General features: G+C 69.3%; 110 protein-coding genes, 1 tRNA gene and 6 pseudogenes. 48 read left to right on the forward strand and 69 right to left on the reverse strand.

Going from position 1 to position 108,893, the window contains the following annotated elements; genetic code table 11:
* The first annotated feature begins 132 nt into the window (after positions 1 to 132).
* On the forward strand, positions 133 to 564 hold the full coding sequence (locus ASG60_RS05215) for a CBS domain-containing protein (RefSeq protein ID WP_056168992.1): 432 nt from the start codon (positions 133 to 135) through the stop codon (positions 562 to 564).
* A gap of 41 nt (positions 565 to 605) precedes the next feature.
* Here the strand turns inward: ASG60_RS05215 and ASG60_RS05220 are convergent, their stop codons facing one another.
* From ASG60_RS05220 to folE, 3 genes are read right to left on the reverse strand one after another with little or no spacing between them, the layout of a single operon-like run.
* Positions 606 to 1,595 carry a patatin-like phospholipase family protein gene (locus ASG60_RS05220; protein ID WP_056262441.1) on the reverse strand — a complete coding sequence of 330 codons (990 nt, stop codon included), beginning with the start codon at positions 1,593 to 1,595 and terminating at the stop codon, positions 606 to 608.
* 56 nt (positions 1,596 to 1,651) lie between these two features.
* Positions 1,652 to 2,071, reverse strand: a complete 420-nt coding sequence (gene hisI, locus ASG60_RS05225; protein ID WP_056168987.1) for a phosphoribosyl-AMP cyclohydrolase — start codon at positions 2,069 to 2,071, stop codon at positions 1,652 to 1,654.
* 8 nt (positions 2,072 to 2,079) lie between these two features.
* On the reverse strand, positions 2,080 to 2,934 hold the full coding sequence (gene folE, locus ASG60_RS05230) for a GTP cyclohydrolase I FolE (protein WP_056168986.1): 855 nt from the start codon (positions 2,932 to 2,934) through the stop codon (positions 2,080 to 2,082).
* A 238-nt stretch (positions 2,935 to 3,172) separates the two neighbouring features.
* Here folE and ASG60_RS05235 point away from each other — a divergent pair, with 238 nt between their 5' ends.
* Entirely contained in the window at positions 3,173 to 3,649 is a 477-nt protein-coding gene (locus ASG60_RS05235) for an iron-sulfur cluster assembly scaffold protein (protein WP_056384425.1), read from the forward strand.
* 2 nt (positions 3,650 to 3,651) lie between these two features.
* On the forward strand, positions 3,652 to 4,023 hold the full coding sequence (gene yidD / locus ASG60_RS05240; protein ID WP_056384426.1) for a membrane protein insertion efficiency factor YidD: 372 nt from the start codon (positions 3,652 to 3,654) through the stop codon (positions 4,021 to 4,023).
* On the opposite strand, the gene ASG60_RS05245 is transcribed toward yidD, so the two are convergent.
* The gene (locus ASG60_RS05245; protein ID WP_056303947.1) at positions 3,980 to 5,341 is read right to left on the reverse strand and encodes a 2-hydroxycarboxylate transporter family protein; all 1,362 of its coding nucleotides are present in this window, start codon (positions 5,339 to 5,341) and stop codon (positions 3,980 to 3,982) included. The two genes, yidD and ASG60_RS05245, sit on opposite strands and share 44 nt — an antisense overlap.
* 345 nt (positions 5,342 to 5,686) lie before the next feature.
* Between ASG60_RS05245 and thrS the strand changes: the two genes are divergently transcribed.
* The 4 genes from thrS (at position 5,687) to ASG60_RS23120 (ending at position 8,615) form a co-directional block, all read left to right on the forward strand.
* Positions 5,687 to 7,699, forward strand: coding sequence for a threonine--tRNA ligase (thrS, locus tag ASG60_RS05250; protein WP_056384427.1), 2,013 nt, complete (start codon positions 5,687 to 5,689; stop codon positions 7,697 to 7,699).
* Positions 7,700 to 7,833: 134 nt separating this feature from the next.
* Positions 7,834 to 8,013, forward strand: a complete 180-nt coding sequence (locus ASG60_RS05255; RefSeq protein WP_156368878.1) for a hypothetical protein — start codon at positions 7,834 to 7,836, stop codon at positions 8,011 to 8,013.
* Positions 8,010 to 8,186 (forward strand): hypothetical protein, encoded by a 177-nt coding sequence (locus ASG60_RS23115; RefSeq protein ID WP_200947651.1) that lies wholly within the window; start codon positions 8,010 to 8,012, stop codon positions 8,184 to 8,186. Before ASG60_RS05255 ends, ASG60_RS23115 begins: the two co-directional genes overlap by 4 nt.
* 39 nt (positions 8,187 to 8,225) lie before the next feature.
* Entirely contained in the window at positions 8,226 to 8,615 is a 390-nt protein-coding gene (locus tag ASG60_RS23120) for a hypothetical protein (protein WP_200947652.1), read from the forward strand.
* Positions 8,616 to 8,627: 12 nt separating this feature from the next.
* On the opposite strand, the gene cysC is transcribed toward ASG60_RS23120, so the two are convergent.
* The 3 genes from cysC to ASG60_RS05275 are packed head-to-tail and all read right to left on the reverse strand — an operon-like array spanning position 8,628 to position 10,538.
* Entirely contained in the window at positions 8,628 to 9,161 is a 534-nt protein-coding gene (gene cysC, locus ASG60_RS05265) for an adenylyl-sulfate kinase (RefSeq protein ID WP_244472920.1), read from the reverse strand.
* Positions 9,162 to 9,189: 28 nt separating this feature from the next.
* Positions 9,190 to 9,579, reverse strand: coding sequence for a hypothetical protein (locus tag ASG60_RS05270; protein WP_056168956.1), 390 nt, complete (start codon positions 9,577 to 9,579; stop codon positions 9,190 to 9,192).
* Between the two features lie 38 nt (positions 9,580 to 9,617).
* Complete coding sequence (locus ASG60_RS05275) at positions 9,618 to 10,538, reverse strand: hypothetical protein (RefSeq protein WP_056303954.1); 921 nt, start codon at positions 10,536 to 10,538, stop codon at positions 9,618 to 9,620.
* A 176-nt stretch (positions 10,539 to 10,714) separates the two neighbouring features.
* Between ASG60_RS05275 and ASG60_RS05280 the strand changes: the two genes are divergently transcribed.
* Together ASG60_RS05280 and ASG60_RS05285 are read left to right on the forward strand one after the other, a co-directional pair.
* Positions 10,715 to 11,278, forward strand: coding sequence for a nitroreductase (locus tag ASG60_RS05280; protein ID WP_056262464.1), 564 nt, complete (start codon positions 10,715 to 10,717; stop codon positions 11,276 to 11,278).
* A 5-nt stretch (positions 11,279 to 11,283) separates the two neighbouring features.
* A complete protein-coding gene (locus tag ASG60_RS05285; RefSeq protein WP_056262467.1) occupies positions 11,284 to 11,898 on the forward strand; it encodes a flavin reductase family protein in 615 nt (204 codons plus the stop codon).
* Positions 11,899 to 11,922: 24 nt separating this feature from the next.
* Here ASG60_RS05285 and ASG60_RS05290 read toward each other — a convergent pair whose 3' ends face one another.
* The 14 genes from ASG60_RS05290 to ASG60_RS05355 form a co-directional block, all read right to left on the reverse strand.
* Positions 11,923 to 12,564: a response regulator transcription factor gene (locus tag ASG60_RS05290; protein ID WP_056168945.1), complete on the reverse strand. Its 642-nt coding sequence runs from the start codon at positions 12,562 to 12,564 to the stop codon at positions 11,923 to 11,925.
* Positions 12,561 to 13,169, reverse strand: coding sequence for a hypothetical protein (locus ASG60_RS05295; protein WP_244476578.1), 609 nt, complete (start codon positions 13,167 to 13,169; stop codon positions 12,561 to 12,563). The genes ASG60_RS05290 and ASG60_RS05295 overlap by 4 nt, the downstream gene beginning before the upstream one ends.
* On the reverse strand, positions 13,166 to 14,116 hold the full coding sequence (locus tag ASG60_RS05300) for a YncE family protein (protein ID WP_056384465.1): 951 nt from the start codon (positions 14,114 to 14,116) through the stop codon (positions 13,166 to 13,168). The genes ASG60_RS05295 and ASG60_RS05300 overlap by 4 nt, the downstream gene beginning before the upstream one ends.
* A complete protein-coding gene (locus ASG60_RS05305) occupies positions 14,116 to 14,664 on the reverse strand; it encodes an SRPBCC family protein (RefSeq protein WP_056384429.1) in 549 nt (182 codons plus the stop codon). The genes ASG60_RS05300 and ASG60_RS05305 overlap by 1 nt, the downstream gene beginning before the upstream one ends.
* A 5-nt stretch (positions 14,665 to 14,669) precedes the next feature.
* Positions 14,670 to 15,668 (reverse strand): vWA domain-containing protein, encoded by a 999-nt coding sequence (locus ASG60_RS05310; RefSeq protein WP_056384430.1) that lies wholly within the window; start codon positions 15,666 to 15,668, stop codon positions 14,670 to 14,672.
* Positions 15,665 to 16,285 (reverse strand): hypothetical protein, encoded by a 621-nt coding sequence (locus ASG60_RS05315; RefSeq protein WP_056168934.1) that lies wholly within the window; start codon positions 16,283 to 16,285, stop codon positions 15,665 to 15,667. The genes ASG60_RS05310 and ASG60_RS05315 overlap by 4 nt, the downstream gene beginning before the upstream one ends.
* A 265-nt stretch (positions 16,286 to 16,550) precedes the next feature.
* Positions 16,551 to 17,615 (reverse strand): vWA domain-containing protein, encoded by a 1,065-nt coding sequence (locus ASG60_RS05320; protein ID WP_244476579.1) that lies wholly within the window; start codon positions 17,613 to 17,615, stop codon positions 16,551 to 16,553.
* The gene (locus tag ASG60_RS05325) at positions 17,615 to 18,538 is read right to left on the reverse strand and encodes a hypothetical protein (RefSeq protein ID WP_056384432.1); all 924 of its coding nucleotides are present in this window, start codon (positions 18,536 to 18,538) and stop codon (positions 17,615 to 17,617) included. Before ASG60_RS05325 ends, ASG60_RS05320 begins: the two co-directional genes overlap by 1 nt.
* Entirely contained in the window at positions 18,538 to 19,431 is an 894-nt protein-coding gene (locus ASG60_RS05330) for a DUF58 domain-containing protein (RefSeq protein ID WP_056358684.1), read from the reverse strand. The genes ASG60_RS05325 and ASG60_RS05330 overlap by 1 nt, the downstream gene beginning before the upstream one ends.
* Positions 19,428 to 20,459: a MoxR family ATPase gene (locus tag ASG60_RS05335; RefSeq protein WP_056303964.1), complete on the reverse strand. Its 1,032-nt coding sequence runs from the start codon at positions 20,457 to 20,459 to the stop codon at positions 19,428 to 19,430. Before ASG60_RS05335 ends, ASG60_RS05330 begins: the two co-directional genes overlap by 4 nt.
* Before the next feature lie 205 nt (positions 20,460 to 20,664).
* On the reverse strand, positions 20,665 to 20,970 hold the full coding sequence (locus tag ASG60_RS05340) for a methanol dehydrogenase [cytochrome c] subunit (protein WP_056303966.1): 306 nt from the start codon (positions 20,968 to 20,970) through the stop codon (positions 20,665 to 20,667).
* An 89-nt stretch (positions 20,971 to 21,059) separates the two neighbouring features.
* The gene (gene moxG, locus ASG60_RS05345) at positions 21,060 to 21,653 is read right to left on the reverse strand and encodes a cytochrome c(L), periplasmic (protein WP_056262480.1); all 594 of its coding nucleotides are present in this window, start codon (positions 21,651 to 21,653) and stop codon (positions 21,060 to 21,062) included.
* 83 nt (positions 21,654 to 21,736) lie between these two features.
* A complete protein-coding gene (gene moxJ, locus ASG60_RS05350; protein ID WP_056384466.1) occupies positions 21,737 to 22,621 on the reverse strand; it encodes a methanol oxidation system protein MoxJ in 885 nt (294 codons plus the stop codon).
* Positions 22,622 to 22,783: 162 nt separating this feature from the next.
* Positions 22,784 to 24,667 carry a methanol/ethanol family PQQ-dependent dehydrogenase gene (locus ASG60_RS05355; protein WP_056168914.1) on the reverse strand — a complete coding sequence of 628 codons (1,884 nt, stop codon included), beginning with the start codon at positions 24,665 to 24,667 and terminating at the stop codon, positions 22,784 to 22,786.
* A 353-nt stretch (positions 24,668 to 25,020) separates the two neighbouring features.
* Between ASG60_RS05355 and ASG60_RS05360 the strand changes: the two genes are divergently transcribed.
* The gene (locus tag ASG60_RS05360) at positions 25,021 to 25,944 is read left to right on the forward strand and encodes a trypsin-like peptidase domain-containing protein (protein WP_244476580.1); all 924 of its coding nucleotides are present in this window, start codon (positions 25,021 to 25,023) and stop codon (positions 25,942 to 25,944) included.
* A 13-nt stretch (positions 25,945 to 25,957) separates the two neighbouring features.
* Here ASG60_RS05360 and ASG60_RS05365 read toward each other — a convergent pair whose 3' ends face one another.
* The 3 genes from ASG60_RS05365 to ASG60_RS05375 form a co-directional block, all read right to left on the reverse strand.
* Positions 25,958 to 26,884 (reverse strand): DMT family transporter, encoded by a 927-nt coding sequence (locus ASG60_RS05365; RefSeq protein ID WP_244472924.1) that lies wholly within the window; start codon positions 26,882 to 26,884, stop codon positions 25,958 to 25,960.
* 86 nt (positions 26,885 to 26,970) lie between these two features.
* Positions 26,971 to 28,125 (reverse strand): bifunctional DNA-binding transcriptional regulator/O6-methylguanine-DNA methyltransferase Ada, encoded by a 1,155-nt coding sequence (gene ada / locus ASG60_RS05370; protein WP_056384433.1) that lies wholly within the window; start codon positions 28,123 to 28,125, stop codon positions 26,971 to 26,973.
* A complete protein-coding gene (locus tag ASG60_RS05375) occupies positions 28,122 to 28,865 on the reverse strand; it encodes an AlkA N-terminal domain-containing protein (RefSeq protein ID WP_056384434.1) in 744 nt (247 codons plus the stop codon). The genes ada and ASG60_RS05375 overlap by 4 nt, the downstream gene beginning before the upstream one ends.
* 442 nt (positions 28,866 to 29,307) lie before the next feature.
* Between ASG60_RS05375 and ASG60_RS05380 the strand changes: the two genes are divergently transcribed.
* Positions 29,308 to 30,150 (forward strand): SGNH/GDSL hydrolase family protein, encoded by an 843-nt coding sequence (locus tag ASG60_RS05380; RefSeq protein ID WP_244474211.1) that lies wholly within the window; start codon positions 29,308 to 29,310, stop codon positions 30,148 to 30,150.
* A gap of 28 nt (positions 30,151 to 30,178) precedes the next feature.
* Here the strand turns inward: ASG60_RS05380 and ASG60_RS05385 are convergent, their stop codons facing one another.
* From ASG60_RS05385 to ASG60_RS05425, 10 genes are all read right to left on the reverse strand, one after another.
* On the reverse strand, positions 30,179 to 30,982 hold the full coding sequence (locus ASG60_RS05385; protein WP_056384435.1) for an MBL fold metallo-hydrolase: 804 nt from the start codon (positions 30,980 to 30,982) through the stop codon (positions 30,179 to 30,181).
* A 73-nt stretch (positions 30,983 to 31,055) separates the two neighbouring features.
* The gene (locus ASG60_RS05390) at positions 31,056 to 31,835 is read right to left on the reverse strand and encodes a TatD family hydrolase (protein ID WP_056262484.1); all 780 of its coding nucleotides are present in this window, start codon (positions 31,833 to 31,835) and stop codon (positions 31,056 to 31,058) included.
* A gap of 6 nt (positions 31,836 to 31,841) precedes the next feature.
* Positions 31,842 to 32,021, reverse strand: a complete 180-nt coding sequence (locus tag ASG60_RS22500) for a hypothetical protein (RefSeq protein WP_156368879.1) — start codon at positions 32,019 to 32,021, stop codon at positions 31,842 to 31,844.
* Positions 32,022 to 32,160: 139 nt separating this feature from the next.
* Complete coding sequence (gene metG, locus ASG60_RS05395) at positions 32,161 to 33,729, reverse strand: methionine--tRNA ligase (protein WP_056384436.1); 1,569 nt, start codon at positions 33,727 to 33,729, stop codon at positions 32,161 to 32,163.
* Positions 33,730 to 33,797: 68 nt separating this feature from the next.
* Positions 33,798 to 34,865, reverse strand: a complete 1,068-nt coding sequence (locus tag ASG60_RS05400; RefSeq protein ID WP_056384468.1) for a DNA polymerase III subunit delta' — start codon at positions 34,863 to 34,865, stop codon at positions 33,798 to 33,800.
* The gene (gene tmk, locus ASG60_RS05405) at positions 34,855 to 35,574 is read right to left on the reverse strand and encodes a dTMP kinase (RefSeq protein ID WP_244474212.1); all 720 of its coding nucleotides are present in this window, start codon (positions 35,572 to 35,574) and stop codon (positions 34,855 to 34,857) included. Before tmk ends, ASG60_RS05400 begins: the two co-directional genes overlap by 11 nt.
* A gap of 30 nt (positions 35,575 to 35,604) precedes the next feature.
* Complete coding sequence (locus ASG60_RS05410) at positions 35,605 to 36,792, reverse strand: D-alanyl-D-alanine carboxypeptidase family protein (RefSeq protein WP_244476581.1); 1,188 nt, start codon at positions 36,790 to 36,792, stop codon at positions 35,605 to 35,607.
* A gap of 181 nt (positions 36,793 to 36,973) precedes the next feature.
* Complete coding sequence (locus ASG60_RS05415) at positions 36,974 to 38,413, reverse strand: septal ring lytic transglycosylase RlpA family protein (protein ID WP_056358693.1); 1,440 nt, start codon at positions 38,411 to 38,413, stop codon at positions 36,974 to 36,976.
* 456 nt (positions 38,414 to 38,869) lie between these two features.
* Complete coding sequence (locus ASG60_RS05420; protein WP_056168895.1) at positions 38,870 to 39,184, reverse strand: ribbon-helix-helix domain-containing protein; 315 nt, start codon at positions 39,182 to 39,184, stop codon at positions 38,870 to 38,872.
* Positions 39,168 to 39,806 carry a ParA family protein gene (locus ASG60_RS05425; protein WP_056168893.1) on the reverse strand — a complete coding sequence of 213 codons (639 nt, stop codon included), beginning with the start codon at positions 39,804 to 39,806 and terminating at the stop codon, positions 39,168 to 39,170. The genes ASG60_RS05420 and ASG60_RS05425 overlap by 17 nt, the downstream gene beginning before the upstream one ends.
* A 366-nt stretch (positions 39,807 to 40,172) precedes the next feature.
* Between ASG60_RS05425 and ASG60_RS05430 the strand changes: the two genes are divergently transcribed.
* Both ASG60_RS05430 and ASG60_RS05435 read left to right on the forward strand, forming a co-directional pair.
* Positions 40,173 to 40,796, forward strand: coding sequence for a hypothetical protein (locus ASG60_RS05430; protein WP_056384438.1), 624 nt, complete (start codon positions 40,173 to 40,175; stop codon positions 40,794 to 40,796).
* Positions 40,797 to 41,045: 249 nt separating this feature from the next.
* Positions 41,046 to 42,320 (forward strand): FAD-dependent oxidoreductase, encoded by a 1,275-nt coding sequence (locus ASG60_RS05435; protein WP_056358748.1) that lies wholly within the window; start codon positions 41,046 to 41,048, stop codon positions 42,318 to 42,320.
* 33 nt (positions 42,321 to 42,353) lie between these two features.
* Here ASG60_RS05435 and ASG60_RS05440 read toward each other — a convergent pair whose 3' ends face one another.
* Positions 42,354 to 43,673 (reverse strand): hypothetical protein, encoded by a 1,320-nt coding sequence (locus ASG60_RS05440; RefSeq protein WP_056384439.1) that lies wholly within the window; start codon positions 43,671 to 43,673, stop codon positions 42,354 to 42,356.
* A gap of 244 nt (positions 43,674 to 43,917) precedes the next feature.
* Complete coding sequence (gene cobF, locus ASG60_RS05445; protein WP_056262687.1) at positions 43,918 to 44,679, reverse strand: precorrin-6A synthase (deacetylating); 762 nt, start codon at positions 44,677 to 44,679, stop codon at positions 43,918 to 43,920.
* 338 nt (positions 44,680 to 45,017) lie between these two features.
* On the opposite strand from cobF, the gene ASG60_RS05450 reads away from it, so the two are divergent.
* From ASG60_RS05450 to ASG60_RS05485, 8 genes are all read left to right on the forward strand, one after another.
* Positions 45,018 to 45,506 (forward strand): DUF305 domain-containing protein, encoded by a 489-nt coding sequence (locus tag ASG60_RS05450; RefSeq protein WP_056384469.1) that lies wholly within the window; start codon positions 45,018 to 45,020, stop codon positions 45,504 to 45,506.
* A 137-nt stretch (positions 45,507 to 45,643) separates the two neighbouring features.
* Complete coding sequence (locus ASG60_RS05455; protein ID WP_056168881.1) at positions 45,644 to 46,162, forward strand: (2Fe-2S)-binding protein; 519 nt, start codon at positions 45,644 to 45,646, stop codon at positions 46,160 to 46,162.
* A complete protein-coding gene (locus ASG60_RS05460) occupies positions 46,159 to 47,196 on the forward strand; it encodes a xanthine dehydrogenase family protein subunit M (protein ID WP_056358700.1) in 1,038 nt (345 codons plus the stop codon). The genes ASG60_RS05455 and ASG60_RS05460 overlap by 4 nt, the downstream gene beginning before the upstream one ends.
* Complete coding sequence (locus tag ASG60_RS05465) at positions 47,193 to 49,424, forward strand: xanthine dehydrogenase family protein molybdopterin-binding subunit (protein WP_056384440.1); 2,232 nt, start codon at positions 47,193 to 47,195, stop codon at positions 49,422 to 49,424. The genes ASG60_RS05460 and ASG60_RS05465 overlap by 4 nt, the downstream gene beginning before the upstream one ends.
* Positions 49,425 to 49,548: 124 nt before the next feature.
* Complete coding sequence (locus ASG60_RS05470; RefSeq protein WP_056168873.1) at positions 49,549 to 50,523, forward strand: S1C family serine protease; 975 nt, start codon at positions 49,549 to 49,551, stop codon at positions 50,521 to 50,523.
* 31 nt (positions 50,524 to 50,554) lie between these two features.
* Positions 50,555 to 51,985, forward strand: coding sequence for a methylenetetrahydrofolate--tRNA-(uracil(54)-C(5))-methyltransferase (FADH(2)-oxidizing) TrmFO (gene trmFO, locus ASG60_RS05475; RefSeq protein WP_056384441.1), 1,431 nt, complete (start codon positions 50,555 to 50,557; stop codon positions 51,983 to 51,985).
* Positions 51,986 to 52,089: 104 nt separating this feature from the next.
* Entirely contained in the window at positions 52,090 to 52,374 is a 285-nt protein-coding gene (locus tag ASG60_RS21805) for a BrnT family toxin (protein WP_082531621.1), read from the forward strand.
* Entirely contained in the window at positions 52,341 to 52,727 is a 387-nt protein-coding gene (locus tag ASG60_RS05485; RefSeq protein WP_056384470.1) for a helix-turn-helix domain-containing protein, read from the forward strand. The genes ASG60_RS21805 and ASG60_RS05485 overlap by 34 nt, the downstream gene beginning before the upstream one ends.
* A 47-nt stretch (positions 52,728 to 52,774) precedes the next feature.
* On the opposite strand, the gene ASG60_RS05490 is transcribed toward ASG60_RS05485, so the two are convergent.
* The 3 genes from ASG60_RS05490 to ASG60_RS05500 all read right to left on the reverse strand — a co-directional run bounded on the left by ASG60_RS05490 (position 52,775) and on the right by ASG60_RS05500 (position 56,055).
* Positions 52,775 to 53,302 carry a GNAT family N-acetyltransferase gene (locus tag ASG60_RS05490; protein WP_056168862.1) on the reverse strand — a complete coding sequence of 176 codons (528 nt, stop codon included), beginning with the start codon at positions 53,300 to 53,302 and terminating at the stop codon, positions 52,775 to 52,777.
* Positions 53,303 to 53,333: 31 nt separating this feature from the next.
* A complete protein-coding gene (locus ASG60_RS05495; protein ID WP_056384443.1) occupies positions 53,334 to 54,194 on the reverse strand; it encodes a DMT family transporter in 861 nt (286 codons plus the stop codon).
* Positions 54,195 to 54,369: 175 nt separating this feature from the next.
* Positions 54,370 to 56,055 carry an L-lactate permease gene (locus ASG60_RS05500; RefSeq protein ID WP_056169028.1) on the reverse strand — a complete coding sequence of 562 codons (1,686 nt, stop codon included), beginning with the start codon at positions 56,053 to 56,055 and terminating at the stop codon, positions 54,370 to 54,372.
* A gap of 278 nt (positions 56,056 to 56,333) precedes the next feature.
* Between ASG60_RS05500 and ASG60_RS05505 the strand changes: the two genes are divergently transcribed.
* The gene (locus ASG60_RS05505) at positions 56,334 to 57,257 is read left to right on the forward strand and encodes a manganese catalase family protein (RefSeq protein ID WP_056168855.1); all 924 of its coding nucleotides are present in this window, start codon (positions 56,334 to 56,336) and stop codon (positions 57,255 to 57,257) included.
* Here the strand turns inward: ASG60_RS05505 and ASG60_RS05510 are convergent.
* The 7 genes from ASG60_RS05510 to yajC all read right to left on the reverse strand — a co-directional run bounded on the left by ASG60_RS05510 (position 57,244) and on the right by yajC (position 63,679).
* Complete coding sequence (locus ASG60_RS05510; protein WP_156398798.1) at positions 57,244 to 58,140, reverse strand: glyoxalase superfamily protein; 897 nt, start codon at positions 58,138 to 58,140, stop codon at positions 57,244 to 57,246. The two genes, ASG60_RS05505 and ASG60_RS05510, sit on opposite strands and share 14 nt — an antisense overlap.
* Positions 58,141 to 58,531: 391 nt before the next feature.
* Positions 58,532 to 59,302, reverse strand: coding sequence for an ion channel (locus ASG60_RS05515; RefSeq protein ID WP_056171446.1), 771 nt, complete (start codon positions 59,300 to 59,302; stop codon positions 58,532 to 58,534).
* An 86-nt stretch (positions 59,303 to 59,388) separates the two neighbouring features.
* Positions 59,389 to 60,270: a phytoene/squalene synthase family protein gene (locus ASG60_RS05520; protein ID WP_056358715.1), complete on the reverse strand. Its 882-nt coding sequence runs from the start codon at positions 60,268 to 60,270 to the stop codon at positions 59,389 to 59,391.
* A complete protein-coding gene (locus ASG60_RS05525) occupies positions 60,267 to 60,653 on the reverse strand; it encodes an MTH938/NDUFAF3 family protein (protein WP_056171450.1) in 387 nt (128 codons plus the stop codon). Before ASG60_RS05525 ends, ASG60_RS05520 begins: the two co-directional genes overlap by 4 nt.
* 3 nt (positions 60,654 to 60,656) lie before the next feature.
* A complete protein-coding gene (gene secF, locus ASG60_RS05530) occupies positions 60,657 to 61,604 on the reverse strand; it encodes a protein translocase subunit SecF (protein ID WP_056171451.1) in 948 nt (315 codons plus the stop codon).
* A 60-nt stretch (positions 61,605 to 61,664) separates the two neighbouring features.
* Complete coding sequence (secD, locus tag ASG60_RS05535) at positions 61,665 to 63,272, reverse strand: protein translocase subunit SecD (RefSeq protein WP_056171453.1); 1,608 nt, start codon at positions 63,270 to 63,272, stop codon at positions 61,665 to 61,667.
* Positions 63,273 to 63,343: 71 nt separating this feature from the next.
* Positions 63,344 to 63,679 carry a preprotein translocase subunit YajC gene (yajC, locus tag ASG60_RS05540; protein WP_056171456.1) on the reverse strand — a complete coding sequence of 112 codons (336 nt, stop codon included), beginning with the start codon at positions 63,677 to 63,679 and terminating at the stop codon, positions 63,344 to 63,346.
* Between the two features lie 221 nt (positions 63,680 to 63,900).
* Between yajC and ASG60_RS05545 the strand changes: the two genes are divergently transcribed.
* The gene (locus ASG60_RS05545; protein WP_056384445.1) at positions 63,901 to 64,794 is read left to right on the forward strand and encodes an ATP-binding protein; all 894 of its coding nucleotides are present in this window, start codon (positions 63,901 to 63,903) and stop codon (positions 64,792 to 64,794) included.
* Between the two features lie 146 nt (positions 64,795 to 64,940).
* On the opposite strand, the gene ASG60_RS22505 is transcribed toward ASG60_RS05545, so the two are convergent.
* Entirely contained in the window at positions 64,941 to 66,644 is a 1,704-nt protein-coding gene (locus ASG60_RS22505; RefSeq protein WP_210168486.1) for a hypothetical protein, read from the reverse strand.
* Between the two features lie 722 nt (positions 66,645 to 67,366).
* Positions 67,367 to 67,774, reverse strand: a complete 408-nt coding sequence (locus ASG60_RS05550) for a DUF3597 domain-containing protein (RefSeq protein WP_056384446.1) — start codon at positions 67,772 to 67,774, stop codon at positions 67,367 to 67,369.
* Between the two features lie 356 nt (positions 67,775 to 68,130).
* Here ASG60_RS05550 and ASG60_RS05555 point away from each other — a divergent pair, with 356 nt between their 5' ends.
* The 5 genes from ASG60_RS05555 to ASG60_RS05575 all read left to right on the forward strand — a co-directional run bounded on the left by ASG60_RS05555 (position 68,131) and on the right by ASG60_RS05575 (position 71,487).
* Positions 68,131 to 69,105 (forward strand): ABC transporter substrate-binding protein, encoded by a 975-nt coding sequence (locus tag ASG60_RS05555; protein WP_244472929.1) that lies wholly within the window; start codon positions 68,131 to 68,133, stop codon positions 69,103 to 69,105.
* A gap of 22 nt (positions 69,106 to 69,127) precedes the next feature.
* On the forward strand, positions 69,128 to 69,880 hold the full coding sequence (locus ASG60_RS05560) for an ABC transporter permease (protein ID WP_056358726.1): 753 nt from the start codon (positions 69,128 to 69,130) through the stop codon (positions 69,878 to 69,880).
* Positions 69,868 to 70,659, forward strand: coding sequence for an ABC transporter ATP-binding protein (locus ASG60_RS05565; protein WP_200947653.1), 792 nt, complete (start codon positions 69,868 to 69,870; stop codon positions 70,657 to 70,659). The genes ASG60_RS05560 and ASG60_RS05565 overlap by 13 nt, the downstream gene beginning before the upstream one ends.
* 160 nt (positions 70,660 to 70,819) lie before the next feature.
* On the forward strand, positions 70,820 to 71,032 hold the full coding sequence (locus ASG60_RS05570) for a DUF2842 domain-containing protein (RefSeq protein ID WP_056171466.1): 213 nt from the start codon (positions 70,820 to 70,822) through the stop codon (positions 71,030 to 71,032).
* Between the two features lie 83 nt (positions 71,033 to 71,115).
* Positions 71,116 to 71,487, forward strand: a complete 372-nt coding sequence (locus tag ASG60_RS05575; protein WP_056171468.1) for a hypothetical protein — start codon at positions 71,116 to 71,118, stop codon at positions 71,485 to 71,487.
* Between the two features lie 27 nt (positions 71,488 to 71,514).
* Here the strand turns inward: ASG60_RS05575 and ASG60_RS05580 are convergent, their stop codons facing one another.
* Entirely contained in the window at positions 71,515 to 72,564 is a 1,050-nt protein-coding gene (locus ASG60_RS05580; RefSeq protein ID WP_056171470.1) for a polysaccharide deacetylase family protein, read from the reverse strand.
* Positions 72,565 to 72,744: 180 nt separating this feature from the next.
* Between ASG60_RS05580 and ASG60_RS05585 the strand changes: the two genes are divergently transcribed.
* Positions 72,745 to 73,917 carry a GNAT family N-acetyltransferase gene (locus ASG60_RS05585; RefSeq protein ID WP_056171476.1) on the forward strand — a complete coding sequence of 391 codons (1,173 nt, stop codon included), beginning with the start codon at positions 72,745 to 72,747 and terminating at the stop codon, positions 73,915 to 73,917.
* A 61-nt stretch (positions 73,918 to 73,978) separates the two neighbouring features.
* Here the strand turns inward: ASG60_RS05585 and ASG60_RS05590 are convergent, their stop codons facing one another.
* Positions 73,979 to 76,261, reverse strand: coding sequence for a GumC family protein (locus tag ASG60_RS05590; protein WP_056303999.1), 2,283 nt, complete (start codon positions 76,259 to 76,261; stop codon positions 73,979 to 73,981).
* Between the two features lie 198 nt (positions 76,262 to 76,459).
* Between ASG60_RS05590 and ASG60_RS05595 the strand changes: the two genes are divergently transcribed.
* From ASG60_RS05595 to ASG60_RS23710, 7 genes and pseudogenes are all read left to right on the forward strand, one after another.
* A complete protein-coding gene (locus tag ASG60_RS05595) occupies positions 76,460 to 77,032 on the forward strand; it encodes a polysaccharide biosynthesis/export family protein (RefSeq protein ID WP_056171477.1) in 573 nt (190 codons plus the stop codon).
* Between the two features lie 178 nt (positions 77,033 to 77,210).
* Positions 77,211 to 78,419: a glycosyltransferase family 4 protein gene (locus ASG60_RS05600; RefSeq protein WP_244476583.1), complete on the forward strand. Its 1,209-nt coding sequence runs from the start codon at positions 77,211 to 77,213 to the stop codon at positions 78,417 to 78,419.
* Positions 78,420 to 78,527: 108 nt separating this feature from the next.
* Positions 78,528 to 79,343 (forward strand): annotated as a pseudogene (locus ASG60_RS21810) (undecaprenyl-phosphate glucose phosphotransferase); the annotation flags it as partial.
* Position 79,344: 1 nt separating this feature from the next.
* Positions 79,345 to 79,749: pseudogene (locus ASG60_RS23335) on the forward strand (undecaprenyl-phosphate glucose phosphotransferase); the annotation flags it as partial.
* A 99-nt stretch (positions 79,750 to 79,848) separates the two neighbouring features.
* Positions 79,849 to 80,308 (forward strand): annotated as a pseudogene (locus tag ASG60_RS23340) (sugar transferase); the annotation flags it as partial.
* A gap of 182 nt (positions 80,309 to 80,490) precedes the next feature.
* Positions 80,491 to 80,811, forward strand: coding sequence for a hypothetical protein (locus ASG60_RS05615; protein WP_056171144.1), 321 nt, complete (start codon positions 80,491 to 80,493; stop codon positions 80,809 to 80,811).
* Entirely contained in the window at positions 80,808 to 82,328 is a 1,521-nt protein-coding gene (locus ASG60_RS23710) for a methyl-accepting chemotaxis protein (RefSeq protein ID WP_056171147.1), read from the forward strand. Before ASG60_RS05615 ends, ASG60_RS23710 begins: the two co-directional genes overlap by 4 nt.
* A 39-nt stretch (positions 82,329 to 82,367) precedes the next feature.
* Here ASG60_RS23710 and rocF read toward each other — a convergent pair whose 3' ends face one another.
* The gene (gene rocF / locus ASG60_RS05625; RefSeq protein WP_056171150.1) at positions 82,368 to 83,297 is read right to left on the reverse strand and encodes an arginase; all 930 of its coding nucleotides are present in this window, start codon (positions 83,295 to 83,297) and stop codon (positions 82,368 to 82,370) included.
* 361 nt (positions 83,298 to 83,658) lie between these two features.
* Here rocF and ASG60_RS05630 point away from each other — a divergent pair, with 361 nt between their 5' ends.
* A complete protein-coding gene (locus tag ASG60_RS05630; protein WP_082478997.1) occupies positions 83,659 to 84,303 on the forward strand; it encodes a response regulator transcription factor in 645 nt (214 codons plus the stop codon).
* An 83-nt stretch (positions 84,304 to 84,386) separates the two neighbouring features.
* On the opposite strand, the gene ASG60_RS05635 is transcribed toward ASG60_RS05630, so the two are convergent.
* The 4 genes from ASG60_RS05635 to ASG60_RS05650 form a co-directional block, all read right to left on the reverse strand.
* Entirely contained in the window at positions 84,387 to 84,596 is a 210-nt protein-coding gene (locus ASG60_RS05635; protein ID WP_156368951.1) for a hypothetical protein, read from the reverse strand.
* Between the two features lie 46 nt (positions 84,597 to 84,642).
* Positions 84,643 to 85,362 carry an acyl-homoserine-lactone synthase gene (locus ASG60_RS05640; protein ID WP_056265385.1) on the reverse strand — a complete coding sequence of 240 codons (720 nt, stop codon included), beginning with the start codon at positions 85,360 to 85,362 and terminating at the stop codon, positions 84,643 to 84,645.
* Positions 85,363 to 85,450: 88 nt separating this feature from the next.
* Positions 85,451 to 86,185, reverse strand: a complete 735-nt coding sequence (locus ASG60_RS05645; RefSeq protein WP_056384449.1) for a LuxR family transcriptional regulator — start codon at positions 86,183 to 86,185, stop codon at positions 85,451 to 85,453.
* Between the two features lie 127 nt (positions 86,186 to 86,312).
* Complete coding sequence (locus tag ASG60_RS05650) at positions 86,313 to 86,732, reverse strand: hypothetical protein (RefSeq protein ID WP_056384450.1); 420 nt, start codon at positions 86,730 to 86,732, stop codon at positions 86,313 to 86,315.
* Positions 86,733 to 87,123: 391 nt separating this feature from the next.
* Here ASG60_RS05650 and ASG60_RS22510 point away from each other — a divergent pair, with 391 nt between their 5' ends.
* The 7 genes from ASG60_RS22510 (at position 87,124) to ASG60_RS05680 (ending at position 93,212) form a co-directional block, all read left to right on the forward strand.
* A complete protein-coding gene (locus ASG60_RS22510; RefSeq protein ID WP_156398800.1) occupies positions 87,124 to 87,423 on the forward strand; it encodes a hypothetical protein in 300 nt (99 codons plus the stop codon).
* Between the two features lie 14 nt (positions 87,424 to 87,437).
* Positions 87,438 to 88,553 carry a dimethylsulfone monooxygenase SfnG gene (gene sfnG, locus ASG60_RS05655; RefSeq protein ID WP_056384451.1) on the forward strand — a complete coding sequence of 372 codons (1,116 nt, stop codon included), beginning with the start codon at positions 87,438 to 87,440 and terminating at the stop codon, positions 88,551 to 88,553.
* A 40-nt stretch (positions 88,554 to 88,593) separates the two neighbouring features.
* On the forward strand, positions 88,594 to 89,853 hold the full coding sequence (locus ASG60_RS05660; protein ID WP_056384452.1) for an SfnB family sulfur acquisition oxidoreductase: 1,260 nt from the start codon (positions 88,594 to 88,596) through the stop codon (positions 89,851 to 89,853).
* Between the two features lie 129 nt (positions 89,854 to 89,982).
* Positions 89,983 to 91,170 (forward strand): acyl-CoA dehydrogenase family protein, encoded by a 1,188-nt coding sequence (locus ASG60_RS05665; RefSeq protein ID WP_056384453.1) that lies wholly within the window; start codon positions 89,983 to 89,985, stop codon positions 91,168 to 91,170.
* On the forward strand, positions 91,167 to 91,763 hold the full coding sequence (locus ASG60_RS05670) for an SAM-dependent methyltransferase (protein ID WP_056384454.1): 597 nt from the start codon (positions 91,167 to 91,169) through the stop codon (positions 91,761 to 91,763). Before ASG60_RS05665 ends, ASG60_RS05670 begins: the two co-directional genes overlap by 4 nt.
* A complete protein-coding gene (locus ASG60_RS05675) occupies positions 91,760 to 92,479 on the forward strand; it encodes a cytochrome b/b6 domain-containing protein (protein ID WP_056384455.1) in 720 nt (239 codons plus the stop codon). Before ASG60_RS05670 ends, ASG60_RS05675 begins: the two co-directional genes overlap by 4 nt.
* Positions 92,472 to 93,212 carry a molybdopterin-dependent oxidoreductase gene (locus ASG60_RS05680; RefSeq protein ID WP_056171180.1) on the forward strand — a complete coding sequence of 247 codons (741 nt, stop codon included), beginning with the start codon at positions 92,472 to 92,474 and terminating at the stop codon, positions 93,210 to 93,212. The genes ASG60_RS05675 and ASG60_RS05680 overlap by 8 nt, the downstream gene beginning before the upstream one ends.
* Here ASG60_RS05680 and chrA read toward each other — a convergent pair whose 3' ends face one another.
* From chrA to ASG60_RS05715, 7 genes are read right to left on the reverse strand one after another with little or no spacing between them, the layout of a single operon-like run.
* The gene (gene chrA, locus ASG60_RS05685; protein WP_056384456.1) at positions 93,213 to 94,406 is read right to left on the reverse strand and encodes a chromate efflux transporter; all 1,194 of its coding nucleotides are present in this window, start codon (positions 94,404 to 94,406) and stop codon (positions 93,213 to 93,215) included.
* A 34-nt stretch (positions 94,407 to 94,440) separates the two neighbouring features.
* Entirely contained in the window at positions 94,441 to 95,070 is a 630-nt protein-coding gene (ureG, locus tag ASG60_RS05690; RefSeq protein WP_056265404.1) for an urease accessory protein UreG, read from the reverse strand.
* An 11-nt stretch (positions 95,071 to 95,081) separates the two neighbouring features.
* Positions 95,082 to 95,756, reverse strand: a complete 675-nt coding sequence (locus ASG60_RS05695) for an urease accessory protein UreF (RefSeq protein WP_056171189.1) — start codon at positions 95,754 to 95,756, stop codon at positions 95,082 to 95,084.
* Positions 95,749 to 96,243 (reverse strand): urease accessory protein UreE, encoded by a 495-nt coding sequence (locus ASG60_RS05700; protein WP_056384457.1) that lies wholly within the window; start codon positions 96,241 to 96,243, stop codon positions 95,749 to 95,751. Before ASG60_RS05700 ends, ASG60_RS05695 begins: the two co-directional genes overlap by 8 nt.
* A gap of 49 nt (positions 96,244 to 96,292) precedes the next feature.
* Positions 96,293 to 96,790, reverse strand: a complete 498-nt coding sequence (locus tag ASG60_RS05705) for a DUF29 domain-containing protein (RefSeq protein ID WP_056384458.1) — start codon at positions 96,788 to 96,790, stop codon at positions 96,293 to 96,295.
* A gap of 32 nt (positions 96,791 to 96,822) precedes the next feature.
* Positions 96,823 to 98,550: an urease subunit alpha gene (gene ureC, locus ASG60_RS05710; RefSeq protein WP_056171196.1), complete on the reverse strand. Its 1,728-nt coding sequence runs from the start codon at positions 98,548 to 98,550 to the stop codon at positions 96,823 to 96,825.
* A 2-nt stretch (positions 98,551 to 98,552) separates the two neighbouring features.
* Entirely contained in the window at positions 98,553 to 99,173 is a 621-nt protein-coding gene (locus ASG60_RS05715) for an urease subunit gamma (RefSeq protein ID WP_056304787.1), read from the reverse strand.
* A gap of 230 nt (positions 99,174 to 99,403) precedes the next feature.
* On the opposite strand from ASG60_RS05715, the pseudogene puuE reads away from it, so the two are divergent.
* Positions 99,404 to 100,282, forward strand: a pseudogene (gene puuE, locus ASG60_RS05720) (allantoinase PuuE); the annotation flags it as partial.
* A gap of 29 nt (positions 100,283 to 100,311) precedes the next feature.
* Here the strand turns inward: puuE and ASG60_RS05725 are convergent.
* The 3 genes from ASG60_RS05725 to ASG60_RS05735 form a co-directional block, all read right to left on the reverse strand.
* Complete coding sequence (locus ASG60_RS05725) at positions 100,312 to 100,752, reverse strand: hypothetical protein (protein WP_200918793.1); 441 nt, start codon at positions 100,750 to 100,752, stop codon at positions 100,312 to 100,314.
* A 120-nt stretch (positions 100,753 to 100,872) separates the two neighbouring features.
* A complete protein-coding gene (locus tag ASG60_RS05730; RefSeq protein WP_156398801.1) occupies positions 100,873 to 101,448 on the reverse strand; it encodes a hypothetical protein in 576 nt (191 codons plus the stop codon).
* 77 nt (positions 101,449 to 101,525) lie between these two features.
* Complete coding sequence (locus tag ASG60_RS05735) at positions 101,526 to 102,959, reverse strand: protein adenylyltransferase SelO (RefSeq protein WP_082531624.1); 1,434 nt, start codon at positions 102,957 to 102,959, stop codon at positions 101,526 to 101,528.
* Positions 102,960 to 103,123: 164 nt separating this feature from the next.
* On the opposite strand from ASG60_RS05735, the gene ASG60_RS05740 reads away from it, so the two are divergent.
* From ASG60_RS05740 to ASG60_RS05750, 3 genes are all read left to right on the forward strand, one after another.
* On the forward strand, positions 103,124 to 103,441 hold the full coding sequence (locus ASG60_RS05740) for a hypothetical protein (RefSeq protein WP_056171202.1): 318 nt from the start codon (positions 103,124 to 103,126) through the stop codon (positions 103,439 to 103,441).
* Positions 103,442 to 103,591: 150 nt separating this feature from the next.
* A tRNA-Gln gene (locus ASG60_RS05745) sits at positions 103,592 to 103,665 on the forward strand.
* Between the two features lie 117 nt (positions 103,666 to 103,782).
* Positions 103,783 to 105,552, forward strand: coding sequence for a site-specific integrase (locus ASG60_RS05750; RefSeq protein WP_056384460.1), 1,770 nt, complete (start codon positions 103,783 to 103,785; stop codon positions 105,550 to 105,552).
* Between the two features lie 1,004 nt (positions 105,553 to 106,556).
* Here ASG60_RS05750 and ASG60_RS22515 read toward each other — a convergent pair.
* From ASG60_RS22515 to ASG60_RS23350, 4 genes and pseudogenes are all read right to left on the reverse strand, one after another.
* Positions 106,557 to 106,988, reverse strand: a complete 432-nt coding sequence (locus ASG60_RS22515) for a hypothetical protein (RefSeq protein WP_156398802.1) — start codon at positions 106,986 to 106,988, stop codon at positions 106,557 to 106,559.
* The gene (locus tag ASG60_RS22520) at positions 106,975 to 107,937 is read right to left on the reverse strand and encodes a hypothetical protein (protein ID WP_156398803.1); all 963 of its coding nucleotides are present in this window, start codon (positions 107,935 to 107,937) and stop codon (positions 106,975 to 106,977) included. Before ASG60_RS22520 ends, ASG60_RS22515 begins: the two co-directional genes overlap by 14 nt.
* 664 nt (positions 107,938 to 108,601) lie before the next feature.
* Positions 108,602 to 108,793, reverse strand: a pseudogene (locus tag ASG60_RS23010) (transcriptional regulator); the annotation flags it as partial.
* Between the two features lie 8 nt (positions 108,794 to 108,801).
* A pseudogene (locus ASG60_RS23350) lies at positions 108,802 to 108,893 on the reverse strand (IS5/IS1182 family transposase); the annotation flags it as partial.

The raw sequence follows: 108,893 nt of genomic DNA on the forward strand, positions 1-108,893 counted from the left end.
CGCGGGCCACACAATCGCCACAGAGCCTCCCCGCGTCCGAGACCGGGACGCCGGAGCCGATCGATCAAGAACCGCGAGCCAGGGGCAAACCCGGCCGCAAGGCCGTGTGCCCCCACCAGGAAGGAAAGACCCATGACCGTCGCCCGCATTCTCGCCGAGAAAGGCCGCTCCGTCGTCACCGTGGAGCCGCAGCGCACCCTCGACGAGGCGATCCATCTGCTCGCCGAGAAGCGCATCGGCGCCGTCGTCGTCAGCGATGCCGCGGGCACGGTGCTGGGCATCCTGTCCGAGCGCGACATCATGCGGGCGCTCGCCCGCCAGGGGGCCGGGGCGCTCGATGCCCTGGTCTCGGAGCACATGACCGCCACCGTCGTCACCTGCGCCCGCGACACCAGCGTCGAGGACGTGATGCACCTCATGACCGACGGCCGCTTCCGCCACGTTCCCGTTCTGGAGGAGGGGCGCCTCGCCGGCCTCATCTCCATCGGCGACGTGGTCAAGCGCCGGATCGCGGCCGTGGAGGCGGAGCATCAGGCCATGCGCGACTACATCACCATGGCGTGACCCCTCCGCCCCCCCCTCGCCCCGATCGAGGGACGGGGCGATCAGACCCTGGCGGCCGCCGACGCGAGGGTCGCGCGGATGGCCGGCAGGGCGGCACGGGCGGCCTGGCGGCCGAGTTCGATCCCCTCCGCCGCGCGGTGGAACTCGAACAATCCCATCTCGGCGAGGCGCGGCGAGATGGTGACGTCGGGCGGATCGCCGGCCAGGCGCGCCCGCGAGATCTTGTCCTGGGTGATGTTGAAGGCATCGAGCATCACCCGGGCCATGCCGGGGCTCGGCGTCTCCGGCGGTGCGCGCCGGCCGCGTCGGAACAGGGCCCAGGACCGGCGGCGGCGCGGGGCCGGAGCCGGCCGCGCCTCGTCCGCGCGCTCGTCCGGGTCGAGGACCACCGGTCCGCCGGCCTCGCGCGGGTCGCCGTTGAGATTGATGCAGATCACCACATCCGCCCCGAGGGCGCGGGCGAGGCCGACGGGGACCGGGTTGACCAGGGTCCCGTCCATGAGGAGACGGCCGCCGAGCCGCACGGGCGGAAACACCCCCGGCAGGGCGTAGGAGGCGCGAAGCGCCTCCACGAGGTTGCCGCGCGTCAGCCAGACCTCCTCGCCGCTGCCGAGATCGGTGGCCACGCTGGCGAACCGGACGGCGAGATGCTCGACGCGGCGGTCGGCGAGGTCGCGCTCCAGGCGCTGGCGCAGGCGAGCCCCCGCGATGAGGCCGGAGCCGAGGCGCAGATCGAGGAGGCCGACGACGCGGCGCTTGGTCAGGGACAGGGCGAAGGTCTTGAGCAGGCCGAGCTGGCCCGCCGCATAGCAACCACCGACGACGGCGCCGATGGAGCAGCCCGTCACCACGCCCGGATGGATTCCGGACTCCTCCAGCACCTCGATGGCGCCGATATGCGACCAGCCCCGGGCGGAGCCGCCACCGAGCGCCAGGCCGATGCGGGGGCTGCGCGGGGCAGGGGCCGCGACGGGCTCGACCGCATCGGCGCCGAAGCGCCCGCGCTCGCCGCCCGACCCGTCCCAGGTCATGGCGCACAGGTCATGGCGAGAGACAGGTCATGGCGGGAGGATCGTCGCCGCGGGAATCATGGTGCCGCGCCGGCGTGCAGGCGCACGGGACCGTCCGGGGATCCGAGTTCGACCGCGCGATAGAAGCAGTCGCGCCGCCCCGTGTGGCAGCAGCCGCCGTCGCCGCCGACGGCGACGCGGATGAGGACCGCGTCCTGGTCGCAATCGACCCGCATCTCGACGACGCGCTGGATCTGACCGGAGGTGGCGCCCTTGTGCCAGAGCTCCCCGCGCGAGCGCGACCAGTACCAGGCCTCCCCCGTCTCCAGGGTGCGGGCGAGGGATTCGGCGTTCATGTGGGCGAGCATGAGCACCTGCCCGTCGGTGGCGTCGACGGCGATGCAGGCGATGAGGCCGTTGGCGTCGAAGCGGGGGGTGAAGACCGTCCCCTCCTCGACCGCGGCCTTCGTACCGGGTGCGGCGAAGGCGATCGTCATCGCGACGCTCAGGGCTTGTTGCGCACGAGGGTCAGGAAGCGGACCTGCTCGTTGGCGTCGTTCCGGAACGCGCCGCGGAACTGGGTGGTGATGGTCGAGACGCCGGCCTTCTGCACCCCGCGCATGGCCATGCACAGGTGCTCGGCCTCGAGCATCACGGCGATGCCACGGGGCTTGAGGATGCTCTCGATCACGTCGGCGATCTGCGCCGTCATGGTCTCCTGGGTCTGCAGCCGGCGCGCGAAGGTATCGACCACGCGGGCGAGCTTCGACAGGCCGACCACGCCCTTGGTCGGATAATAGGCGATGTGGGCGAGCCCCATGAACGGCACCATGTGGTGCTCGCAATGGGAGTAGAACGGGATGTCGCGCACGAGGACGATGTCGGAATACCCTTCGACCTCCTCGAACACCCGCTCGAGGAGCTTGTCGGCATCCTGCTCGTAGCCGCCGAAGAGCTGGCCGTAGGCCTTGGCGACGCGGGCGGGGGTGTCGCGCAGGCCCTCGCGGTTCGGATCGTCGCCGGCCCAGCGCAGGAGGGTCCGCACGGCGGCCTCGGCCTCCTCGCGACTCGGGCGCCCGGTGGCGATAGCCTCGGGCACGCGCTTGGCGGAGGCCGGCAAGGGAGCGATCTCGGGAGCGATCTCCGCAGCAGGCACCGGGGCGTTGTCGTTGCGCATGCCGTTGAGGGACGCCGCCGGAGCGGACCCGTTCGGACGCGCCGTATCCGGGGTTTTGGGAGCCATCCGCGAATCCTCCGTCTCGGTCAGGCGGTAGGACAGGGATTTGAGCGCAGCATCCATGGCATCTTCCGCCCGAGCGATCCGGGTCGTCATCGTGTTGCTGTCGGGCTTGGCGTACATCGTCGAACCACTGGCCGTCTGGGGCATCGGCCGGCGGGGACGCCCTGGCCGCAGGCGCGACCCTGGCCGTGGGCGCAGCCCGGATCGACGATCCGCCTCCTCGCGAAACGGTGCGTTGGCGCCTATATCGTCGTTATCGCGTCGCCGCGCAATGCGGGGCGCGCGGATCAGACAACCGGGACCGGACGCCGGCCTCGAACGAGGCTGCTGCAGGGATCCTGCCGAGAGGACGCCGCCTATGCTCGACGACATCTACAACCGTCGCATCCTCGAACTCGCCGCCGACATTCCCCGCCTCGGGCGCCTGCCCACGCCCGACGCCAGCGCCACCGCCCACTCGAAGCTCTGCGGCTCCACCGTCACGGTGGACCTGTGCGTCGCCGACGGGGTCGTCACGGATTTCGCCCACGAGGTGAAGGCCTGCGCCCTGGGCCAGGCGTCGTCCTCCCTGATGGCCCGCCACGTGGTCGGGGCCACGGCCGACGAGTTGCGGCGCGCGCGCGAGGCCATGCGGGCGATGCTGAAGGAGAACGGCCCCGGCCCCCAGGGCCCGTGGGCGGACTTCGCCGTGCTGGAGCCCGTGCGCGACTTCAAGGCCCGCCACGCCTCGACGCTGCTCACCTTCGACGCCGTAGTGAACGCCCTGGATCAGATCGCCACCGGCACGCCCGTCGGCAATCCGCAGGCCGCCGCAGGCCCACAGGCGGCCGCCTGAGCATGGTCCGGCGCGCCGCCCATGGGGCGATCCGCGCCTACCAGCTCACCCTGTCGGGCCTGATCGGCCGCCAGTGCCGGCACTGGCCGTCGTGCTCCGCCTACACGGACGAAGCGATCGGGCGACACGGGCTCTGGGCCGGCGGCTGGATCGGCCTGTCGCGAATCTGCCGCTGCGGCCCCTTCGGAACCCATGGCATCGACCTCGTGCCGGAGGCGCTGCCGCCCCGTGCCCAGTGGTTCGTGCCGTGGCGCTTCGGCCGCTGGCGCGGCGTGAACGCCCCGGCCTCGCCATTCGCGTGCGAGGCGGTCGAAGCGCGTCCCGCCCCGCTCACCCCCCGCTCACCCACCGCATCACCACCAGCGTCCCCGTGACCGTGAGCGCCCCGCCGATGCGGGTGGCGATCTGGGCGAACGGCATCAGGCTCATGCGGTTGGCCGCCGTCAGGATGGCGACGTCGCCGGTGCCGCCCTGGCCGCTGTGGCAGGCGTTCACGATGGCGGTCTCGATGGGGTACAGGCCGAGCCGGCGCCCCACCACGAAGCCCGTCGCCATGAGAGTCACCACGGTGGACACGATGGTGATGAGGTTCGGGATCGTGAAGGCCGCGACGAGCTTGTCCCAGGGGGTCAGCGACACGCCGACGGCAAAGAGCAGCGGGTAGGTCATGCTGACCTGCACGAACTTGTAGGCGACGAAGCCGCCGGCCTGGAGCCGCGGCGACACGGCGCTGGCGAGCTTCGCCATCACCGCGAGGAACAGCATCGCCACGGGGGCGGGCAGGCCGGTGAGGTGGTGCATCATCACGCCGAGCAGGTAGAGCGTCACCGCCGTCAGCGCCGCCGCGCCCACGGTGGCGGCGTCGACGGGGATGTCCTCCGCCTTCACGGCGGCGACGTCGTTCTCCCGGTCGGGCTGCAGCCGGCCCTCGCCGGTGAGGTGGGGCAGGCGCTTGCCGACGGCATTGAGGGTGCCGGCCAGGACGATGGCCGTGAGGCTGCCGAGCATCACCGGCGGCAGCACCTGGGCAAACACGTCGCCCTGGCCCTGACCGAGGATCGCCGCGTAGCCGATGGAGAGCGGGATCGCGCCCTCGCCGACGCCGCCGGCCATGATCGGCACCACGAGGAAGAAGAAGGTGTTGTAGGCGCCCAGCCCCAGCAGGGTGCCCACCAGGGTACCGACGATCCCGGCCGCCACGGAGCCCGCAGCCAGGGGCACGAAGATCTTGAGGAAGCCCTTGATCAGGACGTCGCGGTCCATGCCTAAGATGCTGCCGACGATGATGGTGGCGATGTAGAGGTAGAGGAAGTTGGTGAACTTGGTGAAATCCACGATCGCCTTGAAGATCTGCGGCGGGATCCACCCGTAGAACACCAGGGCCGAGGGGATGAAGGTCGCGAAGATCGCCCCCGCGCCGATGCTGCGCAGCACCGGCAGCCGCTTGCCGATCTCGGCGCAGGTGAAGCCCCCGAGCACCAGCACGGCGATCATCGTCGGCGCGTCCGATTTGATCTCGCCCTCCTGGGTCAGGATCGCCAGCAGGACGACGAGGATCGCGTAGACCGGGAGCGGGATGATGCCGATCTTGATGTCGACGATCCGCCACCAGCCCTGCGGCCAGAATTTCTTCGCGGGCGCCCCGACCGCGCCGTGGGTCTCCGCCGGGGAGACGGAGAGGGGATTCGACATGGGTGTTCTCCCGTGAGCCCGTCGCCCCATGGGGCCGGCTCGCCTGTTCGAACCTCGTGGCGGCGCGTGTCCTGGCGCATGTGCTGGCCGACGCCCCGCCCGGGTCCGTATGCGGACGATGGGCTGTCCGGAGCGGCGGGTTGTCAACGTCAGCTTGTATCAACCGCGCCGGATCGTAGCTGAACGCCATCCGCCGCGCGTCGGACGGGTCCCGGACGCGCGGCGGATTCCTTCCCTCCGCGAAACGGTCTAAACGGCCGGGCACGGCGCGTGTCGCGCCCGATCCCACCCCACCCGGCTTACCTGCTGCGTTCGCAGGAGTGAGCCACCGCAAGAGTGATCCCGATGCCCATCCTGACCTTCCCCGACGGCAACACCCGCAGCTTCGAGGATGCCGTCACCGGCCGCGCCGTCGTCGAGGGCATCGCCAAGTCGCTCGCCAAGCGCACCGTCGCCATGGCGCTGGACGGCCGGGTCCGCGACCTCTCCGACCTCATCGAGCACGATGCCCGCATCGAGTTCCTCGACCGGGCCGATCCGCGCAGCCTCGAGCTGATCCGGCACGATTGCGCCCACGTGCTCGCCGAAGCCGTGCAGGCCCTGTGGCCGGAGACGCAGGTCACCATCGGGCCCGTCATCGAGAACGGGTTCTACTACGACTTTTCCCGCGACCAGCCGTTCACCCCCGACGATTTTCCGACGATCGAAGCGAAAATGCGCGAAATCATCGCGCGTGACGCCGCCTTCACCAAGGAAGTCTGGAAGCGCGACGATATCCGAAAAATCTTCTCGGAGAAGGGCGAGGCCTACAAGGTCGAACTCGTCGACGCGATTCCCCCCGGCGAAGACCTCAACATCTACCGGCAGGGCGACTGGTTCGACCTGTGCCGCGGCCCGCACATGACTTCGACGGGCAAGGTCGGCACCGCCTTCAAGCTCATGAAGGTGGCGGGCGCCTATTGGCGCGGTGACTCCAACAACCCGATGCTGACCCGCATCTACGGCACCGCCTGGGCCACGAGGGAGGACCTCGACGCCTACCTGCACCGCCTGGAGGAGGCCGAGCGCCGCGACCACCGCCGCCTGGGGCGCGAGATGGACCTGTTCCACTTCCAGGAGGAGGGGCCGGGCGTGGTGTTCTGGCACGCCAAGGGCTGGACGGTGTTCCAGGAGCTCATCGCCTACATGCGCCGGCGCCTGAAGGGCGATTACCAGGAGGTCAACGCCCCCCAGATCCTCGACAAGGCCCTGTGGGAGACCTCCGGCCACTGGGAGTGGTACCGGGACAACATGTTCGTCACGAAGACCGAGGACGAGCGCGTCTTCGCCATCAAGCCGATGAACTGTCCCGGCCACGTGCTCATCTTCAAGCACGGCCTGAAATCCTACCGCGACCTGCCCCTGCGCATGGCGGAGTTCGGCGCGGTCTCGCGCTACGAGCCGTCCGGCGCGCTGCACGGGCTCATGCGGGTGCGGGCCTTCACGCAGGACGACGCGCACGTGTTCTGCACCGAGGACCAGCTCGCCGCCGAGTGCCTCAAGATCAACGACCTCATCCTGTCGACCTACGCCGATTTCGGCTTCGGCGACATCGTGGTGAAGCTCTCGACGCGGCCCGAGAAGCGGGTCGGGTCGGACGCCCTGTGGGACCACGCCGAGGAAGTGATGACCCGCGTGCTCGCCCAGATCGAGGAGCAGTCGGGCGGCCGGATCAAGACGGCGATCAACCCGGGCGAGGGCGCCTTCTACGGGCCGAAATTCGAGTACGTGCTGCGCGACGCCATCGGCCGCGACTGGCAGTGCGGCACCACCCAGGTGGACTTCAACCTGCCCGAGCGCTTCGGCGCGTTCTACGTCGATGCCGACAGCGGGAAGAAGCCGCCGGTCATGGTCCACCGCGCCATCTGCGGTTCCCTGGAGCGGTTCACGGGCATCCTCATCGAGCATTTCGCCGGGCATTTCCCGCTGTGGCTCGCGCCCGTGCAGATCGTTGTGGCGACCATCACGGGGGACGCCGACCCCTACGCACGGGAAGTGGTGGCGGCCGCCGACCGCCTCGGCCTCCGGGTGGAAGCCGATCTGAGAAACGAAAAGATCAACTACAAGGTCCGCGAGCATTCGCTGGCGAAGGTGCCGGTGATGCTCGTGGTGGGCCGCAAGGAGGGCGAGGAGCGCACGGTCTCGGTCCGGCGGCTGGGCAGCCAGCACACCCGCACGGGCGGCCTCGACGAGACCCTCGCGGCCCTGGTGGCGGAAGCGACCTCCCCCGACCGCATCCGCGCCGACAGCATCGCGGCGAGCGTGCCGAGCGCGGAGGTCACCCTCGACGGCCAGAACGAGGAAGCGCCGACGCCTTGAGGGACTGCGCCCCTTTCGATCCAACGATCGGAAGGGGCTTTCGGGAGCCGGTTGCACGTCCGCCGCGTTTCTTCCTATGATTGGGGACCAACGGCGCGCTGCCATGCGCGATCGACGTCGGAGGTGCCGGGATCATGACGGATGAAAAGCGTCGTGCGGCCATCAAGGTTCTGATCGCCAAGCGTACCGCCGCGAATACGGCAAGTCCCGCTGCCGCGCGGGCGGCCCTCATCGAGGAGGGCATCTATACGAAGGACGGCGAGCTTCGCGCGACTTTCGGTGGTCCGGACGAGAAGGCGACACGCGCCGCTTGAGCCGTCTCGCGACTTCCTTCGTCCTGGGTTACCACGGATGCGACGAAGCCATCGGGCGCGAGGCAATCCGTGGCGATACCGCACTCATTCAGAGCGACAAGGACTACGACTGGCTCGGGCCCGGGGCGTATTTCTGGGAATCCGATCCGAAACGCGCCTGGGAATGGGCGTAAGCGAAGTTCGCGACCTCAACGAAGGCAAAGCCCTTCGTCGTGGGTGCGGTCATCGATTTGAGACATTGCCTCGATCTGACCAATCGCGAGGATCTCGGGATCGTTCGGTTGGCTTACGATTCCTTCGCGGCAACGCAGACGATGGCGGGCCTGCCGCTACCGGAAAACCGAAACGTCAAGGGCGACCCGAATTCCGATCGTCTGTTGCGGTTCCTGGACCGGGCCGTGATCAAACATCTTCACAGCATGATTGACAGTGCGGGGGAGGGGGTCCCCGAACTGGAACCCTACGATACCGTGAGGGGGATGTTCACGGAGGGCGGTGAGCTCTACCCGGGTGCGGGATACATGCGGCGAAGCCACTCGCAGATCGCCGTCCGCAACCCGCGGTGTATCCTGGGCCTGTTTCTGCCGCTTCCCATCCGATAGGCTCTCAGCCCTTCAGAGCTTGCCCAACGCCACGGCCACGCGCGCGGCGCCGTCCTGCGGCGTGCCCGCATCCGTGTGCAGGTGGAGGTCCGGCTCGGCCGGCGCCTCGTACGCGGAGTCGATGCCGGTGAAGTTCGGGATCAGGCCGGCACGGGCGCGGCGATAGAGGCCCTTGGGGTCGCGCTTCTCGCACACGGCCAGCGGCGCATCGACGTAGACTTCGAGGAACGGGATCTCCCCCGCGATGGCGCGGGCCTGGGCGCGCTCCTTGCGGAACGGCGAGATCAGCGAGACGATGGTGACGATGCCGGAGCGCGCCAGGATGCGCGCCACCTCGGCCGCCCGGCGGATGTTCTCGATGCGGGCGGCGTCGCCGAAGCCGAGGTCGCGGCTGAGGCCCTGGCGCAGTTCGTCGCCGTCGAGGATCGTGGCCTGGTGTCCCTGCGCGGCGAGCAGGTCCTGCAGCGCTTCGGCCGTGGCCGATTTGCCCGCGCCGGACAGGCCCGTGAGCCAGACGATGGCGGGCTTCGTGAGGGCGGGTGTCATGGGCGACTCCTTCATGCCGGGCGGCCTATCAGGCCGCGCAGTTGGCGGCAAACAGCGCCAGCGCCCTCTGCATCGCCGCGTAATGCGCCGGGCTCGCCGGGTTGCGCAGCTCCGCCCCGTCCGGGACGAGGGCGGCGAAGCCCGCCTCCAGATCGGCGACGAAGCCGCGCGGCCCGACGTGTTGGCCCATCCGGTTCGTGGTGTCCACCTGGCCGCAGACGGCCCCGGCCCGGCCCATGCGGAGCCGGTCGAAGCGCGCGGTCTCGGGCGCCTTCAGGCCCCGGCCGAGGAGCGCGACGGCGGCCTGCGCGGTCTCCGGCGGAAGCGCGGAGGCCTCCGGGAGGGGCTGGGCGTGCGCGGCCGGGGCGACGAGCGTGACGAGGGTCAGGCCGACGGAAATCCAGCGGTGAAGGATCATGGGGCGGTCTCGCAGCGACGGAGCGATCAGGGCGAGGGTCACGTCGCCTTGGCGACCACCTCGATGTCCCGGTCCAGCCCGCTCTCGACCTTGAACTCGCGGGTGTAGACCTGCCCGTCGTGGCGGGCGATGAGCACGTAGTCGCCCTCCGCCAGGACCACCTGGGGGAACGCGCCGATGGCCTCCCGGATGGTGTCGCCGCCCGGCGTCAGGACGCTGAAGGCGGTACCCGCGAAGGCCTCGGCCCCGGCGGCGGCCACGAGCTTGAGGGTGACGGTGGCGGCGTGGTGGCTGAGGGTCGCGTCGGTGACCTTGCCGTTCTCGACCTTGAGGTCGGCCCGCTGGATGGCGTTCGATTCCCCGTAGGTCGAGACCACGTGGTAGGTGCCCTCGGGCAGGCGCAGCAGCTCGCCGGCCTTGACGCCGCTGCGCACCAGGCGCCCCTCGGAATTGGTGCCGATGGGCACGAACACCGAGAACGCCACCTCGGCGGGCGGGATCTTCACGTCGCCGATGGCCCCCGAGAGCTTGAGGGCTCCGGCATTGACCCTGAGCCCGTCGGAGACCGGCACCCCCGCCATGGTGAGACGCTTCGAGGCGCTGGCGAAACCGTACGTGACCGTGGCCACGTAGGCGCCGGGCGCCAGGGTGAAGGTCGGCTCGGCCGCCTCCGAGCGCGCGACGATGCCCGGCCGCACGCCGTCGGCGCGGTCCTCGTAGATGCGCCAGGCCAGCCCCGAGCGCATGGGCTTGTCGCTGCCGGCGAACACCGCCTTGAGGCTCAGGGCGGCGTCGGCCTGGGCCACGGGCGGCGGCAGCTCCGGCCCGGTGACGGAGGGGGTCGGCAGGTTCGGCCCGATCCGGTTGTGGAAGCCGCTCTCCTGGGCGCCGCCGGGCGTCGCCAGCAGGGCCGACAGTGCGACCGACAGTGCGGCGCCGAGCATCGGGCCCCTCGTCATGCGACCTCTCCCTTCGCGCATCCTTCGCGCGTCCGATCCGCATGCTCTGGAACCAGAGCGTGGCGACGGCATGACCGGCGTTCTCGGCCCGAGATCCATGCTAGATCACGCGCAGCACCGCAAGACTCCAACGGACTCCGCCTCATCCCTCCCAAAAGGTCTCGCAAAAGGTCTCGATGAACGCCACCCTCGATCTCCTGCGCACCCGCCGCTCCGTGCCCCCGATGCGCCTCGACGGCCCCGGCCCGGCGCCGGCCGAACTCGACGCGCTCCTCACGCTGGCCGCCCGGGTGCCTGACCACGGCAAGCTCGCGCCCTGGCGCTTCCTCGTCATCGCGGGCGAGGCGCGGGTGCGAATCGGCACCGTCATCGCCGACACCTACGCGGCCGACCATCCGGAGGCGGATTCCGGCCGGCTCGATCTGGAGCGGGCCCGCCTCGCCCACGCCCCCGTGGTGGTGGTGGTGGTGTCCCGCGCCGGGCCGCACGTGAAGATCCCCGAATGGGAGCAGGTGCTGTCGGCGGGCGCCGTGTGCATGAACCTCGTGGTCGCCGCCAACGCGGCGGGCTACGCCACGTCCTGGCTGACGGAATGGTACGCCTACGACCGGCGCGTCCTCGACGCCCTCGGGCTCGCCCCGAGCGAGAAGCTCGCGGGCTTCATCCACATCGGCCATCCCCAGGAGGTTCCGGGCGACCGGCCCCGGCCGGTGCTGTCCGACATCGTCACCCGGATCTGAGCCCCATGCATTACGATTCCGAGACCAAGGGCCTGCCGCACAATCCCCTGAAGGCCCTCGTCGCGCCCCGTCCCATCGGCTGGATCAGCGCGATGAACCGGGCCGGTGAAGTGAACCTGGCGCCCTATTCGTACTTCAACGCCGTGGCCTCGGGCCCCGACATGGTGATGTTCTCGTCCTCGGGCCGCAAGGACGCCATGACCTTCGCGGAGGAGGGCGGCGAGTTCGTGTGCAACTTCGCCACCTACGCCCTGCGGGAGGCCGTGAACGCCACCTCGGCCCCGCTGCCGCGCGGGCAGAGCGAGTTCGATTTCGCGGGTCTCACGCCAGTCCCATCGCGAAATGTGCGGCCGCCACGGGTGGGGGAATCGCCCGCCGCCATCGAGTGCAAGTGGGTGCAGACGGTGCCGCTGACGCCGCTCGGCGGCGGGGACGCGAACCACTTCCTGGTGATCGGGCAGGTGGTGTCGATCTACATCGACGACGCCTTCATCGTGGACGGCGTCGTCGACACCGGAGCGATGCGGCCGATCCTGCGCGCGGGCGCCTTCGACTACTTCACCGCCGAGCCGGAGACGCGCTTCTCCCTCGAGCGGCCGGCGGGCGGCGGGGGCCGGTAACTCGGCCCCGTCAGAGGAGGCGCCTCACCGCGTCAGGCCGCCCTCGCCCTGCGAGACGGCCACGTGGATGAGTTCGGCGAGCGTCCGCACGCCGAGCTTGTGCCGCAGGCTGGCGCAGGCGCCGATCACCGTGCGGTAGCTCACGGCGAGGCCGTCCGCGATGGTCTGGTAGGACTGGCCCCGGCCGAGCAGGGACAGGATCTGGAGTTCGCGGGCCGTGAGGTCGGCGAGCGGCGCCCGCTGCCCGGCGAGGCCCAGCACCGCGACGCGGGTGGCGAGGTCGTGGTCGAGGTAGCTCCGCCCGGCCCGCACGGTCTCGAACGCCGCGTGGAACTGCGCCGCCGGCACGTCCTTCAACACGTAGCCCGTGGCCCCGCTCTCCAGGGCACGCGACACGATCACGGGATCGTCGTGCATGCTGAAGGCGAGGATGCGGGTGTCGCGCTCCAGGGCGCGGATCTGGCGGATCAGCGACAGGCCCGCCAGCGCCCCCGTGCGGAAGGTGAGGTCGGCCACCACCATGCCGGGCCGCAGGCGGTGGAACAGGCGGTAGCCGCCGACGATGTCGGTGGCCTCGTGGACGGTCTCGACCCCGGCATCCTCCATGATGCGGCGGAAGCCCCGCAGGATCACCGGATGGTCGTCCACGATGAGGACGCTCGTCATCGCGCCGCCCCGGGAGCGGGGGTCGGGCCTGATCTGTCGTTCCCGTCGTGATCCCCGCCCCCCCTGTCGTCCCCGCTTCCTTGCGCGGCGTAGCGCTCCGTGAGGCGGGCCAGGGCGGTGGCCCGGTCGGCGCCCTGCCGGCGGGTGTTGTAGTATTGCTGGCACATCTCGCCGTAGAGCTGCTTGCGCGTGGTCACCGCCGCCACGGCCTCCAGGCCGTCGAGGAGGTCGGCATAGGGCTCGGGCGTGCCCGCCTCGACCAGCATCTGCCCGAGCTGCACCGTGCGGTTGGCCACCATGCGGGGATCCTCGATGAACGCGTCCTTGGCGCGGGCGAGGCTGTGGCGCAGGTGATCGGCCCCTGATCCGACCTCGGGCACCGGGCGGCCGAGTTCGCGGCTGGCGAGCCAGCGGGCCGGCTCCATGGCATCCGTCGGCGAGAGCCAGGGCGGGATGTCCGCATCCGATCTCGTCGCCACCACCGTCTGCTCCTCCGGCGCGCGCGACGCCTCAGCGGGCTCCTCCGGCTTGTCGCAGGCCGAGAGCCCGAGCACGAGGCAAAGAGCGAGCCGCCGGAAGGGCGCAGGCCGCCGCCGCTCCGTCATGGGATCTCCTTCGACATCAGAACGGCGAGGCCGCGCGGTCCCTCGCCAACGGGCAGCCGCGCCGTCTCCGCGAGGGTGTGAAGGTCGATCACCGAGACGGAATCCGAGAACCAGTTCGCCACGAAGGCCCTGTCCCCCGAGACCGCCACGCCCTCGGGATAGCGGCCCACGGGAATCGTCGCGACGGGCGTCAGGGCCGCGTCGAGGACCACGAGGGTGCCGGCCTGCTGGTTGGTGACCAGGATGCGCGCGCCGTCACCGCTCACCGCGACGCCGTACGGCATGCCGCCGAGGGCCGCGCGCCCGACGATCGTCAGGGTGGCGGTGTCGATGGCGTGGAGGTCGCCGCTGCGCACGCATGCGACGTAGAGCCGGTCCTGCGCCGGGTTCAGCGCCAGGGCGAACGGTCCCTCGCCGACGGGCACGGTGGCGATCCGGGTCATGGTCGCGGTGTCGACCACGCTGACCTGACGGCTCTCGCGGTCGGCGACGTAGAGGCGGCCGCGCGTGTCGAGGACGAGACCCGCCGGATCGCGCCCGACGCCGACGCTGCCCTCCACCGCACCCGTGGCGGTGGAGAGTCGCACCACGCGGGCCCCCGACCAGTCGCCGACGAACAGGCTCCGGCCATCCGGGGCCACGGCGACGCCGAAGGGCTGGCCCGCGAAGGGCAGGCGGGCCAGCACCGCGCCGCTCGGCCCGTCGACCACCGACACCGTATGGGTGTCCGAATGGGCGAGGTAGAGCCGCCCGTCCGGCCCCGCCGCCACCTGCGCCGGCCCCTTGCCCACGGGGATCGCCGCCCCCGACGGCGCCACCGGCGTCAGGGTGCCGCCCTCCTGGCTCACCGCGTAGACGGTTTGGGCCAAGCCCTTCTCCGCCAAGGCCGGGCCGGAGACCGCGCCGGCGAGGAGGGCCGCGAGGGCGAGCGTGGAGACCCGCCCGATCACTTAACCTTGCCACCCTCGACCTTGGCCTTCAAACCCTTCAGACCATTGCCGAAATAGGCGTTCATCGCCGTCTTGCCTGCCGCGTCGCTCAGCTCCTCGGGCGGCTCGTTGCCGGTGTCGCCCCGGTAGAACCGGCCGAGCCACTCGACCTTGGAGCCGTCGCCGTCGGGCGTCACCGTCAGGGTGGCCGAGTAGGACGAGACCGGCAGGGCCTTCAGGTCGGCATCCGACAGGCGGTACGAGTAGGTGAAGGTCTTGTCGTTCATCTCGTCGAGGCCCTCGTCGAGGGTGCCGCCGTTCTTGAGGGTGACCTTGCGCCTTCCCCCGGCGGCGTTGCCGTCGACGGCCTCGCTCCTGGCGACGTCGGGGTGCCAGGTGTCGATGGCCGCGAAGGTGCCGACCACCTTCCACACCGCCTCGGGCTTGGCCGCGATGGTGACGGACTGGTCGACCTTCTGCGGCGTCGGGCCGTGGGCCAAAACGGGGGTGACCGGGGCGGCGAGGGCGAACAGGGCGAGGAACACGGTCGGGGCGACGAGGCGCATACGGATCAGGCCTTTTTCAGGGTGAGGGCGCGTGCGCGACCCGAGGGGAGGGCGCGCACCATGGGAAACAGGAAGGCGGCGAGGACGAGCGCCAGGGCGGCCCCGCCGAGGACGGGGCGCAGGTCGAGGCGGCCGGGCAGGGGGCGCGGGGTCGCGGCGGCACGGAGCGGAGCCGCCAGTCCGCCGGGGCCTTCGAGATGGACGTAGGCGAGGCCGGTCTCGCCCGCGAGGGTCTTCAGGTAGGGCTCGCGCACGGAGGAGAGGTGCTCGTTGCCCGTGGCGGCGACGCCGCCGAAGGGGGCGTTGCGCGGGTTGTAACCCTCGCGGCTCTCGGCATCGGCCGGGGGCGGGCCGAAGCGGTTCTCCTGCTGGACGTCGCCCGACCCGTAGAAGCCGATCTCGCGGCCGCGGTCGTTGTAGCGCGGGATCGGCGACAGGGCGTAGGCGCCGGCCCCCACGATGAGCCCGCGCACGGCGCCGGGCTTGCCCTCGAAGCGCGGCCCGCCCGTGCTGGGCAGGGGCGGCGCCTCCTGCCCGTCCGTGACGAAGAGGAGGTCGGTATCGAGGCTGGCCGCCATCTCCACGGCGCGGAACAGGCCGGCGGAGATGCGGCTGTCGCCCTCCCAGGCCATGCGCCAGTCGAGGGCCGCCAGGGCTCCGTCGAGGGGGGCGAAATCGGCGCAGACCTCGATGGGCGTGAACAGGAGGAACGGCCGGCGCTCGGTGAACAGGCCCAGCGCCACCTGCGAGCCGCAGGGCAGGGCGGTGACGAGGTCGCGCAGGCCCCCCCGCGCCGTGTCGAGGCGGCTCGCTGGCTTGCCGTCGGCGCTCGCGTAGTCGCGCACGTTCATGCTGCCGGTGATGTCGACCACGGCCAGCACCGAGACCCCGGTCCGGGTCAGCGGCACGGCCGGCAGCACGAGGGCGAGGACGACGAGGAAAGCCGCCCCGGCCAGGGCCTGGAACCGGCCGTCGCGCAGGTTGCGGGCGAGATGCACCCTCATGGTGCCCCCCTGGGGAGGCCCGGGACCTCGGTCCAGATCTGCTTCGGCTCGGCCTTCAGCTCGTCGCCGGTCTTGCGGTCGAATTCGGGAAAGTCGCGCAGGAGGCGCGAGGCGACGTCGAGGTTGAACTTGGCGTCCCAGAGGTCGGGCGCGTTCTGCAGGGCGCGCCGGTAATCCTGGCGCGCCAGGGTGATGAGGGGCCCGGCCGGGTCGAGGTCGCCGCGCTCCAGATGGGAGAAGGCCTGCCGCAGGCGGGTGTTGGCCAACGCGTAGCGGGCGCGCGCCACCCGGTCGGTGTCGCCGGCCCGCGCGAGCGCCTCGACGAGGGGCTCGATCCCCTCGGGCAGGCCGCGCCGGGCGAGGTGCTGGACCCGGGCGAGCAGCAGGGGGGCGGAGGCGTCCGTCCCCACGGGCACGTCGCGCCCGGCCTGCAGGGCACCGATCGCGGCGTTGTCGCGCGCCACCCGCCACGCCGCGACGCCGAACCCGAGGGCCGCGAGGCCGAGCAGCACCGGCAGGGCGAGGAGCAGGCGCGGCCGGGCACGCCGGAGGGTGTTGACGATGCGGGCGCGGAGGAGGGGGCCTGCGCGTTCGGTGGGGAAGGCGAGCGCCGTCATCGGGTGGCCTCCACGGCGATAGGGCGCGTCCCCCTCTCCCCGCCAGGCGGGGAGAGGACCGCAGGCACCCCGTCGTGCCTGCGGTGAGCGAAGGCGAAGCCGAAGCGACGGTGAGGGGGTCTCGCCGGACGAGCCTCGGGCGGAGCGGCCTCCTCACCTTCGGCTGCCGCCTCGTTTCGGCCCCGGCAAGGGGTCCGAAACCCTCTCCCCGCAAGCGGGGCGAGGGGGATGCTCACGAGCGTCGTGAAACGATGCAGAGCCGGGTTCATGCGGCGATCCTTTCGGATGGAGCCTCGGCCACCTGCGGAATACCCCTGCGCCCGCGCCGCACATCCGCCTCCGCGAGCTTGCCCGCCACGAGGACGAGGAGCCCGAGCAGCGCCACCCCGAAGGCCACCCACGACAGGTCGCGGCGCGGGCGCTGCTCGGTGTAGGGGATGGGGTCGCGCTCCAGGGCCTCGATCTGTTGGATGGCGGCGGCCACCGCCTCTGGGCCCTCCGCCTCGAAGGCGCGGTAGGGCGTGCCGAGGCTCTTGAAGAACAGGTCGAGGTGGCGCTCGGGCGCCGCCTGGGGCGTGTCCTCCCCGGCGGGCTTGTCGGCGATGGAGGGCGAGCCCTTGGTGCGCAGGAACAGCCAGTAGAGGTTGGGCCGGATCTTCGCGAACTCGGCCCGCAGGGTGCCCTGGACGCGCGGATCGATCACCGCCGCACCGTCGGAGACGATGAGCAGCGCCCGCGAGACGGTCCCGCCCTGGGCCCCGAACTGGGACAGGCTCATGGCGAGGCCACGGGCCACGTTGGTGTAGTCGAGGCCCGGCCGGTCGATGGCCCGGATGGCGGCGCGCACGGCCTCGTGCCGGTCGGTCATCGGCACCACCAGCATGGGGGCGGTGGAGAAGGCGGTCACGGCGAACTGGTCGTGGGCGCGGCTGCCGACGAAGTCGCCGAGCAGCCGGCGGGAGGCGGCGGCCTTCGATTCCTCGGCGCCGGACGGCTGACGCCCCGCGAAGGTCTCGTTCATGCTGCCCGAGCGGTCGACCAGGATCGACACCTGGGCGCCGATTCCGGTGCGGGTCACCGTCTCGCCCCGGTGATACGGGCCGGCGATGCCGACGACGAGGCCGGCGAGCGCCAGGAATCCGGCGAACCGCAGGGCCCAGCCGATGGCGCGCGAGAGCGGGTCGGCCGGGCCGGCGTCGAGGGCCGCCACCGGCACCACGCGCTGGGCCGACGCCCGGAACGGCAACAGGGCCAGCGGCAGCAGCCACAGGACCTGGGGGGTGTCGACGGCGAACCGGGACAGGGCTTCCATTGGGGTGGCGCCGCCCATCACGCCGCCCGCTCGGCGGCGGCGAGGCGCCGGGCCAGGGCTTCGAGCTGGGGCCAGGGCAGGGCGGCGCGGGCGGCGGCGGGGCCGGGACCGAAGAAGGCGAGGCGCGAGGCGGCGAGCAGGTCGCGCAAACCCGCCGCGTCCGGGCGGCAGGCGGGGTGGCGGGCGAGGAAGCCCGGCAGGTCGTCGGCCAGCACCCGGCGGCCGTCGGTGGCATCGAGGCCGCGATGGAGCGCGCGCAGGGCGTCCCCGTAGGCGGCGTCCGCGTCGGGGCGGCGCGCGAGGCGGCGCAGACTGGCCAGGGCGGCGCCGAACGGGCGCCCGCGCCGGGCCCGGAACGGCCCCCAGGCCCGGTCGCGGGCGAGCGCCCCGAAGGCCAGGAGGGCGAGGGCCGCGACGCCTCCGGCCCGCCACCACAGGGGCTGTACATCGACGGCGGCGACGCGCCCGTCGGGCCGCATATAGTCGGCCGGGTTCTCGCGGGCGGGCGGCACCACCTCCCGTAGGGGTGAGATGGTGAACTGCCAGGCCGGAACCTGCGCCGTCGTGGTGGTGGCGCCATGCGCGCTGGCGCTCTCGAAGGTCACGGCAAAGCCCGGGATCTCCAGGGCGCGGGCGTCGAGGGCGGCATAGAAGTTCTGGTAGGTCAGGAAGATCCGCACCCGCCGGGCATCGCCCGCGACGGAGTCCTCGACGCGCAGGTCGCGCAGGTCGAGCCAGTAGGCCAGGGAGCCGGCTTGCGGCAGGGACGCCCTCTGGAGGGTGAAGCCCGCATCCACGACGATGTCGGCCTGCGCCCGCACGAGGTCGCCGAGGACGTAGCCGAAGGCGCGCGGCGCGCGAACCTCGACGGTGCGCACCTGAGCCTCGGCCGCGCCCGACACGGCGAGGAGGACCACCAGAACAGGGTTAAGACCGCGCATCACGTCCCGATGAGGTGGCGGGTGAGGGCGTCGGCCTCGAAGCGCCCTTCGAGGCGGAACGGCGGGCGGCCGTAGGTCATGGCGATGCGGCGCAGGGTGTCGGCGCGGGCCCGCTCGTGGGCGAGCCAGCGCCGGCGGAGCGCCGGGCGCATGAACACCGTGCGGCGCCCGGCGCCCTCGAGGTCGTTGAGTTCCATCAGGCCCCAGGCGGGCAGATCCTCGTCCTCGGAGGCGTCGGCCAGCACCACGGGCACGATGTCGTGGCGGGCGAGGGAGGCGAAGACCTCGGCGACGAGGGCCTCGGGCCAGCGGAAATCCGAGACCACGAACACGATCTTGGGGCGTCCGACGAGGCGGCGGGCGGCTTCGCGCATGCCGTCGGCCCGCGCGCCGGTGCAGTGTGCGTCGAGCAGGCGGGCCCGGACGGAGGCGCCGATCCCGCGCCGGCGGGTGGCGGGCATCGACACGTCCTCCCGCAAGGTCCCGTCACAGCCCATGAGGCCGAAGCCGTCGCCGATGCGGGTGGCCGACGCCGCGAGCCCCCCGCACAGGGCGGCGGCGAGCGCCATCCGGTCGGCCGCGCCGCGGTAGCGCATGGAGGCGGAGAGATCGACGAGGGCCCAGACTTCGATGGCCGTTCGGCTCTCGAAGCGGCGCACATGGGTGCCCTCGAACGGATCCCGCAGGGTGGCGCGCACGTCGATGCGGCGGGCATCCGGCATGCGCAGGAACGGCACCTGATCGCGGAAGGTGCCGAGCCCCCCGGCGTCGCGGCCGCGATGGGCACCCACCGCCGTCCCGGGCACCCGCCCGCGCGGCCGGTAGACGATGTCGGCCTCCGGGCCGGCATCGGCCGGCGCGGCATCGGCCGGCGCCGCATCCAGCACCGTCATGGGGCCGGCACCGTGTCGAACACGGCGCGGCAGAGCTCGGGCACGAGGGTGGCGCGGCGCATCTCGTAGACCGGTTCGAGGAAGACGCGGTGGGCCATCACCTCGGGGAACACGGCGCGGATGTCCTCGGGCACCAGCCATTCCCGGCCCTCCAGCCAGGCGCGGACCTTGGCGGCGCGCACGAGGAAGGCGACGCCGCGCGGCGAGGCCCCGCCCTGCACCAGGGCCTCCATGTCGATGCCGGGGAGCCGGATGCCGGCGGAGCCCGGCCGCACCAGGGCCTCCCACAGGCCGACGACGTAGGTCTCGATGGACGGGCTCGCCTGGATGCCGTGCTGGATCGCGCGGGCGATGCCGGGGATCGCCGCGTGATCGAGAACGTCGGCATCGATGCCCGCGATGAGGGTGTCGGTGTCGTGGAAGCGCGGATCGAACACCAGGGCGCGGCGGCTCTCGGCGTCGCGCGGGGCCTCCATCCCGATCTCCATGAGGAAGCGGTCGCGGGCGGCGGCCGGCAGCTCGAAGGTCTCCTCGCGCTCGACGCGGTTGCGGTCGGCGAAGACCTGCAGGTTGGGGAAATGGTACTCGCGGTTGAACGCGTTCAGGCTGCGCTCGGCCATGAGGCGCAGGAGCAGGGCATGCACCTGGGGCCGGGCGCGGTTGATCTCGTTGAAGAAGAAGATCGACAGGTCCTCGGCCCGGCGCAGCACCGGCCCGGGCTCGACGCGGGGGCGCCCGTCCTCGGCGAGGTAGGTGTGGTAGATCAGGTCGGTGGGCATCATGTCGACGGTGCCCTCGACGCGCTCGTAGGCGCCGCCCAGCGCCCGGGCGACGGCCCGCAGCAGGGTGGTCTTGCCGACGCCGACATCGCCCTCCAGCAGAACGTGGCCGCGGGCGAAGATCGCGATGGTGAGGAGGCGGATCGCCCGCGCCTGGCCGACCACGGCGCCGCCCACGGCCCGCTCGAACCGGCCGGCGGCCTCGCGCCAATCGGTGAGCATCGCGTCGCCGGGGCGGGTCTCGTTCATCACGCGGGGGCCTTGGTTTACTTTATGAGAAGCGGGTGCACGGCATCCAAGGGGTGGAACCTCGACGGGGTCTACGAGCGCCCCCCTCGCTTCGGCTTCGCCTCTCGCTCACCGCAGACACGACAGGGTGTCTGCGGTCCTCTCCCCGCAAGCGGGGAGAGGGGTCGGCGCGCCGGTCGCGGATAGGCAAGGGCGCGTCGTGGCTTCAGTTCGCCGACAGCTTGGTGACGTCGTATTCGAACTTGCCGGACTTCTTCGCGGCCTCGATGCGACGGGCGTTGCGCTCTTCCATGCCCTTGATCGACTCGGACTGCTTGTTGAGTTCCTTCGGATCGTGCTTGGGATCGTACTTCGAGCCGGCGATCTTCTCGGGGAAGCCGGGCTTGGGCTCCCAGCAATTGCCGGCGGCCTTGCACTTGGTGCCGTCGTAGGCCATCGCCGGGGCAGCGAGCACCGCGCCGGCCAAAACCGCGCCAGTCCCCAGCGCCACCGCAAAAATGAACGTCCGCATGTTCGTCTCCTCCGTTTATGGTTGGCGCGGCGCGTGGGCCGCTCATCGTTCACCGCGCGGTCGAGGCGCGGCGTGGCTTCCCAGGGACGCTAGTTCTCCAGCGGCTTGCACTGGCCCTTCACGTCCGTGGGGAAGGTCTCACCCTGCTTGTAGGGGGTGTAAGTCTTCTTCTGGTCCGCACTGAGCCAGACCGCATCCTTCACCGGGCCGGTATAGAGATGGCGGATCCAGGCGATGGTCTGCAGCATCTCGTCGGGGGTGAGGTTCTCGTTGTGCGGACCCATCATGCCGTTGGCGCCGCCGAAGATGGTGGCGAACAGGCCGGTATCCTCGGTGTTGGACGGGTAGGTCCAGTAATTGTCGTTCAGGCCGGGCCCGAGCTTGCCTTCGGCCAGATGCCCGTGACAGCCCGAGCACGAGGTGGCGAACAGGGACTCGCCGTTGCGCAGGCAGGACTTGTCGTCGATGTAGAGGTTCTTGCCGGTCTGGAAGAACTCCTTCACGGCCGGCGTGTCGCGGCCGCCCTCCTTGCCCTGGGAGACGTCGAGCTGCTCGCCCGTCACGGTGTTGCGGAACACGAACCCGCTCTGCGGGCCGGAGGCCGGCTGCGCGAGGGCGGACAGCCCGGCGGCCGCGAAGCCGAGGCCGACGAATCCGGCCAGAAGGCCTTTGAGATGACGCATGAAATCGCTCTGATGGGGTTCTCCGACCGACCGGTCGGGTTCTGGGCGGGCCGCCCCTGCGAGCGGCCCGGGGCTGGCGCGGATCAGTTCGAAGCGACGGAGAGGGGCACCCCTTCCTGCTTCAGGATCGCCTCGATCTGGGGCTTCGCCTTCGCGATCCCGGCATCGAGGGCGGCCTTCAGGGCGGTGTCGTCCCGGCGCACGCCCATGGACTGGTCGAAGCTCTGGGGCATCTTCTGGCCGTCGCTGCGCACGGTGTCGTCGGGCACCGGCGTCACCCGGAGCGGCGTGCTCGAATCCTTGACGTAGCGGGCCACATCGGGCCCGAAGGCCACGGCGACGTCGGCCTTGCCGCCGGCGACTTCGCTGATCATCCGGGCCGGGTCGATCTGCGTATACTGGTTGCGCGGGGCGCGAAAATTCACCAGCGAGTAGAGGTAGGCCATGTCCTCCTCGTAGCGGCCGATATCCTTCAGCATCGCCTCGCCGGGGGTGCCGAAGCCGACCACCATGTGGTCGACGCTCTTCAGGCGCGGGTCGGCCCAGGACTTGATGTCGAGGTCGCGGTCGGCGCGGGTGATGAAGACGTAGCCGCTGCGATAGTACGGCTTGGAGACGAGGACGCGCGGGTCGTCGCTGTCGAGGCCGACCACCACGTCGCAGAGCTTCTTGTCGAGCCCATCGCGGACGAGGTAGATCGCCGGCTTCTCGGACCAGACGAACTGGACCTTGCGGTCCATGGCTTCGGCCACGGCGCTCGCGATCCGGTTCTCGAGGCCCGATCCGTCCTTCATGGAGAGGGGCGGCTGCACCGCCGCGCAGACGCGAAGGGTCTTGTCGTCGGCGGGGGCCGAGGCTTTCACGTCCTCGGCCGCATGAACGGAGGACACGAAACCCAGCGCCAGGAGCGCGCCGGCCGAGAGCGAGGCGGCCAGCGCCGCGCGGCGACGTCCGGTGACGAGCGACATGGGGGACATCCGTTGTTCGGTTGTTTTCTGGGCTGCGCGACGGCGGCATATCTCGGGTCAGGACATGGCGTGTCCTCCCGTTGGCCTTCGCGCGCGAAATCTCAGGGCGGGGCGAACCCCGCCGGCCTTGAGGCCGGCGGAGTCCTCTGTTGGTCTAGAGACTTACTTCTTGGCGGCGGTCTGGTACTCGCCGACGTTCGGATCGTCGTACGGACCCTTGCCGTTCAGGGAGAACACCATCACGCCGCCACCCATCTGGGTGTAGTTGGCGAGCTTCTTGAAGGCGCCCACCGCGCCGAGGCCGGCGGTCGGATCCTGCAGGTCGAACACCAGGCCGACGCCTGGCCATCCGCCGACGCCGTAGTAGATGGCGACGAACTGATCGCCCTTGTGGCTGTAGGTCATCGGGTAACCGATGGCGCCCGACGGCAGCTTGAACTTCCACAGAAGGTCGCCGTTGTCGGCGTTGCGCGCCTTGATGTAGCCGTCCAGGGTTCCGTAGAATACGAGGTCGCCGGCGGTGGCCATCGTTCCGCCCCACACGGCGAAACGCTCCATCTTGTCCCACTTATACTCGCCCGTGATGGCGTTGTAGGCCTTGATCTGGCCGAGACCCTCGTAGTTCTGACGGTCACCCTTCGGGCCGGGGTACATGTTCAGCGTCGCACCGACGAAGAACTGACCTGCGCGGTACGGAAGCATGAAGGGCTCCCAGTCCATGCAGATGTGGTTGATGCCCATGTAGAAGAGCTTGCGCTCCGGATCATAGGAATCGTGGCCCTGGTTGTGATAGCCCATCGCCGAGGGGCAGACGTCCTTGGCGAGGTGGTCCATCCGGGTGCCGTACTCGGGATCGCGCACCGGCTGGCCGGTCTTCAGGTCGACGGACTTGAAGACGTTGACGGTGTCGTCGATCTTGTTGGCCGAGACGAGCGAACCGTCGGTCCGGTCGAGGGTATAGACGATGCCGTTGCGGTCCGGATGGGTGAGGAGCTTGCGATCCTTGCCGTCCTTGTCCTTCTGGTTCGACAGCATCATCACGTTGACGCCGGCGTAATCCCACTCGTCGTGCGGGGTCTTCTGGTAGCCGAACTTGGCTTCACCCGTATCGGCGTCGCGGCCGAAGATGGTCATCGTCCACTTGTTGTCGCCGGGACGCATGGTCTCGTTCCACGGCGCCGGGTTGCCGGTGCCGAAGTAGATCAGGTTGGTGCCGGGATCGTAGGCGTACCAGCCCCAGTTGGTGCCGCCGCCGATCTTCCAGGCATCGCCCTCCCAGGTGGAGGTGCCCAGACCCTTCTGGCCGTAATGGGCGTTCTTCACGTTGAAGTCGGGCCCAAGCAGCAGGTCCTTGTCGGGACCCGTGGCGTAGGCGCGCCACACCTGGGCACCGGTCTTCACGTCGTAGGCGGTGAGGTAGCCGCGCACGCCGAGCTCGGCGCCGGACGACCCGATGATCACCTTGTCCTTCACCACGTAGGGGGCGATGGTCAGGGTCGAGCCCATCTTGATGTCGGAGTTCTCGACCTTCCACACCGTCTCGCCGGTCTCGGCGTTCAAGGCGGCGACGTTGCCGTCGAGCTGCGTCTTCAGGATGAGGGACGGCACCTTGCCGTCACCCGGCCAGTAGGCGAGGCCGCGGTTCACGAGATCGCAGCACGCGACCGCACGGGCGGCCGGGTTCTGCTTCGGCTTGTCCTGCCAGAGGATCAGGCCCGGATCGTCGAGGCCGAGGGCGAAGGTGTTGTTCGGAAAAGACGTGTGGATGTACATCTTGCCGTCGACGACCAGGGGCGCGCCCTCGTGACCGTTGAGCAGGCCGGTGGAGAACGTCCACGCCGGCTTCAACTGCTTGACGTTGTCGCGGTTGATCTGCTTGAGCTTGCTGTAGTTGTCCGAGTCGTAGTTCTTGCCCGGCATGATCCAGTTTTCGTCGCTCTTCGACATCTCGACGAGCTTGTCGTTGGCGGCCGCGCTGGTGGCCATCCCGATGGGCGCCAGGGCCATCACGGCCAGCACCGACACGGAACTCAAGTACCTCATCATCGTGCGTCTCCTCAGCTGCCGCCCCGTCTATCGACCCTGCGGTCGCGCGTGGCTGTTTCTCCCGCCGTTTCGGAACATTGGCGCCGCCGCTCTTAGAAGAACCGCTGCCCTCTTAAGCTTTTATCAGACTATCTAAGTCTTATAAGAAGCTTATTACTGTTCCTTCAGCCCTTATTTCTAGCCATCTTCATGCAGCAAAGTCTCTAGACGATCCGACATTTCTAGCCGGGCAACTTCGGCAAGTTCAGCATGAGGATCGCGCAGCGGCGTCCCGACGCTTGACCGTCCCCCTGGCGCATCGCACGACTGTCGCAACGGCCCGGGCGAACGGGCCGATCAGGGGGCGAGGGCCGATGGCGCCGAGGGCTTGGCGGACCTGGACGTGGCGCATCCGGACGTGGCGCCTCTGGGCTGCACGGAGACGGGGGATCGCGGGTGCTCCGGTCGGGGCGGCCCGCCGCATCGCCGCGCTGATGCCCTGGGCGGTGCTGCTGCTCGGTGCCTTGCCCGGTGTCTTGCCCGGTGTCTTGCCTGGTGTCTTGCGGGTGGAGGCCCAGGACCTCGCCGCCCTCTATCCCCGGGACGGGCGCCGGGACCTCACGGGCGCGGACATCGACCGCTATCCCGGGGCGGGCGTGCTGTTCTGCCACGGGCCGGACGGCATTCCCCGCAAGGCCGCCGCCGCCTGGCTCATCGGAGACCCCTCCGTGGTGGTGCTCAACGCCCACAACTTCCGCAACCGCCGCCTCGAGACCACGCGGGAGGTGGCCGATTGCTTCTTCCAGATCGGCGGCCGCAACTACGATTTCGTGCCGGGCAGCATCCAGCTCGGGGCGGTGCCGGCCTTGCAGGCGCTCCACATCACCGACGACTGGGCGATCCTGCGCCTGGTCCGGCCCGCCGAGGGCGTGCGGCCCCAGCCGATGCCGGCGGCGCCGGACTTGGGGGAGGGGCCGATGCGGCTGCCCATCGTCATGGTCTCGCCCGGCGGACACGAGAATTACCGCGGGCCGGCGAGCCTCGAAGCCTGCGCCGTCCGGCAGGTCGATCCGCCGAGCGAGGGCGGCATCCGGCGCCTGCGCCACGATTGCAACGACGGCTTCGGCGGCTCGGGCTCGGGCCTGTTCGACGAGGCCGGGCGCCTCGTGGCCATGCAGAGCGCCTCCCTGTCCATGAACGCCCGCAAGCCGTTCGACATCGAGTTCCACTACGGCTCGGCCCTGGCCTTCGAGGGCGAGCTTCTCGCCGCCCTGCGCAAGGCGGTGGCGGCCCCCTGACGGTCCTGCGCCCTCAGCGCCGCCGGCCGAGGCGCTCGGCGATGGCGATGCCGCCGATGACGAGGGCCAGCGCCAGGGCGTCGTTCCAGCGGAAGGGCTCGCCGACGAGGAGGATGGCGAGGCCCGCGCCGAAGATCGGCACGAGGTTGACGAACAGGCCGGCCCGGTTCGGGCCGATGAGCTCGACCCCGCGCATGAAGGCGAGCTGGGCGACGAGGCTCGGGCCGAGCGCCACGAACGCGACGATGAGCCAGCCCGTCGGCGTCGGCCAGACCGTGTGGCCGAGCGCCCATTCGGCGGCGAGCGGAGGCAGGGCGGTGAGGAAGGCGGCGAGCGCCATGGCGGTGAAGAAGGTCAGGCCCGAGACCTTCGGGCGCGCGGAGAGCGCGACGGTGTAGCCGGCATAGAACAGGCAGGCGCCGAGCATGAGCACGTCGCCGCGGTTGAACCCGAAATGGGTGAGGACGCGCCAGTCGCCGTGGGTGGCGGCCACCATCGCCCCGGCGAGGGTCACGGCGACGCCGAGCGCCTGCGCCCCGGTCACGGCCACCCGGTGGACGGCGTAGTTGATGAGGATGACGAGCACGGGGATCGCCCCCTGGAACAGGGCGATGTTGATCCCCGTGGTGAACCCGCCGGCGGCGTAGAACAGGCTCGCGTAGAGGGTGTAGCCGCACGCCCCCATGAGCAGCACGTAGGCCCAGTGGGGCTTGAGCCGCCCCCATTCGGCGACGAGCCCGGGCCGGGCCGGCAGGGCCAGGACGACGCAGACGATGGCCCAGCGCAGGCAGGTGAGCACCTGCGGCGAGACCTCGCCCACGGCCCATTTGCCCGCCACCACGTTGCCGCCCCACAGCAGCATGGTGCCGACGAGGAGCGGGTAGGCGGAAAGGGGCGCCGGACGGTGCGGGGCAGGGGAGGCGGGGGGTGTCACGCTCACGAAACCGGGGGTGTCTCCATTGGCCGGCCCCCTCTTCCCCCGCTCCGGCCGCGCGGACAAGGGTGGCGCACGCATGGCGGGGCCGGTCACTCCGGGTCCAATCCCGCCGGGTCCAATCCCGGCGGGTCCGATCCCGGCGGGTCCGATCCCGCACTCTCTCGAGCCAGAAGCGCGGCCTTGCGCGCCACGCCCCAGCGGTAGCCGGAGAGCGCGCCGTCGGTGCGCAAAACCCGATGGCAGGGGATCGCCACGGCGTGGGCGTTGGCGGCGCAGGCCAGCGCCACGGCCCGCACGGCGGCGGGCCGGCCGATGGCTCGGGCGATGTCCGCGTAGGTCGCCGTGCGCCCCGGCGGGATCGCGCGCAGGGCCGCCCACACCCGCTGCTGGAAAGCCGTGCCGCCGATGTCCAGCGGCAGGGGGAGGCCGCCCTGCGGGGCCGCCACGAAAGCCACGATCGCGGCGAGCCACGCGGCGAAGTCCGCATCCGCCCCGGTGATGTCGGCGCGGGGGAAGCGCACCCGCAGATCCTGCGCCAGGGTCTCGGGATCGTCGCCGAGGAGAATGGCGCAGAGGCCCCGCTCGGTGGCCGCCGCCAGGACGAAACCCAGGGCGCAGGCCGCCACGGCGAAGCGGATCGCGACCCCGGCCCCGCCTTTCCGAAAGGCGCCGGGCGTCATGCCGAGGTGCTGGCCGGCGGCGGCATAGAATCGGCCCGCCGTGCCGTAGCCCGCCGCATAGGCCGCCTCGGTCACGGTGCCGGCCGCGGGCAGGGCAGCGGCGAGGCGCTCGGCCCGCACGGCCCCGGCATAGGCCTTCGGGGTCACGCCGGTGATGGCCTTGAAGACGCGGTGGAAGTGGAACGGGCTCAAGCCCGCCGCCCGGGCGAGCGCCGCGAGGGCAGGGGGCTCCACCGCCTCACCGATGCGGCGACAGGCGCGGGCCACGGCCTCGGCGTGACGCTCCGCCCGGGGCGGATCGTCCGGGCGGCAGCGCAGGCAGGGGCGGAACCCCGCCGCGCGGGCCGCCGCCGGGGTGGCGTGGACGCTCACGTTGTCCCGGCGCGGGGTGCGGGCACCGCAGCCCGGCCGGCAATACACCCCGGTGGTATGCACGGCGTAGACGAAGCGCCCCTCGGCCGCCGGATCGCGGGCGGCGACGGCGGCCCAGCACGCGTCGTCGATGGCGGCCGGGGCATCGTCCGGGGGAGCGGGGAGGGAGCGGCTGGGAACGGGACCGGTCATGCCCCTACCCTGGCGCCTTCGGGCCGGGGGCGCATCCCGGTTCTTGCTGCCGAATTCCGTTCCGGTCGCCCCTCGCTCGCCCAGAGGTGGAGCACGGCGTAGGACCGCCACGGCCGCCACGCCTGCGATCGGGCCAGCAGACCGGCGGAGCTCGGCCGCCCGCCCCCGTCGTCGAGGGCGCGCAGGAGGGCGAGGTTGCCCGCCGGCAGGGCGTCGGGCGCGCGCAGGGCCCGGAGCGCGATGTACTGCGCCGTCCAGTCGCCGATGCCGCGCAGGCGCCTGAGGGCGGCGACGACCGCCTCGGGCGGCTGGCCCGGCGCCAGCAGGCCGGGCGCCTCCGCCACGGCCGCCGCCAGGGTCCGGACCACCTCCCCCCGGGCACGCGGCATGCCGAGGACCGCCGCGATGTCGGCCCCCGCCAGCCGCTCTGGCGTCGGGAAGACGTCACTCGAGGGAAGGACGTGGCTCGGGCCCGGCGGGTCGGTGGGGTCCGTGAGCGGCGCGCCGAAGGCGGCCACCAGCCGGCCGGCGAGGCGGGTCGCCGCCGCCACGGAGACCTGCTGACCGAGGATGGCGCGCGCGGCCAGTTCGAACCCGTCCCACGCGCCGGGCGCGCGCAGGCCCGGCCGGGCCGCGACGCGACGCGCCAGACGGGGATCTTCCGCGAGGCCCATGCGGATCGCCGCCGGATCGGCATCGCAGTCGAACATCGGCCGAAGGCGGGCCAGGACCGCCGGCACGGCACCAGGTAGTCGCGGATCGCCGGCCAGTCGTAGGGCGGGGTGTAGGGCAGGGCGACGGACGGCACGGCGGGGCGGACCTCGAAACTTGGCCCTCGAAACTTGGCCCTCGAAACCGCGCCGACACTACCCGAAGTCGCCCCAAGGCGCTTTCCCACCTTCCGAACGCCGTTCGCATAAGATATATTATGGAACCTAGAGCTAGGGAATCAGGGGCAGGGGGGCCTTCGTACCCCAGGCGTCCCGACCCGATCGGCGGGCTCCTCGACCCGTGAACGTTGAATTCATTCTGTCCGCCGACTTCGGCGCATAACCCGAACAATCCTGTCCGGTTGTGGCACAGGAGGCGCTAAACGCCCTCGCCTTCGTCATAATCCCGGCTCACAAGGGGTGCTACACGGCTGCACCGCCCCGGGCGCAGACCGTTACCGAAGCGAATGTGATGCCGATCCCCGCACGCCTTCCCGTCATCCCGATGCTCGGCCTCGCCCTGGTGGCGCTCTGTGCGCCGGCCCGGTCCGAGCCCGTTCCCGTGCATGCGGTCCATGCCGGACTGGACGCGGAGACCGCGATCCCGCAGCCCAAGACGGTGCGTCCCGCGCTTCACGCCCGCACCCTGGCGCGTCTGCCGCGCCTCGCCGGCCTCGTGGCCAAGGGGGCGGATATCCGCATCGTGGCGTTCGGCTCGTCCTCGACGGAGGGCATCGGCGCCACCTCCCCGGCCGCGACCTATCCGGCGCAGCTGCAGGAGGATCTCGAGTCGCGGCTCGACAAGGCCGCCTCGGACCACCAGTTCGTCACCGTGCTCAACCGGGGCAAGGGCGGCGACGATGCCGAGGCCATGGCCCGGCGCCTGGAACGCGACGTGCTGGCCGACAAGCCCGATCTCGTGATCTGGCAGACGGGCAGCAACGACCCGATGACCGGCGTCAGCGTGGAGCGCTTCGCCGAACTGACCCGGGCCGGCATCCTGGCGATCCGCGCCACGGGGGCGGACGTGATCCTCATGGACCAGCAATGGTGCAAGCGCCTGTCCGGCACCGCCGGATCCGAGCTCTACGGCACCGCCCTGCACGCCGTCGCCAGCGAACTCGACGTTCCGGTGATCCGGCGCAACGCCATGATGCGCGCCTGGGTGGCCAAGGGCCTGCTCACGCCCACGCAGATGATCGGCCCCGACGGCCTCCACATGACCGATGCGGGCTACAACCACCTCGCCAAGGCGGCCATGACGCAGATCCTAGTGAGTGCCGGCCTGCCGGACGAGACTCCGGCCCGCAACTGATCCCGGGACCACCCTCCTCCGCCGCCGCTCACACGTCCACGGTCACCCGCAAGCCGTCATACGCCGGCACCACGTGCTGCGGGAGCTTGCGCGCCAGGGTGGCGTAGTCGAGGTCGGTGTGGAGGTTGGTGAGGATGGCGCGGCGGGGCCGCACCGTCTCGATGAGGGCGAGGGCGTCCGAGACCGAGTAGTGCGTCGGGTGCGGCGTCTCCCGCAGGGCGTCGATGATCAGCAGGTCGAGACCGTGCAGGTGCGCCTGGGACCCCGCCGGCATCAGGCTGACATCGGGTGCGTAGGCCGCCGGGCCGAACCGGAATCCGAGCGCCGCCTCGTTGCCGTGCTCCATGGCGAAGGGCAGGGCCGTCACCGCGCCGCCCGCCCCGCCGACCTCCACCGTCTCGCCCGGGACGAGATCGTTCATGTCGAGGATCGGCGGATACTCGCTGCCCGGCGGGGTCTCGAAGCAGTAGCCGAAGCGCCGCTCCAGGAGCGCCCGAGTGAGGGCGTCGGCATAGACCGGAATGCGCCGGCGCATGTGGAGCACGAGGGGCCGGACGTCGTCGATGCCGTGGGTGTGGTCGGCATGTGCGTGGGTGAACAGCACCGCGTCGAGATGCGTCACCCCCGCGCCGATGAGCTGCTCGCGCAGGTCCGGCGCGGTGTCGACGAGGACGCTGGTGCGCCCGGTCTCCGGGCCGCGCTCGACGAGGAGCGAGCAGCGCCGCCGCCGGTTCTTCGGCTCGGCCGGGTCGCAGGCGCCCCAGCCATAGGCGACCCGGGGCACGCCGCCGGACGAGCCGCAGCCGAGGATCGTCACCGTCAAGGAACCCATCGCCACCTCCGCTGCCGTTGGTATCGGAGGGGGGAGGGGCATGTCACGCCCCCCTCGCCTGTCCCCTGCCCGCTCAGGCGGCGGCCTTGTGGAACAGGCGGTGGAAGTTCGCGGTGGTGAGCGCCGCGAAGGCGTCGAACTCCATCTCCAGGGTCTTGGCCAGGGCCCGCGCCGTGTCGGCGGTGTAGGCCGGCTCGTTGGTGCGGCCCCGGTGCGGCTCGGGCGCCAGGAACGGCGCGTCGGTCTCCACCAGCAGACGGTCGCGCGGCACCTTGAGGGCGATGGCGCGCAGTTCGTGCGAGCGCCGGAAGGTGACGATGCCGGAGAACGACACGGAGAGGCCGAGATCGACCCCGACCTCGGCGAGGCGGGCGCCCGACGAGAAGCAGTGCAGCACCGCCTTGAAGGCCCCCTGCCCCATCTCGTCGACGAGGATCGCCTCCATCTCGGCATCGGCGTCGCGGGAATGGATCACCAGGGGCAGGCCGGTCTCGCGCGCCGCCGCGATGTGGCGGCGGAACACCCGCTCCTGCACGGCCTCCGGCGCGGCGTTGTCGTAGTGGAAGTCGAGGCCGGATTCGCCGATGCCGACGCAGCGCGGATGCCGGCTCAGGGCCACGATCGTCTCCGTCGGCACGTCGGGCTCGTCCCCGGCCCCGTCCGGGTGGGTGCCGATGGTGTGCCAGATCTCGGGATGGGCCTCGGAGATCGCCGCGTAGGTCTCCGCCTTCGCGACCCTGGTCGAGATGGTGACCATGCGGGTCACCCCCGCTGCGCGCGCGCGGGCGATGACGCCCGGCAGGTCCTCGGCGAAGTTGGGGAAATCGAGGTGGCAGTGACTGTCGACCAGCATTGTTGCTCAGGGTTTCTTTGCGGACGGAAATGCGACGGGCGCAACTGTTTCCCAGAAGCCTACGGGAATCACACCAGCGTCCGGATCGGCCGCGGCGCGGCTGGCGGCTTCCTCGTCGCTCAGCGCGTTGTAGGCCGAGCTGAGGGGCTCGACAGGCAACATCGCATCGAGGCTATCGAACCTCACGATCTCGAGCCTGGATGGACACGTGATGCCGAAGCTGTTTGATCGCTTCGGATAAAGCGGTCGCGGCAGGCTCCTTCTCCTTCCAAGGGAGGGGGCCCGCGCGAAACCTCATCCTGGAACGGCGGCCTCGACCCCCGCATCACCCCACACTGGCCGCCGGCTCGACGAAGCGCGGGAACAGCCCGACGGGGGCGGGGAGCGGCGTGCCGGGCACGAGGCGACCGCCCTCCCCCACATGGGCGAGCTGGCGTTGGTCGCCCGGAACGGCCAGCAGGTCGAGGAGCTTCCCCGCCGAATCCGGCATGAACGGCTGCACCAGGATGGCGATGGCCCGCAGGGTCTCGGCCACCACGTAGAGGGAGGCGGCCATGCGGGCCGGGTCGGTCTTGCGCAGGACCCAGGGCTTCTGGGCGTCGAAATAGCGGTCCGAGGCCGTCACCACGGCCCAGATCTCGGCGAGCGCCGTGTGGAGCGCGAGCCGGTCCATGGCATCGCGCACGGCGCCCGGCAGGGCGTCGGCCAGGGCCAGGAGCGCCCGGTCGTCCTCGGTGAGGTCGCCGTGCTCCGGGACCAATCCCGAAACGTTCTTGGCGATCATCGAGAGCGAACGCTGGGCGAGATTGCCGAGCCCGTTGGACAGGTCCGCCGTTGTGCGGATGACGATGGCCTCGTGGGAGTAGTTGCCGTCGCCGCCGAAGGGTACCTCCCGCAGGACGAAGTGGCGCACGGGGTCGACGCCGTAGGTGGCGATGAGGTCCATGGGGTCGACGACGTTGCCCAGCGACTTCGACATCTTCTCGCCCTTGGAGAGCAGGAAGCCGTGACCGAAGACGCGCTTGGGCAGCGGCAGTCCGGCCGACATCAGGAAGGCCGGCCAGTACACCGCGTGGAAGCGGACGATGTCCTTGCCGATGACGTGCAGGTCCATGGGCCAGAACTTTTTGCGCGCGTCCGCCTCGTCCGGGAAGCCCGTGACCGTGAGGTAGTTCGTGAGCGCGTCGACCCAGACGTACATGACGTGGTCGGGATGCCCCGGCACCGGCACGCCCCAGTCGAAGTTCGTGCGGCTCACGGAGAAGTCCTTGAGGCCGGAGCGTACGAAGCTCGCCACCTCGTTGCGCCGGGTCTCCGGGCCGATGAAATCGGGCTGGGATTCGTAGAGGGCCAGCAGCCGGTCCCCATAGGCCGAGAGGCGGAACAGGAAGTTCTCCTCCTCCATCCAGGTCACGGGCGTGCCGGTCTCGCGCGACCGGCGCTCCCCGTCGGGGCCGATCTCGGTCTCGTCCTCGGCGTAGTAGGCCTCGTCGCGCACGGAGTACCAGCCGGAATACTTCGACAGGTAGATATCGCCGTTGGCCTCCATCCGGCGCCAGAGTTCCTGCGCGGCGGCGTAGTGCACGGGCTCGGTGGTGCGGATGAAGCGGTCGTGCGAGCAGTTGAGGGCCTTGACCATGGTCTCGAACAGGCCGGCCATGCTGTCGGCGAGGGCCCGCGGCGACAGCCCGGCCTTGGCGGCGGCCTGCTGGATCTTGAGGCCGTGCTCGTCGGTGCCCGTGGAGAACAGCACCTCGTAGCCGTCGAGGCGCTTGAAGCGCGCGATGGCGTCCGTGGCGATCGCCTCGTAGGCGTGGCCGATATGCGGGGCGCCGTTGGGGTAGGAGATCGCGGTGGTGAGGCCGAAGGTTTTTTCGGAGGCCGGGTCGGTCACGTCGAAGTATCCCCGGAGGCTGGGTTCATGGGATCACAGGACGAAGACTCGCAGGACGTCCGTCCGGTTCAGGCCGCCGCGCGCAGGGCGCCGGCGAGGTCTCCGAACAGGGACAGGACCAGCGGCCGGCGGTCGAGATTGTAGGTCGCGGCCTCCCGCGCGGCGCGGGCGATCTTGTCACACACCTCGACCAGGGCCGCAAGGCGGGCCGGCCCCTCGTGGGCGCGCCGGTCGAGTTCGGCCGAGACGAAGCGGAACACCGTGTCGAGGCTCGCGGCGAACAGGTCGTCGGAGTCGCGGCCCGAGAGCTTCTCCGCGAGCGCCAGGATGCGGCGCCAGTCCGGGTGGTCGAGGCGGGCGAGGAGGGTCTCGACTTCCGCGACGAGGTTGGCGGTGGCGGGATCGAGCATCGCCATCGCCTGCGCCACCGAGCCCTCCGACAGGGCGGCGGCCCGGGCCAGCGCCTCGGCTTCGGGCTGGACGAAGGGCGGGGGAAAGCCCGCCACAACCCGGGCGACCTCGGCCTCGGGCAGCGGCCGCAGGGTCAGGGCCCGGCAGCGCGAGCGGATGGTCGGCAGAAGCCGGCCCGGCGCGTGGCTGACGATGAGGAACAGGGAGCGGGGCGGCGGCTCCTCCACCATCTTCAGGAGGGCGTTGGCGCTGTTGGCGTTGAGGTCCTCGGCGCTGTCGACGATGCAGATGCGGTAGCCGACATTGTCTCCGGCAATCTTGTTGAAGAGTCCCAAAGCGTCGCGTGTGGCATCCACGGAGATCTTCGTCGCCATGGTTTTAGCGGTCGGTGGTCGCGTACGGCGCAAGCTCACGAGGTTCGAGTGCGATAGGGCAGCCACATGCCGCGCGGCTGGGTGCCCTGGATCGACGTCGAACGTCCGAGGCACGGCGCCAGGCTCCGGATTGGCGATGAGCCAGCGCGCCATCCGGTAGGCCAGCGTCGCCTTGCCGATGCCGCGGGGGCCGCCGATGAGCCAGGCGTGGTGCAGGCGCCCGGACGCGATCCCGGCGACGAGGGCGGCCTCGGCCTCCGTATGGCCGACGAGGCCCGCCTGCTCGCGGGGGCGGGGGATGTGGGGCAGGTCGCCCGGCTCGACATCCTCGGGCAGGCGTTCAGGCCGCATCGCCATGTCCCTCCCTGGTATGTCCCTCCCTGATATGCCCCTCGCCGAGAAGCAAGGGCAGCCGCGCCGCCACGGCCGCCCGGATCGCCGCCTCCACCGCCTCGGGGTCGGCACCGGCGTCGACGATGGCGCAGCGCTCCGGCTCGGCTTCGGCGATGGCGCGGAACGCGGCGCGCAGGCGGGCGTGGAACTCGAGGGCCTCGGCCTCGAACCGGTCGGGTGCCGCGTCCGAGCGCTTGGCGGCGCGGGCGAGGCCGAGCGCCGGGTCGAGGTCGAGGATCAGGGTGAGGTCGGGCCGCGTCGGACCGACGACGACGCGCTCCAGGCCGAGGACGAGGGCGGGATCGAGGCCGCCGGCGGCGCCCTGGTAGGCCCGGGTCGAATCCGCGAACCGGTCGCACAGCACGGTCTCGCCCCGGGCCAGGGCCGGGCGGATCAGGGTGTCGAGGTGGTCGATGCGGGCGGCGGAGAACAGCAGGGCCTCGGCGAATGGGCCGTGCGGCTTGGCGATGCCGGCGAGCAGGGCGGCGCGGATCGCCTCGGCCTTGGGCGAGCCGCCGGGCTCGCGCGTCACCACCACGGGGCGGCCGGTGCGGGCGCGCAGGTGCTCGGCGAGGCGCCGGACCTGGGTGGATTTCCCCGCCCCCTCCCCGCCCTCGAAGGTGATGAACGCCCCCGTCGCGCCGATCCCTGTCGCGCCTTCCGTCAAGACCTGTCTTCCGTCACGACTCGCTGTCCGTCACGATTTGGCGCCGGCCTTCTCGAAGGCGCGGCGGAACAGGCCGGTGCCGACCTCCAGGGCCGCGTCGAGGGCCCGCTGCGGGATCGTGCCGGCCGGGACGTCGGCGCCGGCATAGAGCGGCTGGTCGAGGGCCTGGATGTCGCCGCGCATGATCCGCAGGCGGCCCACGACCTTGCCCTCCTGTACGGGGGCGACGAGAGGCCCGTCATAGACCGCCTTGGCGGTGATCTTGTCGCCGGTGCCGCGCGGCAGCAGCACCCGCACGGGTTTCTTCGCCACCAGCGGCACGCTTCCTTGCGCGCCGCCGTAGACGGAGGCCTCCGCCACGGTCTCGCCGGCGGCGAAGACCTGACGCGGCTCGAAGGCGCGAAAGCCCCACTCCACCAGCTTGCGGGATTCGGCGGCCCGGTCGCGCGCGGTCTTGAGGCCGCTCACCACCATGATCAGGCGCTGGCCGTTCTGCACCGCCGAGCCGGTCAGGCCGTAGCCGGATTCCTCGAGGTAGCCGGTCTTGAGCCCGTCGGCGCCGATGTCCAGCGCCAGCAGCGGGTTGCGGTTCTGCTGCTTGATCTTGTTCCAGGTGAACTCGCGTTCGGCGAACATCTTGTAGAGGTCGGGGTAGGTCTCGATGAGGTGCAGGGCGAGCTTGGCGAGGTCCCGCGCGGTCACCTTCTGGTCGGGCGCCGCGTAGCCGGTGGCGTTGCGGAAGGTCGAGCGCGACAGGCCGATCTCGCGGGCCCGGTTGGTCATCATCCGCCCGAAATTCTCTTCCGAGCCGGCGATGCCCTCACTGATCGCGATGGCGGCGTCGTTGCCCGACTGGACGATGAGCCCGCGCAGGAGGTCGGACAGCTTGATGCGGCTGTTGAGCTGGGCGAACATCGAGGAGCCACCGCCGCCGGCCCCGCCCCGGCGCCACGCGTCCTCGGTGATCTGGAATTCGGACTCCATGGTGAGCCGGCCCTGCCGGATCTCGTTGAAGACGATCTCGGTGGTCATCAGCTTGGCCATGCTGGCCGGGGAGAAGGGCTCGTCGGCCCCCTTCTCGAACAGCACCGAGCCGGAATCGGCATCGATGAGGATCGCGTGCGGCGCCGCCGACTGGAAGCTCTGGGCAAGGGCGCCCCAGGCGGAGGCGGCGAGCAGGCCGCAGACCAGGGCCGTCCGGCTCGCGTGAAGAACCATCGCGCGCATCTTTCGCCTCACACCACTCGACGCCAGAATCTCGTCACCCCGATCACCGGCCCCCACCAGTGATCAAGCGTGACGATACAGGGATTTGCGTGCGAGATCGAACCCAAATGCGTGATGCCTCACGGCATTTCGCATCGCACAACGCCGCAGAGTTCCGGGGCAGAGTTCCGGGTCAGCGCGCCTCGGCCACCCGCGCGCGCGCGGGCTTGCCGGCCACGACGGCGGTCCTGGCCGGGGCGGCCTTGCCCACGGGTGTCGGCGTGGCCTTGCCCGCGAGGACAGGCGTGGCCTTGGCCGTCACCTTCGCGGGCGGCAGCGTTGCCTTCGCGACCGCCACGGCCTTCACGGGTCCGCCCGCCTTGGCTGAGTCGACGGTCTTACCCACGCCGCCCTTCGAGGCAACGACGGTCTTGTCCGCAGCGGTGGTCTTGTCCGCAGCGGTGGTCTTGCCCGCAGCGACGGCGTGCACCGGGGCGACGTCCCTGCCGGTCCCTCTGGCCACGGCCTTCGGCTGAACGGACGGCGCGGGCCAGGCGGCGGCGGTGCGGGTGAGGGGCTGGGCGTCGGCCTGCATCCGGCCCCCGGTCCGGTGACCGTCCTCGATCCCGCGCGCCGCCAACCGCACGGGCGGCGGGGTCAGGGCCAGGGGCGCCGGCGCGAGGCGCACGGGGGCGGTGGGCACATGCCGGAAGGTGGTCTCCCGCACGGCGGTCGGCTGGACGGCGGCCGGCACGGCGAGGCCGGCCGCGCTCGCCAGGAGGATCGGCTGGACCCGTGCCGGACGGGGCGCCTCGCGCGGCGTCTCCCGAGCGGTTTCCTCAGCGGTCTCGGAAGCGGCCTCCGGCGCGGTCTCGCGCGGTGCCTCGTCGGCGGCGGGCTTGAACGCCAGGGCGGAGCGGCCCCGGGCCAGGGGTTCGTCGGGGCCGAGGTCGGCCACCATCACCGGCGAGGCCCCGCGGATCGCGGCGGGCACGCCGTCCGTGCGCAGGGTCGCCAGCAGCTTGCGGTCGTCGCTGCCGGCGGTGGAGGCCTTGCCGACATACTCGACGCGGACGCGGGAGGTGCCGCCGCGGTGGAATTCCAGCGCCTGGGCCACCTCCTCCGACACGTCCATGATGCGGTCGGCGTGGTAGGGCCCGCGATCGTTCACCCGCACGATCATCGAGCGGCGGTTGGCGAGGTTGGTGACGCGGGCGTAGCTCGGCAGGGGCAGGGTCGGGTGCGCGGCGGCGATGGAATTGCGGTCGAACACCTCGCCGTTGGCGGTCAGGCGACCGTGGAAGGCGGCGCCGTACCACGAGGCCTGCCCCTCGCGGACGTAGCCCTTGGCGTCCTCGCGCGGCACGTAGGTGCGGCCGGCCACCACGTAGGGCTTGCCGGAGAAGCGGCGTCCGCCGCCCTTCGGGATCACGTCGCCCTCCTTGTAGAGGCGCGGGCTCGCCTTGACCCCGTATTTCGGATCGAGGGTGGAGCCCGAGGGCCCGGCGAATTTCTGCTGCGGATTCTGGGCGCAGTTGGCGGTGGTGAGCGCCACGGCGCAGACTCCGAGGAGCTGCCACAGGGGGCGGCCCGGCACAGCGGATACGAGGCCGGCCTTCGTCGAACGCGTCATCCCAAGAATCCGCCCCGCCGCCTCGTTACGCAATACACACCCGCGACCGAGACGACGAGGTCCACCGGGGCCCGGAGCGGCGCGAACGCACGCCATCCCGAGGGCCGCAGGTTTGTCGCTTTGGCGTAAACGAAGGCTGAATGGGATCGACGGGATTGCCGTGCGGGCGGGTCAGCCGGCCCAGCGCAGGGTCACGCACTACCTTCAGAATCGGTGCTAACCCTTTGCTTTATTCAAAGAATATGAAAAACCTGACGATCAGTACAATGAATCTCTGAGCCGCCTCGCTCGCGCGAAGGCCGGGGTTCGGGCGTTGCGCTGAGAGGTTGGATCGAAATCCCAGCGCAACCATCTGAATCGAAACGAGGAATCATCCCAGGCGCGGAGACTCCGGCTGTCAAGGGCAGGCACCGAACCCTGCCGCGCGGAAGCGACACGGGTCCGCGCCGACCCGCCTCAGCGCGGGTCGGTCTCCGTCAGCTGCTGGATGGAGCGGGCGCCGCGCTGGCGGAACAGCAGGTCGAGGGCCTCCAGCATCAGGCCGTGCATCTTGGCCCGCTCGGCATGGGCGATGTCGCGCAGCTGATCGTAGACCGGCGGTTCGAGGTAGACCGACATCTGCCGCGCCCGCTGCTTCAGGGTGGCGGCGGGCCGGGGGCGGGGGGGGCCGACGTCGAGCTGGACGATCTCGGCGGTGGCGTGCGGGGGGCGCCCCGTCGTGGCCGAGGCCGCGACGATGGCGGCGAGGCTCGGCTTAGGCGGCTTTGACATGCTTTGAGACCTGCATCCGCTTCTCGATCCAGGTCCAGAGCTTGCGGATCTCGCCCGCGGCCTGGCCCTTCGGATTGAACTCGGTGACGCCCTGGCCGACCCCGATGGCGTCCTGGTGGTCCGTGCGGGCGACGATGTTCACGTCGGGCAGGATGCCGAGCACCGCGAGGCCGTCGGCGGCGTCGCGGATGCGGTAGGAGCGCGGCGGGGTCTGGTTGAGGACGAAGGCGAACTTCTTCTCGAGGCGATAGACGGCGGCCAGGGTCGGCTTGAACGCCCGCAGGTCCGCCGGCGTCGGCCGGCACGGGATGATGCAGAGATCTGCCGCGCGGATCGCCGAGAGGGTCCCGGTGGAATCGACGCCCGGGGTGTCGATGAAGACGTAATCGTAGGAGGATTCGCGCAGCTTGGCCATGACCCCGTCGATCTGGGTCGCGTCGATCTGGGCGACCTCGGGACCGTCGGCGGTGCGATGGTCGAGCCAGTCGGAGATCGTCGCCTGCCGGTCCATCTCGAGGATGCACACGGACAGGCCGCGCTCCTGCGCGGCGACGGCGAGCGAGATGCACAGGGTGCTCTTGCCGCTGCCCCCCTTCTGCGTGACGAACGTGATGGCCTTCATCCTGGCGCCCCTTCGCGGCTCTCGACGTGTCCCGGCCACCCAGGACCTGCCGCGCGGGCCGGTTCGTCCTGTGACGCAAGGATGACCTGATCCATCTCCCCGATCATGGTTAATCCTTCGTTAAACCGCGGCCCGTCCTCCGCCCCCGCCGCCACTCCCAACAATCCAATCTGAGGTTGCTGGTTGGCCATAAAAGCGCAACCGCCCCCTTCTCCTGAGCTGGTTTCACGGTTAGCCTGGGTCGACCAGGGCGTGTCGCGCCGCGCGCACGATCAACCTCAGGTAAATTCCATCGCCTGCCCCGCGACCGGCTCCGGACCCCGCGCTCCGGCGGTGCCCCTTCGCGGTGCCCCCTCCAGGAGATCCATGTCCCGGCTCATGCACGCGGCGGCGAACGGCGACGAGGTGCAGGCGGCCCTGGCGGCCTCCGGCGTCGTCGGCCTGTGGACCTACGACATCTGGACGGATCGCCTCGTGCTCTCGGGCGACCTCGCCGAAATCCTGGATCCCGGGCAAGGACTCGATGCCAGGCAGGAACTCGAGCCCGGGCAGGAACTCGATCCCAAGCAGGAACGTGCGGCGCCCGGCATGCCGCTGGAGAGCCTCCTCGGCGGAATTCACGACGAGGATCGTGCCCGGGTGGAGAACGTCGTCCACGCCGCCATCGTGGGCGCCGCGCCGTTCGACGTGGCCTTCCGCACGGCGCGGAGCGGGCGCACCCTGTCCTTGCGCGGACGGATCGAGTGCGACGACGCCGGGCAGCCCCGGCACGGGCGCGGCATCGCCCTCGACCTCACCCACGAGGAAGGGCTCGACCGGCCGGCCCAGCACGCGGTGAACCGCATGGCCGAGCACGCCATCGCCCTGCACGGCCTCGTCGGGCACCTGCACCGCCCTGCCCTCGCCCGGCTCCTCGACGGCCTGATGCGGGAGATCGGCCGCGAACTCGCCCGCCACCTCCGGGACGCGGCCGGCGAGCGCCGACACTGACCCCCTGCCGGGCCGCGGCTCCTGCCGCGCCGTGGCCTTCCGTGGGAGTCGGCGACCCCTTCGGATCGATCCGGCGGGATCGCGGCCCGCGGCGAACCCGGCCCCCGCCTCGCCGCAACGGCGGGCCGACGGCGAGAATCCGCCCCCCCCTCGCCCCGGAAGATGATCTACACCGGCCTTTCCGAACGCGATCGTGCCCACGGCCACGGGCCGGGCGACGACGCGCCAGCGCATTTGGGAAGGCAGCGGATGTCCGCAGGGTCAGGTCGCCACGTCGTCGTCATCGGGTCGGGCGCGGTGGGCACGGTGAGTGCCCTCGAATGTCTGCGGGCGGGGCACCGCGTCACCGTGGTCGATCCGGGCCAGCCGGGCGGCGAGCACGCCACGAGCTACGGCAACGCCGGCTGGCTCTCCTCGCATTCCGTGATCCCGCCGGCCGAGCCGGGGATGTGGCGGCGGGTCCCCTCGTTCCTCCTCGATCCCCTCGGCCCGCTCTCGATCCGCTGGACCTACCTGCCCAAGGTCATGCCCTGGCTGATCCGCTACCTGCTGGCGGCCCGGAATCCGGCCCTGATCGAGCGGACGGCGCGGGCGATGCGGACGCTGCTGGTGGATGCGCCGAAGCTCCACGCGGGTCTGGCGGCCGAGGCCGGGGTGTCGCACCTCATCGAGCGCCGCGGCGTGCTGCACGTCTATCCCGACCGGGCGGCCTTTGCGGCCGAGGCCCGGTCCTGGGCCATCCGCCGGAAGGTCGGCGTCGCATGGCTCGAACTCTCGGCCGAGGAGGTGCGGCAGCGCGAGCCCCATCTCCATCCGCGCTACACCTTCGGCGTCGTGGTCGAGGAGGCGGGGCATTGCCGCGATCCCGGCGGCTACGTCGCCGCCCTGGCGGATCTGGCCCGCGCGCGGGGCGCGACCCCGGTCACCACCCGGGCGACGGGGTTCCGCCATGCGGCGGGCCGGCTCGCCGCCGTGGTGACCGAGCAGGGCGAGATCGCGTGCGACTGCGCCGTGGTGGCGGCCGGCGCGCGTTCGAAGGCGCTCACCGCCGCGCTCGGCGACCCGCTGCCCCTGGAGAGCGAGCGCGGCTACCACGTGATGCTGCCCGACGCGGCGGTGGGTCCGCGCACGCCGGTGATGGCCTCCGACGCCAAGATGATCGTCAACCACATGAACGGCGGGCTGCGCGCCGCCGGGCAGGTCGAGTTCGCGGGGCTCGCGGCGCTGCCCAACTGGAAGCGCGCCGACATCCTGCGCGATCACCTCGTCTCGATGTTCCCGGATCTCGCCGGATCCGTGTCGGCCGAGGGCCTGCGGGTCTGGCTCGGCCACCGGCCGAGCATGCCGGACGGGCGCCCCTGCATCGGAACGGCGCGGACCACCGCCGACGTGATCTACGCCTTCGGGCATGGCCATGTGGGCCTCGTCGGCTCGGCCCGAACCGGCCGCCTCGTCGCCCAGCTCGCGAGCCGGGCCGAGCCCGAGATCCCCCTCGCGCCGTTCGATCCGCGCCGCTTCCTCTGAGGGGATCGGCGGAACCCGCCCCCCCCCGCGCGGTCACGGCAGGGCGGACGCCGCGCGCACGGGGCGGGCCACCCGCGCCGCGAGGGCGCGCAGGGCCGGGGCCGCCTCGGCCGGGGGCTTGCCGAGGGCCCGGGCATAGGCGTGGATCTCGGCGGTGCAGCCGCGCGGCGCGGCGGCCGCGGCGTCGGACACGGGCTCGATCCACGGGGCGAGCCCGGTGCGGGCCACCAGGGCCGGCACCTCCGTCGCATCGGCCAACACCTCCCCGGCCTCGACGAGGTCGGCCCCCGCGCCGATCCGCGCGCAGGCGTCCCGGTCCTCCGTGCGGGCGGCCAGCATGGCCCGCAGGAGCACGCGGCCCGCGGCCAGCACCGTCGGATCGTCGGCGCGGGCGAGGCCGCGGGCGACCCCGAGGGCCGCGCGCCGGCGCAGGCCCGCGACGGACTCGGCCTCCGGGCGGCCGTCGCGGTAGGCGTCGGCGTACCAGGCGGCGAGCCCGTCCACGGCGCCCGGGGCCGCGGCGAGGAGCGGCAGGGTGCGCAGGACCGCCGCCCGGGCACCGGCGGGGCTCGCATCGTCGTCGAGGGTCGAGTCGGGAAACCGCCCCGTGTCGACGATCTCGGTGACGACGCGGGCGGCGAGAAGCCGGCCTGCCTCCGGAACCCAGAGGTCGGCGGAGGCGGTGGCCAGGGCCTCGGTCACGAAGGCGGGGTCGAGGCCGGCGGCGAGGTAGGCCGCGCGCTCGAACGTTCCGTCCGCCTGGATGGCCTGCCCGAACAGGCCGGCCTCGTAGGGGGCGTGGAACCCGAGGCGGCCGCCCTCCACGAGGAAGCGCCGGGGCCCGCGCACGAAGGCGAGGGTGCAGGCCGAGACGCAGTAATCGGGCACGTAGGTGGCGAGCCCCCGCGCCGCGACGAGGTCGCCGAGGGCCTGGCCCTCCTCCACGAGACCGCCCTCGCTGGTGAGGTGCAGGCGCTCGGCCCGGGGATTGGCGTCGAGGAGGGCACGCAGGCGCTCCGCCGTCCCCTCCCCCAGCTCGCCGGACAGGCGAATGTCGCGGCCGTGGGGCCCGAGGACGACCCGGGCGGGCGCGGCGGGCGTCTGGGTGCCGAAGCGCTCTTCCAGGCGGAGCGACACGGCCGCAAAGGCGGCGCTCATGACCGGACCCAGACCGGTGCTCACACTGGTGTTCATGCCCGGATTGTTCATGCCCGGGTCGTTCATGCCCGGCCGGTCGAGGCAGGCGAGGGTTGCGAAGGTCAGGCACCCGGCCCCGGTCAGGCAGGCGGTGCCGGCCCCGAGGATGCGTCCGAGGCGTCCGCCCCACCCTGCCGTTCCCGTACGCGTTGCCATCCGACCAAAGGCCTCCCGAACGCGTCGCGACGACGCGTTCGGGTGATGATCGCCCCTGGCAAGGCTCCGGCAAATCCCCCACCGGCGCCGGAAATCGCCGCGCCGGGCGGCACCCGGGCCTTCGGAGACGGTCTCGCCTGCCCGTGCCGACGCGGGCGGATCGATCTCCCGCCGCGAACGCCGCACGCAGGATCGCATCCTCAGGGCCGGCCGAATATGTCGCAGGGGCAAGGGGTTGGGCGGCTCACGCCTCGCCGGGCGCGCGCAGCAGGTAGGTGTCCATGATCCAGCCGTGGCGGGCGCGGGCCTCGGTCCGGGTCCGGCCGATGGCGTCGGCGATGTCGCCGAGGCGGCCGGACAGCACGATCTCGTCGGCGGTGCCGAGGTAGGCGCCCCAGTAGATCGTGAGCTCCGGGTCGAGGTGGTCGAAGCGCGGATGCCCGTCGAGCATCACCACCGTGGTGTCGGCACCCGGGGGCAACCCCTCGGCGATCTGCCGGCCCGTGGTGATGTGGATCGGCGCGCCGATGCGGTTGAGGGCGATGCGGTGGCTCGCCGCCAGGGCCTGGACGCTGCTGATCCCCGGAATCACGTCGTAGACGAATGGCACGCGGCCGCGCGCCACGATGCGCTCGATGATCCGCAGAGTGCTGTCGTACAGGGAGGGGTCGCCCCAGACGAGGAAGGCGCCGCACTCGTCGGGCCGCAATTCGCCCTCGATCATCGCCTCGTAGAGGGCGGCCCGGGCGGCGTGCCAGGCCTCCACCGTCGCCCCGTAATCGGCCGGGTTGCGGTCGCGCTCCGGGTCCTGCGCCTCGACGAAGCGATAGGGCCGCTCGGTGATGTAGCGCTGGCAGATCTCGCGACGCACGGCGACGAGGTCGGCCTTCTCGCTGCCCTTGTCGAGGACGAACACCACGTCGACGGTGTTGAGGGCGCGCACCGCCTGGACGGTGACGTGCTCGGGATTGCCGGTCCCGATGCCGATGACCCGGATGGTTCGCAACATGTGACGCGCTCTCAGACCCATCGCCCGGCTTCGGCCTCGTTCCCTGGACCGGAGTCCGGCCCGAAGTCCCTGTCTTATCATGCTCTTACGACGACAGACCGGAATCCGCGCCGCGGCGTCAGCCTAAGCGAGAAAACCGCCTCTGTCGCGGGGCGACGGCCAGCCCGGGCGGGACAACGCCACGGATGGAGGCCAAGGATGGAGGTCGAGGACCGTGCGCGGTGGGCCGCCGGCTGGGCGCGAGACGCCTCGACAACGGACGCGCCCCGATCCTACTCCTCGGCGCCTCGCCCTGTTCCGGCACCCATCCGCGTTCCGAAGAGAGCAGCACCGCCATGACGCGCAAGACGAACCCGCCTTCCACCACGAACACGCCTTCCCCCTCTAACAAGACTTCCCCCTCGAACAGGACCGCCATCGCCGGCGCCCTCCTCCTCGGCCTGGCCCTGATTTCGGGCCCGGCCCAGGCCGCCCCCGGGCCCGACGACCATGCGGGCCACGGCACGCCCCATCGAGACGCGACCCACCATGCCCATCCGGCACCGGCGCAGGGCGCCGAAGCCCCCTCCACCCGCGCCTTCCGCGAAGCCGGGACGCAGATGCACGGCGACATGGACATCGCCTATTCGGGCGACGTCGACCGCGATTTCGCAGCCGGCATGATCCCGCACCACCAGGGCGCCATCGCCATGGCCAAGGTCGCCCTGCAATACTCCAAGGACCCCGAGGTGCGGGCGCTGGCCGAGAGCATCGTCAAGGCCCAGGATGCCGAGATCGCCCAGATGCAGGCGATCCTGAAGCGCAAGCCTGCGCCGGCGAAGTAGAAAGGCCGCGCCGGGGCCAGGGTACGCCATCGGAACGTCTCGGGCGCCCCCGCGCCCGATCCGTCCCCCCGCTGGTCGCACTCCGGCCCGGCCCTATCTGGACGGGTTCCAGACAAGCCGCGCGGAGCCGCCCGAGCATGAGCTTTCCCATCACGCTGATCGTGAACGGCGAATCCCGCAGCCTCGTCCTCGAGGATGCGCGGGTCACCCTCCTCGACGCCTTACGCGAGCGCCTCGACCTCACCGGTTCGAAGAAGGGCTGCGACCGGGGCCAGTGCGGCGCCTGCACCATCCTGCTCGACGGGGTGCGGATCAACGCCTGCCTAGCGCTGGCCGTGAGCCACGACGGTGCGGCCATCACCACCATCGAGGGGCTGGCCGACGGCGACGTGCTGCACCCGGTCCAGGCCGCCTTCGTCGATCACGACGGCTACCAGTGCGGCTTCTGCACGCCGGGCCAGATCATGAGCGCGGTCGGCCTCATCCGGGAGGGCCAGGCCGGCGACGATCCCGAGCGGGTGCGCGAGGGCATGAGCGGCAACCTGTGCCGCTGCGGCGCCTATGCGGGGATCACCGAAGCCGTGCTCGCCGCGCAGGCGGCCATGAACGCGCCGGACGTCCTGCCCGGCGGCCACCTGATCGAGGACGCGGCATGAACCGGTTCGACTATGTCCGCGCCGGCAGCGTCGCCGAGGCCGTGGCGGCCCACGGGGCGGGGGCCGCGTATCTGGCGTCGGGCACCAACCTCCTCGACCTGATGAAGGGCGGCGTCACCCGGCCCGAACGCCTCATCGACATCTCTCGGGTGTCGGGCCTCGATGCGCTCGAGACCCTGCCGGACGGCGGCGTCCGCATCGGCGCCCTGGTGCGCAACGCGACGCTGGCCCACGATCCGGCCTTCGCCCGGGCGTATCCGGCCGTGGCCGAGGCCCTGCTGTCGGGCGCCTCGGCGCAGTTGCGCAACGCCGCCACCACCGCCGGCAACGTCCTGCAGCGCACCCGCTGCCAGTACTTTTACGACACGGCGAGCGCCTGCAACAAACGCGCGCCCGGCGCCGGCTGCGAGGCCATTGGCGGGGCGACGCGCACCCATGCGATCTTGGGCTGGAGCCAGCACTGCATCGCCACCCACCCGTCGGATTTCTGCGTGCCGCTGGCCGCCCTCGACGCGGTGGTGGAGGTCGAGGGCCCGGCCGGACGCAGGGACATCCCGCTCGCGGACTTCCATCGCCTGCCCGGCGACGCGCCGGAGCGCGAGACCGAGCTGGCGCCGGGCGAATTGATCGTGGCTGTCCGGCTGCCCCCCGACGCAAAAGATTTCGCGGCCCATTCGCGCTACCTCAAGGTCCGCGAGCGCACCTCCTACGCCTTCGCACTGGTCTCGGCGGCCGTCGGGCTCACCTTCGACGGGGGCCGCATCGGGCAGGCCCGCCTCGCCCTCGGCAGCGTCGCCCTCAAGCCCTGGCGGGCGCGGGAGGCGGAAGCCCTGCTCGCCGGGCAGGTTCCGAGCCCCGAACTGTTCGCGAGCGCCGCCGCGGCGGCGCTCGCCGGGGCGCGGCCGTCCGGCGACAATGCCGCCAAGATCGAGCTCGCCCGCCGCATCGTCGTGCGGGCGCTCACCCTGGCGCAGGCCGGCACCCCAGCGCGCATCCCGGCCCTGCCGGCCAGTCCTTTCGGAGCCCGACCATGACCGAGCGCATGCGCCACGGCGCCTCCATCGGCCAGCCCCTGACCCGGCGCGACGGCCCCGCCAAGGTCACGGGCGCGGCCCGCTACAGCGCCGACTTCCACCCCGCGGGCATGCTCCACGCCGTCCTGGCCGTGAGCGCCATCGCCCGCGGCCGGGTGACCCACCTCGATGTCACGGCGGCGCAGGCGCATCCGGGCGTCGTCGCCGTGATGACGCCGGAGAACGCGCCCGAACTCGCCAAATCCCCGGACGACAAGGACAATCCCTTCGCGTTCCGCCTCGACCTCCTGCAGAATGCGGGCGTCCGCTACGCCAACCAGCCCATCGGGGTGGTGATCGCCGAGACCCTGGAGGCGGCCACCGAGGGCGCGGCCCTGCTCGATCCCCGCTACGAGGCGCAAGCCGCGAGCGTGGAACTCGGCGGCGAAGAGATCGTCACGCCCGGAACCGTCGGTGCCGGCTCGCCGACCGAGGAGGGCGCGGGCGACATGGCGGCCGGGTTCGCCGCCGCCGAGACCCGGATGGAGGCCACCTACGAGACGGCGGCGCAGTATCACAACGCGCTGGAACCCCACACCAGCGTGGCGCAGTGGGACGGCGACCGCCTCACCCTCCACACGCCGACCCAGGCCCTGTGGATCGCCAAGGGCCGCCTCGCCGGCCTGTTCGGGATTCCGGAAGGCAACATCCGCATCGTCAGCCACTATCTCGGCGGCGGCTTCGGCTCGAAGGGCTTCATCTCGTCCCCGCAGATTCTGGGGATCATGGCGGCCAAACTGGTCGGCCGGCCGGTGAAGCTGGTGACCCGGCGCGAGCAGATGTTCGGCCCCGTCGGCCATCGCGCGTCGACCCGCCAGACCCTCAAGCTCGGTGCCCGGGCCGACGGCGCCCTCACGGCGCTGGATCACCACACCCTGACGCTGACGAGCCGCCACGACGATTTCGTGGAGGCCTGCGGCCTCATCGCCCGCCACCTCTACGCCTCCGAGGCGATTTCCACGACGCACGCGGTCTCGCGGGCCGATATCGGCACGCCGATCTTCATGCGCGCCCCCGGCGAGGCCCCCGGCAGCGTCGCGGTGGAATCGGCCCTCGACGAACTCGCCCTGAAGCTCGACATGGACCCGCTGGACCTGCGGCTGAGGAACTACGCCGAGGTCGAGCCCATCACCCACCGACCGTTCTCCTCCAAGGCCCTACGCGAATGCTACGCGCAGGGCGCCGAGCGTTTCGGCTGGAGCAGGCGCCCGAAACAGCCGCGCCAGCTGCGGGACGACCAGGGCCTCCTCGTCGGCTGGGGCATGGGCACCGCCACCTATCCGGCCGGGATGATGCAGGGCGAGGCCCGCGCCACCATCCGGGCCGACGGCACGGCGCTCATCGAGACCGCCGCCCAGGACATGGGCCAGGGCGCCTGGACGGTGCTGGCCCAGATCGCCGCCGACGGGCTCGGCCTCGACGGCGACCGGGTGGAACTCCGCATCGGCGATTCCGACCTTCCGAACGGCGGGCTCGCCGGGGGCTCCACCGGCACCGCCACCTCCGGCAGCGCCGTGCACGCGGCGACGCAAGCGGCCCTGGCGCAGCTCGCGGACCTCGCCGTCAACGACCGGGCCTCGCCCCTCTACGGCGCCGGCAATGCCGGCACGGTGGCGGAGAATGGGCGCCTCGTCCGCCGCGACGACCCCACCCGCGCCGAGGGCTTCGCGGAGATTCTTTCTCGAGCGGGCCGCGATTCGGTGGAGGCGAAGGGCACGGGGGCGGGCGACCCGGCATCGCGAAAAACCTACGCCATGCACGCGCACGGGGCGGTCTACGCCGAGGTGACGGTGGACCCCGATCTCGGGCAGATCCGGGTGACGCGGCTGGTCGGCGCGTTCGCGGCCGGGCGCATCGTCAACCCGCGCCTCGTGCGCAGCCAGTATTACGGCGGCATGATCTGGGGCGTGTCCCTGGCGCTGCACGAACACGCGGTGGTCGACACCCGGTCGGGCCGGGTGATGAACCCGAATCTCGCCGAGTACCACGTGCCGGTGAACGCCGACGTGCCGTCCATCGAGGCGATCCTGGTGGAGGAGCACGATCCGCACGTGAACCCGCTCGGCATCAAGGGGGTCGGCGAGATCGGCATCACCGGCACGGCGGGCGCCATCGCCAACGCCGTGTGGCACGCCACCGGCGTGCGGGTGCGCGACTTCCCCATCACCCTCGACAAACTGCTGGTCTGAGGGCAGCCTTCGCCCAAGTCCGGGCGGCGGTCGCTGCGGGAAGACGCCGCCCGAACCTTTTGAAAGTTTGGCCGGCGACCTATCTCACGGTCTCTCGCATGAAGACGGTAGGAAAGACGCCCCCATGGCTTCGCCCGGAGACTGGAAAATCCCCGCATCCGTGCAGCCCAAGGCCGCCGATTATGCCTTCGACCTCGCGCAGGCGCTGACCGCCATCGTGGCCCTCTCGACCCGCGTGCCCGACGAGGCCTTCACCGCCGAGACGCTGGGCACCGAGCGAGCCGGCAACGGCGTCGTCATCGGCGACGACGGCCTCGTGGTCACCATCGGCTACCTCGTCATGGAGGCCGACACCGTGTGGCTCACCACCCAGGACGGACGCTCGATCCCCGGCCATGTGGTCGGCTACGACGCGGTGACGGGCTTCGGCCTCGTCCAGGCCCTCGGCACCCTCGGCCTGCCGGCCCTGCCGCTCGGCCGCTCCGCCGGCGTGAAGGTCGGCGACCGCGCCATCGTCGCCGGGGTCGGCGGCCGCCAGCGCAGCGTCGCCGTGGAGATCGTCGCCCGTCAGGAATTCGCCGGCTACTGGGAATACGTCCTCGACGAGGCCCTGTTCACCGCCCCCGCCCACCCGCATTGGGGCGGCGCCGCCCTCATCGGGGCGGCCGGCGAGTTGCTGGGGATCGGCTCGCTCCAGCTCCAGCAGGGTACCCCGGAGGGGCCGAAGACCATCAACATGATCGTGCCCATCGACCTCCTGACTCCGATCCTCGACGACCTCGTCACCCGCGGCCGGGCCGACCGGGCGCCCCGGCCCTGGCTCGGCCTCTACGCCAGCGACGGCGACGATGCCGTGGTGGTGATGGGGCTCGCCGACGACGGCCCGGCGGAGGCCGCCGATCTCCGGGCCGGCGACGTGGTCGCCGCCGTGGCGGGCGAGCCGGTGGCGGATCTCGCGGGCTTCTTCCGGCAGGTCTGGGCGCTCGGCGAGGCCGGGGTGCGCGTGCCTCTCACCATCCGGCGCGACGGTCAGACCATCAAGCTCGCGGTGACGTCGGCCAACCGCGACCGCTTCCTCGTCTCCCCGCCCCTGCATTGATCCGGGCGCCCGGCGGGTCTATCCCGACACGATGACGGACAGAGCAGACCCTTTGCCAATCCACATCGTCGGCGGCGGGCTCGCGGGCTCGGAAGCCGCCTGGCAGATCGCGCAAGCCGGCCATCCGGTGGTGCTCCACGAGATGCGCCCGGTGCGCGGCACCGAGGCGCATCACGGCCAGGATCTGGCCGAGCTCGTCTGCTCGAACTCGTTCCGCTCCGACGACGCCAACGGCAACGCGGTTGGCCTGCTGCACCAGGAGATGCGCACCCTCGGCTCCCTCATCCTCAAGGCCGCCGACGCGCATCAGGTGCCGGCCGGCGGGGCGCTCGCCGTCGACCGCAACGGCTTCGCCGCCGCCGTCACCGCCGCCCTCGAAGCGCATCCGATGGTGACCATCGTGCGCGAGGAGGTCGAAGGCCTGCCGCCAGAGGAGTGGGGCCGGACCATCGTCGCCACCGGACCCCTGACCGCGCCGTCCCTGGCGCAAGCCATCCGCGACCTCACGGGCGCCGAATCCCTCGCGTTCTTCGACGCCATCGCGCCCATCGTCCACCGCGATTCCATCGACATGGACAAGGCGTGGTTCCAGTCGCGCTACGACAAGGTCGGCCCCGGCGGCACGGGGGCCGACTACATCAACTGTCCCATGGACCGCGATCAGTACGACGCCTTCATTCAGGCCCTCGTCGACGGCGACAAGATCGGGTTCAAGGAGTGGGAGGCCTCGACGCCCTATTTCGACGGCTGCCTGCCCATCGAGGTGATGGCCGAGCGCGGTCCCGAGACCCTGCGGCACGGCCCGATGAAGCCCGTGGGCCTGACCAACCCGCACGACCCGACGGTGAAGGCCTGCGCCATCGTCCAGCTGCGCCAGGACAACGCGCTGGGCACCCTCTACAACATGGTCGGATTCCAGACGAAGCTCACCTATTCCGAGCAGGTGCGGGTGTTCCGCACGATTCCGGGCCTCGAGAACGCCGAGTTCGCGCGCCTCGGCGGCCTGCACCGCAACACCTACCTCGACAGCCCCCGCCTCCTCGACGCGACCCTGCGGCTGAAGGCGCGGCCCTCGCTCCGCTTCGCCGGCCAGATCACCGGCTGCGAAGGCTACGTCGAGAGCGCCGCCATCGGGCTCATGGCCGGGCGCTTCGCCCTGGCGGAGGCACGGGGCCAGACGCTCGCGCCGCTACCGCCCACTACGGCGCTCGGGGCGCTGATCGGCCACATCACCGGCGGGCACATCGCCGCCGAGGATGCGGGCGCCCCGCGCTCGTTCCAGCCGATGAACGTGAATTTCGGCCTGTTCCCGCCCCTGGACCACGCCCCCAAGGGCGAAGGCGGCAAGCGCCTGCGCGGGCCGGAGAAGGCGGTGGCCAAGAAGAAGGCCCTCACCGATCGCGGCCGGGCGGATCTCGCCGCCTGGATCGGGGCGGATGCGGCGCGGATCGCAGCGGAGTAGCGGGCGCCTGCCCCGACTCCATCGCGCCGGACACGCCCAGACTATCACTGCGCCCAGGGCGTATGACTCGTTGCATTCCGTGAGCCCTGGGCGTAGGTTGACCCATGGACTTCGCGTGGCACGACGAGAAGTCGAACCGAGATCTTGGGGAGCGCGGATTCGGCTTCGACTTCGCCGCCCTGATCTTCCTCGGGTGCACGCTCCTGAAGTCCGACGACCGGCGGGATTACGGCGAGGTTCGCCAGAACGCCCTGGGAGAGATCGAGGGCGATCTCTCCCACGTTACCTTTACGGATCGCGGCTCTGTGCGGTGGATCATTTCGGCCCGTCGCGCAAATCGCAGGGGGCGTCAACGATGGCACGCATCAGCCTCGATCAACTTCGACTGAACCGTCCTCAGGCGAACCGCGAAAAGATCGAAGCCACGACCGAGGCCGACATCCGCCGCCATACCCGCGAGGACGGAGGTGACCCGGACGCAGCCCCCACAGGGTATGTTCTCGCGCGCGCGCCGGCCGAGATCAGGCAGAATCTCGGCGTCACGCAGCAATCCTTCGCCGATGCCCTCGGTGTTCCGGTCACGACCTACCGGAACTGGGAACAAGGCCGGAAGGTGCCCGACCCGGCCGCGCGCTCGCTCCTCACCATCTTCGACCGGGAGCCGGAGGCCGCTCTGCGGGCCCTGGGCATCGACTGGAGCAGTCTTCTGGGGAAGGACGCGGCGGAGACCAAATCCGGTTGATCGCGTCGCATCGAGGGCGCGCGACGCATGCCTCGATCGTCCTCGATTCAATCCGCTTTCGGCTCGTACGCGAAGATCGTCCGCCCCGGCCGGTGGCCTTCGTCCCCGGTGTCGCGGAACCCGACCTTGAGGAGAAGGCCGCGGGAGGCGGCGTTGTCCGGGCGGCACTCGGCGACGAGGAATCGGTGGGGGAAGCGCTGGCGCAGCAGGCCGATGGCGGCGGTCACGGCTTCGGCGCCGTAGCCCTGCCCCCGGGCCCCGCCCCCGACCCAGTAGCCGAGTTCGACGGCGTGGTCGCCGCGCAGGTGCAGACCGACGATGGCGACGAGGGCCCCCGCATGCGTGCGGGCGCCCAGGAAGCAATCGGTCCTCACCTTGGCGGGGCCGATGAGCCCGCGCGCCGCCTGCAGGGTGAAGGGGCTGGGCAGGAAGTCGATGGCGCCGGTGATGGCCGGATCGTCCGTGAGCGCCCGCACGGCCTCGGCGTCCCCGGGCCCCAGGGGCGCGAGGCGCAGGCGGGCGGTCTCCACGGGGGAGAGCTTGGCGAGGGAGTAGCGCGTGGCGAGCTTGAACATGGCGCCGCCATCCTAGCCCATCATCGGGTCTTCACGCGAACCGTTTGGCTCCCGCTACGCACAGGACGACGAGGCCGGCCGCCGCCAGCATGGACCAGGCGACGGGCTCGTGCAGGAGGAGCCCGGCCAGCGCCAGGCCGAAGAACGGCTGCAGGAGCTGCAGCTGCCCGACGCCCGCGATCCCGCCGAGCGCGAGCCCACGATACCAGAACACGAAGCCGACGAGCATGCTGAACACCGAGACGTAGGCGAGGCCGGCCCAGGCCGGCCAGCCGATCCCGCGCCAGGTCGCCGGCAAGGTCGCGAGGGCCAGGGCCGCCATCGCCGGCAGGGACAGGACGAGGGCCCACGAGATCACCTGCCAGCCGCCGAGGCGCCGCGACAGGACCGCGCCCTCGGCGTAGCCGAGGCCGCAGAGCAGGATGGCGGCGAGCATCAGGAGGTCGCCGACCGACGAGCCGCCGCCGCCCTGGGCCAGGGCGAAGCCCGCCACCACCGCCGCCCCGGTAACGGAGAACGCCCAGAAGGCCGGACGCGGCCGCTCGCCGCCGCGCAGGATTCCGAACCCGGCGGTGGCCAGCGGCAGCAGGCCGACGAACACCACGGAATGGGCGGACGTGACGTGCTGGAGCGCCAGGGCCGTGAGCAGCGGAAAGCCGGCCACCACCCCGACGGCCACGAGGGCCAGGGATCCGAGGTCGCGCCGGGCCGGCCGGGTCTGGCCGAGCGCCAGGAGCAGCCCCGCGCCGAGGAGCGCGGCGATCACCGCCCGTGCCGCGGTGAGGAACAGGGGCGAAAAGCCCCCGACGGCGACCCGCGTCGCCGGCAGGGAGGCGCTGAAGATGAGGATTCCGAGGAGGCCGCTGCCCCATCCCCGCGTCGTCCGTAGCATCGGGGTCCCTTTCTTGGCGAGGAACCCCGGCGATAGCTGCCTCCCCGCCCCCGCGACAGCGATGGCGCCGGACGATCCGGCCACACTGTCCGGGGCCCCGGCCGGACACCCCGCACGAAAAAACCCGCCCCGGCGGACCGGGGCGGGCTGCGTCGCGTTCGTCGGGCGTTCACCCTCAGGGGTGAATCACCATGGCGTTGAACGGGTAGACGTAGGCCTGGAGCATCACCAGCACGCCGACGAGGCAGGCGAGCACGATGGAGTGCCAGAACACGAAGCGCAGGATCTTGCTCTCCTGGCCGAAATACCCCGTGGCCGTGGAGGCGACGACGATGGACTGGGCGTCGATCATCTTGCCCATGACGCCGCCGGACGAGTTCGCCGAGGCCATGAGGATGCCCGACAGGCCGAGCTGCTCCGAGGTGATCTTCTGCAGGCCGCCGAAGAGCACGTTCGAGGCCGTGTCGGAGCCCGTGAGCGCGACGCCGAGCCAGCCGAGCAGGGTGCCGAAGAACGGGTAGAGGATGCCGGTGCCGGCGAAGGCGAGGCCGAGGGTGGCGTCGACGCCCGCGTAGCGGGTCAGCACGCCGAGCGCCAGCATCGCCGAGATGGTGATGAGCGAGTAGCGCAGGACCCAGATGGTCTCGATGTAGGCGGTCACGAGGCGCCACGGCGAGAACCGCATGAGCAGGCCGGAGAGGATGGCCGCGAACAGCACGCCGGTGCCGGTGTAGGACATGTAGGCGAACTTGAAGACGGCGGCCTCCGGATGGGCGGTGGCCACCACCGGCGGCACCTTCATGATGACGTTGTGCAGGCCCGGCACCGGATAGTTCCAGATGAAGATCGGATCGACGATATCCTTGAAGAACTTGGTGCCCCAGATCGCCACGATCACCGAGAGGATGATCCACGGCACCCACGCCAGCAGGATCTCGGAGGAGGTGGCGGTGCGGGTGGCGGCGGCGGCCTTGGGGCCGTCGACGGCGGTGACGTAGCCGATGGACGGGTCGTTGCCACGCAGGGCCGGCGAGGTCCAGATCACGGCCGGGCGCCAGAAGCGCAGGAACAGCACTAGGGCGCCCATGGAGACCAGCGCCGCGCCGATATCGACGATCCACGGGTTGACGTAGTTCGAGATGCCGAACTGGGCGAGCGCGAACGAGCCGCCGCAGACGAGGATGGCGGGCCAGATCTGGAGCATGCCGCGGAAGCCCGCGAACACGCAGATGAGCCAGAACGGCACCAGCACGGAGAAGAACGGCAGCTGCCGGCCGATCATCGCGCCGAGGATGTAGGGGTCGTAGCCTGTCACGGAGGCGAGGCCGGCGATGGGGGCGCCCAGCGCCCCGTAGGCCACGGGCGCCGTGTTGGCGATGAGCGAGAGGCCGGAAGCCGCCAGCGGCGAGAAGCCCAGCCCGATGAGGATGGCGCCGGTCACCGCCACGGGGGTGCCGAAGCCGCCGGCGCCCTCGAAGAACGCCCCGAAGGCGAAGGCGACGAGGAGCAGCTGCAGGCGCCGGTCGGTGGTGATGCCCGCCACCGATTGCTGAAGGGTGGCGAACCACCCCTTCTCCACCGTCAGGCGGTAGAGGAAGATGACGTTGAGGATGATCCAGCCGATGGGGAACAGGCCGAGCGCGATGCCGTAGCCGGAGGCGCGGGCGGCGAGATCGGCGGGCATGCCGAACAGGAACACGGCGACGCAGAAGGCCAGCACCAGGGAGAGGACGGCGGCGATGTGGGCCTTGACCTTGCCGCTGGCGATCATGCCCAGCAGCGCGATGACCGGCAGCGAGGCGGCGAGCGTCGAGAGCCAGGGGCTCCCGAACGGGTCGTAGACCTGATTCCAGGTGGTCACGGTGTTCACGGGCAACGTCCTCCCAAGGTGGCCCCGATCTCCGCCGGAACCTTGGAATCGTTGCTAGCAGACGCCCGGAGCCGGCTCAACGCGGGTTAATCATGTATTCAGAGACAGTTGCGAGCGCGCCACCACGGGGCCGGCCGGGGCCGTGGCGCGTGCGGCCCGTCGGTTCCGGCTCGGTCGCGCCTGCGTGATCATGGCGCAACGGCGGAACATGCCCGCTTCGCTCCGGTTCCACCGAGACGCCGATCAGCCCCGGAACCGGAGAATAACTTATGTTTATGCGTGTCGATCAGCTTCAAGCCGAGCTTCCCGCCCCGAAAAAGAAAGATCCGAACGCCGCCGCGGCCCTACAGGAACTGCTCGGCGGCAAGTACGGGGAGATGTCGACACTGGGCAATTACATGTTCCAGAGCTTCAACTTCCGCAGCAAGTCCAAGTTGCGTCCGTTCTATAGTCTGGTTGCAGCCATCACGGCCGAGGAACTCGGCCATGTCGAGCTCGTGAGCAACGGCGTCGCCATGCTCAACAACGGCCCGGACAACGACGGCGACGAGACGAACGGCGGCGACATCTCGGGCGCCCCGTTCGAGGACATGAAGGACATTCGCCTCGCGGCCGCGTTCCTGTCCAACGGCGGCGGCGTGACCCCGGTCAATTCCAACGGTGCCTCGTGGAACAACGATTTCATCACCACCACGGGCAACGTGGTGGTCGATCTGCTGCACAACTTCCACCTCGAATGCGGCGCGCGCCTGCATAAGCTTCGGGTCTACGAAACCCTGACCGACCCGACGGGCCGCGAAGTCTGCGGTTATCTTCTGGTGCGCGGCTCGGTCCACGCCCACGCCTACGCCCTGGCGCTCAAGAAGATCACCGGCGTCGAGCTCGACAAGTTCCTGCCAACCCCGAACATCAATCTCGACAAGATCCCCGAGTGTCAGAAGTACCTGCAGGAGGGTTCGCACCGCCGGCTCTACACCTTCAGCCCGAGCGACTACAAGGAGATGGCGGGCATCTGGGGCAACGGCGAAGTCGCCCTTCCGGGCGATCCGCCCGGCGAGCTCTCCGTCGTCGAGGGCATGCCGGACGGCGGCAAGATCCACCAGCTCACGGGTGTCCCCTCGGCCTTCACCCCGGACTACGCCCCGGAGGAGATGTTCGAGATCGCCAAGAAGCTGACCCTCAAGGCGCGCTGAGGCGGGTTCTCTCGATGTGAAACAGGGGCGGTTCCTTCGGGGCCGCCCCTTCTGGTTCGTCCGAACGTGTCGACCCTGATTGCGCGCTCGGATCGCTCCGTCTGCGGCGGCTGCGCATCTTGGTCCGGGTGGTTTGCGAGCACGGGGCCAGTCCGGGCGGCCGTCGCCCGGACTGGCCCCGAGACGACGCGCCGGCTGCGAAATCGAGATTCGTCGGGGCCGCCCGCCGGGGGACGGCGTGATCCGTCACCGCCACGGACGCCCCCACTTCGGCAAAGCGCAACCGCCGGGCCCACAGACTGCCTCCGCCGCGCAGGAAAAACCCGAAATGGATCGACTGGGCCTCCGGGGGCACGTCCATGACGATGGACCGTTCCTGCCACCCGACGGTGCCGACGAGCGGCCCCTCGCGCGTGCGCCCATCCATGTTGTCGAAGGCCAGCATGCGCCCCTTGTCACCGTCGATCCGCATCCACAGCGATCCGGCGCCCGTGACGTCCCGTGCTCTCAGGTGCGCGCTGAGTTCGAGGCGCTTGTCGCGGAAGCCATCGGCGCGGAAGTTCTGCATGAGCGCCCCGAAGCCCGTCGATGCCGGACCGAGGGACGGGTCGGCCAGGGCGACCCGGTAGCGGATGAGCGCGCAGCCTTCCGCCGGATCGAGACCCATCTCGTAATCGTCGCTGCGGGTGCCGGCGACGGTCCAATCTTCGGGGAGGCGCAGGACGGGCCGGTCGAGCTGGGCCGCCAGGGTATTCCAGTCGCGCCAGCCGAACTGACGCGCGACACATTCCAGACTGTCGCCGTGGGAAATCTCGACACGGCGCTCGGCGAGCGCCTGACGAAGGCTCTTGGCCATCGCCTTCGGGTCATGTGGGATATGCATGCGTCCGATCCTCGAACCGGGCAGTCGCTCGTATCGGGGCTCGCTTTGCCGAGGGGACCGCCCAGGGGGTCAGACCGAATCGGGGGAAACGTGCATTCACCATGCCTTGCGGCGCGAGCGGCCGGCTGCACGAGCCGACATGACAGAAGCGCCGGCGGACCTCGCTGTCAACCCGGGAGCGTGGCGCCCTTGGTGGGTGGGGAGCGGGCCCTGACCCCTTGCCCTGAAGCGGACGCTCCGCCTCCGGTCCATCATCGGCGTTGGGGTGTGCCCTCCGTAATGACCGAAATTCAACGAACTGGAGCCTTTGGAACGTCCATCGTTGGAGTGCTGCCGCGATCTGCGTCGGTCGGACTTCTTCCCGAGCCTGATCCCGCCCTACACAATTGTCTTAATATGCGCCTTCGTCGGGGATGTTCAGCGTGGTGCCGCAGGCTTTGCAGTGTACAGCATCCAGCTCGTGACGCTGCAGCCCACAGGTCGGACACGGGAAGCGTACCTTGTAGGGGCGAAATACGACTTGGGCGAGCCGGAAGAAGAGTGTCACCCCGCATATCATCACGAACACCGAGATCAGGCGCCCGGTCGGTCCCGGTAACGTGATATCGCCGTAGCCGGTGGTCGTGAGGGATGTGACCGTGAAGTACAGTGCGTCGACCGGACTGCCGATCGCTGGGTTGCTCCCTGCTTGCGTGACGTAGATGACACCGGTCATTACGAACACGAACACCATAAGGTTGGTGGCGGCCAGAATGGCATCATCGTTCCGCCGGAAAAACGGACTATCGTGCCGCAACCGTTCAAGCAGTTGGTAGGTGCGCAACAGTCGAAGGGTGCGCAGGATGCGCAGAAAGCCGACGCCCTGCACGACCATTGGCGCCAGGAATGAGACGATCGCCACCACGTCCGTCCAAGTGCTCAGCCGCAGGAACTCGCGGGCCGGCGCCCGGCTAATCAGCAGGCGGCCGAGGAAATCGGCCAGAACACCTGCGCCAAGCGCCACGTCGAGTACGACGATCCAAGGTGAAAGTGGCAGAAAAGATGTGACGATGACGAAAGCGATCGTCGCTATGTCAAACGCCAGCAGTGCGTAACGGAAGCGGTGCGCTCGGTCGGTGTCGCCTTCGTAGAGGGCCTGAAGCCTAGCTTTCAGCGTGGTCATGAGTCCGATCTTACGGGCAGGGGTCAACCCATAACGCATCCTTGCCCGGCCCCATGGATTCGGACCCGACCGAAACGCGTTCGCCCCTAGAACGCCCCCCGGGACGCCCGCCACAGGCGCCAAAGCCGGCGCCAGCGCGGGATCTCGATGAGGGTGTTCAGCGGGTCGTAGCCCGGGCGTTCCATGGCGGCGAGGTAGGGTTCCACCAGGGCCACGGGGAGGAAGGCGGCCCGCGCGGCGGGCGCGATGGTGCCGCGCGCCGCCGCGTAGGCCGCGAGGTGGCGGCGGGCGAGCGCCCGAAGGTCGGCGCAGGCGTGCACGAGGCCGGGGCCGCCGCGGCCCGTCACCACGTCCTCGCGGGTGACGCCGTACGTCTTCAGGATGTCGGCCGGGAGGTAGACCTGGCCGCCGCGCGCATGCCACGGCAGGGACCGCAGCAGGCCGGTGATGCCGTAGGCGACGCCCGCATGGCCGGCGGCCGCCGCGCCGCCGGGCTCGGCGCCGTCGCACAGGACGAGGCCGCCGAGGCGGATGAGGGCCGAGGCCGTCTCGCCGCAATAGCCCTCGAGGTCGTTCACCCGCGGCATCGGGTCGTCGTAGAGGTCGAAGACGCGGGCGTCGATGAGATCGACGAAGGGCTGGCGCCCGAGCTTGCGCTTGACGATGGCGTCGTCGAGGGCCGCCGCCACGGGGTTGGCCTTCACGTCGCCCCGCGCCTCGCCCTGGAGGGCGTCGCGCCACCATTGCAGGCGGATCTCGCCCGCCATGGGGTTCGAGGCCGCCTCGCGGGTGCGGGCGATGGTGAGGCTGAAGGCGATGAGGGCGATGAGGTGCGGCCGGGCGCTCGCGGGGGCGAACAGGGTGGCGAAGTAACGGTCTGGGTCGCCCGCCTTCACCAGGGCCTCGCAATGCCCGAACGCGAAGTCGAGGCCGCCGGCCGGGCCGGCTTTGGTGTCAGTGTCCGTCATGCGACCGCCACCAGGGCGGCGGCGACCTTGCGGTTCTCGGCCACCAGGATGTTGTAGGTGCGGGCCGCCGCACCCGTCTGCATCACGTCGAGGCCGATGCCGGCCTCCTTCAGCCAGCGCCGCAGGGCGTCGGGCAGGGGCGCGATGTCGAGGCCGGTCCCGATGAGGAGGAGTTCGACCGCCCCCCCCTCCGCCACCACGGGCCGCAGGGCGTTGCGGTCGATGGCCCGGGCGTCGTCGGGCGCCCAGGCACGGACGCCCGAGGGCAGCATCAGGATCGAGCCGCGATGGGACATCTCGGCGAAGCGGAAGCCGCCGTTGCCGTAGGCGTCGATGATGTGGCGGCCGGGAACGTAGCCGTCGTGGAGGCTGCCGGCTGCCATGCGCTACTCCGCCGCCTGGGGCACCCGCCCGCCCGACCGGGCGGCCTGCGCCTTCACCCCCGAGAGCATGAGGCCGAGGTAGATCAGCACCGGCGTCGAGACGAAGATCGCCGAGTAGGTGCAGATGACGACGCCGGCCAGCATCACGATGGCGAAGCCCTTGATCGCCTCGCCGCCGAACAGCACCAGGGCGAGCAAGGACAGGAAGGCGGAGGTCGCCGTCATCACCGTGCGGGACATGGTGGAGTTGATGGACAGGTTGAGGAGCTCCACCGTGGGGATCGTCTTGTAGCGGCGCATCAGTTCGCGGGTCCGGTCGAACACCACCACGGTCTCGTTGAGCGAGTAGCCCACGATGGTGAGGATCGCGGCGATCGAGGTCATGTTGAACTCGATGCGGGTGATGACGAAGATGCCGATGGTGAGCACGATGTCGTGGAGGGTGCCCACGATCGCCCCGAGGGCGAGTTCCCGCTCGAACCGGAACCACAGGTAGAACAGCACCGCCAGCACCGAGAGCACCACCCCGATGGTGCCGGACTGCACGAGTTCGCCCGAGACGCGGGGGCCGACGGTCTCCGTGCGGCGGAACTCGTACTCGGCGTCGAACGAGGCGTGCGCCTTCTGCATCACCGCCGTCTGGCCCTGCTCGCCGGCCTGGAGCGGGAAGCGCACCAGGATGGTGCCCTGGCCGCCGAGTTCCTGCACCTCGGTCTCGCCGAAGCCGAAGCCGTTCGCCGTGTGGCGCACGGCCCCGACATCGGCGGTGCCGGATTTCGCCTGGAGCTCGACGAGGGTGCCGCCCTTGAAGTCGATGCCAAAGTTGAGGCCCACCGTGAGGAACAGGATCACGGTCGCCACCGACATCAGCGCCGAAAGCGGGAAGGTGAACCGCCGGAAGCGCATGAAATCGAAGTGCGATTCGTCGGGCCAGAGGCGGAGCAGACGCATGATCGGTCTCGAATGTGTCTCAGGGTCGAAAGGGCCGGCGGGCGTCCCCGGTGGGGACGATCAGAACGGCAGGGCTTTCGGCCGGGCGATATTGTACCACAGGGCGATCATCATGCGGGTCAGGGTCACGGCGGTGATGACGGTCGTGAGGATGCCGAGGATGAACACCACGGCGAAGCCCTTCACCGGGCCGGAGCCGAGGAAGAACAGGATCAGGGCGGCGATGGCCATGGTCGAGTTCGAGTCGATGATGGTGGCGAACGCCTTGTCGAAGCCCGCCTGCAGGGCCGAGACGATGGAGCGGCCCGCCCGCACCTCCTCGCGCACGCGCTCGTAGATCAGCACGTTGGAATCCACCGCCGTGCCGATGGTGAGCACGATGCCGGCGATGCCCGGCAGGGTCATGGTGGCCTCCAGCACCGACATCAGGCCCAGGATGAGGCCGACATGGACGATGAGGGCGATGTTGGCGAAGAAGCCGAACACCCCGTAGGTGGCGAACATGAACACGATGACCAGGGCGCCGGCGACCAACGTCGCCAGCTTGCCGGCCTGGATCGAGTCGCGGCCGAGGCCCGGGCCGACGACGCGGCGCTCGACCACGGTGAACTTCGCCGGCAGGGCGCCGGCGCGCAGGAGCACCGAGAGGTCGTTGGCCTGGGCGACCGTGAAGTTGCCCGTGATCTGGCCGGAGCCGCCGGTGATCGGCGTGTTGATGCGCGGCGCCGAGACCACCTCGTTGTCGAGCACGATGGCCATGCGGCGGCCGACGTTCTCGGCCGTCGCCTGCCCGAAGCGCTGGGCGCCCTTCAGGTTGAACTTGAAGGAGACCATCGGCTCCTGGGTCTGATGGTCGAAGGCCGGCTGGGCGTCGGTGAGGTCGCCGCCATCGGCCATGACCCGGCGCTCGACGGGGACCTTGGCGCCCTTCTCGTCCTTGGAAGGCAGCAGATCGACGTCACCCGAGGGCGAGTCCGACAGCATGCGGAATTCGAGCTTGGCGGTGCTCCCCAGGAGCTTCTCGAGGCGCTCCGGGTTCTGCTCGCCGGGCACCTGGATCAGGATGCGGTCGGCGCCCTGCTGCTGGATCGACGGCTCGGTGGTGCCCGTGGAATCGAGGCGGCGACGGATGACCTCGATGCCCTGGCTCACGGCGCGGCGGGTGCGCTCGGTGATGCCCGCATCGGTGAGGCTCAGGCGGATGGCGCCGTCGGGCTGCTCGGCGATGTCGAGGGTGCGGCCCGAGCCCTGGCCGACGAGGGGATTGGCGATGGGCTGGGCGAGTTCGCGCAGCTTCGGCAGCACCTTGGCGCGCGCCGCATCGTCGGGGACGCGGACCTGAACACCGCGCTGCAAGAGCTGGATGCCGCCCTCGGCCCGGACGGATTCCTGTTGGAGGATGCGGCGCACGTCGTCGCGGAGCGCCTTGCCCTGGGACGCCACGAGTTCGTTCTGGTCGACCTCCAGCAGGAGCTGCGAGCCGCCCTGGAGGTCGAGGCCGAGCACGATGGCGCGCTGGGGGATGATCCAGCTCGGGAACCAGCCCGGCAGCCCCGCCATGAAGCCCTTGCGCTGCTCCGGCGAGAAGAAGCTCGGCACGGCGAGGCTCAGGCCGATGAGGATGACGGCCAGCGTCGTGACGATCTTGGTTCGCGAGAAGCGCAGCATCCGGAAGTCCCGTCCCTTGCCGTTTCTTGATTGCGAGGCCGGCCCTTGCGCCGGCCTCGTCCGTCGATGGCTCAGGCGGCCTTGACCGGCCCGCCCTTGACCCGGACTTCCGCGATCATGGTGCGGACGACCTTGACGCGGACGTTGGGGGCGATCTCGACCTCGATCTCCGAGGCGTCGTCGGCGACCTTGGTGACGCGGCCGACGATGCCGCCGGTGGTGACGACGGTGTCGTCGCGGCGCACGTTCTTGACCATGCTCTGATGCTCCTTCACGCGGCGCTGCTGCGGGCGGAGGATCAGGAAGTACATGATGACGAAGATGAGGACGAACGGCACCACCTGCAAGGCGATGTCCGCTCCGCCAGCGGCCGCGGAGGCCCCTTGCGCGAAGGCGGGGGTGATCAAGCGCGTGACTCCTCAAGGATACGGCCCCGATCCCCTCGGGCGAGGGGGCGTGCGGGCCTGTCGAAAAAGCGCGCGGACTATAGCCACGGCCTAAGTGAAAGCAACGGCGTGGGCCTGGGGCGAAACGGTCCCGGGCGCAAGCCCCCTGCCCCGGGGGACGCTGATCTTTCGGCGGATTTGCCCTAAACCGGCCCCCGCGCCCGCCCGAAGGACCTTTCGCGATGACCTCTGCCACCGACCCGGCCCCGCACGAAACCCTTCACCCCGATCTGCTGCCCGTGCTGGAGCGCATCGCCGCCGCCCTGGAGCGGGCCGCGCCCCCCGCCAGCCCGGCGGTGGACGTCGCGGCGGCCGACGCGTTCCTGTGGGGGCCCGAGCGCCGGCTGATCCCGGTGCGCTCCGTCAACCGCGTCGAGATCGGCCTGCTCACGGGCATCGATCGGGCCCGCGACACGCTGGCGGAGAACACCCGGCGCTTCGCCGCCGGCCTGCCGGCCAACAACGCCCTGCTGTGGGGGGCGCGCGGCATGGGCAAGTCGTCCCTGGTGAAGGCCGTGCACGCCGAGATCAACGCGGCCCGGGGCGACGCCCTCCCGCTCAAGCTGGTGGAAATTCATCGCGAAGACATCGAGGCCCTGCCCGACCTCATGGCGACCCTGCGGGGCGACCGGCACCGCTGGATCGTGTTCTGCGACGACCTGTCGTTCGACGGCGACGACACCTCGTACAAGTCCCTCAAGACGGCGCTGGACGGCGGCATCGAGGGGCGCCCCGAGAACGTGCTGTTCTACGCCACCTCCAACCGCCGGCACCTGCTCGCCCGCGACATGGTGGAGAACGAGCGCTCCACGGCCATCAATCCCGGCGAGGCCGTGGAGGAGAAGGTGTCCCTCTCCGACCGCTTCGGCCTGTGGCTCGGCTTCCACAAGTGCAGCCAGGACGAATACCTCGCCATGGTCCGCGCCTACGTGGCCCGCCACGGGCTGACCGCCGACCCCGACACCGTGCGGGCCGAGGCCCTGGAATGGGCGACCACCCGGGGCTCGCGCTCGGGGCGCACGGCGTTCCAGTACATTCAGGATCTGGCGGGACGGCTTGGGCAGCGGTTGGGTTGAGCCCCGGGCCATTACCGAAGCTTCATCCTCACAATGAATACCGAAGCGCCATGCAGCAAACTCGAAGCATGAATCGAGAAGGGAAAATTCGTTCTTGCACTTTGGCTACCAAATATATCGTGCCCACACCAATCCTAAAGTTTTTGTCACGCGCGATTCGTGCATTCAATGGCCTCTATAAAATCTGCGCGCGTGCCGAATTGCGAGATATTTTGCAACGCTAGAACGATCACCCTATGGGCGTATCGAACAAACTCTTGCAATACATCTCTGTCAAAATCCGACCACTGCAATGAACCATGTCTAGCTCGAAGGCGGTAGATTGCGCGGACGATGCGAGCGACTTCGCTCGGCACTTCTTCATCATTCGCCAAAAGTTGCGCCATCCTTTTCTCGACTGAATAGGCAGCAACCTCTAATTCATGCTTGAGAAGAAGTCCTTCCATCGCCGATAGGGTGTAAATTAATCGATCGCTTGGCTCTCTAAAAGTGGCCGCTGTACCGAAAAGTATCATACCTGATCTTACAGCGCGCTCGAACTCGTCCAGATACTCCGTTCGGATCAACGCGCCCGTCGCGTTTAGAGCCTCTCGTAAATTCGCGAGCTTCGCATTTGACATCCGCCAGTACGCGACGCTGATGGGTAGGCCTTCCTCTGAATATGAGAAACTACCATCCCCAAGAACCAACACGTGGCTAGTTGGCACAACTTCACTGCCAAATAAAGATGTAGGGCAGTATAAATCGGCTACAGAAGCAGCTGGAGAAAAGAATCGCAGCAAATTAATGGCTTCGCGGCCTATCGCGAGACCTTCTAATTTCGCACGTTCGCTAACACCTTTTAAATGGACCACAACTGAAGCGTAACCTTGTATGGTCCCTCGTAGACTGTTGAATAGCCCGCGGATTCCCGCTTCTTGGCTAGGTGAAGATTTGATGCCATCTGACTCAAGTCTGTTGATCATTTCGGCGGTCATCGGAAGGATGTCTACGGGGCCGAATGAAAAACCGCTTTCAATCTCCAGGTGAGCTATTGGAGCCCAGACATCTAATGACTTCACTTCAATTTTGCTAATAGATACAATTGATTCGGCTAAATTTACGGCACCACCGGAATTGAACGATGAAATACACCAGTCAATTATCGCATTCCAAACAAATTTTTCGCTCAGACGCTGCTTAGCCCACGAGATATCAAATAATGAATTCGTTGTATTCTGAAGCAATTCAATGGATTTATGGTCGAACCCATAGACCTCTGATCCCCTTAAGATAAATCCAAGAACTGGATTTCCATCTTTATCCTCTCCAGCGATAATCGGCTGACCGATAATGTCTTCGGGCGTTATTTTTGCGCCAACAGGACGATCACTTTTGAAATGATCTTTTCCCATAGCAGCAAAATCTAGTTTACGAATGCTGGCGAGCAGATCAGCGCCCATTTGAGCAATTTCAATCGCAGTTGTTGGTGGAAGTAGAAAATCATCTATAAGTTCGCCTTCAAGGTCGGACACAGCGGATTGTTCAAGCGATTCCGTCTCATGCGGAACTTCAATCACACTCTTACTTAACGCATACTCTTCGCGCAGCGCATCAAGCTCTGCTATATCGGCCGCATGAAACTTTACAAGCTGATCGTCGATCCAAATTTGGAATTCTTCAATTTCTAAAGCATATGAGCTTACAAAATCTTCTATTGGCACTTCTTCTCCTACTGTATCTAAGTAGGCACGGGCCGGTGCGGTCCAACGATCCCAATTTCTCAACTTCTCAGCGTCGAGTTGCACCCCTGTCGTGATCTGTGCGGCCAAACTTGGCTGCTCAGGATCTTGGGAGTAACGGACAAACATTGTTGAACTAGGTAAACCTCAATGCAGCATGTAGTTTCGAAGATCATGTGTGAATTTCGCGATCGGATTTTTTTCAAACCGCCTCTTTGCTTCTTCTTCGTATATTTCTAACATGGATGTTCGTTCGTAATGGTCTTTCATAAAGACCCGGGTGTGATCGACCAACGTTTTCGCGGCAGCTACGAAGTTGTGTATCCTACGACTTACCTCTCTGTGAGCTTGTCTCCCAGCCTCTCTGTTATCATGAGACATCATACGCAAGCCGTGGTCAGGGTCACTTAAGTGTCGCAATGCCTCGATCAATTCTGTTGCGTTCGCACGAAATATATTAATCGAAAAACTTCTGCTATACTTCCGATTTACAAACGCCATTCCGGCGGAAGCTTCAATTGCTAGATCGATCTCGTGAGATTTCCGCGCTTGATCAGTCATGCTTCATCACCAGAAATAACCAAAACCACGATCTTCAAGAAACAAATCTTATAAAACGTTCTTCGGGGAGCAATCTGCTGTCCCGTCGCGATTATTCGCAACACTAATTTATTCAACGGATCCTCACAGAGGACGCATTTCTATCACAGCTAAATTTATCATAATCCAAATTCAGTATCGAAAGCTACTCAACCGAAATTTGGGCAGAAACAGAAAAGCCCGGCCACCACATAGGCAACCGGGCCTTTCACGAAGCTCAGACGCGAATGCGCGCCTAAACGATCAAAAAATCAATCCTTCAGATCGGCCGGGACCTTGCCGCCGTTCTCTTCGAGCTTCTTGATCACCTGCTTGTGCAGCCAGACGTTCATGGAAGCCGAATCGTCCTTGTCGCCCGTGTAGTGCAGCTCGTCGGCGAGCTGCTTGCGGGCGGTGAGGCTCGAATCGAGGTCGAGGAGCTTCATCAGGTCGACGATGGAGGTGCGCCAGTTGAGGGTCTGGCCGTTCTTGGCGGCCATGCCGTTGAGAACCTCCTCGACATCGACGGAGCCGGCCGGGACGGAACCGCCCGTGGCCGTGCCGGTGGGGGCGGGCGCGTCGGAGCCGGTGGTGGCCGGGGCGTCGGCGGGCTTGGCCTGGGCGTCGCCGCCTCCGAAGGGATGGAGGATCTTGCTGACGATGCTGCCGAGGAGGCTCATGGTGGAAATCCCTGATTCTGGTGCCGCCGCCGGCCCGGTGGCCGCAGCGGGGGGATAACGGAAGCGAGACGAGGCCGTTCCCGAAAGCCGCGCCGGAACCCGCCCGGGCCGCGACAGAACCGCCCTGCCCGCCCCCGCGAACGGAGAGGGATCTTCCAAAGCACGGGGCAACAGGCCGGAGACGCGAGCAAATTCTTGCGTGCCCCGGCGCCCCGTGCCAAGGCCCGGGACCAGAAGCCCCGATCGATCCGTGCGGTGGAGCCCTGGGGCGCCCCGTGCCGTCGGCCACCCTTCTCGACGCCCCTGACCGGACCTGACCGATGCGCCTCCTGCCCGTTTTCGCCCTGCTGCTCTCCATGACGGGCGTCGCCTCGGCCCAGAGCACCGCCCCCGTGCCCGTGCGCATCGGCGTGATCCCGGTCGTCGGCGCGGCGCCGGTCTTCGTCGCCAACGGCGAGGGCTGGCTCAAGGAGGCGGGGCTCGCCCCCACCTTCACCACCTTCGAATCCGGCCCCAACATGATCCAGGCCCTGGCGTCGGGCACCATCGACGTCTACGTCGCCGGCGTCGCGCCCCTCGCCGTCGCCCGCACCAAGGGCATCGACGTCCGCGTGGTGGCCGCCACCGCCATCGAGGAGATGGTGTTCGTGGCCGGGCCGAAGCTCGCCCCCTACTTCGCGAACGGCGCCGGCAAGGCCGAGGCCTTCGCCCAGTTCAAGGCCAAGGAGGGCCGGCCCGCCCGCCTCGCCACCCAGCCGCCGGGCTCCGTGCCCAACACCACCCTGCAGCATTGGCTCTGGCAGGTCGCCAAGGCCGACAAGGCGAATGCCGAGGTGGTCGCCATGGGCATCGACGCGACCCAGCAGGCGGTGCTGGCCGGGGCCGTCGACGGCGCCTCCATCCGCGAGCCGGCGCTCACCATCGTCCAGCAGCGCAACCCGGCGATCAAACTCATCGCCACGGGCGGTGAGATGTTCCCCAACCAGCCCGGCACCGTGGTGGGCGTGTTCGGCGCCTTCGCGGACAAGAACCCGGCGGCCGTCGAGGGCCTGGTGAAGGCCGTGATCAAGGCGAGCGAGTTGCTGAAATCCGATCCGGCCCGCGCGGCGAAGCCCGTCGAGGCGGCTTTGGGCAAGGGCATCACCGATCTCGCCACCATCCAGAAGGCCATCACCTCGCCGGCGGCGAAATTCACCGCCGATCCCCGCGCCATCGTCGAGGCCACCAAGGCGATGCAGGCCTATCAGGTCTCCATCGGGACGCTGGACAAGGACGTGCCGCTGGACGGTCTGTTCGACCCGCGCCCCTACGAGAAGGCGACCGCGCGCTGAGCCGCGCGCCCGCTTGAACCGCATGCCCGCGTTCCGCGCCACGGCGCTCTCCGCCCTCGGCCTCGCCGCCTTCCTGATGTTCTGGGAAGCGATGCCGCGCCTCGGCCTCATCAACCCGGCCTTCCTGCCGCCGCCGAGCACGATTCCGGCCGCCTTCCTGCGGGAGATCCAGCTTGGCGTGTGGGGCGAGGCCGTGTGGTCGAGCCTGAGCCACTACGTCGTCGGCCTCACTGTGGGCGCCGGGGCCGGCATCGCGCTCGGCCTCCTCAGCGGCATGTTTTCGGGGTTCGAGGCCGTCACCGCCTGGATCGTGCGGCTGCTGCGGCCGATCCCCGGCCTCGCCTGGGTGCCCTTCGCCATCATCTGGTTCGGGGTCCAGCCCTCGGCCGCCGTGTTCATCATCGCCATCGGCGTGTTCTGGATCGTGTTCTTCGCCACCCAAGGCGCCGTGCGCGGCGTCGACCGCGACCTCGTCGAGGTGGCGCAGGCCTTCGGCTTCCGCTCGCCGTGGTCGCGCCTCGTCAAGATCCTGCTGCCGGCCGCCACCCCGGGCATCCTCGTGGGCCTGCGCACCGCCCTGGGCCAGGCCTGGATGGCGGTGGTCGCCGCCGAGATCTTCGGCGTGCCGGGCGTGGGTGCGCGGATGATGCAGGCCTCCAGCCTCCTCTCCACCGACATCGTGGTCGTCTACATGCTCACCATGGCCGGCCTCTACGGCCTGTTCGACACCGGCTTCGTCGCCCTCCAGGGCTGGCTCCTGCGGTGGCGCGCGTGAGCACGCCCGTCCCCTCGCCCGTCTCTTCGCCCATCATCGCCATCCAGGGCCTCAGCCTCGCCTACGAGCGGGAAGGAGTGCGCAACACGATCCTCGCCGACCTCGACCTCACCATCGCGCGGGGCGAATTCCTCGTCATCGTCGGCGAATCCGGGGTCGGCAAGTCCACGGTCCTGCGGGTGCTCATCGGCCTCGCCCAGCCGAGCGCCGGCACCGTGCGCGTCGAGCCCCGCCCCGGCTGCCGCACGCCCATGGCCCTGGTGTTCCAGGACGCCCGCCTGCTGCCGTGGCGCCGGGTCGTCGCCAACGTGGCCTTCGGGCTGGAGGGCAGCGGCCTCACCAAGGCCCAGCGCCTCGCCAAGGCGGCCGAGATGCTGGCGCTGGTGGGCTTGGCCGACCTCGGCCAGCGCTGGCCGCACCAGCTCTCGGGCGGCCAGCGCCAGCGCGTCGCCATCGCCCGGGCCCTCGCCGTCGATCCCGACGTGCTCCTCATGGACGAACCGTTCTCGGCCCTCGACAGCTTCACCCGCGAAGGCCTGCAGGACGAGCTGCAGCGCATCCAGGCGGCCACCGGCAAGACCATCCTGTTCGTCACCCACGACATCGACGAGGCCGTCACCCTGGCCGACCGGGTGGTGGTCCTGGCCGGCGCCCCCGGCCGGGTCGCCGCGGAGATGACCGTCACGGTGCCCCGGCCCCGCCGCCGCCGCGACGCCGCGTTGCTGGAGGCCGCCCGCCAGTTGCGGGCCGAACTGTCGGGCCGCTCGGCCGAGCTGTGACGGCGCCGCGCCGGCCGAACCGTACCGGCGCCTTCGGCGCATGGGGGGCGTGCGCCGTTCCATCCGGGCGACGGACCGGCGCATTGCGCCGCGCGTGCGCCGGGCTTAACCCCGCCCGGGGCGTCCGTTTTCTCCGTAGGACCGCCCGAGGAGAAGGCCGATGCGCCGCCGCACCCGCTCCCTGATCGGCACCATCACGATGCTGGCCTTCGTCGTCGTCTACGCGCCGCTCGCCATGGCGCTCGCCGACAGCCGCATCTCGCAGACCCCGGCCCCCGTGCAGGCGGTGCTCTACTGCATCCTGGGCATCGCCTGGATCATCCCGCTGATGCCCCTCATCAGTTGGATGCAGCGGCCCGACTCCGACGCTTGACCGGAAGGCGCCGGGATTTCGCCGCACTCGCGGGGCACAAACGGCCCCGCTCCCGAACGCGCCGAAGGTCGATTCCCCGCATCATGCCGCTCCGCCCGACTCTGGTTCTCCTGGCCTTCCTCGCCCCCACCCTGGCCGCCGCCCAAGGCGCACCGCGCTCCGTGGGCGAGTGCGAACGCCTCAAGAACGATCTCGCCTACAACCAGTGCCTGGCGATGTTCGGCCCGGCCGCCAAGAACGTTGCGGCCGGCATTTCCGCAGGAGCGGCGACCGCCTCGGCCTCCGTCGCCACGGCCCTGGCGGCCCTGCCGTCCAGCATCGCCGCCGCCCTGCCGACGGTGCAGGAGACCGGCCGTCGGGGACGGCGCAGTCGCTACGGCCGCCACGGCCGCCAGAGCGCGAGCTTCGACACCGGCGGCGGGTCGCGCTCGTATCGCCGTCACCGCCGGCGCTGATCCGACTGATCGCCAAGACCTTTCCGTTCAACCGACGTTGAGGCGCCGCCCCCGGTTCCAGGCCAGGAACGGCACACCCGAGAGCAGGGACGCGAGGGCGGCCGGGCTCTGGTGGCAGCCGTTCACCGAGACGCGCGGCAGGGCCTGCAGGTGGTCGACGTGCCCAGGGAACAGGTGGCCCGGCCGCGTCGTCACCGCCGTCGAGAAGCCGAGCTGCCGCGCCAGGGCGAACTCCCGCTGGCCCGCGGAACTCGGGTCGCCGACCGGATAGGACAGGTGCCGCACCGGGCGGCCGAGTTCGCGGGCGAGATCCTCGCGGCCCGCCTCGACCTCCCGCCGCAGGGTCGCCGCGTCATGCTTGGCGAGCATCGGGTGGCTGATCGTATGGGCGCCGAAGGTCACGGTCGGGTCGCGGCCGAGCCCCCTGAGCTCGTCCCAGCTCAGGCACAGTTCGCGTGCCAGGGTCCCTGCCGCGATGCCGGCCTGCTCGCACAGGCCCGCGATCTCCGCGAGAAGATGCCCTTCGGGTCCGGCGCGCAGGTGGCGGTAGACCACCTCGAACGCCGCCCGTTTCTCCGCGTCGCTGCCCGCGGGCAGGTCGATCTGCGTACCGGGAAGCCGCACCCGCCGGAGGCGACCGATCGCCCGCTCCAGTTCGAGCCACCACAGGCGACCGCGCCCACCGGCGAAGTCGCTGGTGACGAACAGGGTCCAGGGGGCGCCGTGCCGTCTCAGGACCGGGGCGGCGTGCTCGACATTGTCCCGGTAGCCGTCGTCGAAGGTCAGGACGGCGAAGGGCGCGCGCCCCGTCCCCGCGAGCCGCTCGGGCACCGCATCGAGGGAGATCACCTCGAACCCGCGTCGGGCCAGGGTGAGGAGGACGTGATCCAGGAAGTCCGGTGTGATGGCCAGCAGCCGATTGGGCGCGTAGGCGCCGGGCGGCTCGGGGCGGACATGATGAAAGGTGAGGATCACCCCCCGTCCCCGGGCCAGGGGCGCGAGCCAGCGGTCGGCCCCCGTCGCCGCGATGGTCCGGAACCCGGCCTCGAACAGGCGGTGGCGGCGGGCTGTCGACATCGAAACTCCGAACGTGGGCCAGCGATAGTCGTCCCGGAACCGGCAAGGTTTCGTTACCCACGCCGACAGGACGGCCCCGGCGCTTCACCCGTCGTTTAAGAGCCTGAGCGCTCCCTCGACGCCGAGCGAGCGGGAGCGACGGTGGTGACGGGCGGCGTGCACGATCTAGGCGGAGTGGAGATGATACGGGATACGGCGCGCGGCAGCCTGACCACGGAGGTCTATTCCGATTTGGCCGCCGTCGAGGCCCTGTGGCGCGGCCTGGAAGCCGATCCGGCGGTCCTGATGACCCCCTACCAGCGCTTCGACTGGGTCTCCGCCTATCTGCGGACCGAACCGGACGCCGTGCTTCGTGTCTTCGTGGTACGCGACGCGGCCGGTCGACCGCAGGTGCTGATCCCCTGTCACCTGACGTACGAGCACGGCCTGCGTGTCGCACGGGTCGTCGGCGGGAAGCACGCCAACTTCCATATGCCCCTCTTCGCCTCGCGCGCGGCAGCCGCCCTGCGGCCCGAGGATCTGGCAGAGCCTCTCCGTGCGGCAGCCCGGGCCGCCGGCATCGCCGCCTACGCCTTCTCGCACCAGCCCTTTTTTTGGGAGGGTGCCGCCAACCCCCTCGGCTTCCGGGCCGAGCCTTCGCCGAGCGACGCCTACGGCCTCCTGCTGGGGCCCGATGCGGAATCCACGGTCAAGCGGGTGTTCAGTACCGACGCCCGCAAGAAACTGCGCGCCAAGGAGAAGAAGCTCGTCGAGGCGTTCGGCCCGGTGGCATACCGGATGGCGCGGACCGATGCGGAGGTCACCGCCTACCTCGACGCGTTCTACGCCCAGAAGGCATCGCGTTTTTCCGCCATGGGGATCGCCAACCCCTATGCCGATGCGGGCGTGCGCGGCTTCCTCGCCGCCGGCGCGCGCCGGAACGGACGCTCCGACGAACCGGCCATCGAAGTCGCGGCCCTGGTGGGCACCGAGAGCGGGCGGGTGTTCGCGGTCTTCGCCGGCGCAGTGGACGCGGCCCGCTACAGCGGCATGATGACGTCGTTCGACCAGGATCCGGCTGTGAGCCGATCGAGCCCCGGTGATATTCTGCTGCAGTATCTGATCCGGGATCAGGCGGAGCGTGGCCGCCGCGCCCTCGACCTCGGCGTCGGCGAGGCGCGCTACAAGGCCAACACATGTGACGAGACCATCGAGCTCGGCGAGGTCACGATTCCCGTGTCCCTGCCCGGTCGGATCCTCCTCCTCAAGACCGTGGGCGTTGCCCGGCTCAAGCGGCGGATCAAGCGTGATCCGCGCCTGTCGACCCTGGTCGGCCGCCTACGCCACTGGCGGGCAGGTGCGCTCGCGCAGTAGCGCGGGAGGCGTCGGCTCGGGGGGCGGCCGGCGCTCGGAAGGCGCAGAAGTCGGCGCCCGTTCAGGCCGCCGAACGACGCAGTTCGAGGTCGGCACCGAACCCCCGAACGGGTGTCTCGGCGACGGTCCGGTCCCGGGCCACGAGAATACGGCTGGCGCCGGATGCTTCTGCCAGGGCGAAGAGATGAACGAGTTCGGCATCGTCCGCCTCCCGGTTCGAAGCGATCACCACCGTGTCCATGGCGCCGCCCACCGCCGACAGAAGCGCCTGGGCCGCTTCGGTCTCCGCTCCGTGAAGGCGGCAGAGCACCCAATCGTAGGCTTGCGCCAGGGCATCGAGGGCAATCTCCAAGGCTTCCGGCTCCTCGCTCAGCACGTCGATGTCGAGGAAGCCGCGCTGGACCCTGTCGAGGCGCGACCCGGGAATTCGCTGGATCACATCGAGAAAAGCCGCTTCGCCGGCGACGAGGTCCGTGAGGCCGGCATCCTCGGGGCCACAGGCTGGGCCATTCAGATCGAGCACCACGGTGCGCGCACCGACCGCAAGGGCTTCGGCCAGGGTACCCGCCAGGGTTCCGGCGGGGTCACCCATGCCGCCGTCCTGGGTTTCCACCGGATCCAGGGTTTCCGCAAAGAGGACCCGGCGGCCGATTCCCGCGTACGCATCCTCACTCAGGCGCGCCACGAGCCCGTCGAGCGCAAACCGGCCGGGCGCCGGAGTGACTGCAGGAACGGGCGCGGCGGCGGGAACGACCGATGCCGAGGCGACCATGGGCTCGAAGGAAGTCGCGGTGGTGACGCCGTGGCGGGCCAATGCCGGCGACGCCTCCGGGAAGGTGAAGCGCGACGATGCGGAGCCGGACGGCTCGCCCCCATCGGCTTCGGCCTTGGTCTCAGCATCCGCATCCGCGCGCTTGCGCCGGATATCATCGGGATCCGTGAGAAGATGGCGGGCGATGACGCCGCCCATCGAAAACAGAAGAGCCATGATCACAGCCAGCGTGATAACCGGCAGCTTCTTGGGGAAGGAGGGAGTTTCCGGCACCACGGCGCGCGAAACGATGCGGGCGTCGGCGGGGGTCGCGCTCTCGGCGTCGCGAGCGGAGGCTTCGCGGTAGCGGGACAGGTAGGATTCGAGCTGCTCACGCTGGGCCTTGGCCTCGCGCTCGAGGGCCCGCAGTTGAACCTCGCTCGAATTGCCCTTCCAGACGACATCGCGCTGGGCATCGACGGTCGCACTCAGACTTTCGACGCGGGCCTCGGCGATCCGGGCGTCGTTCTCCATGGTCCGGACGATGCGCTCGGCGGTGGCCTTGATCTGCGTGTCGAGGTCGGCGATCTGCGCCGTCAGTTCCTTGATGCGCGGGTGGGCCGGCAGGAGCGTGCGGGCCTCCAGGGCAAGCTGGCCGCGCAGGGTGATGCGCTGCTCCACCGTGCGGCGGATGATTTCGTTGTTGGCGACATCCGGGATCTCGAAGGCACGACCGTCCTTGATCATTTCCTTGATCAGTTTGGCCCGTCCGGCGAGATCGGCCTTGACGGTGCGGGCCTGCGATAGCTGCGTCGAGAGTTCGCCGAGTTGTTGCGCGCTCAGCGGCTGGCTCGCCGTACCGCCTCCGATGAGGCCGTTGCGGGCACGATACGCCTCGACCTTCGCCTCGGCTTCGGCGACGCGGGTTCGCAGGGTCTCGATGTTGCCGCCGAGCCAGGTCGAGGCGTAGCGGGCGGTATCGGTCTTCGCGGCCTCCAGAGAGGTGATATAGAGTTCGGCGATGGTGTTGGCGGCCTGCGCGGCGAGTTCCGGATCCTTCGCGCGGAACTCGACCGTGAGGATCCGCGACTTCCCCGCCGGATAAACCAGGAGTCGGTCGAAATAGGCTTCGAGCACCCGATCCTCGGGCGCCCGTTCCAGGGGGTTCTTGGCGAGGCCGATCATCATGAGAAGACGCTGAACCGGGCCGATGCCGGCCACCTCCGGATCGAACTCGGCGTTGCCCACGAGTTTGAGCCGGCGAATCGCCTCGCGAGCGAGATCGCGGGACATCACCACCTGGACCTGACTGGCGACGGCCTGCTCGTCGATGGGTGCCACCTGCTCGCCCCGCTCCTGGGTCGAGCGCGTGAAGGCTGCCTCCCGGCTCTCGAGGAGAAGCTTCGCCTCGCCGGTGTAGCGCGGCGGCACAACCTGTACGAACGCGATGGCACCGAGCCCCGCGACCACCGTCGGGACGGCGATCCAACGCCAGGAGCGGCGCAGAAGGCTGGCGAGCTGGGCGAGCCCGAGGCCGTCCCCGGCCCTGTGCAGGACCGACGGACCGGCAAAGTTCGGCGATGAGCGAGGCATGGATCGATCTTTACGCTCGTGCGAGGCAGCGGCCGTAGGCCGGCCTTCGTCGCATCAGGCAATCATATTAAGGTTGATCACGCGTTAAGACCGGGCAGTCCCGGCACAGAACCACCGGGCAGGAGCCCGGATCAGCATTCCTTAACCATATGCCCCTAGGGATCGAGACCAGAATTCATGGTCATGGCGGCATTGGTGATGAACCGACGCACACTTCTTCTCACTCTTTCGTCCAGCTTCGCGCTGGGCGGCTGCCTGCGTCCGGACTTCCGGACGGAACAGCTCGACGCCACGACGACGGGCTCGATCGGTGCGCGCTATACCCTGTCGGCGGGCGACCGCCTGCGGGTGATCGTCTTCGGGCAGGACAACCTATCCAACATCTATGCCGTCGATGGGGACGGCAGTATCGCGATGCCCCTCATCGGCCTCGTCAAGGTTGGCGGTCAGTCCACGGCGCAGGCCGCCCGTACCGTCGAGGCCAAGCTCGCGTCCGGCTTCGTGCGTGAGCCGCACGTCACCGTGGAGGTCGATGCCTACCGCCCATTCTACATCCTGGGCGAAGTCACGAACTCCGGCCAATACCCTTACGTCAACGGCATGGCCGTGGAGACGGCCGTGGCCATCGCCGCGGGATTCGGCCCGCGGGCGGCGCGCGACTACGCTGTCCTGACCCGTGAGGGTCGTGGCGGCCTCGTCTCGGGCATCGTGCCGATGACCTACCCGGTTCGCCCGGGCGACACCATTGTGGTCAAGGAGCGCTTCTTCTGAGGCATCCGCGCGAAACGGCGCCTTTAAGCCTTGCGTAACCGCAAGTCGAAGTTGGAGCATGTGACCGGGATGCTCTTAATGTTCCCGCCATCCCGCTGACGACAGGATCACGGCCATCCGGGCGCCGCCGCCCGCCGGTTGCCGCGTGGAGAATCCGATCGTGAATGCGTCCGCTTCCATTTCGAACGCATCTCGTTCCGCCACCCTGGCCGAAGGCCCGTCACCCACCTCTCACCGCATCATCCACGTTTTCCGAGCCCCCGTGGGGGGCCTGTTCCGCCACGTGGTCGATCTCGCCCGACTGCAGGCAGCAGCCGGTCATCAGGTCGGCATCGTCTGCGATGCGAACACCGGTGGGGATCGGGCGGCCCAGGCCTTCGCAGCACTCGCGCCCAGCCTGGCACTCGGGATCGTTCGGGTGCCGATGCACCGGAATCCCCATCCCTCCGACCTGACGGCTCTGCGCGTCCTCGCCGAGCGGGCCAGGATCACGGGGGCTACGGTGCTGCACGGCCATGGAGCCAAGGGCGGCGTCTACGCGCGGGCGGCGAGGGTCGCCGGACCCAATCCGATTCGGGCCTATACGCCCCATGGGGGCAGCTACAACTACAAGCCCGGCACGATCCGGCACAGGCTCTACATGGGCATCGAGCGCCTTCTGGCCCTGCGGACGGATCTGTTCCTGTTCGAGAGCGAGTACGTCGCCGGGCGCCACCGCGCTCATGCGGGTACGGCCCGCTTGACCCGGATCGTCCACAATGGGATCTGCGAATCCGAGTTCCTGCCCGTCGCGCCCGCGGCAGATCCCTACGATCTGCTCTATATCGGCGAATTGCGGGATGCCAAGGGTGTGCCCTTTCTCCTCGAAGCCTTGGCGAGTTTGCGAGAAGAGGGCCGGAACTTACGCCTGTTGATGGTGGGCTCCGGTCCCGATGCCGACCTCCTGGCCGCCCGTGTCCGGGCCATGGGACTCGGCGACGCCGTCGCGTTCGAGGCGCCTCAGCCCATCCGTGCCGTATTGGCGCGGGGCAGGATCATGGTGGTGCCGTCCCTGGCCGAATCCCTGCCCTACGTGGTGCTCGAAGCGGCTGCGGCCGAGCACCCCCTGGTGGCGACGAATGTCGGCGGGATTCCCGAAATCTTCGGGGCGGCTGCGTCCCACCTCGTCCCTCCCCGGGATGCGGGCGCTCTCAAGGACGCCATCGTCCGGGTGCTCGACGAAGCCCCCGATGCCCGCGCGGCGCGGTTCGCCGATCTCGGTGCCTCGGTCCAGGTGCGCTTCTCGATGAAGCGCATGGGCGCCGATGTCCTGTCGGGCTATGCCGCCGCCTTCCGAGCCCGTGTCAAAGCCGAGCCCGCCGCCGCGCATGCGGGACAGGCGATCTGATCCGGAGCCCGTACCACCGGGACCGTTAAACGTTCCGTGAGGCCTTCCTGACAGAGTGGATCATCGTCGTGGTGACGCGACGTTGACCGAAGTCCGGAAGCCCTGACGATGAGTGCCTTCGACGTCCGCGACCTTTTGGAAGCCGCGGCCCGACCGTTTCCCGCTTCCGAACAGGAAGCTTCTCTGCCGAGCGGCTCGAGCGCGATCCCCCCGGCCGAGGCCACGGCTCGGCCGGCACCGGCCTTCTCGCCCGTCGTGCTGACGGGCTGTGTGCGGATCGCGGAGTTCGCCCTCATCGGTGTCACGGGTCTGGCCACGCAATGGCTCCAGCTCGCGGGCGTCGTTCCGCTCGGTCCGCGTTACGCCACGGCGATCCTCGGCATCGCCACGGTCGCGGTGATCCTCTTCCAAGTCATGGGGCTCTACGGCATCGGGGCCTTGCGCGGCTTCCTGAAGCCGGCCTTGCGCCTCGTGGCCGCCTGGACGCTCGTTCTCCTCGTCGTGGCGACCGTGATGGTGTTTGCCAAGGTCGCCGACCATTACTCGCGCGTCTGGCTGGGCACCGTCTTCGTCGCGGGCCTCGGCCTGCTCCTGCTCGGCCGCTTCACCCTGTCCCGGATCATCCGTGCCCAGACGCGGCGTGGCCGGTTCGACCGGCGCACGGCCATCGTGGGTGGCGGGCCCGTGGCCGAAGACCTGATCCGCGCCCTCGACGCCCAGGCCGAGTCCGGCATCCGCATCGTCGGCGTGTTCGACGACCGCGGCGACCGGCGCTCCGACACCGTCGTGGCGGGGTACCCCAAGCTCGGCACCGTCGACGACCTCGTCGCCTATGCCCGCACCACCCGCCTCGACCTCGTCATCTTCACCATCCCCATCACCGCCGAGGACCGCATCCTCCATGACCACGACCGCGACCTCACCNGACCTGATCCGCGCCCTCGACGCCCAGGCCGAGTCCGGCATCCGCATCGTCGGCGTGTTCGACGACCGCGGCGACCGGCGCTCCGACACCGTCGTGGCGGGGTACCCCAAGCTCGGCACCGTCGACGACCTCGTCGCCTATGCCCGCACCACCCGCCTCGACCTCGTCATCTTCACCATCCCCATCACCGCCGAGGACCGCATCCTCCAGATGCTGGCCAAGCTCTGGGTCCTGCCCATCGACATCCGCCTCTCGGCCCAGGCCTCGAAACTGCGCCTGCGCCCGCGYGCCTACTCCTACCTCGGCACGGTGCCGGTGCTCGACGTGTTCGACAAGCCGATGGCCGACTGGGACATCATCGCCAAGAGCGTGTTCGACCGCCTCGTCGGTCTCGCCATGCTGGTGGCGCTCAGCCCGGTGATGCTCGGCGTGGCCTTGGCCGTCGCCCTCACCTCGCCCGGTCCGGTCCTGTTCCGGCAGAAGCGCTACGGCTTCAACAACGANGGCGCTCAGCCCGGTGATGCTCGGCGTGGCCTTGGCCGTCGCCCTCACCTCGCCCGGTCCGGTCCTGTTCCGGCAGAAGCGCTACGGCTTCAACAACGAGGCCATCGAGGTCTACAAGTTCCGCTCGATGTACAACGACAAGGCCGACGTCGCCGCGAGCCGGCAGGTGACCCGGGGCGACCCGCGGGTGACGCCGGTGGGCCGCTTCATCCGCCGGACGTCCCTGGACGAGTTGCCGCAGCTGTTCAACGTGATCAAGGGTGAGTTGTCCCTCGTCGGGCCGCGGCCCCACGCCCTGCAGGGTCACGTCTCGAACACGCTCTACGATCAGGTGGTGGACGGTTATTTCGCCCGCCACAAGGTCAAGCCGGGGATCACCGGCTGGGCGCAGGTCAACGGCTGGCGTGGCGACATGCTCGCGACACCGATGTCTTTGATCAGCACCAAAAATGCTTATTGAGCCCACCGTTCGACACAAATAGATCCACCATTTCCGGCATCGCGTGAGCCGGCAACAACCAATCTTCAGCCTCACCTGAACCGATCACCATTGGTGAAACTCAAGTGATAGGCCGTCCGGCAACGCGCTTACTCAAGCAGCGTTAAGAGCTTCTTCAAAGGAAGCAGGCCTATTCATTGTTCATGGCGCTCCTGTCCGACCTGCTCGTCCCCTTCGCAATGGCCATCGGAATCCCGCTCCTGATCGTGGGTGCGCCCGAGGCCGGCCGCCCCGTTTTGGTAATCGCTCCGCCCTGGTCGAACGCCATCCGGCTCCTCGAACTCATCAGAGAGGCAGACGGCCGCGTGCTGCGCGAGGCCGGGATGGCCGGGATGGCGGTTGCCGTGTCGGAGCACGCGGACTTCCCGCAGCGCCTGCGCGCGGCCGGGGCCTGGGTCGTCGTCAACGCCAGCAGCGTCTCGGGTTGTCCGACGACGCGTGAACCCTTCGGTAATGCCCCATGACGCTGCACCCGGTTCCACCACGGGCCTCCACACTGGACAAGATCCGGACCACGTCCGGCAAGACGATCGTGGCGCTCCTTTGGGTCAATGTCGCCCTCGTCATCGGGCTCAACGCGTGGCAAGGCAGCCTGCCGAACGCGGCGGCGGCGGGGGCCGCCCTCGCCCTCGCGCTTCCGCCGACCATTCTGAGCACGCGCAGCCTCATCGGGGCACGAACCCGGATCGCTTCCAGCATGGCGCTCGCCGGCCTCGTCGCGGTTCTCGTGGCGATCCTCCACCGCGAGGGCGGCGGGCGCTCGCTCCAGCTCGACGTGCACATGTACTTCTTCGCCTGCCTCGCCATCGTCGCCGCCTGGCTCGATTGGAAGGCCCTGGTGGCCTACGCCGCCGTTGTCGCCGTGCACCATCTCGGGCTCTCCCTGATCGTGCCGAGCTTCGTCTTCCCGGATGGCGCGGGGATCGACCGGGTCCTCCTCCATGCCGTCATCCTGATCGCCCAGACCGGTGTCCTCGTCTGGCTGGTGGCGAGCCTCCAGGCCGGGGCCGCAGCGAGCGATGCCCTGCAGCAGAGCGTGGCCGACCGGGACGCCGCCGAGACCCTGAAGGCTCGGGCCATGGCTCAAATCGAGGCCAGGGTCGAGGCCGAGCGGGCCCGGATGCTCGCCGTCGAGGCTCAGGTCCAGGCGTTCCAGGGGATAGTGGGCCGTGCCGTGGGGACCATCGGCCAGACCCTCGGAACCATGGAGGGCAGCGCTGGCCGCCTCATGCGGTTCGCCCAGGAGACGACGCACACCACGGACGGCGCGACGGCGAGTTCGCGGCACGCCGGTCGCAACATCCATCAGATCGCGCAGACCTGCCTCGGTCTCACGGCGGCGGCCGACGAGATCGCCGGGCACCTCGCGGCCACCGACACCGTCACCCGTGCCGCCGCCGACGAGGCGCGCCAGACCGGCGAGACCATCGGCGCTCTCACCGTCTCCGTCGAGCGGATCGGCTCGGTGATCACGGCGATCCGGCAGGTGGCCGAGCAGACCAACCTGCTCGCCCTCAACGCCACCATCGAGGCCGCGCGCGCCGGCCCGGCCGGCCGGGGCTTCGCCGTGGTCGCGGCGGAGGTGAAGACGCTGGCCGGCCAGACCGCCCGGGCGACGGAAGAGATCGCGGCCCAGATCCGCGACGTCGAGGGAGCGACGCAGACCTCCATCGCCTTCATGCGCGGCTTCGCGGCGCGGATCGCCGATGTCGAACGCACGACTTCGGCGATGTTTGAGGCCATCGAGCGCCAGCGCGCGGCGACGCGGGCCATGGACGCCAATGTCGGTGCCGCCGTAGAGGACGCGCAATCGGCCACCACCCAGGTGACCGCCGTCGCGGCCGCCCTCGGAACGACCACGGCCGTGGCCGACGAGGTCCAGACCTCGACACGGGCCGTGCGCGATCAGGTCGTCCTTCTGGAAGATGTCACGGCCGCGTTTCTCCGCGACCTTCACGCCGAATCGGCCCAGGCGGCCTGATCCACACCCCCTCGCAATCAAGCGCCTTCAGGCCTTCCATCAGAAACTCGGGGTCGGCCGGTCGAGGACCCGGCGGCCCATGAGACTGGCGGCGAGATCCGACATGAGCAGGGCGGTGCGGCCGCGCTCGTCGAGGAACGGGTTGAGTTCGACCAGATCGAGGCCGCGCACGAGGCCACTGTCGTGCAGCATCTCCATGGCGAGATGCGCCTCGCGGAACGTGGCGCCGCCCGGCACCGTGGTGCCCACCCCCGGCGCGATGCCGGGCTCGAGGAAATCGACGTCGAGGCTCACGTGCAGGAGACCGCCGGCGCCCGACACCCGGTCGAGAAAACCCGCCAGCAGCACGCCGATGCCGTTCTCGTCGATGGCGCGCATGTCGTGGACGCGGATGCCCGCCGTGGCCAGCGCCGCGCGCTCCGCCGGATCGACGCTGCGCAGGCCGATCATGCAGACGTGGCGCGGATCGACGGGTGCGCCCAGCGGCGGCAGGTAACCTTCGAAGCCCGAAGCCCCCGTGGCGTAGGCCATGGGCACCCCGTGGAGGTTGCCGCTCGTGGTGGTGTCGAGGGTATGCAGGTCCGGGTGAGCGTCGAGCCACAGCACGAAGAGCGGGCGCCCTTCGCGGGCCGCCCGCCGGCTCATGCCCGCGACGGTCCCCGCCGACAGGCTGTGGTCGCCGCCGAGAAAGATCGGCACCCCCGCGCCCGCTGCGTCGTCGGCGGCCCCCGTGAGGGCGGCGGTCCAGGCTGCGACCTCGGCGAGACCGTGGACGGCCGGGTTGGGGTGGCACGGGACGGAGACGGGCGAGGGCGCGAGATTGCCGCGATCCTCGACGGCGAGGCCGAGGGCGGCGAGCGCAGGCCCGAGGCCGGCCGCCCGGTAGGCGCTCGGTCCCATATCGCAGCCGAGACGCCGTGTGCCCGCCTGCACGGGCGCGCCGATGAGGATGCAGCGTCGGCTGTCCATGGGTCTGATCGCCTTCCCGTTCCGGTCCCGCATGGAGCCGCGAGGTGACGATCCGAAGACGGTTCGCGGCTGCCGGGAAGTGTTGGGGACGGGATCTGCAAAACCGGTGCCCGGCCTCGCGAGGGATCCCGACGCGCAGCACGGCCAGTCGCTTCCCGGACGTGGGCCGGGGGAACGTTGGCCCGATGGCGCAATCCTGCTTAGGTGCAGACGAAGCCCAGGTGGGGACGGAGCCTGGGTCCCGTTCGACACCACGGCCGCACCGTGCTCCCCCCTGGCGCCGCCGCCGCACGGGAAGGCTGGACGGGAAGCGGTCGGTGTGAACCATCGCAGGATCGTTCCGACCCAAGGTGAGCGCGCCATGCATCTTCTCATCGTCGACGACCACCCGCTGTTTCGCGAGGCCTTGGCCAGCACGCTCGCCCTCGCCTATCCGGGGGCGGTGCTCCACGAGGCGGACGGGATTGCCGGCGCCTGCGCCACCCTGGGGCGCGAGCGAGCCATCGAGCTCGTTCTCCTCGACCTGTCGATGCAGGGCGTGCAGGGTTTCGACGGCCTCGCCACCATCCGGGCGCAGTTCGCCCGCGTGCCGATCCTCGTGGTGTCAGGCCTCGACGATCCGCGCATCATGCGCGACGCCATCCATCACGGCGCGGCCGGCTTCGTCCCCAAGGCGGTGGACAAGGCGACCCTCACGCGGGCGATCGCGGACGTCCTGGCGGGCGGCCTCTCCCTGCCGCCCGCCCTGGCCGGCGCCGCGAATCGGCCCGAGCGGACGCAACTCGCAGAGCGCGTCGCCCGGCTCACGCCCCAGCAGATGCGAGTGCTCGGCATGATCCGCCAGGGCAAGCTCAACAAGCAGATCGCCCATGCCCTCCAGGTCGGCGATTCCACCGTGAAGGCGCATGTCACGGAGATCCTGCGCAAGCTCGAAGTGGGCAGCCGGACCCAGATCGTCATCGAGACGGCCGGGCTCGATTTCGACCATATCCGGACACGGTCCTGAAGTCCGGCCGGGGGCCGCCCGCGCAGGGCGCGTCACGCCTGCGGATCGGCGGCCCACCCGCAAGCGTGGTCATGTGCCCACCTTCATTCGCCCTCCAGACGCGCCAGGCGGCGGCCGAGCTCGAACAGGAGCGTATCGGTCAGGGTGCGCAGAAGCGGATCGGCAATCCGGTCCACGGATTCCCGCAGTTGGATGGCGTGATCGACGGCGCGGTAGACGAGCTCGACCTCGAGATCCGGGATGTCCTGATCGGAACGGGCGCGAAGGGGCATTTCGTGGGGGAAGGTCGGCATCGTGGTACTCTGGCAACAGACGGGAAAGGGCGTTGTGGCGATCCGCTCACGGCATCGGGCGGCGGGAGGACCGCGCGGCTGGCCGCGGACTGTCGGGGGCGGGCATCCGCAGCACCGATCCGGGCAGGCCGAACACCCGTCGACAGGTGGCCACAGTCTCCGGGGTCAGGCGTGCGTAGATCGGTAGCAGGAGCGAATCGCCGTAGGGGCAGGGCAGGGCGAGGGGCTCCACGTCCCAGCCCATCTCCATGAGGCGCGTCACCAGCACCGGGTGGGTCTGGACCAGGAGCCCTTCGAGGCCGAAATGTTCGGCGGCCTCGGCCACGGCGGTGAAGGAGGCACCCGAGACGGCATCCACGCCCTTGGCGCTTTCGCGCTTGGCCGGAGCCACGGCGCAGCGCGTCCATTCGTAGATGCGCGGCCCCGACGGCGCCGACGCGCCCTTGAGGAGTTCCGGATAAAGGTGGGTCTGCAGGTGCGGTCGGGTGGTGGGCAACAGGCGCGAGTAGGAGACGATGACTTCGCTCGCCTGACCGGCCGTCTGTTGACCGGCCAATTCTTGATCGGTCGTTTGTCGGCCGACCGGTTCTTGGCCGACGACGTGCAGGCAGTCAGGCCCGTCGAACTGGTCGCGCTCGCGGCCGTCCGGCTTGCGGCAGGCCTCCCACTTGAGGTGATCGACGAAAAAATCGTGCCGGAAGCGATAGATCCGATCCATGAGGACGGGATTCCGCGCCTCGACGTCGCCGCTCAGAACCTTCAACATGCCCGATCTCCCTGCGATGCAGGGAGTTCTGGCCAAGCTTGGGTCGATCAGGCATCCGTAGATCTACGGAGGATCGCGGCGGCTGGAATCAGCTTATGATGCCCCGCCGCAAGGCTTCGGCGACGCTCTGGACGCGACTGGCCGCGTTGAGCTTGCGCGCCGCGGCCGCGAGGTGATGCTCCACCGTGCGTGCGGAGATCGACAAGATCACGGAGGTCTCCCAGGCGGTCTTGCCGGCGGCGGCCCATTTCAGGCACTCGACCTCTCGGTCGGTCAGCCCCGCGAAAGCCCGATCCGCCGCATCGTCGTCCTGCATCCGGCGCGCGATCGCCTTGGCCCGGGACATGGCGTAGATCGCCACGAGGTGCAGGCCGGCGCGGGCATCATCCGACAGCCGCACCTGCGTACCGCCGAAGCTGACCCCGGCCTCGCCGCCGTCGAGTTCGTGGAAGGGGACGCAGAAGCCCTCCCTGAGGCCGTACTCCCGTGCCTCGTTCATCACGGTGAGGCCGTGCCCGTCGCCACGGGTCGCCGCCTCCTGCCACAGGAACGGCTCCGTCGTCGCCCGGATGTAGCGGATGACCGGGTCCCGATGGAGGTGGTTCCGCTCCTGGTAACGCTGCGCCCAGCCGAGCGGCCAGCCCGAAATCAGCGAACAGTCGGACAGGTTCTCGTTCGGTGACTGCGGCAGGCCGCCGATGAGGAACGCGTCGTAGCCGAAGATCGCCCCCGTGCGGCGCAACTCCGCATAGACTGCCCGCTGAGTCCCCGCCGATCGCAGCCGATGGATAATGTCGAACGCGGTCTGACGAACATCGTGCACAAGCGTTACTCGGCGAATTCCTCCTGCGATTGTAACAGGATCGATGGTTTGTGAAAGGTTGAAGGCGTGAGGTAGCCGCCCGACGCATCACCCGGTGGGTCGCACCGTGCCCGCGAAGGGCGCAGCCTCAAGCAGCCCGGCGTACGGCGGTCCGGCCCGGTTCCGGCGACCGGGGCAGATCGGCGATGAGACGCACGAGCTGATGCGCATGATAGGGCGTGCGCAGACAGGGTGCCCCCCCCACGATGGCGTCGGGCAGGGTGCGCGGCGAGCGCGTGGTGTAGATCACTCCGACGGCGGGATCGAGGCAGCGGGCGACGGCCCCGAGGGATACGCCCTCGACGGCGTCGCGCACGTCGGCATCGGTCACCAGGACATCGACCCGGCGCAGGACGGTCTGACTCAGGAGCAACGCTTCGACCTCGCCGGCCGTGCGGGCGCTGAGGACATCGTAGCCGGAGGCTTCCAGGCAACTCGTGGTGATCGAACGGGTCAACTCGTCGCCGGCCAGCAGCACGACGAGGGGCGGAAGGGACGCACGAGCCATGGCGATGATCCTGCCTGCCGGTCCGGATGCGATGTGCAGCCGATCAAGAAACGATCCACCCAATCTGGCCGCCGAATCGTTAACGCCCTCTTAAACGTCCGGCTTATTCTGACAATCCGCGTCGTATTGCGGATCGGTACATTGCCTTTAATTTACGTAATCTGCTCACGAGACGACCACCGAACTGCCCAATAGAGAAGCGCAGTCGGATCGATGGTGGAAAACCGCTCATGGCGCGCAATGGGCACTTCGCTCCGGCCCCTGCGGATCTGTTGGCCGAAGCGATGCGGCGGCGGCCGGACATACGCCCTGCAATAGCCCCCTCCTTCGTGACTCCGGAATTCCGCCCCGCCCCCCTTAAGGCGGCAACGCCGCGCGAACGAGGGGAATCTTGCGCGCCGCGAAGCATCGCCCTCCTGTCCGAGGAAAGCCCGGTGCTGCCGGACAGAGAACCGATCGCGTGGTCGAACATGCGAATGGGAGAAGGCTGTTTTCCATCGGCGCCGCAAAAAGCCATTTGCTTCCTTTGACGCAGACCTATTACGAGCCGATACTTCAAATCGATCGAGAATGTGCCGCAAATATTTGTGGGCCGCCTGATATTTCGACCAACTTTGCTGCTGCATCTCCAGCATTCGCGAAGTTCGTTGCTCCATGTCCGGCGCTCGGCGCCGGGCGTATCCCCTTTTGAATGCGGATCCTCACATGAGCCTTCGACCACCTGCCGACGCGACGGATGCCCCGATCCGGTTCGCCTACTGGGTGCCCAATGTCTCGGGCGGCCTCGTCATCAGCAAGATTCCCCAACGCACGAGCTGGGACGCGCCCTACAACCGGCGCCTGGCACAGATCGCCGAGGAAGCAGGGTTCGACTACGCCCTGACGCAGATCCGCTTCACCGCCGGTTACGGCGCTGAGTACCAGCACGAATCCGTGGCCTTCAGTCATGCGCTGCTCGCCGCCACCACGAAACTGAAGGTGATCGCCGCCCTGTTGCCGGGGCCATGGAACCCGACGCTGGCCGCCAAGCAGATCGCCACCATCAGCCAGTTGAGCGAGGGGCGCATCGCCATCAACGTGGTCTCGGGCTGGTTCTCGGGCGAGTTCCGCGCCATCGGCGAGCCTTGGCTCGACCACGACGAGCGCTATCGGCGCTCGGAAGAGTTCATTACGGCACTGCGCGGAATCTGGACCCAGGACAACTACACCTTCCGGGGCGATTTCTATCGCTACACGAATTACACCCTGAAACCGAAACCCGCCGACCCGCAGCCGGAGATCTTCCAGGGTGGTTCGTCGAGGGCGGCGCGGGACATGGCGGCGCGGGTGTCCGATTGGTACTTCACCAACGGCAACACCCCCGAGGGCATCCGGGCCCAGGTCGACGACATCCAGGCGAAGGCGCGGGCCAACGGCCATTCCGTCAAGGTCGGCGTCAACGCCTTCGTCATCGCCCGCGACACGGAGGAGGAGGCCCGCGCCGTCCTCAAGGAGATCATCGACAACGCCGACCCGGAGGCGGTCAAGGCCTTCGGCCATGAAGCGAAGAACGCCGGCAAAGCCTCGCCGGAAGGGGAGGGGAACTGGGCGAAATCGAGCTTCGAGGACCTCGTCCAGTACAACGACGGCTTCAAGACCAACCTCATCGGTACGCCCGACCAGATCGCCGAGCGCATCGTCGCCCTGAAGGAGGCCGGCGTCGATCTGGCCCTTCTGGCCTTCCTGCATTTCCAGGAGGAGGTCGCGTATTTCGGTGCGCACATCATCCCACGGGTGCGGGCCCTGGAGGCGGAGCGCGGGCGCCGGGCGGAAGCCGCCTGAATCGAACGACCGCCCTTCCGACATCCTCCGGAGAACAGCCATGAACATCGCCGTCAGCGCGAGTGCCATTGAGGCCAACCGCGTGCCCCAGGGAGTCCCCGGCCCCGAGAAGCCGTCGGAGCCCGCCCACATCGTCCGCGACGACGCCGAAGCACTCCGCGTCGCCCACGTCCTGGCGGACGCGTTCCGCACGGAGGCGGCCGAGCGCGACCGCACGGGGCGCCGGCCCTTCGCCGAGCTCGACGCCTTCTCGCAGAGCGGCCTGTGGTCGATCAACGTGCCCAAGGCCCATGGCGGGCCGGGCGTGTCCTACCGGACCCTCGCACAGGTGATCGCCATCGTCTCGGCGGCCGATCCCTCCATCGGCCAGATCGCCCAGAACCATCTCGGCATCGTCGCCGCCATCGACACCGTGTCGGACGACGCGCAGAAGGCCCTGCTGTTCGGCAAGGTGCTGGCCGGCACCCGCTTCGGCAACGCCTTCTCCGAGAGCGGCACGCCGAGGGCCGCCGACTTCAAGACCCATTTCGTCGATCACGGCGACCATGTCATCGTCCACGGTCGCAAGTTCTACGCGACGGGGGCGCTGCTCGCCCACCTCGTGCCCATCGTCGCCGTCGACGATCAGGGACGCCCCTGGTACGCCATCGCCGAGCGCAACGCGCCGGGCCTGTCCGTCATCGACGACTGGTCGAGCTTCGGCCAGCGCACCACGGCGAGCGGCACGGTGATCCTCAAGGACGTGCGGGTGGAGAAGAGCCACCTCGTGCCGGCGTGGAAGGGCTACGAACGTCCGAGCGCCAACGGGGCGATCTTCCAGGTCATCCAGGCCGCCGTCGATGCCGGCATCGCCCGCGAGGCGCTGGCCGAGACCGTCGCGTTCGTGCGCACGAAATCGCGGCCCTGGATCGACAGCGGCCTGGAGCGGGCCTCGGACGATCCCCACACCATCGCCATCGTCGGCGACCTCACCATCCGCCTGCACGCGGCGGAAGCCCTCCTCGACCGAGCCGGCCTCGCCCTCGACGCGGCGGTGGCCGCCCCCGACGCCGGCAGCGTCGCGGCGGCACAGCTCGCCGTGGCGGAAGCGAAGGTGCTGACCACGGAGGTGGCGCTCGCGGCCACCAACACCCTGTTCGAACTCGCCGGCACCCGCTCGACCCTCGACGAGCACAACCTCGATCGGCACTGGCGCAACGCCCGCACCCACACCCTGCACGACCCGGTGCGCTGGAAATACGCCATCGTGGGCAACCACGCCCTCAACGGGGTCGCCCCCCCGTTCCACGCCTGGAGCTGAGACGGAGAGGGCCGCCCGCGCCCGAGCGGTGGACCCGCAGCGAATGCCATCGGGAAAGCCGCACGTTTTGCGGGGGCCGTGACCCTTGGGCGACTGGCGGAAGCTCAGGCCTGTTCCATGTTCCAAGGGATGAACTTCCTCGTCCCCGATCGCATCGAAGCCGGCCCTGCCCGAATCCGCGCCGCCGCCCGCGCGGTTTCGCGGCTCGCCGCCGAGCGGGCGGACGCCCTCGACCGAACCGGCGGATTTCCGGCGCAGGACGTGGCCCATTGCCATGAGGCCGGCCTGCTCGCGGCACCGCTTCCCGTGGCCCTCGGCGGTGCTGGCCTCGATGCGCCCACCATGGCGCCGGTGCTCCTCGACGTCCTCGCGGAAGTCGGCCGCGGTAGCCTCGCCCTTGGGCGGCTCTACGAGGGCCACGTCAACGCCCTGTCGCTGATCCTGCGCTACGCGTCCGAGTCCGTGCTCGCGCGTCTCGCGGCGGATGTCCGCGCCGGGCACCTGTTCGGGGTCTGGAACACCCAGCCCCAGGCCGGCGGCCTCGACCTCGATCCCCATGGGACCGGCCTGCTCGGTGGCGTGAAATCCTTCGCCTCGGGGGCGGGATCGGTGACGCGACCCCTCGTCACCGCGCGGCGGCCCGATGGGCGCCAGCAGATGCTCGTCGTCACCCTGGAGCCCGACATCCGGTCCGACCTGTCGTCGTGGTGCGCCCACGGCATGCGCGCCTCGACCTCGGGGGTGCTCGACTTCTCCGGGCTTCCCGTGGACGGGCAGGCGGCGGTGGGTGAGGCCGACGATTACTTCCGCGAGCCGCATTTTTCCGGTGGCGCCTGGCGCTTCACCGCCGTGCAGCTCGGCGGGATCGAGGCCGTGTTCGATACCGTGCGGGCGCATCTCGTCGCCACCGGGCGCGGTGGCGACCCGCATCAGGCGGCGCGTCTCGGCGAGGCGGCCATCGCCGTGGAGACGGCACGGCTGTTCGTGGGCCGGGCCGCTGCCCTCGCCAACGACCCCGACGCGGAGCCCGCGCGGGTGATCGCCTACGTCAACCTGACCCGCATGGCCGTGGAGCGCGCCGGCCTCGACGTGCTGGAGCGCGCCCAGCGCTCCGTGGGGCTCGCCGGCTTCCTCCAGACCCACCCCCTGGAACGTCTCATGCGCGATCTCGCCACCTACCTGCGCCAGCCGGGTCCCGACCGGGCGCTGACCCACGCCGCCGCCCACGTGCTGGCCGACGACCGCCCGGCCGACACCCTCTGGCGCGACCCGCGCGATTCGAACCGCGCGGGTCTCCAGTCCGGTCGCGCCGCATGACCCGACCCACCGAATCCCTCCCGCCCGATTATTTCGACGGCATCTACGCCGGAAACCCGGACCCGTGGGGGTTCACCACCAGCGCCTACGAGGCGGCCAAGTACGACGCCACCCTGGCGGCCCTCTCGCGAGACACCTATGGCGAGGCCCTGGAAGTCGGCTGCTCCATCGGCGTGCTGACCCGGCGGCTGGCGGAACGCTGCACCCGGCTCCTGTCCCTCGACGTCGCCGAGACCGCCATCGCGGCGGCCCGTGCCCGCTGCGCCGACAGCCCGCACGTCGCGTTCCTGCACGCGGCGGTGCCCGACGCGTGGCCGCCCGGCCGGTTCGACCTCATCCTGGTATCGGAGGTGCTGTACTTCTTCACCCGCGCCGACCTCGCCCGCCTCGCCGGACACATGGTGCAGGCGGTGAAGCCCGGTGCCGACATCGTCCTCGTCCACTGGATCGGCGAGACGAACTATCCGCTCAGCGGCGACGACGCCGTCGAGGCGCTCATCGCCGGAACCGCCGGTACCCTGGAGCCGTATCGCCAGACCCGTACGGACCGCTACCGCCTCGATGTGCTGCGGACGATCGGTGCCACGCCATGACCAGCCGGGTGCCTCGGCAGACGGTGTTCCGGCACCGCGCCTGGGTGCGCCTGACCCATTGGGTGAACACGGCTGCGTTCGGCGCGCTCTTGGTGAGCGGCATCGCAATCCTGCTCGCCCTGCCGCGCCTGTTCTGGGGCGAGACCGGCGCCAACGACGCCCCCGCCGCCCTGGCGCTGCCTCTCCCGGTGAACCTCGAGCAGACCGGCTGGGGCCGTAATCTCCACTTCCTCGCCGCCTGGATCCTCGTCCTCAACGGCGGGCTCTACCTGCTCCTCGCGCTCTTCGGCGGACATCTGCGCCGCAACCTGCTGCCGGACCGGGATCAGCTGGCGCCCGACCACCTCGCCCGCGAGATCGCCGACCATGCCCGGCTGCGGCCGGCCACGGGGCGGGAGGCTCTGCGCTACAACGCCCTGCAGAAATTCGCCTATCTGGCCGTGATCCTGGGCTTGTTCCCCCTGATGGTGCTCACCGGCCTCACCATGTCGCCCGGCGTCACGGCGGCGTTCCCCGAGCTTTTCACCCTGTTCGGCGGCCGGCAATCGGCCCGCACCCTGCACTTCGTCTTCGCCAGCCTGCTGGTCCTGTTCCTCCTCGTCCATGTCGGTCAGGTCTTCGTCGGCGGGGCCGTCAACCTCACGCGATCGATGATCACCGGGCGCTTCGCCGTTCCGCCGGACACGCCAGCCAACCGGGAGACACCCGATGCGTGACCTGTCGCGCCGCCGCCTCCTCACCGGTTCGGGGGCCCTCTTCGGTGCCGGCCTCGTGAGCGGCTGCGATGCGCCGGCCCTGTCGCATCTGGCCACCCCCTACGACTGGAGCAACGGCCTCACCTTCGCGGTCCAGCGCTGGCTGCTCCGGCACCAGCCCCTGGTGCGCGAGTTCGACCGCAGCCAGATCTCGACGGTGTTCCCCACCATCAACACCACCGATCCCGACGACCCCGCCTACAAGCGATCGAGGCAAACTGCGTTCGCCGACTGGAAGCTGCCCGTCACCGGCCTCGTGGAGCGGCCCGGCGCCTTCTCCCTCGCCGACCTCAAGGCGATGCCGTCGCGCACCCAGGTGACCCTGCATTCCTGCGAGCAGGGCTGGTCGGCCATCGGCGAGTGGACCGGCGTACCCCTGGCCCGTCTCCTCGCGCAGGTGGGGCTGAAGCCTGAGGCCCGCTTCATCGTAATCCGCAGCGTCGATGGCTGGTGGGACAGCTACGACCTGTTCGACGCGCTCCACCCGCAGACCATCCTCGCCTACGGCATGAACGGAGGCGACCTGCCGGTGAAGCACGGCGCGCCCCTGCGCCTGCGCGTGGAACGCCAGCTCGGCTACAAGAGCCTCAAGTACATCTCGGCCATCGAGGCGGCCGAGCGCGTCGACGGCTACGGCAAGGGACGCGGCAGCATGGTCGCCGAACTCGGCTTCCCCTGGTACGCGGGTATCTGATCAGCCGCCCGAAGCGAGGCCGCCGAGGGCCGTCAGCCCGACGACGATCCAGGGCGCGACGCCCCCCACCGTCAGGAGCACGAAGGCGGTGGCGGCGAGGGCCACATCGCGGGCGCTGCCGATGGCGCCCGTCCAGACCGGATCGTAGAGGGCGGCGGCGAGCAGCCCGACCACGGCGGCGTTGCCCCCGCGCAGGGCCGCCTGGGCCAGGGGCTTCCTGCGGAGTTCGTCCCAGAAGGGCAGGGCGCCGGTGACGAGGAGGAGGCCGGGCAGGAAGATCGCCGCGAGTGCCAGGGCAGCGCCCGGAAATCCGTTCGGCGGCGGCTTCAGGGCGGCACCCAGATAGGCCGCGAAGGTGAAGAGGGGCCCCGGCACGGCCTGCGCCGCGCCGTAGCCGGCGAGGAACGCGTCGGCGCCGATCCAGCCCGGATCGACGGTGCCGGCCCGCAGGAGCGGCAGCACCACGTGGCCGCCGCCGAAGACGAGGGCTCCGGCCCGGTAGAACGCATCGACCACGGCGATGCCCTGCGAGGGCATCCAGGTCGCCAGGATCGGCAAGCCGACAAGCAGCCCCAGAAACAGCGTCAGCGCCACGGTCCCCGTCCGCCGGGACAGGGGACCGGAGAGGTGTCCGACCGGGGTGGGAGCCATCGCCCGGCACAGGACGAGGCCGGCGACGGCGCCGAACCCGATCGCACCGATCTGACCGAACGCCGTCGGGGCCAGCACCGCGAGCCAGAGCGCGCCGAGTGCGATCCCGGCACGCATGGGGTCCGGCGCCAGGGTTCTGGCCATGCCCCAGACGGCCTGGGCCACGACCGCCACGGCAACGAGCTTGAGGCCGTGCAGGAGGCCAGCCAGCATGGGGCCGCCCGATCCGGCGCCGTAGGCGATTCCGACGAGGATCAGGGCGGACGGCAGGGTGAAGCCCGCAAAGGCCGCGAGCCCGCCCCACAGGCTCCCCACCCGAAGGATTCCAAGGGCGAACCCGATCTGGCTCGAGGCGGGACCGGGGAGGAACTGGCACAGGGCGACGAGGTCGGCGTAGGCCGCTTCGTCGATCCAGCGCCGCCGCGCCACGAAGGCCTCGCGAAAGTAGCCGAGATGGGCGACGGGGCCGCCGAAGGCCGTGAGGCCGAGCTTCAGGAAGGCAACGAAGACTTCCCGGACGGAGCCTGCTGGGGAGTCAGGCAAGAGCGCCGCAGGCTCAGGCAAAGCCGACGCAGGCTCAGGCAAGCCCGCCGGCCTCGACGATGAACCGGGCGACGGTGTCGGCACCGTGGCCGTCGCGGAGCGAGGCGAACACGTAGGGGCGCGTCCCCCGCATCCGCTTGGTGTCGGCCTCCATCACGCCGAGGTCGGCGCCGACCAGGGGCGCGAGGTCGGTCTTGTTGACGATGAGGAGATCGGAGCGGGTGATGCCGGGGCCGCCCTTGCGCGGGATCTTCTCGCCCCCGGCGACGTCGATGACGTAGAGGGTGAGGTCGGCGAGCTCCGGCGAGAAGGTGGCGGCGAGGTTGTCGCCACCCGATTCGATGAGGATCAGGTCGAGCTTCGGGAAGCGCCGGCGCATCTCGGCCACGGCCGCGAGGTTGATGGACGCGTCCTCGCGGATCGCCGTGTGCGGGCAGCCGCCGGTCTCGACCCCCATGATCCGCTCCTCGGGCAACGCGCCCGCCACCGTGAGGATGCGGGCATCCTCCTTGGTGTAGATGTCATTGGTGATGGCGCAGATGTCATAGGTGTCGCGGAAGCGCTTGCAGAGCTGCTCCATCAGGGCGGTCTTGCCGGAGCCGACGGGGCCGCCGATGCCGACGCGCAAAGGACCGTTGGGAGAGCGGCCGTTGGGAGAGGTCATCGTTGGGTCTTTCACGAACGGAAAATCCGAGAGTACTGGGTTTCGTGCCGGAACGAGCCGAGATCGAGGGCCAGGGTGGCGCTGCCGAGGTCGTCCAGGGTGAGGTCCGGGACGGTGGCCGCGAGCGCCACCACGCGCGGCGTCAGGGCCGCGATCACCCGCGTGCCGGCGCTCTGGCCGATCGGCGCGCAGCGCAGGGCCGCCGAGACGAGGTTCTGTAGGAAAGCGAGGCCGAAGGCGGCCAGCGTCGGGGGCAGGGCCATGCCGTGGGCGCCGGCCGCGACGCCGACCGCCACGGGATAAGCCACCGGGCCGGGCAGGGTCTCGGCGAGGCGGATGAGGACAGGGGTCGGCCAAGCCGCCAGGGTGGCGTCGAGGAAGCTGCGGCCCTGCTGGCTCGTCTCCAGGTGAAGCTCGCGCGATGGAGCCAGCGCCAGGGCGAGGTCGTTGAGGTCTGCCAACGCCACAGAGTCTTCCACCAGAGACGCGCCATGGGCGTGCACTACGAGGATGAGGTCGTTGCGGCCTGACCCCAGTTCGAGCACGTCGGCGAGCCAGTCCACGAGGGAAGCTTCCCCGGACACGTCTCCGGCGTCCACGACCGCTTCGAGCCCGTGCGAATAGGCATAGGCCCCCACGGGATAGCCCGGCGACAGCCACGCCATCAGGCGCAGGGCGTCAATCATGGGTGTGCGAATGACCGTGATCGTGGGGATGGCCGTGGTGATGGTGCCCGGCGGCCTCGCCCGCATAGGCGCCCCCCTCGGGGCGGAACGGACGCTCCACCGCCTCGGCGGTGCCCCCTAAGCCCCTCACCATCTCGGCGAGGACGTGATCGTGGGCGATGTAGACCGCATCCGGGGCGATCTCGGCCGGGATATGGCGGTTGCCGATATGCCAGATCAGCCGCTTGAGGGCGTGGTCGTCGGCGGCCCGGATCGCCAGCAGGCGTTCCGGCGCGGCCTCGACCCAGACGAGGCGCCCGTCCTGCAGCACCAGGGCGTCGCCGTCGTCGAGCACCGTCGGTTCGGCGAGATCGAGGAGGAACGCTACGCCGCCCACCCCCCGCATGGCCATGCGGCGGCGGTGGCGGTCGCCGTGGTCGAGGACGATGCGGTCGACGATCTCACCCACGAGGGCGTCGCGGCGCAGGACATGGGTGGCGCGGATCATGGAAAGGGAACCCGTTTGGGGACGCGTCCGCCCGGCGCAGGAGGCGTCGTCACACGACTTTTGGAGCGAGCGGACCGGGATAGAACCCATCGTCCAGAAGCTGAGCCATGAAATTGGGACAAACCTCCGGAAACGTGGCCTCGGGAAGGCCGGTCTCATCGGCGGCCCGAACGCGGGCGAGGCGATAGCTTTTGGCAAGCACGGTCTCCGGCCAGGATCTCAGGCTCGGGCTGACGTCGACGAGGCCGTCGATCTGGAGACGCTGTTCGACGATGGAAGCGCGCCAGCCATACTTGCGCTTCTCCGGCTGGAACTCCCATCTCAGGAGGTGCTGCAGCAGGATCGCCAGCCGGTTCCGGATCTCGGATTTCTGCGATCCGCCCACGCTCTCGATCTCTTCGGCCAGATGGTGCCAGTCGATGTCCTGCCGCCGGCTCGTTCGGAGCAGAGCGGCCTGGGCCTGCGTCCAAAGGTACAGATCGGTGTCGTAGAGGTCTGGCTCGGGAAGAGTCCGGCCCGGGGGCGGGCTCAGGGCAGCCTTGGACATGGGGCCTCCGCTGGCATCGCCGCCATCATACCTCAAAACAGGAAGTACCGCTGCGCCATGGGCAGCACCTCGGCGGGCTCGCAGACCAGCAATTCGCCGTCGGCACGGACATCGTAGGTCTCGGGATCGACTTCGATGGCGGGCGTGGCGTCGTTGAGGATCATGCTCTTCTTCGAGATGCCGCCGCGCACGTTCTCGACGGCCACGAGGCGCTTCTGAACCCCGAGCCGCTCTGCGAGCCCATCCTCGATGGCGGCTTTCGAGACGAAGGTGAGGGCGGTCGCGAAGGGCGAGCGACCGATGGCGCCGAACATCGGCCGGTAATGCACGGGCTGTGGCGTCGGGATCGAGGCGTTGGGGTCGCCCATGGGAGCGGTGGCGATCATGCCGCCCTTGATGACGAGATCGGGCTTCACCCCGAAGAAGGCGGGCGTCCAGAGGACCAGATCGGCGAGCTTGCCGGGCTCCACCGAGCCGACATGGGCCGAGACCCCGTGCGCGATGGCCGGGTTGATGGTGTATTTCGCGATGTAGCGTCGGGCGCGCAGGTTGTCGTTGCCCGAGGCGTCGCCCGGCAGGGCGCCGCGCTGGCGCTTCATCTTGTCCGCCGTCTGCCAGGTGCGGATCACGACCTCGCCGACCCGGCCCATGGCCTGACTGTCCGACGACATCATCGAGAGGGCTCCGATGTCGTGCAGGATGTCCTCGGCCGCGATGGTCTCGCGCCGGATGCGGCTCTCGGCGAAGGCGAGGTCCTCGGCGATCGCCGGATCGAGGTGGTGGCACACCATCAGCATGTCGAGATGCTCGTCGATGGTGTTCTTCGTGTACGGGCGCGTGGGGTTGGTGGAGGAGGGCAGCACGTTGGCCAGGCCCGCGACCTTGATGATGTCGGGCGCGTGCCCACCGCCGGCCCCCTCCGTGTGGAAGGCGTGGATGGTCCGCCCCGCGAAGGCTTTGATCGTGTCCTCGACGAAGCCGGATTCGTTGAGCGTGTCGGAGTGGATCATCACCTGCACGTCGTGCAGGTCCGCCACCGTCAGGCAGGTGTCGATGGCCTGTGGCGTGGTGCCCCAATCCTCGTGCAGCTTGAGGGCGCAGGCGCCGGCGCGGATCATCTCCACGAGGCTCTCGGGCCGCGACGCGTTGCCCTTGCCGGCGAAGGCGAGGTTCATCGGAAAGCTGTCCGCCGCCTCGATCATCCGGGCGAGATGCCAGGGTCCGGGCGTGCAGGTGGTGGCGAAGGTGCCGTGGGCCGGCCCCGTGCCGCCGCCCAGCATGGTGGTGACGCCGGAGCAGAGCGCCTCCTCGATCTGCTGCGGGCAGATGTAGTGGATGTGGCTGTCGAACCCGCCCGCCGTGAGGATCTTTCCTTCACCCGCGATCACCTCCGTGCCGGGGCCGACCACGATGTCGACGCCCGGCTGGATGTCGGGGTTGCCGGCCTTGCCGAGGCGGACGATGCGGCCCTTCACAATGCCGACATCGCACTTCACCACGCCCCAATGGTCGAGAACCACGGCGTTGGTGATGACGGTGTCGACGGCCCCGTCCTGGTTCGTCACTTGGGATTGCCCCATCCCATCGCGGATCACCTTGCCGCCGCCGAACTTCACCTCCTCGCCGTAGGTGGTGTGGTCGCGCTCGACCTCGATGACGAGGGAGGTATCGGCAAGGCGGATGCGATCGCCCGTGGTTGGGCCGAACATGTCGGCATAGGCGGCCCGGGGCAGGGCGGCGCGGGGGGGCAGGGTGGCCATGGCTAGAGCGCTCCCATCACGTCGCCGCGAAAACCGTACACGGTGCGGGTCCCGCCGAGCGGCACCAGCACCACGTCCCGCGTGGCGCCCGGCTCGAACCGCACCGCCGTGCCGGGGGCGATGTCGAGGCGCTGGCCGCGGGCCGCCTCGCGGTCGAACGTCAGGCCCGGATTGACCTCGTAGAAGTGGTAGTGCGAGCCGACCTGGATCGGCCGGTCGCCGACGTTGGACACCGTGACGAGGGTGCGGGGCAGGTCGGCGTTGAAGACGATCTCGCCGGGCTGCGTCGTCACGGTGCCGGGCACCTCGACCGAGGCCGCGCCCCGGATCGGATGGTGGACCGTGACGAGCTTGGTGCCGTCCGGAAACGTCGCCTCGACCTGTATGTCGTGGATCATCTCGGGAATGCCGTCCATGCACTGCTCGGCGGTGAGCACGTGGCCGCCCGCCTGCATGAGCTCGGCCACGGAGCGACCGTCGCGGGCCCCCTCGACCACGAAGTCGCTGATGAGCGCCACGGCCTCGGGATAGTTCAGCTTCACCCCGCGGGCGAGCCGGTTGCGGGCGACCTGGGCGGCCATGGCGAGGAGGAGCTTGTCCTTTTCGCGCGGGGTCAGGAGCACGGGGAAACCTCGGGTTGGGCCGTCGAAGCACGGACGCGGACAGGCAAGGACCGTGCGCGGTGGGTCATCCCCGCATGGATGCATCCCGGCGCCGGTGGCGCAAGGGCATCCCGGATCCGGCGCCCGGGTGCAAGGCCGAGGCATCGGATCGGTTGACAGGACGCGGCGCGGCGTCCGAACAGCGACGGTCGATGGATACCTCGATGGACGCTCCGCACAGGAAGGCCGCCGTGACCGATCCCCGTGATTTCGTCGGCTACGGCCGCACGCCGCCCCATCCGCACTGGCCGAACGACGCCCGGATCGCCGTTCAGATCGTGCTGAACTACGAGGAGGGGGCCGAGAACTCGATCCTGCACGGGGATGCGGCCTCCGAGGCGTTCCTTTCCGAGATCGTCGGCGCGCAGCCCTGGCCGGGCCAGCGTCACATGAACATGGAATCGCTGTACGAGTACGGCTCCCGCGCCGGGTTCTGGCGCATCTGGCGGCTCCTGCGGGCGCGCGGCGTGCCCGTGACGGTGTTCGCCGTCGCCAACGCCCTGGCTCGGGTGCCCGACATCGCGGCGGCCATGCGCGAGGCGGAGTGGGAGATCGCCTGCCACGGCCTGAAATGGATCGACTATCGCGACTTCACCCGCGCGGCCGAGAAGGCGCACATGGCGGAAGCGATCCGCATCCACGAAGCGGTGACGGGGGAGCGCCCGCGCGGCTGGTACACGGGACGCTCGTCCATCCACACCCTCGACCTCGGCCTGGAGGCGGGCTTCGCCTACCTGTCGGATTCCTACGCGGACGACCTGCCCTACTGGATCGGCACCTCGGACCGGCACGGCCTCGTGGTGCCCTACACGCTGGACGCCAACGACATGCGCTGCGTGGCCGCGCAGGGCTTCAACACCGCCGACCACTTCGCGACCTACCTGTGCGACACCTTCGACGCCCTCTACGCCGAGGGCGAGACGGCGCCCAGGATGATGTCGGTGGGCCTGCATTGCCGCCTCGTCGGCCGACCGGGCCGGATCGCCGCGCTCACCCGGTTCCTCGACCATGTCGCGGCCCACGACCGGGTCTGGATCACCCGCCGCATCGACATCGCCGAACATTGGGCCCGGCACCATCCACCGGCGTGATGCCCCGGCTATTCAGATTGGTCTGAGGCAGGGACCGATCGGGCCGTGTCCGGCCCGGGGCCGTTCCGCTCGGCGCGCTCCATCCGGGCCTTGTGCAGGCCGTCGTAGAGTTTCTGCACCTCCTGGATGGTGGTGTGTCCACGGCTCCAGTTGGTCTCGCGGACGTTGACCGGCGTGAAGGCGCTGTGCGAGCGGCCCCCGAAGCCGTTGTAGATCACCGTCTCGGCCGCGCCCGGGCCGGCCGGGTAGTCGATGCGGTAGGACGGGGCGAGCCATTTCCCGGGGCCGCGCTTGCCCGTGATGCCGATGCGCAGATGGGCGTCGCCGTGCCGCTTCTGGCAGAACCGCATATTGCCGAGCACCCGGCGCAGATACTCGTTGGCATCCTCCAGATCGGCCACCACGTCGGCGATGGTCGCGTCGGGAGGCAGATGGGTCTTCTGAATCATGGATCTCGGGCCTCGTGCGGGCGGGACCATACCGGCGGTGGCGGACGAGGGCCAGGACGGGCGGGTTCGCGCGCCTCCGCGGCCGATCTGCACCGGCGACCTGCACCGGCGACCTGCGCCTCAGGTCTGTTCAGGGACCTTGCCGGAGGCCAGACGCCGAAGGCGGCCCTTGCGCATTTCGTACTGGAAGATCGACGTCAGGGCCGGCGCGGCATCGGGCTCGGGCGCCGGCAAGGCGAGGGGGGCGACGGGCGGAGCGAGTCTGCGCTGCGTCCGCGCTCCGGCCTCCCGGCGCATGAGGGCGAGCCGGACCACGGTCCAGTCGTGCATCATCGCGGCGGCGGTCTCGGGATCGGTGGCGATCCTGGCGCTCGCCCCGTCGGAGAAGCGCGCCCGCAGGGTGATGGTGGCGTGCAGGGTCCCGCCGAGGGCACCGAGGCCGAGGCCGACGAAGGACGCCGCCAGATCGAAGGGACGGGGCAGGGGCCCCGCCGCGTGCAGGGCCGAACGGAGGCCGACGGCGATCCCGGCCCGGCGCGGGGAAGCGGCGCCGTCCTCGATCACGAGGTCCACGAGATCCTCGACGCCCCGCGTCGCGCCGCCCGGCAGGTGCAGCAGGCCGGTCTCGTAGTCACCCGGTCCCGTCGCATCGGAAAAGCCGAGGCCTGCGCCTTCGAGGATTCGGATCTCGCTCATCATCGCTTTCCGGCGGTCACGCGTCGGCGCCGTCAGGGCACCCTACCGCCGCATGTGTCCGAAACAGGGCCGGCGCGTCAGGTGAGGGGAGGGACACGCGTCCCATAGGCCTCGGCCATCCGGTCGATGGCCGCGAGCTTGGTCTGAAGTGCAGACCAGTCGTCGCGCTCGGCGATGGGCGCCCACAGGCCCTCGACCTCTTCGATCAGCATCGTGCAGGGCTCCGGATCGGCGAAATACGGATGCGCCAGGCGGCCCGCATCGAGGGGACGCATCGCCCCCAGGCTCTCCCGGACCGGCGCGAACGCCTCCGAGGCGTAGAGGGCGGCCGACGGGCTCGCCGCCGCCCGAGCCTCCGAGGCCAGGCCGCCGTACCAGTCGAAGAACGTGCGTTCGAACGGAGCTCCGCTGCGGGCGAGGAAGCCCCAGAATGCACCGACGAACCGGTGCACCGCTGCGTCGTCGGTGCGCGCGAGGCCGAGCCGGGCCAGGAGCGCGTCGGCGAAGGCCTCCTGCAGGTTCGGGCCGAACAGCTTGAGGGCGGCTTCGAGCGCTTCCTGCGGCGCGAAGGGCGTGAGGCATTCGGCGAGCCGGCTTACGTTCCAGAACAGGGCCTCCGGCTGTCGGCCGAAGCTGTAGAGGCCCTGGACGTCGAAATAGGCGGCGGTGAAGGCCGGGTCGTTGACGGGCGCGAAGCGCCACGGCCCGTAATCGAAGCTCTCGCCGGTGACGTTGATGTTGTCGGTGTTGAGGACCCCGTGGACGAAGCCGGCGGCCATCCACTGCGCGCCCGTGCGCGCCACCCGCCGGCACACGGCCTCGAGAAACGCGACGGTGCGGTCCGGCGTCTCCTCTCGCCAGAGCTCGGGCATGTGGAGGCGGATCGTGTGATCCATCAGCTTCAGGATGTTGTCGGGCTCGTCGAGGGCCAGGAAGCGTTGGAACGAGCCGATGCGGATGTGGCTGTGGCTGAGACGCACGAGAACGGCCGAGCGTGTGGGGGAGGGCTCGTCGCCGCGCTCCAACGCCTCCCCGGTCTCGATGAGGCTGAAGGTCTTGGAGGTGTTCACCCCGAGGGCCTCCAGCATGCCGGTGGCGAGGATCTCGCGCACGCCGCCCTTGAGGGTGAGACGCCCATCGGCCGTGCGCGACCACGGCGTGCGCCCGCTGCCCTTGGTGGCGAGATCGAGAAGGCGTCCGTCGCCGAGATCGTAGGCCTGCGCGAACAGGAACCCGCGCCCGTCGCCGAGATCGGGATTGTACGAGCGGAACTGGTGGCCGTGATACCGCAGGGCGAGGGGCTGCGGGAAACTGCCGGGCAGGGGCTCGAACCGGCCGAGATGGGCGATCCACTCCGCCTCCGTCAGGTCACCGAGGCCGATCCGCTCCGCCCAGGGTTGGTTGCGGTAGCGCAGAATCGTCTGGGGGAAGGCGGCGGGCGCCACGACATCGTAGAACGCCTCGCCGAGTTCGGCGTGGCGCTGCGCGAGGCGCGCTGTGGTGATCGGCATCGAACGTCCTGAGGTTCGGCAACCCCGTTCGATCGGGCGTTGCGGGATGAGAGGTCAATCGCCGACAGGCCCGGGATGATCCCCGGCGGGACGATCCCGGGGGAGGACGATCCCGGGGCAGGGGGCTCCTCACAAACCGACCGGGCTCGGGTATAGGGTGGATCATGGACAACATCATCCGACCGACCTTCGGCCAACCCCGCCGCACCGAGCCCGAGGACGAGAGCCGCGTCGAGGTCCTGACCCAGCGCGTCTACGGCGAGGCCGGGGGCTGCCGCGTCTGCCTCGTTCACGACGAGGGCGCCCCCGAGGGCGACGTCTACAAGGTGGTGGCGGGGCTGCTCATCGACGACGAGGTCAGCACCGTGGCGATCCTGCCGGCGACCCCGGAGGGCGAGGTCGATGCCGAGATCGTCGCCCTGGCGATCCTACGGACCCTCGGAATGATCGAGGCCCGGACCGGCGGCCCGGCCATCGCTTGAGGCGAAAGCCGCCAATCTGACGCTTGCATGCTGCGTCGGCTCCATGCTATCGCCCCTCCACCGGAACGGACCGGGCGCGAACCGATCGGTGCACCGCACGGATCGGATCACAAGACAAACCGTCTTAAGCTCCTGCTTTGTCAGGGCTTTTGGGGGATAGTTTAACGGTAGAACAGTGGACTCTGACTCCTCTAGTCGAGGTTCGAATCCTCGTCCCCCAGCCAATACCGTCCTTAAGTCGTTGTAAAATTTGATGGTTCGTCCGGAACACCCTGCGGGGTGGGCCGGGTGCCACACACCGCTGCTACAAAACCGGATCCCTGATCCGGTGAGGGGGCGGAGTGGGGCACACCATCTCGCATGTTATCCGGCGGTCCGGCCGCCTGCATTTTCGTCGAACAGTGCCCGCCGACCTTCGCGCGCGGATCGGACGCCGCGAACTCACGCGCAGCCTCGGTACGGCCGACCAGCACACTGCCAAGCTCGACGCCGGTCGGCTATACGTCGCCTCGGAAACTCTTTTCCGTATGGCCCGTGCCCGCCCCATGCTGTTGACCGATCAGCTCGCCCGTCTCGTTCAGGACTTCTACGACATCATCCTTGAGCGTGAGAACGCGATGCGTCTGCGCGGCGAGCCGCTCGACGACGCGACCGTCGCGGGGCGAGAAAGCTATTACGCCGATCTCGCGGGCAATGCCCGAAAGGCCCTCGCGGCGAACCGCTTCGGCGAGGTCCGCATGATCACGGAGGGCATACTGAGGCGTCAGGGTATCGCGACCGCAACCCTCGCCACCGAGGACTGGATGCAGGCTCGGCAAGCGGTGCTCCGGGCCGGCATCGATGTGGCGAGCGCTCTGCAGGCCCGGTATGCCGGGGACTTCAACTACGAGCCCCGTGATCGTCTCCTGAAGCTGCGGCTCGATACCCTTCCGGATCTCCCAAGACAGCCAGTCCCCGCGGAGGCGTCGGGTCCTCCCGATCCCGCCACCGCGCCCGCTCCAGCCACTCCAGCAGCTACATCCGGCCCGGTCTTCTCCGAGGCCAGCACGAGCTTCCTCCATAGTCAGGTCAGCTCCGGCGCCTGGGAGAATCAGTCGGCTTCACAGGCCCGGGCCACGTTCCGTCTGTTCGTCGATGTCTGCGGCGACCGTCGTCTCGGTGATTATACTCGACAGGATGCAAGTCTGTTCAAGGATCAGATCCAGCGCCTGCCGGGCAACTACGGCAAGGCTGCCATCTATCGGGGTCTCGATGTGGCGGCCATCATCAAAATCTATGCGGGTGAGAAAGCTGAAACGCGATTGGAACCGATCTCGGTTAAGACGGTCAAACGCCACTTCTCGGCCCTTTCGACCCTCTGGACAGATGCGCAGTCGAAGGGCGGAGTTTCCGAGAACATTTTCACGGGCTTCCGCTACGGCGCCAGCAAGAGGAAGGCTGCCGACCAGCGCCGGATGTGGGAACGGGAGGATCTGGACGGCTTGTTTGCCACTCCGGTCTGGACGGGCTGTGAATCCGAACGGCACCGAAGCCTTCCCGGCATGGTGATCCTCCGCGACGCGAAGTTCTGGCTCCCCCTCATCGCGGTCTACTCCGGCATGCGCCAGGAGGAAATCTGCCAGCTTCGCCTTGAGGATGTTCGCCGCGAAAAGGACATCTGGTACTTCGACCTTCATGCCAGGGACGGGCGCATGCTCAAGAACGACACTGCCGTGCGGCGCGTGCCGATCCACGAGACGCTCATCCGCTTGGGGCTTCTCGACAGGGTTACGGACCTCCGATCCCGTGGGGCCACGCAGCTGTTCCCCGACCTGAAGGGTGGTGGGGCCGACAATCGACTCGGGCATGCCTATACGAAGTGGTTCACGCGCTACCGCCAGGACATTGGCCTTTATCGCGAAGGCCTCGACTTCCACTCCTTCCGGCACAGCGCCACGACCTTCCTGCACGAGGCTGGTGTTCAGGACTCCGTCGTCGACCGGCTCACCGGTCACGTCACTCCCGGTGAAACCGCTCGCTACACCAAGCGTACGAACCTGGCACAGTTGAAGGATGCGATCGACAAGATCGACATCGGCGTTGATATCTCGCGCCTCTTCATCAGGCCGTAATACCAGCACGGTGGAAATCCGTCCGTCGAGGCGCGAAACGATCCCCCCATAGCTCCCGAATGCCTGCGAGCCGGATGAGGGAATGGATCGCAGACCGCCATATCAATGCACGTTGATCAACGTCGCAATCCGCATAGCGAGTCTTTCCGCTGCTCAGGATGCGATGACGGTCTGACGTGCATAGCCAGCCTCCATGAGGGCTCCGGTCTCCGTCGCTAGCCAGGCGATATCGGGGGCAGCCGGGTCGCAAGCCGAAGGGCATCGGCAGCAAGCGGATCATCGTTGTTTTCAGCACGATGGTTCGCAGGATGGAGGAGAGGGTTGCCCCTGACCTCCAAGACGATCTCGCCCGTAACGGATCGGGTGATGCGAGGTCCGTCTGCGCTGGCCGCTCATATGAGCGGGAAGCGGTGCATAAAGGTCGACAGCCCAACCCCGGCCTGCCTGTCATAAGGTTGCACCTCCGATCCGACGGCTGACGACGGCGTGGCTCCGGGGTTCGATCCCGCGATCCATTTGGATCTGCCGGGCTTCGTCGCCAGCTCGGCGAAGCCTTGCTCCGCAAGACAGCCTCCTCAAGCGTTCACCAAGGTTCGAATGCAGGAAAAAAGAAACCATCCCAATAACGGGATGGTGGGCAAAGCTGAAAGGTCCCGATGCATTGAGATGGAGGAAGCGTTCCGTGCCGGAATACCTCCCCCTGAATCCCAATACGCCAGAAAAAGTGACGAACAAGAGCGGCCGCTTTCCGCCCCACCAAATCGTAGGGCAGACGGACGAATCACGACCCAACGCAGTCGTTCTTGCGTTGTTGTGCGTCTCTCAGAAGGGGCCATTGGTTGGGCCGCTCCACTCGCTACTATGTGTCTAAGTCCAGCGCCTGTGATATAGGTCCCACTTAGTCAATACATACATTCGTACTGATCCGACTTCAAATGTTAGGCAAGTCAACGGATCAACCAAAATGTGACATCGTCTAAAATGCCGGCGGGCGAGATTTATGCCTACTCAGTGACTGTTAAGCGATGCTGGCCCTGATCGCTGTCTCCGGCACACCATGCGCCGATCCCGATCTGTCCGATTAAGACCAGAAGCAGGGAAACGAAGGGGGTGATTAGTGCCACCTCAAGTCCAACATGGCTCGCCATGGCGGCGGCGATGGCAGGAACGCCGACCTTTTCTGCAACATTCCTAGTCTGCGTCATTCTTCGTCGCAACTCGGCATACCGCTTGTCGTTGGTACATAACAGCTTACGGATCTCGGCCTTCAACCTGTGCCAGTAAGGAAGGTCCATGGCGTTGTCGACGTCTTGTTCTTGTCCAAGAAGCAGTCCGGCAACCTCGACTCCATCCTTTGTGGCGAGCGTATAAATGCCATGGTTAGTTTTTAAAATATCCAACGCTTCGGCGAGAGTACCTGTGTCAATTTGCTGCATCGAAATGCTCCGCTAACCTCATTGTGTTGATTGCACGATTAAAATTTCCGAGAAGTCGCTTCCGGTGGTTCAAATAAAAAGAACGGTCGCCACTCCCCAATTTAAAGTCGATTGCTGCGTAGGCGCGGATTACAGACCATCTCTGCCAGGGCGACGGATGAGTGAGGATCACCTGTGATTTCGTCTCGCGCAATAGGCGTGGTCGGCCGTCAAAACCCGACATGGCGGCGATGGTCCTCAGAATTATCTCCACCCCACACAGCAAAACTGGGAAGTTATCTAGCATGGGTCTATTAGCGATTGTGCGATGATGAAGTACGCGGAACGCCGCGAGATCGGCGTTCAGTTCGCCAGCGATCGTGACACGGGAACTTTCCGGGCCTTCAACCTGCTCCGGCCCGACTAGCGAATTCCCTACGATATGGCCAAACTCGTGGAAGGCTAGCCATAATGCGCCAGCGAAAATCTCAGCCCTCGGCACGCTATCGGGAGCCGCGAATTCATTGATGGACCCTGCGTCAGAGTGCAGAGCACGAAAAAACTCCGAAAGTCTCCTTGGGTTCAATCCCGTTCCTAATCCCGCAGCAGTGAGATGGCTTGCCAGTACGATTAACATAGCGTTCAGCACCACTGGACGATGGCTCAGTCCGCATTGATCGCATGTGATCCGCACACAGGCCGCAGCGAACGGTAGGGGCGCATTGACAACATGGAAGGTGAAGCACATCCGCGTTTGATCGTGCGAGAGAACCGGGAAGTTCGGGATCGTATCCGCTGTCCATTGGTGGGGATTGAAAAGTAGCTCGAACGCTCTGGGGAAGAGCAGTTCACCCTGATCGACAATGTGGTCACGAAGGAGGGGCACCCCACCCCTGACCTTTCGGACGCTATCGAACCGCGGCATCCGCTCGCTTAAAAGTTCGCGGCAGCGTTCACATTCCTGGATCACGACCCATCTCCGCCACGATTAGGGATGTAGCTTGGAAGTCCTCACCCTTGAAGCGTATCTGAGCGGCCATGATGTGCTTCTGCTGCATGCGCCACAGCCGCTATGCGATTGGCTCGGTCTAAAAAGCTCCGAGGTGAACAGGGCAAGAGGAGAAATGGTGTCCGCATGCGTTAAAAAAGAAGTGTCCGCCATTGCGTCTCAATTGCTCCAAGCGATCAGGCCACTACCGTTAAAAATCCGCCGCTGGCGTTAAAATGGCTCCTGTCGCAAGTAATAACTCGTCATGTTGTGAAACAATAAGGTCGCACCGTCCGCCGTAGGCGTTGTATTGAGATCATGCGCCTGTTTGATCACACTAGCGGAACTAGCAGCATTGCGGAAGCGAACTTTTTTTTAAAGTCTGTCAAAATCTGTCATCATAAGGGCTTAAGGTTGGGCCCGCTTTCGGGAGGTGGTAGCGCGAATCGTTGCGACAGAGTCGGGCCGAAAATTGCGCGTCCCCTTATCGGGTCGGTCTTTCCTAGAGCGGAGGTGCTGCTTCCGGCCAGATCATGCCGAACGTCTGATGTCTTTTTTGGGAGTTCCACATCTGAAAGCAGACCGTCGCAAGTCCACCCGAAACCGACGCCCATGTGCATCCACGGGGGCGTTCGAACTTGGCCCCTTAAGGAGATGACCCTACTAGCGTGCGGATCTGGTTCCGAACTTCCTGGGTAATTGGGTTGTAAACGATCATTCCGAGGTCGGGCCGGCCATCCACCGCAAAGGCGGAATACTCCAAGTCGATCAATCCAAGGGTTGGGTGGCGTAGCCGCTTGATCCCATCTCCGTGTGAATGGACGTCGTTCTCCCGCCACGGGCGTGTCATCGCTTGAGCCAATCGAGGGCGGCTGCGAGGGAGAGGACGCCCATGAAGCTGACGGCAGTCTTCTCGTAGCGGGTGGCGATGGCGCGCC

Origin of the sequence: Methylobacterium sp. Leaf469 (assembly GCF_001424745.1) — a bacterium.
Taxonomy (GTDB): Bacteria; Pseudomonadota; Alphaproteobacteria; order Rhizobiales; family Beijerinckiaceae; genus Methylobacterium.

Bases quoted from the DNA above. Each gene is read 5' to 3' on its own strand.
- ASG60_RS05215 (WP_056168992.1), top strand. From the start codon at position 133: ATGACCGTCGCCCGCATTCTCGCCGAGAAAGGCCGCTCCGTCGTCACC.
- ASG60_RS05220 (WP_056262441.1), bottom strand. From the start codon at position 1,595: ATGACCTGGGACGGGTCGGGCGGCGAGCGCGGGCGCTTCGGCGCCGAT.
- hisI (WP_056168987.1), bottom strand. From the start codon at position 2,071: ATGACGATCGCCTTCGCCGCACCCGGTACGAAGGCCGCGGTCGAGGAG.
- folE (WP_056168986.1), bottom strand. From the start codon at position 2,934: ATGTACGCCAAGCCCGACAGCAACACGATGACGACCCGGATCGCTCGG.
- ASG60_RS05235 (WP_056384425.1), top strand. From the start codon at position 3,173: ATGCTCGACGACATCTACAACCGTCGCATCCTCGAACTCGCCGCCGAC.
- yidD (WP_056384426.1), top strand. From the start codon at position 3,652: ATGGTCCGGCGCGCCGCCCATGGGGCGATCCGCGCCTACCAGCTCACC.
- ASG60_RS05245 (WP_056303947.1), bottom strand. From the start codon at position 5,341: ATGTCGAATCCCCTCTCCGTCTCCCCGGCGGAGACCCACGGCGCGGTC.
- thrS (WP_056384427.1), top strand. From the start codon at position 5,687: ATGCCCATCCTGACCTTCCCCGACGGCAACACCCGCAGCTTCGAGGAT.
- ASG60_RS05255 (WP_156368878.1), top strand. From the start codon at position 7,834: ATGACGGATGAAAAGCGTCGTGCGGCCATCAAGGTTCTGATCGCCAAG.
- cysC (WP_244472920.1), bottom strand. From the start codon at position 9,161: ATGACACCCGCCCTCACGAAGCCCGCCATCGTCTGGCTCACGGGCCTG.
- ASG60_RS05270 (WP_056168956.1), bottom strand. From the start codon at position 9,579: ATGATCCTTCACCGCTGGATTTCCGTCGGCCTGACCCTCGTCACGCTC.
- ASG60_RS05275 (WP_056303954.1), bottom strand. From the start codon at position 10,538: ATGACGAGGGGCCCGATGCTCGGCGCCGCACTGTCGGTCGCACTGTCG.
- ASG60_RS05280 (WP_056262464.1), top strand. From the start codon at position 10,715: ATGAACGCCACCCTCGATCTCCTGCGCACCCGCCGCTCCGTGCCCCCG.
- ASG60_RS05285 (WP_056262467.1), top strand. From the start codon at position 11,284: ATGCATTACGATTCCGAGACCAAGGGCCTGCCGCACAATCCCCTGAAG.
- ASG60_RS05290 (WP_056168945.1), bottom strand. From the start codon at position 12,564: ATGACGAGCGTCCTCATCGTGGACGACCATCCGGTGATCCTGCGGGGC.
- ASG60_RS05295 (WP_244476578.1), bottom strand. From the start codon at position 13,169: ATGACGGAGCGGCGGCGGCCTGCGCCCTTCCGGCGGCTCGCTCTTTGC.
- ASG60_RS05305 (WP_056384429.1), bottom strand. From the start codon at position 14,664: ATGCGCCTCGTCGCCCCGACCGTGTTCCTCGCCCTGTTCGCCCTCGCC.
- ASG60_RS05310 (WP_056384430.1), bottom strand. From the start codon at position 15,668: ATGAGGGTGCATCTCGCCCGCAACCTGCGCGACGGCCGGTTCCAGGCC.
- ASG60_RS05315 (WP_056168934.1), bottom strand. From the start codon at position 16,285: ATGACGGCGCTCGCCTTCCCCACCGAACGCGCAGGCCCCCTCCTCCGC.
- ASG60_RS05320 (WP_244476579.1), bottom strand. From the start codon at position 17,615: ATGGGCGGCGCCACCCCAATGGAAGCCCTGTCCCGGTTCGCCGTCGAC.
- ASG60_RS05325 (WP_056384432.1), bottom strand. From the start codon at position 18,538: ATGCGCGGTCTTAACCCTGTTCTGGTGGTCCTCCTCGCCGTGTCGGGC.
- ASG60_RS05330 (WP_056358684.1), bottom strand. From the start codon at position 19,431: ATGACGGTGCTGGATGCGGCGCCGGCCGATGCCGCGCCGGCCGATGCC.
- ASG60_RS05335 (WP_056303964.1), bottom strand. From the start codon at position 20,459: ATGAACGAGACCCGCCCCGGCGACGCGATGCTCACCGATTGGCGCGAG.
- ASG60_RS05340 (WP_056303966.1), bottom strand. From the start codon at position 20,970: ATGCGGACGTTCATTTTTGCGGTGGCGCTGGGGACTGGCGCGGTTTTG.
- moxG (WP_056262480.1), bottom strand. From the start codon at position 21,653: ATGCGTCATCTCAAAGGCCTTCTGGCCGGATTCGTCGGCCTCGGCTTC.
- moxJ (WP_056384466.1), bottom strand. From the start codon at position 22,621: ATGTCGCTCGTCACCGGACGTCGCCGCGCGGCGCTGGCCGCCTCGCTC.
- ASG60_RS05355 (WP_056168914.1), bottom strand. From the start codon at position 24,667: ATGATGAGGTACTTGAGTTCCGTGTCGGTGCTGGCCGTGATGGCCCTG.
- ASG60_RS05360 (WP_244476580.1), top strand. From the start codon at position 25,021: ATGGCGCCGAGGGCTTGGCGGACCTGGACGTGGCGCATCCGGACGTGG.
- ada (WP_056384433.1), bottom strand. From the start codon at position 28,125: ATGACCGGTCCCGTTCCCAGCCGCTCCCTCCCCGCTCCCCCGGACGAT.
- ASG60_RS05380 (WP_244474211.1), top strand. From the start codon at position 29,308: ATGCCGATCCCCGCACGCCTTCCCGTCATCCCGATGCTCGGCCTCGCC.
- ASG60_RS05385 (WP_056384435.1), bottom strand. From the start codon at position 30,982: ATGGGTTCCTTGACGGTGACGATCCTCGGCTGCGGCTCGTCCGGCGGC.
- ASG60_RS05390 (WP_056262484.1), bottom strand. From the start codon at position 31,835: ATGCTGGTCGACAGTCACTGCCACCTCGATTTCCCCAACTTCGCCGAG.
- ASG60_RS05400 (WP_056384468.1), bottom strand. From the start codon at position 34,865: ATGCGGCCTGAACGCCTGCCCGAGGATGTCGAGCCGGGCGACCTGCCC.
- ASG60_RS05410 (WP_244476581.1), bottom strand. From the start codon at position 36,792: ATGGTTCTTCACGCGAGCCGGACGGCCCTGGTCTGCGGCCTGCTCGCC.
- ASG60_RS05415 (WP_056358693.1), bottom strand. From the start codon at position 38,413: ATGACGCGTTCGACGAAGGCCGGCCTCGTATCCGCTGTGCCGGGCCGC.
- ASG60_RS05420 (WP_056168895.1), bottom strand. From the start codon at position 39,184: ATGTCAAAGCCGCCTAAGCCGAGCCTCGCCGCCATCGTCGCGGCCTCG.
- ASG60_RS05425 (WP_056168893.1), bottom strand. From the start codon at position 39,806: ATGAAGGCCATCACGTTCGTCACGCAGAAGGGGGGCAGCGGCAAGAGC.
- ASG60_RS05430 (WP_056384438.1), top strand. From the start codon at position 40,173: ATGTCCCGGCTCATGCACGCGGCGGCGAACGGCGACGAGGTGCAGGCG.
- ASG60_RS05435 (WP_056358748.1), top strand. From the start codon at position 41,046: ATGTCCGCAGGGTCAGGTCGCCACGTCGTCGTCATCGGGTCGGGCGCG.
- ASG60_RS05440 (WP_056384439.1), bottom strand. From the start codon at position 43,673: ATGGCAACGCGTACGGGAACGGCAGGGTGGGGCGGACGCCTCGGACGC.
- ASG60_RS05450 (WP_056384469.1), top strand. From the start codon at position 45,018: ATGACGCGCAAGACGAACCCGCCTTCCACCACGAACACGCCTTCCCCC.
- ASG60_RS05455 (WP_056168881.1), top strand. From the start codon at position 45,644: ATGAGCTTTCCCATCACGCTGATCGTGAACGGCGAATCCCGCAGCCTC.
- ASG60_RS05460 (WP_056358700.1), top strand. From the start codon at position 46,159: ATGAACCGGTTCGACTATGTCCGCGCCGGCAGCGTCGCCGAGGCCGTG.
- ASG60_RS05465 (WP_056384440.1), top strand. From the start codon at position 47,193: ATGACCGAGCGCATGCGCCACGGCGCCTCCATCGGCCAGCCCCTGACC.
- ASG60_RS05470 (WP_056168873.1), top strand. From the start codon at position 49,549: ATGGCTTCGCCCGGAGACTGGAAAATCCCCGCATCCGTGCAGCCCAAG.
- trmFO (WP_056384441.1), top strand. From the start codon at position 50,555: ATGACGGACAGAGCAGACCCTTTGCCAATCCACATCGTCGGCGGCGGG.
- ASG60_RS21805 (WP_082531621.1), top strand. From the start codon at position 52,090: ATGGACTTCGCGTGGCACGACGAGAAGTCGAACCGAGATCTTGGGGAG.
- ASG60_RS05485 (WP_056384470.1), top strand. From the start codon at position 52,341: ATGGCACGCATCAGCCTCGATCAACTTCGACTGAACCGTCCTCAGGCG.
- ASG60_RS05490 (WP_056168862.1), bottom strand. From the start codon at position 53,302: ATGTTCAAGCTCGCCACGCGCTACTCCCTCGCCAAGCTCTCCCCCGTG.
- ASG60_RS05495 (WP_056384443.1), bottom strand. From the start codon at position 54,194: ATGCTACGGACGACGCGGGGATGGGGCAGCGGCCTCCTCGGAATCCTC.
- ASG60_RS05505 (WP_056168855.1), top strand. From the start codon at position 56,334: ATGTTTATGCGTGTCGATCAGCTTCAAGCCGAGCTTCCCGCCCCGAAA.
- ASG60_RS05510 (WP_156398798.1), bottom strand. From the start codon at position 58,140: ATGCATATCCCACATGACCCGAAGGCGATGGCCAAGAGCCTTCGTCAG.
- ASG60_RS05515 (WP_056171446.1), bottom strand. From the start codon at position 59,302: ATGACCACGCTGAAAGCTAGGCTTCAGGCCCTCTACGAAGGCGACACC.
- ASG60_RS05520 (WP_056358715.1), bottom strand. From the start codon at position 60,270: ATGACGGACACTGACACCAAAGCCGGCCCGGCCGGCGGCCTCGACTTC.
- ASG60_RS05525 (WP_056171450.1), bottom strand. From the start codon at position 60,653: ATGGCAGCCGGCAGCCTCCACGACGGCTACGTTCCCGGCCGCCACATC.
- secF (WP_056171451.1), bottom strand. From the start codon at position 61,604: ATGCGTCTGCTCCGCCTCTGGCCCGACGAATCGCACTTCGATTTCATG.
- secD (WP_056171453.1), bottom strand. From the start codon at position 63,272: ATGCTGCGCTTCTCGCGAACCAAGATCGTCACGACGCTGGCCGTCATC.
- ASG60_RS05545 (WP_056384445.1), top strand. From the start codon at position 63,901: ATGACCTCTGCCACCGACCCGGCCCCGCACGAAACCCTTCACCCCGAT.
- ASG60_RS22505 (WP_210168486.1), bottom strand. From the start codon at position 66,644: ATGTTTGTCCGTTACTCCCAAGATCCTGAGCAGCCAAGTTTGGCCGCA.
- ASG60_RS05550 (WP_056384446.1), bottom strand. From the start codon at position 67,774: ATGAGCCTCCTCGGCAGCATCGTCAGCAAGATCCTCCATCCCTTCGGA.
- ASG60_RS05555 (WP_244472929.1), top strand. From the start codon at position 68,131: ATGACGGGCGTCGCCTCGGCCCAGAGCACCGCCCCCGTGCCCGTGCGC.
- ASG60_RS05560 (WP_056358726.1), top strand. From the start codon at position 69,128: ATGCCCGCGTTCCGCGCCACGGCGCTCTCCGCCCTCGGCCTCGCCGCC.
- ASG60_RS05570 (WP_056171466.1), top strand. From the start codon at position 70,820: ATGCGCCGCCGCACCCGCTCCCTGATCGGCACCATCACGATGCTGGCC.
- ASG60_RS05575 (WP_056171468.1), top strand. From the start codon at position 71,116: ATGCCGCTCCGCCCGACTCTGGTTCTCCTGGCCTTCCTCGCCCCCACC.
- ASG60_RS05580 (WP_056171470.1), bottom strand. From the start codon at position 72,564: ATGTCGACAGCCCGCCGCCACCGCCTGTTCGAGGCCGGGTTCCGGACC.
- ASG60_RS05585 (WP_056171476.1), top strand. From the start codon at position 72,745: ATGATACGGGATACGGCGCGCGGCAGCCTGACCACGGAGGTCTATTCC.
- ASG60_RS05590 (WP_056303999.1), bottom strand. From the start codon at position 76,261: ATGCCTCGCTCATCGCCGAACTTTGCCGGTCCGTCGGTCCTGCACAGG.
- ASG60_RS05595 (WP_056171477.1), top strand. From the start codon at position 76,460: ATGAACCGACGCACACTTCTTCTCACTCTTTCGTCCAGCTTCGCGCTG.
- ASG60_RS05615 (WP_056171144.1), top strand. From the start codon at position 80,491: ATGGCGCTCCTGTCCGACCTGCTCGTCCCCTTCGCAATGGCCATCGGA.
- ASG60_RS23710 (WP_056171147.1), top strand. From the start codon at position 80,808: ATGACGCTGCACCCGGTTCCACCACGGGCCTCCACACTGGACAAGATC.
- rocF (WP_056171150.1), bottom strand. From the start codon at position 83,297: ATGGACAGCCGACGCTGCATCCTCATCGGCGCGCCCGTGCAGGCGGGC.
- ASG60_RS05630 (WP_082478997.1), top strand. From the start codon at position 83,659: ATGCATCTTCTCATCGTCGACGACCACCCGCTGTTTCGCGAGGCCTTG.
- ASG60_RS05635 (WP_156368951.1), bottom strand. From the start codon at position 84,596: ATGCCGACCTTCCCCCACGAAATGCCCCTTCGCGCCCGTTCCGATCAG.
- ASG60_RS05640 (WP_056265385.1), bottom strand. From the start codon at position 85,362: ATGTTGAAGGTTCTGAGCGGCGACGTCGAGGCGCGGAATCCCGTCCTC.
- ASG60_RS05650 (WP_056384450.1), bottom strand. From the start codon at position 86,732: ATGGCTCGTGCGTCCCTTCCGCCCCTCGTCGTGCTGCTGGCCGGCGAC.
- sfnG (WP_056384451.1), top strand. From the start codon at position 87,438: ATGAGCCTTCGACCACCTGCCGACGCGACGGATGCCCCGATCCGGTTC.
- ASG60_RS05660 (WP_056384452.1), top strand. From the start codon at position 88,594: ATGAACATCGCCGTCAGCGCGAGTGCCATTGAGGCCAACCGCGTGCCC.
- ASG60_RS05665 (WP_056384453.1), top strand. From the start codon at position 89,983: ATGAACTTCCTCGTCCCCGATCGCATCGAAGCCGGCCCTGCCCGAATC.
- ASG60_RS05670 (WP_056384454.1), top strand. From the start codon at position 91,167: ATGACCCGACCCACCGAATCCCTCCCGCCCGATTATTTCGACGGCATC.
- ASG60_RS05675 (WP_056384455.1), top strand. From the start codon at position 91,760: ATGACCAGCCGGGTGCCTCGGCAGACGGTGTTCCGGCACCGCGCCTGG.
- ASG60_RS05680 (WP_056171180.1), top strand. From the start codon at position 92,472: ATGCGTGACCTGTCGCGCCGCCGCCTCCTCACCGGTTCGGGGGCCCTC.
- ureG (WP_056265404.1), bottom strand. From the start codon at position 95,070: ATGACCTCTCCCAACGGCCGCTCTCCCAACGGTCCTTTGCGCGTCGGC.
- ASG60_RS05695 (WP_056171189.1), bottom strand. From the start codon at position 95,756: ATGATTGACGCCCTGCGCCTGATGGCGTGGCTGTCGCCGGGCTATCCC.
- ASG60_RS05700 (WP_056384457.1), bottom strand. From the start codon at position 96,243: ATGATCCGCGCCACCCATGTCCTGCGCCGCGACGCCCTCGTGGGTGAG.
- ASG60_RS05705 (WP_056384458.1), bottom strand. From the start codon at position 96,790: ATGTCCAAGGCTGCCCTGAGCCCGCCCCCGGGCCGGACTCTTCCCGAG.
- ureC (WP_056171196.1), bottom strand. From the start codon at position 98,550: ATGGCCACCCTGCCCCCCCGCGCCGCCCTGCCCCGGGCCGCCTATGCC.
- ASG60_RS05725 (WP_200918793.1), bottom strand. From the start codon at position 100,752: ATGATTCAGAAGACCCATCTGCCTCCCGACGCGACCATCGCCGACGTG.
- ASG60_RS05730 (WP_156398801.1), bottom strand. From the start codon at position 101,448: ATGAGCGAGATCCGAATCCTCGAAGGCGCAGGCCTCGGCTTTTCCGAT.
- ASG60_RS05735 (WP_082531624.1), bottom strand. From the start codon at position 102,959: ATGCCGATCACCACAGCGCGCCTCGCGCAGCGCCACGCCGAACTCGGC.
- ASG60_RS05740 (WP_056171202.1), top strand. From the start codon at position 103,124: ATGGACAACATCATCCGACCGACCTTCGGCCAACCCCGCCGCACCGAG.
- ASG60_RS22515 (WP_156398802.1), bottom strand. From the start codon at position 106,988: ATGCAGCAAATTGACACAGGTACTCTCGCCGAAGCGTTGGATATTTTA.